Origin of the sequence: Bradyrhizobium sp. CCBAU 051011 (assembly GCF_009930815.1) — a bacterium.
Classification (GTDB): Bacteria; Pseudomonadota; Alphaproteobacteria; order Rhizobiales; family Xanthobacteraceae; genus Bradyrhizobium.
On sequence record NZ_CP022222.1, the window covers coordinates 6,705,588 to 6,813,917 of the forward strand.

The window sequence follows — 108,330 nt, forward strand, 5'->3', positions numbered from 1 at the left end:
CTAAGCTGTGCTGAAGATTGCTGATCTCGGTCTTCGACAGCGCTAGCCGGTTCTCCAGCGCCTTGTTGGTCTCCTGCATCTCGCGTGTCGATTTCAAGAGGCCGTCAACGACCGCCTTGATCTGATCGCGGCTCTTGGCAGCCTTAAGTTTCTCGTTCGCGCCGCTCAGCCTGGAGTCATAGCTCTGCGACATGGCGAGCGCTTCGGTGATGAGCGTCATCACGTCGTCGATCTCGCCGATCACGCGCGCGCCGACCTTGTCGATGCGGTCGGATGCCTTGATGTGGGAGAGGTAGGTCTCGTAGATCTGTTCGAGATCGGCTTCGCTGAGCTTGCCGTTGCGCGCCAGCGTCTCGTTGATGATCTTGTTAAGCTGGGCGTTGTATCCGGTCGCGTAGACGTACCAGATTTCATAGTTGCGCGGGACGGCGGTCTGGCGGAGGGACTTGATCTGGCCCAACGCGACTTCGGCAAACGCCATCGTGCGTTCGTGTTCGTCCAGCAGCTTGACCACTGATCCGTCCCCAATAACGAGCAGCGCCGGTCGTTGCCGGGCAGCAGCAATGACTAAATTATCGCCGCCAAGTTAACGGAGGAGGATGAACGGCCGGTAAATGCTTCCGGCCGTCGGGTTCGACGCCGGTCAGACGCGGGCGCGAACGGGCCGCAAAAGAAATGCGGGAAGATGCGAGTGATCGGCGGGCTCCGATTCGATCTCGCGATGGGCACGCCGCGGCTCAGGCCGTCCGATCGAGGGCACCCGCGAAGGCTGCGCAGCGGCTGGCGGCGTAAAGGCCTCAGCCTCAGGCTGCGGTCTGGCGTTGCGGCCCGTGCCCTTGGCGGGCCGCGGTTCGCGCTCGGCGCTCTTGTCGCTGCGCTTATCAGAACCCCTGGCGGCTCGCGGCTCGCGTTCGCGCCGCGGCTTGCGGCCGCCGCGCGATCCTTCTCGCGAGCGATGTTCGCGCGGCTGATCGCCGTCCTCGGACGTCTCCGAGTGCACGGCGTAATCGCCTTCGGCGGGGGGAATGTTTTTCCCGATCAGTCGTTCGATCGCAGCGATCGATTTGTTGTCGAGCGAGGTGACGATCGAAATCGCGGTGCCGGCGCGTCCGGCGCGACCGGTACGGCCGATGCGATGCACGTAGTCGTCGGCATGATGCGGCACGTCGAAATTGAAGACGTGGCTGACGGCGGGAATGTCGAGGCCGCGTGCGGCGACGTCGGAGGCAACCAGCAACGGGATCTCGCCCTTGCGGAATTGATCGAGCGCTGCGGTGCGCGCCGACTGGTCCATGTCGCCATGCAGGGCGCCGACGCTGAAGCCGTGCTTCTGCAGCGATTTGTAAACGACGGCGACTTCGCGCTTGCGATTGCAGAAGATGATCGCGTTGTTGAGATCCTTGGCGTCGCGCAACAGGCGGCGAAGGATTTCGCGCTTCTCGTGTGGCTCGCGGCCGCAACCGACCTGAAACTGCGATACGCCTGTCGCGGTCGTGGCGGGCTTGGAGACTTCGATGCGCTCGGGATTGTGCAGGAAGGTTTCGCTGATGCGGCTGATTTCCGGCGGCATCGTCGCGGTGAAGAACAGCGTCTGGCGTGTGAACGGCACCAGCTTGCAGATGCGTTCGATGTCGGGGATGAAGCCCATGTCCAGCATGCGGTCGGCTTCGTCGATCACCAGCAGTTCGACGCCGGTGAGAAGGAGACCGCCGCGCTCGGTGTGGTCGAGCAGGCGGCCTGGGGTTGCGATCAGGACGTCGACGCCGCGGGTCAGCTTGGAATCCTGGTCGCCGAACGAGACGCCGCCGATCAGGAGCGCAACGTTGAGTTTCTGGCCGGCGCCGTATTTGTCGAAGTTCTCTTTGACCTGAGCTGCGAGTTCGCGGGTCGGTTCGAGGATCAGGGTGCGGGGCATTCGTGCCCGGGCGCGGCCCTTTTCCAGAAGCGTGAGCATGGGCAGGACGAAGGCGGCGGTCTTGCCGGTGCCGGTCTGGGCGATGCCGAGGACGTCGCGGCGGGCCAGAACGTGCGGGATTGCCTGTTCCTGGATGGGGGTGGGGGTGGTGTACCCGGTGGCCGCAACTGCGGCGAGGACCTTATCGGAAAGGCCGAGATTGGAAAAAGACATTGAGCCTCTAGTCGACACCGCCGTTCGGAATCGAGGGTAAAAAGGCTGTCGCGTTTTGCCCCGAAACGGCGCGCTTTGAAAAGCTGGGGGCTCTGACTTACGCAGACGAGCGGCTAACCTAGGGAATCGCGTTTCGATCCAAGGCCGCGTTGAGCGCGAACATAGGGTCGAAATGACCAAAGTCAATCTAGGAACCCCCATTGAAGCCCAAAAAGCTTAATGTTTTCGCACAAATAACGGCAAAAACCGTCATTTGGCCGTCAAATCCGGCCATCCCATTCCAATCAAGAGAAGCTGTTGAACCGTGGGCAACGGGCCGCCGACTATGGCATGAAGCGGTATCGCACGGCCCAAAGGACGAATCGTGCGGATGGGGAATTCCACATGAAGGGTTGGCTTACCAGACTGCTCGCGGTGACGAGCCTCGCAACGTGCATCGCAGCCTTCGCCGCGCCCGCGTGTGCGGAAAGGCGCGTTGCGCTGGTGGTCGGCAACAACGACTACCGGAACGTGCCCAAGCTGCAGAAGGCGGTCAACGACGCCCGCACCATGGGCGATACGCTCAAGCAGCTCGGCTTCACGGTGATGGTGGCGGAGAACCAGAACCGGCAGGCGTTCAGCCAGACGTTGCTGGCGTTCGACAAGGCGGTCGATGCCGGCGACACCGCGTTCTTCTTCTTCGCGGGCCACGGTTTCGAAATCGCGGGCCAGAACTTCCTGCTGCCGACCGACGTGCCGGCGGCAACCGAAGGGCAGGAGGAGCTGGTGCGCGACGCCTCGATCCTCGCCGACCGCATCATCGAACGGCTGCAGAACCGCAAGGTGCGCACCGCCATTTTGGTGTTCGACGCCTGCCGCAACAATCCGTTCGAGCGTCCCGGCACGCGCGCGGTTGCCGGCGGCGGCGGTCTCGCACCGATGACGCAATTGCCGGAAGGCGTGTTCTCGATCTTCTCGGCCGGTCCGCGGCAGACCGCGCTCGACCGGCTCTCCAATGACGACGCCAATCCCAATTCGGTGTTCACGCGCACCTTCGCCAAGGAGCTGACGCAGCCCGGCGCGAACCTCGTTCAGGTCGCGCAGCGCACGCGGCGCGCGGTCAGCGAACTGGCGGAGACCGTTCGTCACAAGCAGATCCCGGTCTATTTCGACCAGATGGTCGACGACGTTTTTCTGAACGGTCTTGCAAAAGCGCAGCCCGAGGCTGCAGTGCAATCCGCCGAGCCGCTGCAAAAGCTTGCGGCGTTGCCGCCGGTGCAGCAACTCAAGCCGCAGAACGATTCCATCAACGCGCCGATCGCGATGTTCTCTCGCCACAACGGCGGATGGACCGTGGTGTTCTCGATCGCCGATCCGACGCTCGGCATTTCCTGGCGGATCGGGGATAGCGGCAATTTCCGCGAGACCGGTTTCATGGACACGCTCGACCCGCGCACCCGCAAGCGGATGCCCAACCCGTCGATCGAACTGCCGGCCGATGCACCGGCTGCCGTGATCCAGGTGCGCTATGTCGACACCAATGGCGAGTTGCAGGGGCCGTTTCCGATCCGGTTCGATCCTGAAGCTGCGCTGATCCGCGACCAGCGCAAGATCCTCGACATGACGGCGACAAGCTGGCTGTCGTTCCGCGACTTCAACGGGCTGCTGGTCTATTACACGCACCTGATGTCGTATCGCTGCGCGATCCGCGAGGTGCGCGTCGGCATCGACTCCGCGGTGCCGGACAAGGTTTTGAAAATGCCGCCTTGCGATCCCCGCGATCCCATCGCCATTCCGCATGATGCGACGCCGTATTTGAAGCTCGCGCCGGCGACCAAGTCGGTTTCGGTGGAGTTGACGTACCGCGACGGCAGCGTGTCGGAGATCAAGAGTTTCAGGCGGTAGAGTTCTTGCCGGCGTTATACCCCGCGCAGGCGGGTACCCAGTACACCGCGGCCTTTCCACGTCATTGCGAGCCAACGGGTCGGCGCGAAGCACCGCCCGATGACAGGCTCCACGAAGCAATCCATCCTTCGGCATGCTCGGCGACAATGGATTGCTTCGCTCCGCAGCAATGACGGTGGACAGAGCTTTGCATTCTCGCGGCGCACCGCGCCCGAGGTTTGCATGAACCTTCTTTCCTCCCTCCAAACGAGGGAGCAGGGAATGCCGGGTGCTTGCTGCACCCGCGGTCTCGTGTGCAATGTGTGGAAAGAAATGCGCACACGAGCATACAGGTACAGCCGAGGCACGCCGGCATTCCCTGCGCAATGGGTTGACGGCTTATGCCGTGATCTCCCCGGAGCCGAATTCCTCTGGCCTCCGTCACTGCCGGCTTGATGACGCATCGATCCGGTTGGATCAGAATAGTCACCGGCAGCTTGGCACCAGCCACGGGTGTCAGGACCACACGGTTTTGCCGTACGCAACAAGCGCCGTCATCCTGCGCGCGGTGCTCGCTCACGGAAGAATCCGCCCTGCGAACAACGTCTCGCGCCTGACGCTGTCGCGTCCACCGCATCCCGTCCCGCGTTCGTGACGATCGCGATACGCCCCTCTTGCCGGGTCGAGACGGGTGGAAATAGCCACTGATTTGGGTGCGAGGGAAAGCAGTATATTTTTCGGCCGACGACTGGACTGCCCAAATCAGCTTGAAATGGCTGCGCAAATTTCAGTTTTCGCGCGGCGGCTCTTTGATCCGTTTGTCCCCAATGTCGCATCAACCAATGCGTGCAGAATGAGGTATCTGCGCGGCGCGAAGCGGACGAGTGCAGGGCAGCGATGCAACGGCCGCGATAAAAGGCCGGATGTTCACCATATCGCCGGCCGAAATGGCTCCTCTTTTGGCCATCATGTGCCTGCATCCAAGTGGATTAGCCGACACCTCGAAGAGACGATCACTTCGGACATCTGCGGTGTCGCTGCAGTTGCAGCTTCGTTTGTAAAATCTGTTTTGAGTTGTGTTGCGTATGTCAGAGTTGGCCGCCACTCCAGTCTTGAGACCGGGAATTCCAGGGTTCGTTGCGGCCTGGCCGCTGTCCCGGTTCTGGTTGCTTAGCGTTGATGTTTACCCGGCACTGGCCGCAGCCGCGCTGCCATGGTCGACGACAGCGGTCTCGGTATTTACGGCGGTGTGGCTGGCCATCGTGCTGCCCACGATTCACTGGCCGGCGTTCTTCGAATCCTTGCGTGCGCCGGCGCGGTCCGTGCCTCTGGCCTTCTTTGCACTGGCGCTCCTCGGCGTTCTCTGGGCCGGCGATACCGCTGCGGCAAAATTGCTGGGGCTCAGTCCCGTCGTAAAGCTCTTGGCCATTCCGCTTGTCATCTATCACTACCAGCGTTCGGAGCGCGGGCACTGGGTGCTGATCGCCTTCCTGGCTTCCTGCGTTCTCCTCATGGGAGTGTCATGGGCGACATATTTCGCGGACTGGAAGCCTTCGCCGGGCGGCATGGCCGGAGTCCCCGTCAGAAACTACATCGACCAAAGCCACGAATTCGCGTTGTGCCTGTTTGCCGTGGCGCCGCTGCTGCTGTCATTTGCTGCAAACGGCCATCGCGCCTGGGCTATCGCGCTCGCAGCCATCATGTTGGGCTTTTATTGCGACATGCGGTTTGTGGCGACGTCGCGCACCACGCTGGTCTGCTTCCCCGTGCTGTTGGTTCTTTTTGCCTTCAAATATCTGAACCGGCGACACGCAATCTATCTGCTCGCGTTCGCGGCGATCGTCGAGGGTGCTGTCCTGTTCACGTCACCCTATCTGCGCGACCGCGTCGAGCGCACGGTGCAGGACTCGCAGGTCACTGTGGATTCCAATGCCGCAACTCCGGCTGCGACCTCGAACGGCCTGCGGCTGGCGTATTGGCGCGCGTCGGTCAGATCGATTTCGGAGTCGCCGATTTTCGGTCACGGTACCGGATCGACCAAGCAGCTGTTTGAACGAGAAGCTGAAGGCAAGAGCGGCGAGTGGGGCTGGTCCATTCGCAACCCGCACAACCAGACGCTTTACGCCGCCATCCAGTGGGGCGTGCTCGGCTGCCTCTTCCTGTATGCGATGTGGTACTTTCACCTGCAGCTGTTTCGTGGATCGACGCTTGCGGCGTGGATCGGAATGGTGGTCGTGGTTCAGAACTTCGTCAGTTCGCTGTTCAATTCGCACCTGTTCGATTTCCACGAAGGCTGGATCTACGTTCTCGGCGTCGGGGTAGTGGGCGGCATGGTCGCGCGTGCGCAGTCTCAATTTGCTTCAGGCTACGGATCAGAGCAGGCAGGCATGAGCCGGTCTTAAGCAATATCGACGGCAAAGTACGCGCCGCAGCGGCGGCGACCAATTCGCGACCAATTCCCTTGGGCTGGAAGATACCCTATACAATTCGCGTAACACGATTGATGGGGTAGCGCGATGAAAGTGCGCTGTTGCATCGTCGGCGGCGGGCCGGCCGGCATGATGCTTGGATATCTGCTCGGACGCGCCGGCATCGAGGTCGTGGTGCTGGAGAAGCACGCCGACTTCTTTCGCGATTTTCGTGGCGACACCGTGCATCCATCCACGCTGCAGGTGATGGATGAGCTTGGGCTGATCGACGGATTCCTGAAGCTGCCGCATCAGCGCCTGCAGAAGATGGAAGGCATGTTCGGGGGAGAGGCCGTGCGGATTGCCGATCTGGGCCGGCTCAACGTCAAATATCCTTTCATCGCCTTCATGCCGCAGTGGGACTTTCTCAACTTCCTGCGCGAGAGCGGCAAGCGCTTCGCTTCACTCAAGGTGATGATGTCGACCGAAGCGATCGATCTGCTTCGCGACGGCGAGCGTATCTCTGGCGTCAAGGCAAGGACGCCGGATGGCGTGATCGATATCGAGGCGGATCTCACCATTGCTTGCGACGGCCGCCATTCGCTGCTGCGCGAGCGCGCGGGCCTTGCGGTCGAGGAAATCGGCGCGCCGATGGATGTGCTGTGGTTTCGCGCCGGCAAGCGGGAGGGCCAGGGCGAGAACCTGTTTGCGCGGGTCGAGCCCGGCAAGATGATGGTGACCTTCGACCGTGGCGACTATTGGCAGTGCGCGTTCGTCATTCCCAAGGGGCAGCATGATGCGGTGAAGGCGAGGGGACTGCCCGCGCTGCTCGACGATATTGCGCGGATGGCGCCGATCCTCAAACCCGGACTCGCCGAGGTGAAGAGCTGGGACGACGTCAAGCTGTTGACCGTTGCAGTCAACCGGCTGGAGCGCTGGACGCGGCCGGGGCTGTTGTGCATCGGCGACGCTGCGCACGCGATGTCGCCGATCGGCGGGGTCGGCGTCAACCTCGCGGTGCAGGATGCGGTCGCGACCGCGAACCTGCTGGCATCGAAGCTGGTGAGCGGCTGTCCATCGGAGGATGAACTCGACGCGGTGCGCCGGCGCCGCACGTTTCCGGTGCGGATGACTCAGCGGATGCAGGTGGTCGTGCAGAACAACATCGTCAACGCGGCGCTGAAGCCGGGAAACCAGCCGCTGAAGGTTCCGTTCGTGATGCGGCTGGTCACCGCGGTGCCCTGGCTGCAAGGCATCACGGCGCGATTTGTGGGCCTGGGCGTGCGGCCCGAGCACGTGCAGTCGCCGGGCAGCTAGTTTGTGCCCGACTAAAGCGTGATGACTTTTCTTCGAATCGTCATCCCGCTTTATCTTTTTGTTTGAGCATGATCTTTTTGGAAAACCGCTGCACACTTTTCCGGATCATGCTCTAGGTGTGAGCTTTCAGGAGGTTGTCCATCCAGTCCTGAACGAGGAAGCTGAAGTTGTCGAAGCTTTAGCCAATCCCCGGAGGACCGAATGGACACCCATAAGAATGCGCCTCTGACGCCGAAAGGTCGAGAGGCCATGGTGCGGAGCGTGATCGAGGGCGGCCTGACGAAGGCCGCAGCCGCGCTCCGGTTCAACGTCACAGCGAAGACGGTCGCCAAATGGGTCAAGCGCTCCCGGGAGGAAGGTGTTGATGGGTTGCGTGATCGCTCCTCACGGCCCCATTCATTGCCAGGCCAAACCCTGCCTGCCACATGCGCTGCGGTCGAGGCGCTGCGCCGACAGCGCCACACGGGCAAGCAGATCGCGGCCGAACTCGGCATCTCTCCGGCGACTGTCAGTCGTGTCCTGCGGCGACTGGGATTGAACCGGTTGCGCGACCTGGAACCGGCCGAACCGGTGCGGCGCTACGAGCGTGAACATCCCGGCGAACTGATCCACATCGACATCAAAAAGCTCGGCAAGTTCAACCAGGTAGGCCATCGCATCACCGGCGATCGAACCGGTCAGAGCAACCTGCGTGCCCGCGGCGAAGGGCCTGGCTGGGAATACGTCCACGTCTGTATCGACGATGCTTCCCGGATCGCCTTCAGCAAGGTCATGAAGAGCGAACGGCAGGGTTGCGCCGTGGCCTTCCTCAAAGCTGCGATCGCTTACTACGCCAGCCTGGACGTCAGGGTCGAGCGGGTGATGACCGACAACGGTTCTTGCTATAAATCGCGCGCCTTCCGCAAAGCCTGCCAGCGCCTCGGCCTCAAGCACATTCGCACCAAGCCATACACGCCGAAGACCAACGGTAAGGCCGAACGCTTCATTCAGACCAGCTTGCGCGAGTGGGCTTATGCCCGCGCCTACAACACCTCAGGAGAACGCGCCGCCGAACTGCCAAGATGGCTTCACCGCTACAATTGGCATCGCCCTCATGGCAGTATCGGCGCGATGCCACCCATCAGCAGACTCGCTCTAACCGGGAACAACCTGTTGAGGCTCCACATCTAGGCAACAAAAAGCCCCGGACGATGCCGGGGCTTTGAGCTGTTGAGGCTATCAGGTAGTCGGATCAGTACTTCGCGACGACCGGACCGCCGAAGCGATAGCTGATACCGCCACGCACAGTGTGGAACACCGGGTCATGCTCGTAGGTGAAGCCGGGGAACGAGAAGACCGAGTTGTTCCGGAAGCTGCCGAAATCGGTGTAGCGGTACTCGAGACGGGCCGACCAGTTCGGCGTGAAGCCGTATTCCCAGCCTGCGCCCACGGTCCAGCCGGTGCGGGTGGTGGAGTGGGTTTCAAACAGGGTGTTCGCGAAGACGTAGGTGTGGTCCATATCGGCCCAGGCCGCACCACCGGTCACGTAGAGCAGCGAGTTGTTGAAGGCTACACCGAGGCGACCACGGATAGAGGCCTGAGCATCGATCCGGAAGTCCGTGCCGTTGAGGTTTGCCAGGCGATAGCCGCCATTGATGTCGGCGCCTTCAATGTCGCCTTCGAGACCGAAGACGAACTGACCGAACTGCCAGTTGTAGCCGAGGTGACCACCGCCGACGAAGCCGTCAGTGTTGAAACCCTGATTGAAGCCAGTGGGCAGGCCCGTTACGGTGACGAACTCACGGGTGCTGTTGTCACCCCAGGCGTAACCGACCTGTGCACCGATGTAGAAGCCGGTCCAGTTGTAGACGGCGACGACAGGCGCGACGGGAGCCTTGGTGTAAGGCCGGGCAGCCAGATCAGCGGCCGAAGCGCTGGCGGTGCCGATGGCCAGGGCGGCGGCGGCGATAGCGAGCTTTTTCATTGTGTTCCCCAATTTTCAGACAAGTAATGCGGGCAATTGATGTGGATGCAACATAGCCCAGGAGTCGCACCAAGGCTGTCACCTGCACGCCACAGTCGCAAACCTTCGACGCGTGAGGACCAAGGCATCGCCGAAATTCGGTTGGGAAACGGGCAAAACATCGAGGTTTCGACGATCCTCCACCCAAACGACGCCCGGGGACGGATCTTCATCGAGGCCGATTACGAGTGACACTTAACGAATTCCAGCGATTCGACTCGCCTGCCCTATAATATATTACCGGCGCTTATGCGATTACGTGCTCGCTCAATGGGTGCATACCTCCGAATCGGGATCGGCGGCGTTTTGGAACTGACTGCTTCGGGTTGTGTGGATCGCCAAGCAAATACCGAGCGTGCTACGCCCCAGCGCAAGCAAAAGCCCCGGCATCGTCCGGGGCTTTTTCGTCAGTCGCCTGTGCGAGGATGGCGCTTCAACCCATGATCGAATATCCGCCATCGACCGGAATCGCCGTGCCGGTGAGGAAATCCGAGGCAGGCGAGGCGAGGAACACGGCGATGCCGGCAAAGTCGCCGATCGCGCCCCAGCGCGCCGCCGGCGTACGCGCCAGCACGCGGTCGTGCAGGCCATCGATCTCCTGGCGGGCGCGCTTGGTGAGGTCGGTGTCGATCCAGCCCGGCAGTACGGCGTTGGCCTGGATGTTGTCGGCCGCCCATGCGCAGGCGCAGGAGCGCGTGAACTGCACGATGCCGCCCTTGCTCGCGGCATAGGCCGGCGTGAAGCTGGCGCCGAAGATCGACATCATCGAGCCGATATTGATGATCTTGCCGCCGCCCGCTGCCTTCATCGCGGGATAGACCGCCTGCGAGCACAGGAAGGCACTGGTGAGGTTGGTCTGGATCACGCTGTTCCACTCGGCAATGTCGAGCGCATGCGGCGGCTTGCGAATGTTGATGCCGGCATTGTTGACGAGGATATCGATGCGGCCGAGCTCACGCACGACGCGCTCGGTCATCGCAGCGACCGCCGCCTTGTCGGTGACGTCGGCCGCGACCGCAATCGCCTTGGCGCTGCCCTGCGCAAGCTCTGCGACCGCGCCGGCCGACTTGGCCTCGTTGCGGCCGACGATGGCAACCGCAGCGCCCGCCTGCGCGAGGCCGCGGGCCATGCCGAGCCCGATGCCGCCATTGCCGCCGGTGACGATGGCTACCTTGCCGGTAAGGTCGAAGAGTCCTGTTGTCATTGCGATTCCCTTCCTTGTCATGCCCGGGCATAGCCGTCCGGAGGGACGGCGTCGCTTGCGCTCGCCTATGTCCCGGGCAGCCACGTCTTCCTTGCCGCCGATGTTTAAAGACGTGGATGGCCGGGACAAGCCCGGCCATGACCAGCGAGAAGCAGTCTAGCGGTTGCCTTGCCAGATCAGGATCAGGCCGACGGCGCCGAGCAGGGCGCCATAGCCGGCCCATTGCAGTTGATTGATCATGAAGCTCGATGGTGGCCACGGAAACACGCCGGTGCCCTGACCGATCCATAGCAGGCCGACGGCGAGCGCCAGAAAGCCGATGATCGAAAGCGATCTGGCCATGGGTTCCTCCTGCCGACGGTCTCTGGACGCCGTGCGGCCTGCCTAAAATTCTATTGGGCCGCCGCAGGAAACCGTTGTCGGCGGTGGCCGTAGCTTCCCGATCGAACAGGAAGCCGGCCGGCTCGGCAAGACCGCACGTCACTCCACCGTCATTCAAGGGTCGTCATGAAACGCCGGACCGTTACTGTCGCGCTCGCGCTTGCCTTCGCGTTTGTTCCGGGCTTCGTTGTCGCCTACGCGTCGTGGCCGCGGCAGGCGGATCTGCGCCGCTTCGAACCGGCCGAAATCGCCCAACTGGAGACGGCGATGTGGCGCGACTATTACGAGAAGCGCTATGGCGCGCTGCTCTACCATCTCTACGAGCTGTCGCGGACGCAGTTCGGCTTCGCGCCGCTCGACAGCTTCCGGATCGCCTGGGTAGCCGCGCAGGCCGCAAGAGCGTTTCAGCCGACGCGCTCCCGCGAAGCGGCCAACGCCGCGCTGCCGCCGCTCGTGATCTACTACCGCCTGCTGGCATCCGCCGCGCCCGGCGGATTCGATGCCGAGGAGGCCGCGCGTCTCGAACTCGACTGGTGGCAGGCGCGGCGCGAAGCCGTGGCCCCGGCGCAGTACGGCCTGACGGTCGCCCGCGTCGCTGCCATCACCTACGGCAAGCGGGCCGACGATCCGTCGCTGGTGATGTCAGGTATCGGCCGCGCCGAGGCGATGGCCTGGCGCGACGCGCGTGGGCAGGGGATGACGGAGACGGACTGGTCAGAGATCGAGTGCCGGCTGAGCCGCGCGTACCGGTCGCTGAAAGCGGCAGTGGTGGCTGGCGGCTAAGACGGTTCGAAAAGATCTTAAATCCGGACAACAAAAAAGCCCCGGACGATGCCGGGGCTTTTGAATTGCCGATTTCGAAGAAATCAGTACTTGGCGGCGACCGGGGGGCCGCCCCAGTTGAAGCGGTAGACCAGCGAGGTGCTGATGGTCTGCGTCCAGGGCTTGAAGGTCACAGCGGTTCCGGTCGGACCGCCGCCGAGGGCAGGCGTGACCGTCCCGGGCAAGGTGACGCGGTCATAGAAAGCAGAGCGATACTCTGTCTTCATGAACCAGCCGGGAGCCGAGATGCCGAAAAGGTCCAGATTGTTCTCGACGCCGCCGCCAATAAACCATCCATTCCGATCGAAGGAAGGCGTCGTGTAAATGGCGCCGACACCACCGACGAAAAGGTCAGATTGAGTCGTACCCGACCACTCCGAACCAGTGTAACCGGCATTAACGTAAGACAACACGTTGGGAGCAACCAGATAGCCCAGCCGCACACCAGCGGCATAGCTGGTCTCAAGCTTCATACGACCTTCGGTCTGAAAGAAGGGATCCGTGAGGGAGCCGCGGATATCGCCGAACTGCGCGTCACCGAAAATACCAGCCACCCATCGGCCAGCGAACTGCATATCATAACCGGCACCCACCGTTCCGAACCAGCCGCTGCCACCATTTCGCTGATCGCGGGTAATGGCAATCGCGCCGGGGAAGGTCTGCACGTTGCTATCGGCGTTCCAGAGCCCGCCGCCGCCGCCGCCGAAAATGTAGAAGCCGGTCCAGTTGTAAACGGCGGCTACAGGGGCCGGAGCCTTGGCATAAGGGCGAGCTCCGAGATCCGCCGCAACGGCCGGGGCCGAGAAAGTCGCTGCCGCAGCCAGCGCGATCACCAATTTCTTCATTTTCAAATCCTTCACCTAGGTGCCCCAGTAGATCCCCGACTGGGGTGCGCGAGCGCCGATTCCCAAAATCCAGTACCGTGACTATACGCAGTTCCGCCGAAATTGCTGTTGCGTGAGGAACACAGGTGCCCGAAATCGGCGGTTGCGAAACCACCCAGGAAACAGGCGCAAACCGGCGTTATCCGGCCATATTGGCCGGAAATCGCCCGAAAAGAGCCTGAAAGCGGCGATTCAGACGTCCAGCAGGTCGTCGCTGGCGAATTCCGCCTTGTCGGAGATGAAGGCGAACCGCGCCTCGGCCTTGGTTCCCATCAGCCGCTCGACAGAATCGGCGGTGCCTTCGCGGTCGTCGGCCATGAGCACCACGCGCAGCAGCGTGCGCTTGGCCGGATCCATGGTGGTTTCCTTGAGCTGGGACGACATCATCTCGCCAAGCCCTTTGAATCGGCTGACGTCCACCTTGGCATTGGCGTTGAACTCGCTCTTCAGGAGCGCGTCCTTATGTGCATCGTCGCGTGCGTAGATCGTCTTGCTGCCGTGGGTCAGCTTGTAGAGCGGCGGCACCGCCAGATAGAGATGTCCCTCGTCGATCAACCGCGGCGTGAGCCGGTAGAAGAACGTAATCAAGAGCGACGCGATATGTGCGCCGTCGACGTCGGCGTCGGTCATGATGATGATGCGGGAATAGCGCAAATCCTCTTCGCGGTAATGTGCAAGCGTGCCGCAGCCGATCGCCTGCATCAGGTCGGAGAGCTGGGCGTTGGCGGTGAGCTTGTCCTTGCCGGCAGATGCGACGTTGAGGATTTTTCCGCGCAAGGGGAGTATCGCTTGCGTCTTGCGGTCGCGCGCGTGCTTGGCGGTGCCACCGGCCGAGTCGCCCTCGACGATGAACAGCTCGGAGCCTTCGGCTGCCGTATTCGTGCAATCGGTGAGCTTGCCGGGCAGGCGCAACTTCTTCACCGCCGTCTTGCGCGAGATTTCCTTTTCGGCGCGGCGGCGCAGCCGCTCGTCGGCGCGCTCGATGACGAAATCCAGGAGCTTGTTGGCCTGCAGCGGATTGCCCGACAGCCAGTGGTCGAACGGATCCTTGATCGCCTGTTCGACGATCTTCTGCGCTTCCGCAGTGGCGAGACGATCCTTGGTCTGGCCCTGGAATTCTGGCTCGCGCACGAACACGCTTAGCATCACGGCGGCGCCCACCATGACGTCTTCCGACGTCACGGGCGCGGCGCGCTTGCCCTGGCCGATGCGCTCGGCATGGTCTTTCAGGCCGCGCAGCATCGCGCTGCGCAGGCCGGATTCGTGGGTGCCGCCATCAGGCGTCGGCACCGTGTTGCAGTAGGAGGAGAGGAAGCCGTCGGCATCCGCGGTCCACGCCACAGCCCATTCGCAGGCGCCATGGGCGCCGTTGCGGCCCGATTTGCCGGAGAAGATATCGGGGTGCACCAGCGTGTCGGCGTGGATCGCCGCGCCGAGATAATCCTTCAGGCCGCCCGGGAAGTGGAAGCTATCCTCGGCGGGCACGTCCTCGACGCCCTTCAACAGCGAAGGATCGCAGCGCCAGCGGATCTCGACGCCGCCGAACAGGTAAGCTTTCGAGCGCGTCATCTTGAACAGGCGCTGCGGCTTGAACGCTGCCTTGGCGCCGAAGATATCGGTATCAGGCTTGAAGCGGATGCGGGTGCCGCGGCGATTGTTGATCTTGCCGAGGTCTTCGAGCTTGCCCTTGGGATGACCACGCTCGAAGCTCATGCGATAGAGCTTCTGGCTGCGCGCGACTTCGACCTCGAGGCGCGAGGAGAGGGCGTTGACGACGGAAACGCCGACGCCGTGCAGGCCGCCCGAGGTCTCGTAGACCTTGGAGTCGAATTTGCCGCCGGAATGCAGCGTGCACATGATGACTTCGAGCGCCGACTTCTTCGGAAATTTCGGATGCGGATCGACCGGGATGCCGCGGCCGTTGTCGGTGACCGTCAGAAATCCGTCGGCGCTCAGCTCCACCTCGATGAACGAGGCGTGCCCTGCCAGAGCTTCGTCCATGGCGTTGTCGATGACTTCGGCGAACAGATGGTGCAGCGCCTTCTCATCGGTGCCGCCGATATACATGCCGGGACGCCGGCGCACCGGCTCCAATCCCTCCAGCACCTCGATATCGGCCGCGGTATAGCCGGCCTCGGCGCTGGTTCCGCGCGAGGCGGCCTTGGGCGCGGCGCGACCCTTCGATTCCGCGCCGAAGAGGTCATTGGCGGATTTAGGTTTTGCTGCAGATTTCAATGGCTTGGACATGGCTCTTTAGGTGTTGCGCGCGATCTCGCGCGAGCGAATCGGTTGGTCTGACTATGCCACGGATGGGCTCAAAAGGTGACGGTGGGCAAGGGCGCTTCGCGGCTCTTAAGGCTGCAGCGCGGGGCTTGCAAACAACTATATGTCAACGTCGGCGCGGGCGTGCCCTTGCATTCACTTTGCGGTTGTCGGAATGTTCCGGCGGGCAGGGGGACCGATCAAATGATTATCAGACTAGTGCTGGCCGTCGCAATCGCGGCGCCGTGTGTTGGGTGTGCCTCGGTGACACGGGGAACGACAGAGAATATTTCCATTTCGAGCACGCCAGCGGGCGCGACAGCCGAAATTACCGGGCTGGATATTCCAACGGCTTGCGTGACGCCATGCGTGGTTCAGGCCAAGCGCAACGCCGACATCACCGTAACGGTCAGCAAGGAAGGCTATGAGCCGCAGATTATTCCGTTGACCAAGGAGATCCCCGGAACCGGGGCGGCAGGCTTCGCCGGTAATGTCCTGCTCGGTGGCCTGGTCGGAATGGGCGTCGATGCTGCGACCGGCGCGGCGCTGGATCACAAGCCAAATCCGGTCATTGTGACCCTGCAGCCTGCCGCGCCACCCCGTGCGGCCAGGCCGCGACCCCCACGACGCCCGCCACAGCCGCAGAGCTGATCGGCTTTCGAAAAACCGGGGCGACACGACATGGAACGACGCCCCGGGGGAGGGGACGAGCGGCCTTTAATCACAACCCGTCCCCGCCATTGTGACTTGAAGTCACGCAAGCGGCTGGCTTAGCTGTCCTGAGCCTTGAATCGGAGGAATTCAACGGCATTAACGGGGCTGGGAAGGCACTCAAGATATGGAAGACTATGTGCGCGCGCTGGCTGATTTCGTGCGCGACAACCAGGCCTGGGCCGCACCGATCGTCCTGCTGCTGGCATTCGGCGAATCGCTTGCCTTCGTTTCGCTGCTGGTGCCCGCCTGGGGAGCGCTGGTCGCGATCGGCGCGCTGATTGGCGTCAGCGGCATCAGCTTCTGGCCGGTCTGGCTCGCCGGCGGCATTGGGGCTGCGCTCGGCGACTGGGTCTCCTACTGGGTCGGCTACCGCTACAAGGAGCACGTCGCGGAGATGTGGCCGCTGTCGCGCTATCCCGAGATCCTGCCGCGCGGCGAAGAGTTCGTGAAAAAATGGGGCGTGCCCTCGATCTTCATCGGCCGGTTCTTCGGGCCGCTGCGCGCCTCGGTGCCGCTCGCCGCCGGCATTTTCGAAATGTCCTACTGGCCATTCCAGATCGCCAATTTCGTTTCCGCGCTGATCTGGTCGGCCGCATTGCTGCTGGTCGGCGACGTCATGGGCAAGATCGCCGAATGGCTGTGGCGTCTGGCGTAGGGCATGCTGGAATAAGCTGACGGCGCGGGTGTTAGCTCCCACGATACTGGAGCCATCTTCGCATTGCCGTCGCCCGGCTGTCGTCGCGCCAACGCAGAATCGCTGATAGGTTCGGCCGCGACCGAACAAGGGCAGGCAAGAAACGCGAATTCCCGCGAACCGCATCCATCGTCTCACTGGGGAGAATATCACTATGGAATTGACACGTCGTCACGCACTCACTGGCGCCGCGGCACTCGCCGCCACGCCGCTGTTGCCGCAAGCGCCCGCCAGGGCCGCAGCGCCGGTCGCGGACAAGCAGGCGCCGAGCTTCTATCGCTACAAGGTGGGGGATGCCCAGGTGACGGCGATCTCGGATGGCGTCAACAATTTCGCGCTGCCCGATACTTTCGTGCTCAACGTCAAGAAGGACGAAGTCAACGCGGCGCTCGAAAAGAACTTCATGCCAAAGGACAAGATGTCGATCCAGTTTGCGCCGCTGGTGATCAACACAGGCGGCAAGCTCGTGGTAGTCGACACCGGCAATGGCGCGGCCGCCTTTGCCTCGAGCAAGGGCAATGTCGGACAGTTCGCCACCAACATGGTCGCCGCCGGGTTCGATCCCAATGCGGTCGACATGGTGGTGATCTCGCACTTCCACGGCGACCACATCAACGGGCTTTTGAACGCCGATAACAAGCTGGCGTTCCCCAATGCCGAAGTGCTGGTGCCGGCGGCGGAATGGAAATACTTCATGGATGACGGCGAGATGAGCCGGGCGCCGGAAGGGCGGATGCAGACCGTGTTCAAGAACGCCCGCCGCGTGTTCGAGGCGGGCCTGAACAAGAAGGCCACGCCCTACGAATGGGGCAAGGAAGTCGCACCGGGACTGACCGCTGTGGAAACTGTCGGCCACACGCCGGGCCACACCTCGTTCGTGCTCGCCTCCGGCTCCGACAGGGTGTTCATCCAGTCCGACGTGACCAACCTACCGGCGCTGTTCGTCGCCAATCCGGGCTGGCACCTGATGTTCGACCAGGATCCGGCGCTGGCGGAAAAGACTCGCCGCCGGGTCTACGACATGCTGGTCGCCGACAAGATGCGGGTCCAGGGCTTCCATTATCCGTTCCCGGCCAATGGCTTTGTCGAGAAGGACGGCAATGGTTACCGGCTGATCCCGGCACCGTGGAATCCAGTGATCTGATACGAAGCGTCATTCCGGGACGGTGCGTTAGCACCAGACCCGGAATCGCGAGATTCTCAGGGGCGCAAGGGCGCCCCATAGTTCGATGCTGCGCATCGCCCCGGAATGACGGCACTATCTCTTGACGTCTGGCGGGCGCGGCCTTATAGCCGCGCCCATGATCAACGCTTCGACCATCGCCATCGCTCGCCGCCGCCGCGCCATCGCGGTTCGGGCGGTCGTCTGCGTTTAGGATCATCGCCCCTGCCGCCGGATCCGGTCCCGCGGCTTCTTCCTTTTCCAGAAATCGCGGACTGAACTGGCGGCTCCTACGTCAAGCAGGAGTTTGAGATGTATACGCCACCACCGTTCAAGTCCGACCGCGCCGCGAGCCTCGCGTTCGCGGAAGCGCGCGGCTTTGGGCTGGCCTGCGCGTGGGATGGCGCAAAGCCGGTCGCCTCGTCGCTGCCGTTCTATCTGACCTCGGCCAATGACGGCACGCCGCGCGTGGCGTTTCATGTTGCGCGTCACAATCCGCTGGTAAAGCTCGCGGGCGGGACGACGTCCTGGCTGCTGGCCGTCAACGGCGCGGATGCCTATGTGTCGCCGGACTGGTACGTTTCGCCGGATCAGGTGCCGACCTGGCTCTATCAGGCGGTGCATCTGACTGGCCCGGTGCGGGCGATGTCCGAAGATGAACTCGCTGCGCAGATCGAGGCGCTCAGCGCCAAGTTCGAAGCGCGGCTGCTGCCAAAAAAACCGTGGCTGTCGTCGAAGATGACGGCCGGGCGGCTGGAAGCGATGAAGAAGGCGATCGTGGGTCTTGAGATGACGGTTGAAGAAATTGAAGGCAGCTTCAAGCTGAACCAGCACAAGTCCGAGACCGACTATGCCGCGGTTGCGGGATCGCTTGCCGCGCAGGCTGACGCCGGCGCGCAAGAGATTGCACGATTGATGAAAGAGGCGCGGCCCAATGCCTTTGCCGACGAAACGAACCAGCTCGAAAGGACCGTGCCATGACCCTCACCGATAGCCACCAGCCGAAAACCGCCGGCGCCGCGACCAAGCCCGCCGTGTTCGTTGACGGCGCATCTGGCACCACGGGCCTTGGCATTCAGGAGCGCCTGCGGCTGCAGAACGATGTCGTCGTGAAGAGCATCGCCGAGGATAAGCGCAAGGATGCCGGCGCCAAGCGGGCGCTGATGGAGGAGGTGGACCTCGTCATCCTCTGCCTGCCCGACGATGCGGCGAAGGAAACCGTTGCGCTGATCGACAGCATGGGCGCGTCCGCGCCCAAGGTGCTGGACGCGTCGACCGCATTCCGGGTCGCCAGCGACTGGACCTATGGTTTTCCGGAACTCACGCCGGATCAGGCCGACAAGATAAAGGCCGCGCGAAAAGTCTCGAATCCCGGCTGCTATCCGACCGGTGGGATTGCGCTGTTGCGGCCGCTGGTCGATGCCGGTCTGTTGCCGGCCGATTATCCCGTCACCATCAACGCGGTCTCGGGCTATTCGGGGGGCGGCAAGTCGATGATCGCCAGTTTCGAGGATGGCAGCGCGCCGTCCTTCGAATTGTATGGCCTCGGCTTCGAGCACAAGCATCTGCCGGAGACGCAGCTTTACTCAGGGCTAACGCGGCGGCCGATCTTCGTGCCGTCGGTCGGCAATTACCGGCAGGGCATGCTGGTCTCGGTGCCGCTGCATCTCGACACGCTGCTCGGCAAGCCCAGCGGAGCCGACTTGCACGCCGCACTGGCCAAGCGCTACGCGGGAAGCAAGTACGTCTCGGTGATGCCGCTCGAGAACGCGGCGACCAAAGGCGGGCGGATCGAGCCCGAGGCGCTCAACGAGACCAACCAGCTCGAGCTTTACGTCTTTGCCAGCGAAAAACATCGTCAGGCGGTGCTCGTCGCGCGGCTCGACAATCTCGGTAAGGGCGCCTCTGGCGCAGCCGTGCAGAACATGCGGCTGATGCTCGGCCTTGCCGAGAAGTAAAGGGAACGCGTGATGAGTTCGAAGAAGAAGATCGGCATTCTCGGCGCCTCCGGTTACACCGGGGCCGACGCGGTGCGCCTGTTGGCGCGGCACCCGAATGCCGAGATCAGCGCACTCACCGCCAACACCCATGCGGGCAAGGCGATGGGCGATGTCTTTCCGCATTTCTTCATGCTGGACCTGCCGAAACTCGTGGAATGGGAGAAAGTGGACTGGACCAGCCTCGACGCGGTGTTCTGCGGGCTGCCGCACGGCACCACGCAGGAAATCATCGCCGCGGTCCTGAAGGCCAATCCGAAGATCAAGGTCCTCGACATGTCCGCCGATTTCCGGCTCCGCGACAAGGACACCTATGCGCAATGGTACGGCCATGAGCACCGGGCGCTCGAATTGCAAAGCGAGGCGGTCTATGGCCTGACCGAATTCTACCGGGAGAAGATCGCGTCGGCGCGGCTCGTCGCCTGTCCAGGCTGCTATCCGACCGCGGCGCTGCTCGCGCTGGTGCCGCTTGCCAAGGCAAAACTGATCGACGTCGACGACATCGTCATCGATGCGAAATCGGGTGTCACCGGCGCAGGGCGCGGGCTGAAGCAGAACACGCTGTTCAGCGAGGCGGGCGAGGGGCTGTCGCCCTATTCGGTCGGCACCCACCGGCATGCGCCCGAGATCGAGCAGGAGATCGGCGTCGCCGCCGGCTCTGCGGTGACAGTGAACTTCACGCCGCACCTGATCCCGATGGCGCGAGGCGAACTATGCACGTCCTATGTCAAGCTCGCGGGCGGCGCGACGCCGGACGATCTGCGCGGCGCGCTGGAGAAGGCCTACGCCAACGAGCCCTTTGTGCATGTCGCGAAGAAGGGCGTGCTGCCGCAGACCCAGAATGTGCGTGGCTCCAACTATGTGCAGATCGGCGTCGTCGCCGACCGCATCAAGAACCGGGCGATCGTGATATCCACGCTCGACAATCTGGTGAAGGGTTCGGCCGGACAGGCGATCCAGAACATGAACCTGATGTTCGACCTGCCCGAGACGGCGGGGCTGGAGCAGATCGCGCTGTTTCCGTGACAAGAGGTGCTGCGGTGGACGAAGCGACGCTGCAGTTCTACCGCAGCAATGCCGAGGCCTATGCCGGGCGCGAGATCACCTCGCGTCAGGCGCGGCTGACGGCGTTTCTGGCGCTGCTGCCACCGGCCGCAACCATTCTTGAACTCGGATGCGGGGCAGGCGGCGACACCGCGGAAATGTTGGCGCGAGGTTTCGATGTCCGCGCGACCGACGGATCGCCGGAAATGGCCGAGGTGGCATCAAAGCGCCTCGGCCGTCCGGTCGAGACGCTGCTGTTCCACGAGCTCGACGAAGTCGAGGCGTTCGACGGTATTTGGGCCAATGCCTGCCTGCTGCATGTTCCACGCGACCAGCTTGCGACCGTGCTTTCGTTGATCTGGCGCGCATTGAAACCGAGCGGCGTGTTCTTCGCCTCTTACAAGGAAGGTGACGCCGACGGCCGCGACACGCTCAGTCGCTATTACAATTATCCCTCGCAGGACTGGCTGCGTGCGACCTATGCCGAGGCAGGAAACTGGAACGCGCTGTCGATCGAGCGCGGCGAGGTCCGGGGATTCGACCACAAGATGGCGCCGATGCTGTTTGTTGTGGCCCAAAAAAAGCGCTGAAGATCGGCCCCTAACCATATGATTCTGTTCGGATATTGTCGCGTTATTCGGGGCTGGCGAATTCACGGAAAGATGTGGCTGCTGGGCTACAGCATTAGAATCCGAATCCAGTAGAAACACTGCCCAAGTGCCGACCAATCTTGCGTCGGGAAGTTCTGGGAATGCCGGACTGGGAATGCTGTAAATGAAGGTGAAGAAGTATCTGCTGGCCACCGCGCTCGTTGGCCTTGGTTCCGCTCCGACAATCGCCGCAGACCTCGCCGCAAGGCCCTACACCAAAGCTCCCGCACTGGCAGCCGTCTACGACTGGACCGGCTTCTACATCGGCGTCAACGCCGGCGTCGGCATAGGCCGTGATCGCTTTCAACACGACTGGCTCAATTCAGGCTCGCCGTATTCGTTCTATGCGTCGCCGCAGGGGGGCTTCGGCGGCGGCCAGATCGGCTACAACTGGCAGACGGGTTCGGTGCTCGGACCGATCGTTTTCGGCGTCGAGGCGGATATTCAGGGCGGCGACCTGAGCGATGACCGCACCCGTTTTGTCAACGGTCCCATTACGACAAGCTACAGCCAGAAGCTCGACTGGTTCGGCACCGCCCGCGGACGTGTCGGCATCGCCAATGGTCCAGTGTTGAGCTATGTGACCGCCGGCTACGCATTCGGAAACGTCAAGACCAACGCGACGCAGGTGATCGGCCCGCTCGCGTCCAGCTTCTCCACCGACCGCACGCAAAGTGGCTGGGTCTTCGGCAGCGGCGTCGAAGCGTCGCTGGGCGGCAACTGGACTGGAAAGATCGAGTATCTCTATCTCAATCTCGGCAACAAGACCGACATTTCCACCCTTCTTGCGACGGCTCCGATCAATACCGAAATTCGCGAGAACATCTTCCGGGTCGGCCTGAACTATCGCATCGGCGGCAAGGCATATGCTCCGGTCGCTGCCGCCAACTGGGCCGGGTTCTATCTCGGTGGCAATTTCGGGTCCGGTACAGGCCGCGATCGCAGCTCGCTGAGCATACCGGCGGTGCCGATTGTCGAGTCGTTCAACCTCGCGCCTGACGGGCTCAATGGCGGCGTCCAGGCGGGTTACAACTGGCAGGCGGCCAACTGGGTGTTCGGTCTCGAGGCTGATATTCAGGGCAGCACCCAGAAAGACAACAAGACGTGCATTCTCACCTGCACGGCCGGGCTCTTCGCGGCGTACGATGCCACGTTGCCATGGTTCGGTACGGTTCGCGGGCGGGTGGGCTATTCGGTCGGCTCGACCCTATTCTACGCGACCGGCGGTCTCGCGTACGGTAACATCAAGACCAAGATCAACACGTTCGCCACCGGCGTCCCGGTCACGCAATCGTTCTCGCATACCAACGCCGGCTGGACTGCCGGCGCGGGCATCGAGACGCCCTTTACGCTGCTTGGATTGCTGGGGCCGAACTGGACGACCAAGACCGAATATCTCTATGTCGACCTCGGTTCGAACTCGGACAACTTCATCGTCGGCGCTACCCCGGCGACGGCAACCCGTTCGGTGACCGAGCACGTGTTCCGCACCGGCATCAACTATCACTTCAATTCGCCGGTCGTCGCGAAGTACTGAGTGCCGTTTCAGAAGCGCCAATGAAAAACCCCGGGGGCCGAGCCCCCGGGGTTTTGCTTTGCTGTCGTGTATCTGGAGCGAACCCTAGACCACCCTGAAGATCGCCAATGCCAGCACGGCCTGCGCCAGGAAGCCGACAGTGAAGGCCAGCGTGCGGAATACCGGCAGGCCGAGCGTGTAGACGATCAGGTGGGCGACGCGGGACCAGAAATACACGGCGCAGGCCATCACGGTCCATCTGTCCGAATAGTCGATGGCGTTGAGGATCAGGACCAGCGGCGCGAAGATGATCAGATTTTCGATCGCGTTGTCGTGCGCGAACATCAGCCGGTTGGCCCATTCCGCATGCGGCTTGTCATTGCGCGAGGGGTTGGCCATCGCGCCGGAGAGGCCGCGCACCTGGCAGCGATTGATGATGTAGGGAATCCAGAGGAGCCCGGTCAAAATCACGGTCAGCGTCAGCCAGAACAATTCGCGGGTCATTGTATCCCCCAATTGATTTCGAATCCCGGCGCGGGATGACTGTTTATAGCGAAGTGCGCGCGGCAGCGCTATGCGCGGACCTTGACGTAGCTGCCCGGCGCGTCCTCGATCGGCGGCATCGCTTCAGAGCCGACGGCGCGCGCGGGTACCCGCTCGGGGTCGATGCCATCCAGCCATTGCAGCCAGTCGGGCCACCACGAGCCCTTGTGCTCGCTGGCGTTCTTCATCCAGTCGGCGAGCGTGACGTCCTTGATGTTGTCGTTGGTCCAGTACTGGTACTTGCCACCGGCCGGCGGGTTGACCACGCCGGCGATATGGCCGGAGCCGGACAGCACATATCTAACCGGGCCGCCGAAGAACTGCGAACCGTAGAGCACCGAATCCGCCGGCGCGATGTGGTCCTCGCGCGTCGCCAGATTGTAGACGGGCACCTTGACCTTCGAGAGATCGAGCAGCGTGTTGTCGAGCACCATGCTGCCGGAGGAGAGCCGGTTCTCCAGATAGCAGTTGCGCAGGTAATAGGAATGGTTGGCCGCCGGCATCCGCGTGGCGTCGGAATTCCAGTGCAGGAGGTCGAAGGCGGTAGGCGGCTGGCCCTTCAGGTAGTTGCTGACGACGTAGGACCAGATCAGGTCGTTGGAGCGCAGCATGTTGAAGGCCATCGCCATCTTGCTGCCCTCGAGCACGCCCCGCTCTTCCATCTCGCGCTCCAGCGTCGAGATCTGGTCTTCGTCGACGAACACGAGCAAATCGCCGGCATGGGTGAAGTCGACCTGTGCCGCAAAGAATGTCGCCGAGGTGACGCGCTGGCGCCGCTTCTCTGCAAGCCAGGCCAGCGTCGACGCGAGCAGGGTGCCGCCGACGCAGTAGCCGGCGGTATGGACCTTCATCTCGCCCGTCACCTTTTCGATGACGTCCATCGCGGTGAGCGGGCCTTCCTTCATGTAATCGTCGAAGGTCTTCTTGCCGAGTTCCTTGTCCGGATTGACCCAAGAGATCACGAACACGGTGATGCCCTGGTCGACGCACCATTTGATGTAGGATTTTTCCGGCTTGAGATCGAGAATGTAGAACTTGTTGATCCAGGGCGGCACGATCAAAAGCGGCGTGCGCAGCACCGTCTCCGTCGTCGGCGTGTACTGGATGAGCTGCATCAACTCGTTCTGGTAGATCACCTTGCCGGGCGTCGTCGCCATGTTGACGCCGACGACGAGATTCGACGGGTCGGACTGGCGGATGCGCAGCGTGCCGCGTCCGGCTTCGATATCTTCCGCCAGCATCTTCATGCCGCGCACGAGATTGTCGCCGTTCGAGGCCAGCGTTTCGCGCAGCACTTCCGGATTGGTCAGCACGAAATTCGACGGCGCGATCGCGTTGGTGATCTGTTGAACGTAGAACTCGGCCTTCTTGCGCGTGTGCGGATCGACGCCTTCGGCATTCTTCACCAGTTCCTGCGCCCACTGCGCGGTGAGCAGATAGAGCTGCAGCACGAAATCGAAGAACTGATTCGATTTCCACTCGGGATCCCTGAAGCGCTTGTCGCGCGGCGACGGCTCGATCGCGGGCTTGGCTTCTTCTCCGGCCATGCGGCGCGCCGCCGAGCCCCAGAGATCGAGATAGGCCTTGGCCATTTTGATCTGCAGATTCTCGGCGCGTTCCCTGTCCGACAGCCAGTATTCCGCGACCTTGGTGAAGGTCTTGACGACTTCGCCGATTTCGCTGGGCGGCTTGTCCTTTGGTTCCCCGCCCTCGCGCGGCTTGAGATAGGCCGCGAGCGCCTGGCCGCTCGTCTCCATCGCCCTGGCGATGTTCATGGCGAAGGCTTCGGCGTTGAAGGTTTTCGCAAACTGCGTTTCGGTATTGACGTCACTCATATCAAGGACACTATAGCTTCATTTCGCGTTCGTCACCGCGTCGATTGATGGCAAGAGGGTTGGCGTTAACCCTGTTGCACTGCGATAAAGTTTGCGTGTTCACACAAGTTGCACACATTGCAGCCGCACCTGTCGCATTTGCTCTTTGGGCTTTAATCGTTTCGGGCGACAATGGTTTGAACGGTTACAGCGAAATCAACGCCGCGGGACGGTTTGGCGTTGCAAGGCTCGTACCAGCGCATAGATACCATCGCGATGCGGGGGTGCGCAGGTAGTTGGGGATTTCCGGACGGATGCCGGTCGATCGAACGATAAGGCTGTGGTCGATGGCCGCGCTGTGCGCGTCGGCGCTCACGCTTGGCGGCTGCTCGACGCAGATCGCGGATATGCCGGGCGTTGGTCTGCCGGCTGACGCGCCGGAACGTCCGAAGGAAGCCGGTGGCTATCTGCCGGTTCATGACATGCCGCCGGACCGCAACGAGGAAGCGATGAAGCCGGCCGAGCTGGCTAAAATCCAGGCAGAATTGACCGCCGCCCGGGACCGTCAGGCGACGGCTACGACGACTCCGCAAAAACCGGCCAAAAAGTAGGGATGTCCTTGGTGCGGCGGGGCTCCCCGGCGCGAAATGGCAATCCCCGGTCAGGCTTCGCTTGAAAACACTATAAAACTGGCGCGGCCAGGCTCCCGTGGTAAAAGAACCCAATTCAACCGCATTGCGGGTCCAGAGCTTAAGGACCTCTCGCCGGAATTCGCTCTAACTCGTTGATTGGACGCGACTTCTGAACGAAACCCGTCCGGTTTCGATGGCTGCGAGAGTTCCAATCGATTCTGTCCTGCCGGTTGTCGGAGCAAGGGTCCCATGGAAGATTTTTACCGCATCCGCCGTCTGCCGCCTTACGTGTTCGAGAAGGTCAATCAGGCCAAGGCGGCCGCGCGCAATGCCGGGGCCGACATCATCGACATGGGCATGGGCAATCCGGATTTGCCGACGCCGCCCCATGTGCTCGACAAGCTGAAGGAGACGCTGGGCAAGCCGCGGACCGATCGCTACTCGGCCTCACGCGGCATCAACGGCCTGCGCAAGGCGCAAGCCGCCTATTACGCGCGGCGGTTCGGCGTAAAGCTCAATCCCGACACCCAGATCGTTGCGACGCTGGGTTCGAAGGAAGGCTTTGCCAATGTGGCGCAGGCGATTACCGCGCCCGGCGACGTCGTGCTGTGCCCGAACCCGAGCTATCCGATTCACGCCTTCGGTTTCCTGATGGCGGGCGGCGTGATCCGCTCGGTGCCCTCGGAACCGACGCCGCAATTCTTCGAGGCGGTGGAACGCGCGATCATCCATTCGATCCCGAAGCCGATCGCGCTGATCGTCTGCTATCCCTCGAACCCGACCGCCTATGTCGCCGACCTCGATTTCTACAGGGATCTGGTGGCGTTCGCGAAGAAGCACGAGATCTTCATCCTGTCGGATCTGGCCTATGCCGAAGTCTATTTCGACGACCAGAATCCGCCGCCCTCGGTGCTGCAGGTTCCCGGCGCGGTCGACGTCACCGTCGAGTTTACCTCGATGTCGAAGACGTTCTCGATGGCGGGCTGGCGGATGGGCTTTGCCGTCGGCAATGAGCGGATCATCGCCGCGCTGGCGCGGGTGAAATCCTACCTCGACTACGGCGCGTTCACGCCCATTCAAGTTGCCGCCACCGCGGCGCTAAATGGGCCGGACGATTGCATCAAGGAGATGCGCGACACCTACCGCAGGCGCCGCGACGCGCTGGTCGAATCCTTTGGCCGCGCAGGCTGGGATATTCCGCCACCGCAGGCCTCGATGTTCGCCTGGGCACCGCTGCCCAAGGCGTTCGAGGGCGTCGGCAGCATGCAATTCGCGACACTGATGGTGGAGAAGTCAGGCGTGGTGGTTTCGCCCGGCGTCGCCTTTGGCGAGCATGGCGAAGGCTATGTCCGCATCGCCATGGTGGAAAACGAGCAACGTATCCGCCAGGCCGCGCGCGGGGTGCGGCGCTTCCTTGAAAGCGGCATTGAAACGTTGCACAACGTGGTTCCTCTCGCCAACCGGCGCTAATTCCTTTTACTGCAGGTTCTCTCATTCATGGTCGCACCCCTCAGAGTGGGTATCGCGGGGCTCGGCACTGTTGGCGCCGAAGTCGTACGCCTCATCGAAGATCAGTCGCGGACGCTGTCCGAGCGCAGCGGGCGCGGCGTGCGCGTGGTTGCCGTCACCGCGCGCTCAAAGGCGAAAAAGCGTTCGCTCGACCTGCGCGGCATCGACTGGGCCAAGAGCCCGTTGGCGCTGGCCAGCGATCCCAACGTCGATTGCTTCGTCGAACTGATGGGCGGCTCCGGCGAGCCGGCGCTGTCGGCGATCGAGGCCGCGCTAAAGGCCGGCAAGTCGGTGGTAACTGCCAACAAGGCGCTGATCGCCAAGCACGGCGTGCGGCTGGCGAAGGCCGCCGAGAAGCACGGCGGGGCGCTCAACTATGAGGCGGCGGTGGGCGCCGCCATTCCCGTCATCAAGACCCTGCGCGAGGGGCTTTCCGGCACCGGCGTCAACCGCGTCTACGGCATCCTCAACGGCACCTGCAATTACATCCTGACCCGGATGGAGCAGGAGGGGCTGTCGTTCGCCGAATGCCTGAAGGACGCCCAGCGGCTCGGCTATGCCGAGGCCAATCCGTCCTTCGACGTCGATGGCCATGACACCGCGCAGAAGCTCGCGATCCTGGCGAGCCTCGCCTTCGGCACCAAGGTGGCGCAGAGCGCGGTCTATGTCGAAGGCATCTCCTCGATCACGCCGGAAGACCTTCGCGCGGCAGAGGAGTTGGGCTACCGCGTAAAGCTGCTTGGCGTGGCGGTGCGCACCGCCAAGGGAATCGAGCAGCGCGTGCATCCGACCATGGTGCCGAAATCGTCATCGATCGCGCAGGTGATGGGCGTCACCAACGCCGTGACCATCGACGGCGAGGGCATTCCCGCGATCACGCTGGTCGGGCCCGGCGCCGGCGGCGCCGCGACCGCGTCAGCGGTGGTAGCCGACATCGCCGACGTCGCGCGCGGCATCCGCGCAAAGCCATTCGGGCGTCCGGTGGAGCGGCTGCGCGATACCACCAAGGCGCCGATGGAGCGCCACGAGGGTGGCTACTACATCCGCCTGATGGCGCGCGATCTCGCCGGCACCGCCGCCACCATCGCCACCCACCTCGCCAAACAGAAGATTTCGCTGGAATCGATCGTGCAGCGTCATCCCGAAGGCGTGGACGCGAACGGCTCTGCGAAGAAAGCGTCACCGGTTCCGGTTATCCTGATCACCTACGCCACTTCCGAGGACGCGGTCTACCGCGCACTGGAGGCGGTGCAGCGCGACAAGGTGATCAGCGGCCGGCCGCAAGTGATACGGATCGAAAAGAACTGATGCGCGATCCGAACCGATCGCGCGTTATAGGATTGATTGCGGGCTGCGAGGCCTGTGCACGTTTAGAGGAGTAAGCCGATGTCGACCCATATTTCCGTTCCGCCGCAATTGCTGCTTGAGCGCATCCTCACGCTCGAAATCGTGCGGGTGACGGAACGTGCTGCGGTTTCAGCCGCGCGGCTGCGTGGCCACGGCCAGGAGAAGGCCGCGGATCAGGCCGCGGTCGATGCGATGCGCCGCGAACTCAACAAGCTGCCGATCGAAGGCACCATCGTGATCGGCGAGGGCGAGCGCGACGAGGCGCCGATGCTGTTCATCGGCGAGAAGGTCGGGCTGAATGCAGGTCCCCAGGTCGATATCGCCGTCGACCCGCTGGAAGGCACCACGCTCTGCGCCAAGAACATGCCGGGCGCGATCGCGACCATGGCGATGGCCGATGGCGGCACGCTGCTGCACGCGCCCGACGTCTACATGGAGAAGCTCGCGGTCGGTCCTGGCTACGACAAGGGCGTGGTTGAGCTCGACGCATCGCCCGCCGACAATGTCCGTCGCCTGGCGAAAGCCAAGGGCGTCGAGCCTGCCGCGATCACGGTGCTGGTGCTCGACCGCCCGCGCCACGCCGACATCATCGCCGGCGTCCGCTCAACCGGCGCCGCGGTGCGGCTGATCACCGACGGCGACGTCGCCGGCGTGATCCATTGCGCCGATCCTGACAACACCGGCGTCGACATGTATATCGGCACCGGCGGCGCGCCCGAGGGCGTGCTGGCGGCGGCAGCGCTGCGCTGCATCGGCGGCCAGATGCAGTGCCGGCTGATCCTCGACAGCGACGAGAAGCGCGCGCGCGCACACAAGATGGGCGTGACCGATCCGAAGATGATTTACGGCATCGAAGACATGGTACGGGGCGACTGCCTGTTTGCGGCAACCGGTGTCACCACAGGCTCGCTGCTCACGGGCGTCAAGTTCCGCAAGGATGTAATCGAGACCGAAACGGTGGTAATGCGATCGGTCACCGGCACGGTGCGCACCATCAAGGCCGAGCACCGGCAGTTGGACAAGTTCCACCTGGATTGAGTTGGTGACGACGTCGTTCCGGAGCGATGCGAAGCATCGAACTGTGGTGCGCAATTTGCGCACCTGAGAACCTCGAGATTTCGGGTTCGCGCTTTGCGCGGCCCGGAATGACAAAAAAGAAAAAATCAGGGGAGGGCGACGATGTCCGACGTATCAGCAGTGAAGGCGCTGGTGTTCGACGTGTTCGGCACCGTCGTCGACTGGCGCACCAGCCTCATCAACGATTTTACCGAGTGGTCGAAAACGTCAGGCATCAAGGCCGACTGGACTGCTTTGGTCGACGGCTGGCGCGGCGTCTACATGGCCTCGATGGACGAGGTGCGCAAACATCCGGAACGCGGCTATCAGATCCTGGACACACTGCACCGACGCTCGCTGGAAAAACTGGTCGCCGAGTTTTCGATCAAGGGACTGAGCGACGCTGATCTGCACTACCTGACCATGGGCTGGCATCGCCTGCATCCATGGCCCGACAGCGTGCCCGGCCTGACGCGGCTGAAGACAAAATACATCATCTCGCCGCTCTCCAACGGCAACGTCGCGCTGCTCACCAACATGGCGAAGTTCGCAGGACTCCCGTGGGACCTCATCATGTCGGCGGAATTGTTCGAGCACTACAAGCCCGATCCCGAAACCTATCTGGGCGCGGCAAGGCTGCTCTGCCTGCCACCGGAGCAGGTGATGATGGTCGCCGCCCATAATGGCGACCTCAAAGCTGCGCAGCAGAACGGTCTCAAGACCGCCTTCGTCGCGCGTCCCACCGAATACGGCCCGCACCAGAAATACGATTTCGAGGCCAAGGGCGACTGGGACATCGTCGCCAAGGATTTTGGCGGGATCGCCGACCGGCTGGGGTGCTAGCAGCTTACGTCGCGCCGGCCTGAATCACCCCGAACCAGCCGAGGCCTCTGTAGGTCTCGTAGCCAGGCGTGGCGTGGAACGCTACCATCGCGCCGGAGCGGTCCTGATGGAAGCCGGAGCGTCGCCCTTCCAGTGGGAGCGAAATCCGCTCGGTGAGCAGGCCCTGGCCGTCGGACGCCGCGATCACCCGGAAATTCGAATCGACCAGCAGCACGCGCGCCTTGTCGGCCGCGCCGACGCGCACGCCCTGAACGATGGCGCGGGCCTGCGGCTCCCAGTCGAAATGAATCGCGAGCACGCCGGTCGGCTTGCCATGCGCCTTGCCGCCTTCGCGCACGCTGGCGCAATAGGTCACGACCTGGGCGTTGCCGAGCAGGGGCTGGCATTCGACGTCGCCGATGGCGTAGTCGTCGCCGGAGCGCAGGGCGCGCGCGGCGCGAAACCACTTGGTCGCAGCCACGGTCTGGCCGGTCACGTTGAAACGATCCGCGCGGCCGTTGGCCAGCACATTGCCGTCGAGATCGCAGAGCCAAAGATCGAGATAGACGGTGTAAGCGCCGAGGATCACGGCCATCCGTTCCGACACATGGCTGACGGCGGCAGCTTGCGGCGATGCCGCGCAATCAACCACGGCGGAATCGGTCGCCCACCAGCGCACGTCGCAAGTGCGCTCATAGAGGTTGCGGTCGATCAGCTCGATGGCGTTCAGCGACAGGTCGACCATGCGCTCGCCGCGCGAGCGGTCGGCCATCTGCGCGATCGAGTTCATCAGATTGCCGGTCCGGTTGGTGAGCTGGCTTTCGAGCTCGCGGGCAATCGTTTCGACCTGCTGGCCGACGTTGCGGACTTCCTGCGCCACCACGGCAAAGCCGGCGCCTTGCGCGCCGGCGCGCGAGCTCTCGATCAGCGCGTTCAACGCCAGCATCTTCATCTGGTTGGTGATTTTCTGGATCGACTTGGTCTTCTCGCAGGCGACCTGGTTGACCTCGGCGGTCAACCTGGCGATCAGCGCGGAAACGTCGGCTTCGTCCTCGGCCCCCGCTGCGTTGGCCGGCTGTTTCTTGATCGTTGCGGTCTGGGAGCGAAGCGCGACGGACATTAGCGGGAATTCCTCAGTCTTTGTGCGGAAATCGATCTTCTGCGGATCGCCGGGGACTCAAATGAGAGCGTGTTCGACTCCTTTGTCGGGGATCATGGCTAACGATTGGTTTAAGTTTCGGCGGCTTGCGGGTAGTTTTGCCGGGACGAGTTGCATCTTCTTTGTGCAAGTCGTTTTTGTCGGCAGTAGCCCCTCGCAGGTACCCGACTGGGGTTCTGCGCCGCGATTCGGCGGGGGAAAGGCGCCCTCTATCGACCCGTTTGCGTTTGCCGCAGGGCCGCTTTGCCCCTATTTCTCGAAGGCATCATGATCCTCCCCGCATCTGCACTGCCCGTTGAAGCACCGCCGGCGTTTCTCGGCGTGTCGCGTTCGGCGACCGGCAAATTGTGGCGGGACCGGCTCGACGCCAGGGGGGCGGCGCGGGCGCTGGCGATCACGCAGCGCTACCAGTTGCCAGAGATGCTGGCGCGCGTGCTGGCGGGCCGCGATGTCGGCATCGACGACGTCGAGGATTTTCTCGATCCGACCATCCGCAAGTTGATGCCGGATCCCCACACCGTGACGCAGATGGAAGTGGCGGCCAAGCGCATTGCCGATGCGGCGATGCGCGGGGAGAAAGTCGCGATCTTCGGCGATTACGACGTCGACGGCGCCACCTCGGCGGCGCTGCTGGCCTGGCACTTGCGCCATTGCGGGCTCGATCCGCTGATCCACATTCCCGACCGCATCTTCGAGGGTTACGGGCCCAATGTGGAGGCGGTGCGGGCGCTTTCGGCCAAGGGCGCGACGCTGCTGGTCACGGTCGATTGCGGCACCACCAGCATCGAGCCGCTGGCGGAAGCGCGCAAGCTCGGCATGTCCGTCGTCGTCATCGATCATCACCAGACCGGGGAGGAGTTGCCCGAGGTCGATGCGCTGGTGAACCCGAACCGGCCGGACGACCTATCCGGCCTCGGTCATCTTGCCGCCGTCGGGCTTGTGCTGATCACGCTGGTGGCGGTGAACCGGGAACTGCGCGGCCGCGGCTTCTGGAATGCCGAGCGGCCGGAGCCGGATCTGCTCGGCATGCTGCATCACGTGGCGCTCGGCACCGTGGCCGACGTCGCGCCGCTGATGGGGCTCAACCGCGCCTTTGTCGCCAAGGGCCTAATCGCGATGCGCCGCCGCGACCATGTCGGCCATACCGCGCTGATGGATGTGGCGCGGCTGAACGGGCCGCCCGAAGCCTGGCATCTCGGCTTCATGCTGGGGCCGCGCATCAATGCGGGGGGGAGGATCGGGCGCGCCGATCTCGGCGTGCGGCTCCTGCTGGAGGGCGATGTTTCCGAGGCCGCGCGGATCGCGGCCGAGCTCGACCGGCTCAACGGCGAGCGCCGCGTCATCGAACAGGCGGCCGAGGCGCAGGCCGAAGCCGAGGCGCTGGCCTCGCTGGGGCTCGAGGACAAAGGCGCTGTCATTGTCACCGCGGCCGAAGGCTGGCATCCCGGCATCGTCGGCCTCGTCGCCTCGCGGCTGAAGGAAAAGTTTGCACGTCCCGCCTTTGCCATTGCGCTGGAGCCGGGCGGCATCGGCACCGGATCGGGCCGCTCGATCTCGGGCGTCGATCTCGGCAAGGCGGTGCGCCAGGCGGTGAAGGAGCGGATCCTGATGAAGGGCGGCGGCCACGCCATGGCGGCCGGCGTGACGCTGCGGAAAGAGAAACTCGCGGAGTTTCGCGCCTTCATGGAAAGCGCGCTGGCCGAGGATGTCGCCAATTCGCGGCACGAGAACGAGCTGTTCATTGACGGCGCGATCAGCGCGCGCGGTGTGACGGTGGAATTCGCCAACACGCTGAACCGCGCCGGGCCGTTCGGCGCCGCCAATCCGGAGCCGGTGATCGCGCTGCCGGCGCATCAGCTCGTCTATGCCGACGAAGTGGGCCAGGCTCACCTGCGCGTGCGCTTCAAGTCAGGTGACGGCGCCATCGTCAACGGCATCGCGTTTCGCGCGGTCGGACAAAAACTCGGCCAGGCGCTGACGCAGAACCGCGGCCAGCCGTTGCATGTGGCGGGGTCGCTCGCGGTCGATCGCTTCCAGGGTTCGGAACGTGTCCAGATGCGCGTGCTCGACGTCGCGGTGCCGGACCCAGGGCCGGCCGTGATCAGGTAGTTTAACAACCAAAAACAACAAACGGGAGAAGACATGACAGGGCAGGTTCAGGGCAAGGTCGCGCTGGTGACAGGCGGTGCATCCGGCATTGGCGAAGCGGTCTCCGAATTGCTGGCGCGCGAGGGCGCATCGGTCGCGGTGACCGATGTCGACGATTTGAAAGGCCCCGAGGTCGTCGCGCGGATCAAGAAGGTCGGTGGCGAGGCGAACTTTTGGCATCACGATGTCACCAGCGAGGAGCGCTGGATCGAGGTCATGGCTGATGTCATGAAGCGTTACGGCCGGCTGGACGTGCTGGTTTCCAACGCCGGCATCGGCATTTCCGTGCCGTCGATCACCGAAATGTCGCTCAGGGATTGGCGGCGGCAGACCGCGATCAATCTCGACGGTGTGTTTCTCTCGGTGAAACACTGCCTGCCGCCGATGCGCAAGACCGGCGGCGGCTCCGTGATCATGATGTCGTCGCTGGCGGGCTTGCGCGGCGCGGCCGGTCTTTCCGGCTATTGCGCCACCAAGGGCGGCGTGCGGCTGTTTGCGAAAGCGATCGCGATGGAATGCGCGACGTTCGGCGACGGTATCCGCGTCAACTCGGTGCACCCCGGCATCATCGACACGCCAATCTGGGGCAAGATTCCGACGGAAGCTGCGGTCAGCGGACAGAATGCGCCGATCGATCCCGAGGAACGCGCGAAACTGGTGACGCCGCTCGGACGAGCCGGGCACGCCGAGGAGATCGCGCAAGGCGTGCTGTATCTGGCGTCGGATGCTTCGCGCTATGTGACGGGGACCGAGCTCGTCATCGATGGCGGGATGTTTGCGGGTGGCATCGCGCGGAGGACTTGAGACGTAACGCGTGCGGAATTTGCTTCTTCGGTGTGACGGGCGTCAGAGCACTATTGGGACGCTGCGGTGAATTGCGCCCGCAGCCAAGTCTGCACCGCCTCGATCGGCTCGCTCAGCGGCCTGTCCCGGCCGCGCACCAGATGCAAAGAGAAGCCCTCAAGCTCCGGTCCGAACGGGACCTCCAACGTGCCCTGCGCCAAGTCGTCGGAGACCAGCAGCAGGCTATGAAGCGCGATCCCGGCGCCAGCAACCGTTGCCTGGATCGCATGGGTCTCATCGCTGAAGCGCAAGCCCGCCCGCGCATCGATGCCGTCCATACCGGCAATTTTCATCCAGCGGCGCCAGGTCGGATTGCGGGGATCGCGACGATACCAGTCGAAATGAAGCAAAGTTGCTGACTGCAGGTCGCGCGCCTTCTTGATACCGAGACGCGGACTTGCCACCGGCGCAAAGCGATCGACGGTCAGGGTCTCGGCGACCAGATCGGGATAGGGTCCGGGGCCATAGCGCAGGGCGAGATCAGCGACACCCGCACCGAGGTCGACGGCCTCCAGCGTCGCGAGCAATGTGAGATCGATGTCCGGTCGTGTCTGGCGAAATGCTTCGATGCGCGGCACCAGCCACTTGGCCGCGAAAGCCGGCGTCGCGGAGAGCGTCACCACGGTGCGCCGCGGCGTGCGGCTCAAGCCGTCGATAACGCGTGCAAAGGAATCGAAGCCGTCGCGCAGGACCGGCAGCAATACTTGCCCTGCCGCCGTGAGCAGTACCTGGCGCGTACGCCGTTCGAACAAGCTTACGCCGATCGCTTCCTCAAGCTGCCGCACCTGATGACTGACTGCCGTTGGCGTGACGTGCAGTTCGTGCGCTGCGCGCTTGAAGCTCAGATGTCGGGCGGCGGCCTCGAACGTGCGCAGGCCAATCAATGGAGGCAGACGTCTCATTGCTGCGGCCTATAGATGAATTCTACTCAGCCATAGGCTGAGTAATTTGCGTTTGTCAATGCGGCTTTCTGCACCGATCTAAGAATCTACAGATGATCGGAGATTTGCCATGAAGCTGTTACGAATTGATTCCAGCGCGCGTTCCCATGCCTCAGACCAAAGTTCGCGCGGATCGCATACACGCAGGCTCACCAATCGGTTTACTCGGCGCTGGCTGCAACAGCGGCCGAATGATGTTCTGATCAGTCGCGATGTCGGCCAATCACCGCCGCATCCCGTCGCCGAAAAATGGATCGGGGCCGCCTTCACCAAGCCCGACCAACGCGAGGCGTGGATGAGCGAGACGCTGGCCGAAAGCGATGCGCTCATCAACGAACTGATCGCGGCCGATTTGGTCGTCGCCGGCGTGCCGATGTACAATTTCGGGATGCCAGCGCAGTTCAAGGCCTATATCGACAACGTCGTGCGGGTCGGTCGCACGTTCGGTTTTGACCGTTCACGGCCGGACGATCCCTATACGCCGCTGCTGGCGGGGATGGACAAGCGTCTTGTCTTGCTCGGGTCGCGCGGCGATTACGGGTACGATCCCGGCGGCCGCATCGCTCATATCAATCATGTGGAAGGCGCTATCCGCGATGTGTTCGCATTTCTCGGCGTCACCGCATTCCACAGCGTTGCGGTAGAGTATGACGAGTTCGGCGGTGATCGCTTGCAGGCGTCCATTGCGGCGGCTGAACGCGCGGTCGATGAACTGGTCGATCAGGTAGTGCGGGAAGCGGAGCAGCGGGAAGCGGCTTGAGCGCGTCTCGTCGCGGAGCCTTGACGAGAGGACGCTTGATGATCCTGTCGCTTCCGATCCTGGTCGCTATCCACCCTGCCTCAATCGCGCCAGCACCTTCAGGCCGCCATAGCCATCCGCCGGCAGGAGCCCCATCTTGGTCTGATAATCCCTGACCGCCTTCATGGTGTCGTTGCCGACACGGCCGTCGGTGCCGCCGGTGTCGAAGCCCGCTTTGGTCAGCCGCGTCTGCAGCTCCTGCACCTCGGGGAGCGTGAGCGCGCGCTCCGAGCCGGGGAAGGGGTTGATGAAGGGCGGGGCGCCCAGAATGCGGTCGCCGAGATGGCAGATCGCGAGCGCGTAGTTCATCGACGGGTTATAGCTCTTCACCGAATAGAAGTTCGGGCCGAGCAGGAACGAAGGGCCGCCTGAGACCGGCACCCACATCTGCGCTGACGCGTTCGGCTGCGGGAACGGCTTGCCGTCGGCGCGGGTGACGCCGGCGCTGGCCCATGCCGCATAGGTCCGGCTGCCGCTCGAAGATCCCCCTGAGCTGCGGACTTCATAGCCCCAGTGCTCGCCGCGGTGATACTTGCCGCGGTTGAGCAGATAGCGCGCGCTGGAGCCGAGCGCGTCGTCGGGCTTGCCGAACGGCGAGACGCGGCCGTCCTTGTCATAGTCCATGCCGACATTGAGCCAGACTTCCGGCATCCATTGCGTGTGGCCCATTGCGCCGGCCCAGGATCCCCGCATTTCGTCTGGCGTGCCCCAGCCGCGATCGACGATTTTCAGCGCGTTGATGAGTTCGGTTTCCCAATAGGCGCGGCGGCGCGGTTCATTCCAGGCAAGAGCTGCGAGTGCCGGAAAGATCGGGCGCATATGGTTCTGCTGCACCAGGGGATCGCCATAGGCTGACTCAACGCCCCATAGCGCCAGCAGCGTGCCGCGCTCGACGCCAAAATCCTGCTCGATCCGCGCGAACAGCGGCTCGTGCTTTTTCAGCGCCTCGCGGCCGTGGATGATGCGCCAGTCGGAGACACGGCGGTTGATGTATTGCCAGATCTGCTCGTGGAATTCCGGCTGCTTCTGCATCTGCCGGAACACGGTCATGTCGGGCTCGATGCGCCCCATCACCCGCGTCCAGGTCGCGTCCGAAATGCCTTTGGCCAGTGCGCGGGCGCGAAAATTGTCGCGCCACTGGTCGAAGCCGGCCGGCGCCGCAATCGCGACGGATGGCGCGGCGAGCAGGATGCCGCCGCCGAGGCCGGCTTTCAGCAGGGCGCGGCGGGTCGGGTCATCAAGGGAATCAGGCTGGTTCATGCCCCCATTCTACCGGGGCGGGACGCCCGGGCCAAAAGCCATGACGCCGCGGGAACCGGCGAATTCTTACAAATCCGCGGCTATTTTGGCGAGCCAGCGGCGGATCGTGCGCTCCGCCTCGGCGGAAAGCCCGGCGGCCAGCCGCTGTTCGACCGTCTCGGCGTGCCGCCGGCATCGACCCAGCAGCGCCGCGCCCCGCGGCGTCACCGTCCATTGCAGCATCCTGCCGTGGACCGGATGCGGAGTTTTGCGGATGGCGCCGTCGCGCTCGAGATTACGGATGATGACGCCGACGGTCTGCGGCGTCAGCATCGCGACCCGTGCGAGCTCCGCGCCGGACAGGCCGGGATAGGCCTTGAGCATCGTCAGCACCACGAATTGCGGGGAGGTGACGCCGAGTTCGGCCAGCGAACGCTCCATCGCGAGCCGGGTCGCGCCTTGCGCCTGGCGCAGGAGATAGGCGAGGTAGCCCTGTTCGCCGCGCTTTCCTTCGCCGGGCGGCGGCGGGCGCAGCATCAATGGTGCGCGATTTTCGCCGGATTTTTGCGGCCGTCGCCCGGCTTTTCCGGCCGGCGGTTTTTGTTTCGCTTGTGGAGTTTTCACCGATGGATTTCGCGATCGCGCGGCCGTGGTCTGCGATGCCTTGCGCTGCATATCAGTGCTCTTATAATCAATCAGAGCACTGATAACATGAGGAACGGCCGATGTCACACGCCCGCAAGGAATATAAAGATTTCATGGCGCTGACGCCGGATGCCTATGCGGCCGTGCTTGAGCTCAGCCAGATCGCCGGCAAGGCGGGCATGGACAAGCAGCTGCTCGAACTGATCAAGCTGCGCGTCTCGCAGATCAACGGTTGCGCCTTCTGCGTGCAGTATCACATTCTGGAAGGCGAGAAGCTCGGCGTATCCACCGACAAGCTCAACCTCGTGGTGGTCTGGCGCGAGGCGCCACAGTTTTCGCAACGCGAGCGCGCGGCGCTGGCCTGGACGGAAGCGCTGACCTTGCTGAGGGACGGCGTCAGCGACGAGGTCTATGCACAGGCGAGCGCGGAGTTCTCCGAAAAAGAACTGGCCTATCTCACCTCAGCGGTGGCGTCGATCAATGTCTGGAACAGGTTCGGCGCGGCGTTTCGCTGGACGCCGCCGGCGCGGAAGCACGCCGTGGGCGCCGCGGCTTCGTAGCGATCAGTTCTCGCGACGGCCGTCGCGCGCAGCGTGGCGGATGACGTCCTCCGGCAGCGCATGTGCCACGGCGGCGGCCGGAGGTTGGGTGCCGATCTCGCGGCCGCGGCCGCGGATCAGCCGTTCATAGGACGCGATCAGGGTGGTGTAGGGATTGACCCAGATCCAGCCGTCGCGCGTGAACACCTGCACGTCGAAGTGCAGGTGGTACGACGTGCCATTGGGGAAATCGAGATAGTTGGAGACCACGCCGATCTTCTCGCCCTCGGCGACGCGGCGGCCGTTGAGGACGCCGTCGGCGTCCAAGGCTGACGGGTTCATGTGCATGTAGCGGAAGCGGATGTGCTCGTTGCTTGTGTTGATTTGCAGCGTCGCTGCCTGCTGCTTGAGGGAACGGATGATGACACCGTCGCGGACGGCGACGACGGCCTGTTTCCGCGGATGGCAGGTGCTCTCGGCACCGCTGTTCGGCGGGCAGGGCGCAGGGCGGATGTCCTGGCCTTGATGGCCGAAGCCGGCCGCGCATTGGCCGACCTGGAAGCTGCGCGCCTCGCAAAAATTGTCCCGCCACGGATAGACGCCGTTGCGTTCGCCTGATTTGCGCGTGCCGAACTGCTGCGAGCTGACCAGGGCCGGGGCTCTCGCCAGCGGAAAGCGGATCTGCGAATAGACCGCGAGATCGACGTGGCCGCCGCGCCTGCGCGCGCCGCTGCGGGCGATGATGTCGCCGCTCGGGCGATAGGTGAAGTCAGCAGAAGCCGCTGCCGGGCGCTCGGCAATGGCGGAGGGAATATCGAAGCGTGGGCGCGCCGGCTGGCCTCCGGCGATGCGTAGCGCTTTCAGGAAACGCTCGGCGATCGGATAGGCCTCGCGGCAGGCGAGCCTGCGCGGGCGCGGCGCTGAATCGAGGCACTGGATCGACACCACATAGGGCACGCCGAAACGGGTGAAGGCGTAGCGCACATAGCCTTCGCGGATGAAGCGGCGCATGTCAGGGAATTGCGCCGCCAGCGCCTTGACCGGCTCGCCCTTGCCGCCGAGCGGATCGGCGAGGTCGTAGACCAGCACCGAGCCCGTGATCTGCACCTCGACCGGCCGGGCGAACGTTCGCGACGGCAGGCCGTCGCCGGCGCCGGGCTCCAGCGAAAACACCGCGTCGTAGCCGGAGGCGCCGGCGTGAAACACATCGACGGGGCGGAAGTCGGCCTGATAGCGCGACACCGCCGGATGGCGCGTGCCACGGGCCTGGGCCTCGAGATAGGCCGCGGTGTCGAACGGCAACAGCACCGGTACCGGACTGTTTCCGATTCCGGTGAACATCGGCGAATTGATCGCGTTCAACTGCACCAGCGCGGGCGTTGCGCGCGGATCCCCTGTGGGCAGCCGCGCCCGGCCTGCGAAGGTGAAGCGCGAGGCGATCGATGGCCGGGAGTTGATCTCGGTGCGAAGCTGATCGAGAACGGCGCGCCATTCGACGCGAATGGCCGAAATCGACGGCGTCCGGAACTCATTGGCGGAAACGCCGGTGATCCCGGCAAGGAGCAAACAAAAGGCTGCCAGCCACCGCGAGAGCAAGCTGACAGCCTTCGTATCCAATGCATCGCCCCCCGGCGTATGCTCCGTAGCCTATGGCGCGGTGTTAATCCTTTGCGCGCTCGACGTAGGAGCCGTCCTCGGTCATCACCACAATCCGTGTTCCCGTTCCAATATGCGGCGGCACCGAGGTCCGCACGCCGTTGGAGAGGATAGCAGGCTTGTAGGAGGAAGACGCGGTCTGACCCTTGGTGACCGGCTCGGTCTCCACAACTTCGAGGGTCGCGCGCTGCGGCAACTGGATGGCGACCGGATTGAGGTCGTGCATCGACAGCTTCACCGTCATGTTTTCCTGCAAATAGGGTGCGGACGATCCCACGATCTCCTTCGACACCTGGACCTGGTCATAGGTCTCGGCGTTCATGAAGTGGAAGCCGTCGCCATCTTCATAGAGGTAGTTGAAATTGCGGTCCTCGACGGTGGCCTTCTCGACCTGGTCGGTGGTCTTGTAGCGTTCCGACACCTTCACGCCATCGCCGATGCGGCGCATTTCGATCTGGCTGACCGGGGTTCCCTTGCCCGGATGGATGTTTTCGGCCGAAAGGACGACATAGAGCTTGCCGTCCTGCTCGATGACGTTGCCCTTGCGAATAGAACTGGCGATGACTTTCAAAGCTGTTTTCCCGAATTTCTGGCCTTCGGCCACACCGGACATGGGCGTCCGCAGGGCCAATCAGGCGGTTTCGGGCTGCAACATACTGATTTTGCCCGTCGATGCCAGCGTTTTGCGGCCGCTTCAGCGAGGCCCCTGAGGCCGTCAACGGCCCTGTTTCGCCGTGTCAGCCGGCGACGGTGGCAAGTAATTTGACGGTGGGGCTGAACGATGCCGATGGCTCTGAAAGCAACGTTTTAAGCGGTTCGCGATTGCTCGCAGCATCCATGGGCTGCGTCGACATCCACCGGGCGAATGGACAATCAGAGCGTCTTTCGACATGAAATGACCGATCTGGAGCCGGACCTCGCCGTCTGCTCCCGGCCAGTCGTATCGGTCGCAAAGAAAGTTGAACAATATCAATGGTATTTGTCGATTCCCTGAACACCTTGATTGGCTCCGCTGAGGATGCTCGGCGGATTCGGGACCGGCTGTGATGGGTGGAACCGACCAGCCGTCGCCGTGGTGGTCGGCCGCGCGGCACGCCGACCGCAAGCCGTTCCTGATGGCGCGAAGCGCGATCACGCGGGCGGTGCGCGGCTGGTTCGACGAGCAGGGCTTTACGGAGGTGGAGACCGGCATCCTGCAGGTCTCGCCGGGTAACGAGACGCACCTGCATGCGCCCCGTACCGAGATCGTCGGCAACGACGCCAGCCGCGCGACCCGCTATCTGCGGACGTCGCCGGAGTTCGCCGCCAAGAAACTGCTCGCCGCCGGTGAGTCCAAAATATTCGAATTCGCGCGCGTGTTCCGCGACCGCGAGCGCGGTGATCTGCATCTGCCCGAATTCACGATGCTGGAATGGTATCGCGCTGACGCCAGCTATGACGCTGTCATGGCCGATACCATCGTCGTCATCGCCCATGCGGCGCAGGCAACCGGGATCGGCCGGTTTTCGTTCCGCGGCAGAACGGCCGATCCGTTTGCCGAGCCGGAACTGCTGACTGTCGCGGCAGCGTTCGAACGCTTTGCAGGAATCGATCTACTCTCCACCATCAGCCATGGCGAGGGCGATCGCGCGGCGCTTGCGGCGGCGGCTAAATCGCGGGTGCGGATCACGGGGGACGACACCTGGTCGGACATCTTCAGCAAGGTGCTGGTCGAGCATGTCGAACCGAACCTGGGGCAGGGACGTTTGACTGTGCTGTTCGAGTATCCGGCGCCCGAAGCCGCTCTGGCGCGGACGAAGGCGGCCGATCCGCGCGTCGCCGAACGTTTTGAGGTCTATGCCTGCGGCGTCGAACTCGCCAATGGCTTTGGCGAACTGACCGATGCCGACGAACAGCGCCGCCGTTTCGCCGCAGCGATGGACGAGAAGGAGCGGCGCTACGGCGAGCGCTATCCGCTGGATGAGGATTTTCTCGCGGCCGTTGCCGAGATGCCGCCATCGAGCGGGGTCGCGCTCGGTTTCGACCGGCTGGTGATGCTGGCCAGCGGCGCGCTGCGGGTGGATCAGGTGGTGTGGACGCCGCCTTCGGGAGAGACATGAACAGGATCGATCCGAAATTGTCGGCAACGCTGCGGCGGCCCGCCGATCTCGTCGAGCGCGGATTGGCGAAGGCGGCGGAGCTCGCTGACCTCGAACGGGTCGCCGCGCGCTATGCGATTGCCGTGACGCCTGAGCTCGCCAACCTGATCGACACGGAAAATCCGGATGATCCGATCGCTCGGCAGTTTATCCCGAGCGCGCTCGAACTGGTGAGCGCGCCGGGCGAAAATGCTGATCCGATCGGCGACGACGCGCATTCGCCGGTTAGCGGCATCGTTCATCGCTATCCCGACCGCGTGCTGTTCAAGCTGGTGCATGTCTGCGCGGTGTATTGCCGCTTCTGCTTCCGCCGCGAGATGGTCGGACCCGGCAAGGCCACCGCGTTGTCGGATGCGGCCTATCGCGACGCGCTGGACTATATCCGCGAGCACACGGAAATCTGGGAGGTCATCCTGACCGGCGGCGATCCCTTGATGCTGTCGCCGCGGCGGCTGGCCGAAATCATGGCCGACCTTGCGGCCATCGATCATGCTAAAATTGTTCGCATCCACACCCGCGTGCCAGTGGCGGCGCCCGCGCGTATCGATGGCAATATGATCAGGGCATTGAAAGTCGATGGTGCGACGACCTGGATCGCCGTCCACGCCAATCATCCGCGCGAACTATCGGGCGAGGCACGAACCGCCTGCGCGCGGCTAGCCGACGCCGGCATTCCGCTGGTGAGCCAGACGGTGCTGCTCCGCGGCGTCAATGATGACGCCGCCACGCTGGAAGCCCTGATGCGCGCCTTCGTCGAAAACCGGATCAAGCCCTATTACCTGCATCATGGCGATCTGGCGCCGGGGACCGCGCATCTGCGCACCACGATCGCGGAAGGCCGGGAACTGATGCGAAATTTGCGTGGCCGCATCTCGGGCCTGTGCCAGCCGGAATATGTGCTCGATATTCCCGGCGGCCATGGAAAGGCGCCGATTGGACCGAATTATTTGTCGCATGCAAGTTCCAGTGAATCTGAACTATCCTCGGAAACGCAGTATCGTATCGTCGACTATTGCGGCGACGTTCACCTCTATCCGCCAAAGCCGTGATCTCGCGATGACGGAGGACGGCGAGGAGAAACGGGAGCCGCAAGAAGAAGAGCGCCATCGCGGAATCGAAAACGCGGTGCTGCTCGGCTTCTTCGTGGTGCTGGTGGCCGCCGGAATCTGGTTGCTCGGCACCATGGCCGACGTACGAAAGGCGCAGGACTGCGCGGCCCAGGGACGCCGCAACTGCGCCACGATCGACGTGCCGGAACGGACACGTTAATTGAATTTAATAAAAGGCGGGAGAATCAGGATGCAAAAAACAACCTTGTCGGTCGCGCTGATGGTCCTGCTCGGCATGCCTGCTGCGTTCGCGCAGGGCGGGACGTCGACAATGCCAAAGAGTAGCAGCCCGAGTGCTGGAGGGATTCCGGAGGCGCCGATCGGACACCGTCAGCCTCGCCGCAGCGACGTGCCCGAAAAGAACGTGACTGACCCGAACGATCCCTTGAGCAAGGAAAACGCAGCGCTCGACCGCAAGATCAAGAGCATCTGCCGCGGCTGCTAGGGAACCTGCTCCCTGAGAACCGGAAAGCGATGGTTGCTGCGATCCCTGTTGGCTTGCGGCTGATCTCCGCTTGCGATCTCAGCCGTACTTCGCCGCGCGGCGATGCACCAGCACGTAGGCCATGAACTGAGCGCGATAGGGCTGCGACTTCATGGCTGCGAATGAGCTGGATGCAGCCACGGGCCTCGTTTGTGGTTCTGAGCTCAATCGATCACCTGCTTCGGCGACGGCGATGTGGCCGGCGCGGCATCTGAATTCCGCTCGCGCCGATACACGCTTGTTGCCGGGCGCTCAAGACGCCGAGGCTGTTCAGACACCGAAATAACCGGGCTGATCGATATCGGCGATCAGTCCGTATCCCGCTCGCTCCTGGCATCGCGTCGGGCTTGCCATCTACCTTTGGGATTGCCTCACTGGGGAGCCTCGCTTCCCGACGATCGACGTGTTCTGACCTTGTCTTGAACAGCGCCCTGCCGACCAATAAGATAAGAGAGATAATTGGCAGGCCAATGTTTCGGAGCGCGCCAGTATGACGTTGGATTTACTTCGTTCTGGATACGCAACTCTCGAGCATGAGATCGCCCAGGAGAGGGCGTCAGCGCTCGGACGGCTTGGACGGCGGCTTGAGGCCGCGCTGGCGGCACTTGCCGCATGCCCGCGGACGGCAAACTCCGATCGAAAAATCCGCGATGGACTCGTCGAACAGGCGGGATATGCGCTCTGGCTCTTCGTCGTGCAACGCGAGGCCTGCGGCCTCAACAAGATCTCCCAGGTGATGCGGGACTACGGGGTGCCGAACGAGGTGTATGTCCGCATGGGGCCATTGGCCTCGCCGAGCATCCATCCAACGAAGACCGCGGAGCTTGAGGCAATGTCGGCGCCAATCTCCACGCTCTAGTAGTCGAGGTCCGACAGGAACGTTGTGTTCACGATCGCAAATTCGGATTCCCGCCAATCCTTCATCAATTGCGCACGCGCTACGCGATGCGTCTCAAAATCTGACGTGGTGCATTTCACGGCGTGATGATCGATGGCTGATATCTCGAGCAGCGTATCGAAGCTCACCTGCCGGTCCTCGCGATTCCCGACTTCGGCGAAGTAGACCGTATGATCGAACTTGCCCATCGCCCAACACAATTGAACGTGGGCCTGATCGGCCGCAAATGCTGAAATCGGAGCAAGTAGAACCACCGCCAACAACAATCGAACGACCGAATTGATCATCGCAATACTCCAAAAAAATAATGAAACAGTGTTCGAATTGCCCACACCGCTAAGGGACCGGTTACGGGCCTGACTGCTGCAGGAACGTATATTTCGAAGCGTGATTTCTTCATGTGAGCTATCCCACAGCCCCGCCGATTCTTGCAAAGCCTGTGCTGCGGGCTTGCCGGCGCAATCAGCCGTTTGGGGGACGGGTGCCGATTATGCGTGCACGTTCGGATCGTGGTTGGTGCTTTAACAGGCAGAAGCAGGGCGCGCAGTCGGCGTGCCCTGCTTCACCGTCCTTGAGCCGGGCGGCTTAAGCCGAACGCTCTTCCCGGAACTTGCGCGACTGTGCGTTCCGGCGCGTCGTCACCGCATCGGCCAGCACGTTCAGCGCGGACACCGTTGTTTCCCAGTCGATGCAGCCATCGGTAATGCTCTGCCCATAGGTCAGGGGCTTGCCATGCACCACATCCTGGCGGCCGGCGACGAGGTTGCTCTCGATCATCACGCCGGTGATGCGTTGTTCGCCGTTCGAGATCTGGCGTGCGATGTCAGCGACCACCAACGGTTGGTTCTCCGGCTTCTTGGAACTGTTGGCGTGGCTGGTGTCGATCATGAGCCGCGGCGCGACGCCGGCACGGGCAAGTTCGAGGCAGGCGGCTTCAACGCTTTCGCGGTCGTAGTTCGGCTTGTGGCCGCCGCGCAGGATGATGTGGCAGTCCTCGTTGCCGGTGGTCGCCGCGATCGCCGAGCGTCCGCCCTTGGTCACCGCCATGAAATGATGCGGATGAGAGGCCGATTTCACGGCATCCGCCGCGATGCGGACATTGCCGTCGGTGCCGTTCTTGAAGCCGACCGGGCATGACAGCCCGGACGCGAGCTCGCGGTGGATCTGGCTCTCGGTCGTGCGCGCGCCGATCGCCGCCCACGCCATCAGGTCGGCGATGTATTGCGGCGTCGTCATGTCGAGGAATTCGGTGCCGGCCGGCAGGCCGAGATTGTTCACGGCGGACAATACGTTGCGGGCGAGGCGCAGGCCTTTGTTGATGTCGAAGGAGCCGTCGAGATTGGGATCGTTGATCAGACCCTTCCATCCGACCGTCGTGCGCGGTTTCTCGAAATAGACCCGCATCACGATCTCGAGGCGGTCGGCGAGCTGTTCGCGCAACGCGGCGAGCCGCTCGGCGTAATCGACGGCCGCGGCGGGATCGTGGACCGAGCAGGGACCGACGACGACCAGCAGGCGGTCGTCGGTGCTGTTCAGGATGGCGTGGATGGCGTTGCGCGCCGCCATCACGACGCGCGTCGCGGTCAAGGTGCGCGGTATCTCGCCCATCACCTCCTGCGGCGTACTCAGCTCTTTCAGTTCGCGAATTCGAAGGTCGTCGGTGGTGCTCAACACGGCTCTGGCTCCTGGTTAGGAAACCTGCCGGCCAATAAAAAAGCCGCCAGGTTTGGCGGCTGTTCGGACTTTATGCTTCAATTCATCAGATTGAGCGCGATCCTCCCACCGCCAGCGAGCTGTCGTAGCTAAAATACCAAAAGTTGCTGGCGGCGATCATGATCATGGCAGGCTCTATAGCCCAGCCATTTGGGCTTGTCACCCCATAATCGGCATCAGGATTTGCGCGCGGCGAGCGCCATGCCGACCATCGAGGCGCCGCCGAGCATAAGGTTGATCCCGACCAGGAGGCCGATCGCCCATCGCGCCGAATCCGGCAGCCCGGCGACAATGATGAACGCGATCAGGAGGTCCATCACGCCCGAGATCAGCAGCCAGGACCAGCGCTCCGACAATTCGCGTCGGTGCTCCAGGGCGTACATGATGGTGACGACACCCTCGGCGAGAAAATACGCGCCGACCACGATAGTGAGGGTGAGGATGCCCTCCATAGGCCTTGCGAGCAGGATACCGCCGGCCAGAACGGCCAGCGCCGCCGAAAACAATGACCACCAGAAGCCGGGCATCTGCCGCGCCCAATACGTGACGAACAGCCCGGCAATGCCGCTGATCAGAAACATCCAGCCAAGGAAGATGGTGACGGCGAGGCTAGCCAGAGGCGGCACGATCATCGCAGCAAGGCCGAGCAGGGCGAGCACGATGCCTTCGAACAGAAAAGCCTTCCAGCGCGCCTTCACCGCGGCGTTCATTTCAGACTGCAGTTTGCCGAAGTCTGGGGGGCCGCCATCCTGGGGAAGGGTCATTGGAAAACTCCCGATGCCTGCCGCGCCGATTGAGTGTCCAATATAGCCTGTACGCCGACTGCGGGTGAAATTTGTTCGTGAGGTTTAAGCGAGATCAACGACGGGAAGACGACACTCAGCCCGGTTCGGGCGCCGACGAGAATCCCTCCGAGGACGTCCTGATGCGGTTGCGGCCGAACACATAAACCGCAGATGTCGCCAGCAACAATGCCAGGCCTATCAGAATGGAGGTCATGCCGAGCGGAACGAGAAGCAGCGAGGCGTTGCGATCCGGATTGACGAACCAGTGATGGAGCGAGGTCAGCACGAAAGCCGCGCCCGCGAAGCCCGCACCGCTGCCCACCAGCAAGAGCGCCCACATCCGCCGCAACTGGCTCAGCCGCTCGCGTGCAAGTTCGGTGCGCGGCGCATGATGGCGGCCGACGCGCCGCACCAGGCGGATGGCAAATCCGATCGAGCTGAAGCCGATCAAAAGGCTCGTCGCCGCCAGCAGCATTCGCGTGGTGGGGCCGAGATCGGGATGTTTCTGCAACGTCAGCAGAGGAAAGTCGAAGGCGGCGTGCAGCGCCACCGGCGCGAACAGCGCCAGGCACCAGCTCGAGATCCGCGCCCAGTCCCGGTGATGCCGATGCGCGCCGAGCGCGGTGCCGGCGCGCGCGATCGCGATATAGGCGCCCGCGATGATGCCGAGCGCGCCGTGGAACGGCACCGTCAGCACGCTGCGCAAGGCCGCCAGCGAGCGCCACATGTCGGCGTGTTGCACCAGATAAGCGAGGTTTTCGTAAGCCGCGAAGCCGAGGCCGGCGGCCGCGCCGTAGACCACGGTGTCCATCGGATCCGCAAACGTGCGTCGACGCACCGGCAGCGATACGGCAATGATCACGAGGACCTTGACGATTTCTTCCGGTGCGGCGACGCCGAAGATGGAACGCAGGCCCTGCGTCATCCAGGGGTTTCCCGGCACGGCAAGGATCGCGGCAAACGGGGCGCGCGCCACTCCCAACAGCGAAATGCTGGCGGCCCCGAGTACGAACGCCAGCCATACCCGCGCCGGCGGGCCAGGGCGTTCGTCGGCGGCAATGACGAGCCAGAGCACCAGCAACGCCGGTGCAATGGCGGCAACGCCGATCGATGTGGGGAGGGCCTGGAGCAGCAACATCTTGCGGAACTTACCTCATGCGAGCGTAAATGGCCGTAAACTCAGCCGTTTGCAAGAAAAGTCGAACGCGACTCCTTGTCGCCAAGCAAGGTTTGAAGTTCCAGCCTTTGCGGGCGCCGCAATGGCGGATCAATCCGCCATCGGCTTAAACGCGGATCCGTTGGCCGATCTTGCCCCGTACCATCAGCAATCCCGCCAGCGCGGCCAGCGCGAAGGCGGCGCCGGCCAGGAACGTGCCTTGCGGCCCCGCGATATCCCAGAGCGCGCCGGCAATAACGCTGGCAGCGAGCATCGCCACGCCGCCGAGCAGGTTGAAGAATCCGAAAGCCGTGCCGCGCAACTCAGCCGGCGCCGTATCGGCAACCAGCGCAGCCAGCAAGCCTTGCGTCAGCCCCATGTGCAGGCCCCATAGCACGACGCCCAGCGCAACGCCGCCCACCGAGGGCATCAGGGCCAGCACGACATCCGCAGCGATCAGCAACACAATGCCGCCCGCCAGCACGGCCGTCCGGCTCATGCGGTCCGACATGACGCCGGCGGGATAGGCAGCGAGGGCATAGACAACATTCATGGCCACCAGCACGGCAGGCACCAGCATGACCGGCAGCCCGACATTCTGGGCGCGGAGAACGAGGAAGGCTTCGCTGAAGCGCGCCAACGTGAACACGCTTGCGACCGCCACCACCCACCAATAGGCCGTTCCCAGGTTTTTGACCTCGGCCAGGCTGATCGGATTGCGCACGGTGCGCAGCGCTTTCGGTCGTTCCGGCTCGCGCACGGCGAAAACGATCAGCGCGAACGCCAGGAAGGCGGGGATCACGGCAACCCAGAACACCGTCGTGAAGTTATCAGCCGTCCACCACATCAGGGCAATGGCGAGCAGCGGGCCTGTGAAGGCGCCGATCGTGTCGAGCGATTGGCGCAGTCCAAAACTCGCGCCGCGCAGGTCGGGCGGCGAGAGATCCGCCACCAGCGCGTCGCGGGGCGCGCCGCGAATGCCCTTGCCGATCCGGTCGACGAAACGCGCAGCCACCAGCCAGCCGACGGTTGGTGCGAGCGGAAACACCGGCTTGGTGAAGGCCGCGAGTCCATAGCCGATGGCGGCCAGCCATTTGCGCTTGCCGAGCCAGTCCGAGAGCGCGCCGGAGAATATTTTGGTGATGGAGGCGGTGGCCTCGGCGATGCCTTCGATGACGCCGACCGTCACCATCGACGCGCCGAGCACCGAGACCAGGTAGATCGGCAGCAAAGCGTGGATCATCTCCGACGAGATGTCCATCAGCATCGAGACAAAGCCCAGGACCCATACGCCTGGTGGAATATCCCTGATCGAACGGGTCGGCTTGGTTTCAGCGGCCATGTCGTTTCTCGTGCCGCCTTATCGCGCCAACAGCCGCCGGCAGGCATCAACAAACACCTCGGCCCCCGTGACGATGTCGGCGTCGGCGGTGTTCTCGGTCCAGTGGTGAGAGATGCCGCCGATCGAGGGCACGAACAGCATGCCCGCCGGCATGACAGTGGCAAGAATCTGGGCGTCGTGGCCGGCGCCGCTTGGCATGCGGAGCGATCTGCCGCCGGCAAAAGCTGCGCCGGCCTGTTCGATGGCCTGCTGGAATGAGACGTCCATCAACGCAGGCGCCCCGGTGCGGATGCGCTCCACCGCGACGCTGCAGCGGCCCTGCGCGCCGACCTCGGCAGCCATGCTGCGGAGGAGATCTTCCAGCCGCGCGATCACGCCGGGGTCGTCGTCGCGAATCTGGAATAGCATTTCCGCCGCGCCCGGGATGATGCTGGGCGCGCCGGGATCGAGGGTGATGCGGCCCGTGGTCCACACCGTGCGCGGACCGCAGGCCGCGGGGAAGCGGTCGTCGATCGCGACGCAGAACCTGGCGAGCGCGAGGCCGGCATCGCGGCGAACTGCCATCCGCGTGGTGCCGGCGTGGTTCTGTTCGCCGGTGAAGGCGATGCGATATTGCCAGATGCCGACGATGGACGTGACGATCCCGATGTTGAGACCGCTGCTTTCGAGCGTCTCGCCCTGTTCGATATGGGCTTCCAGATATCCGATATGCCGGCCGCGTTCGCATCGCGCGCGAGCGCGACCGGCCAAGCCAGCGTCGCGCAGCGCATCGCGCATGCTCCTGCCATCGTTGCGGTCGCGCGCCGCGTCGATATCGGCTTCGGTGACGCCGCCGACATAGGACCGGCTGCCGAGGAAATGTCCGAAATGCCCTTCCTCGTCGCACCAGGACGCAACTTCAACGGCGCCTTTAATGTCAGGATCGGGATTGATGACGCGGGCGGCTTCGAGCGCATAGATCACGCCGAGCGGTCCATCGAGCCAGCCCGCGTGGTTTTGGCTTTCCAGATGCGATCCCGCCAACAGCTTCGGTCCGTCTTTCGTGCTGGTGCCGATGATATTGCCGATGCCATCGATCTCGCCCGCAAGGCCGGCCTCGGGCAGCCGCTGCACCAGCCATGCTAGTGAACGCAGATGCGGCTCCGAGAATGTCGGCTTGTGAACACCGGACTTATACGTGCCGATTGCACGCAATGCGCGAAGATCGGAGAGGACTCGCGTGCCGTCGACGCGTGAGAGATTGTTAGTCATTGAGTTGCGTACCTGTCGGCTCCGTAGTTCTCCGGAGAAGAACAAAGTTCCTGAAGTAGTTCTCCGGGGTAGAACAAAGTTCCGGAGATCGTTCCGGTAGTAGAACAAAGTTCCTGCAACATCGCCAGCCGCGATCTATCCCGCCGACAACAGCGCCAATGCGAGGACAGCAAGCCACGCCACGATGATGAGCGCCGCGACAGCGCCAGCAGTTATCTTCGCTTCTCCTTGAGCGTGTAGTCGCGCATTGTTTTCGCAAAAACGTGTGAGGGGCATGCGGCCGTTGAAACGACTTTACTCACTTGGTTTCCGAAAAGAAGCAGTTCTCGCGCGGCGGATGGAGCGCATGGTGTGAGAACGAAGCAAGCCGAAATTGTGGTTCGCGGCGCGCCAAAGAAAGGCGACCGCCGGCTGAGCGAACCGAGGTGCTGGGCCGTCGGGATTGACGGGAAGTCGCGCGGATAGCGCTAGGAGAGGTGGCTTTCCCGAATGCCGACCATGCAGTGGCCTTCGGTGGTCCGGGTTTTCATGGCCGCGACGACCTCATGGCGAACGCAATTTGAGGATCGGTCGACATCAGACGAGGATCGGTCGACGCCAGACACTGAATTGGAGGGACCTTCGATCGGTATCGGACCCGGGCTTTGAATGCATCGAGTTGGTGCTCGAAGTTCGCGAGAGCCTCTGGCCAGTTCCTTCGCGCGGGGATCTCGATCCATAGGCTCCCAAGACGGAGCCTCCAAGGCCGGAGGGCACATGGCGTCAGGTGCGCATGCAACGCATCAGGGCTGGTCGACCGTGGAGAAAGGCCTACCCACAGCAAACGATGCGACGTCTTGTTGGATCAGGCCAGGCGTACGTTGCCTTGATTCCGGCGGCGATAGGCCAGGAAGCCGACGCCGAAGAAGCCGAGGATCATCATCGCCCAGGTCGAAGGCTCCGGCACCGCGCCCGAGATCGTCTGAACGCCGCCGAGGCGTTCCTGCCTCACGTCATCGAAGAAACCACCATTGAGCGCCAGGATAGAAACGCTTTGGATGATTTCCCCGCCGCCCGATTGCAGCGTGAAGAAGTTATTGCCGTTCAAGCTGATGGCGATGTCTTCAAACGTTATCGTCTGCAAATTAGTGACCACAGTGATATCGGCCAGCGTGGCGGTCAGATCGTTAATGTTGAAGACGTTCGTGGTAAATCCCAGGCTACTATTCGCCAGGAACCAAGTAAGCAGATTGAACCCGTCGTCCGCGGTGTCTGAAATTCTCGCCTGGCCGCTTGAGTTCGTACCGGTCAAAGCCTCGTTGCTCTGGAACGTTACCCGATTTGCCGGATTTGAATTGGTGTCGGTGGTCAGCGAGGTCGTGTTGTTTCCAGTGACGTTCTGAAAGATCACGTTCTGATCGGTGCCGCCTCCGTTACCAGATGAAAGCACCAGACTGGCATTAGCAGCGCTCGAAAGGGCTGTAACTCCCGCGAGCAATGCGGCCACAAAGATTCCACGCGTGTTAATCATCGCCTACTCCTGCCAATAACTGGAATTCACAAATGACTTTTATCTGCTGGCACGAATTGCCAGATTTTCCCGACATATATCATTCATTAAAAACTCGTAAAGAGGCGCCGGCTTACTGAATTACCTCTTAGTAGAATAATTTCAGCCATTATAGGTTGCGCTGCGCTGCCCCACATCCGCTAGCCCGGCTCGCTGCGGCTGCATTTGCGGTCATTGCAATCCATTGAGTTCTATTTAATTGGAGGTACTTAAATCGATAATTAAATAAAGGGTCGCTCAAAGTAGATGCGCAATCTTCCTGATTGAGTACGGTCGAGATTGCGCTGGGTTTTCGGTGCCAGCGACCCTGCTTACGCGTACCGCTCGCCGAGCGAGCGTCCGCACGGCAACCAAGCGGACGCGGCAAAATTTGGTTTTGAGGAGTGCGGAACACAGCAAATCAAAGACCGGCCGCGGATTCGGGGTCTTGGCGCTCCCTAGCGGAATCGAACCGCTCTCTCCACCGTGAAAGGGTGGCGTCCTAACCGATAGACGAAGGGAGCAAAACAACCGGAAAATCAAGGCGTTAGGCGCTTGATGGGCCGTGTTGGCCACCGGCCGTCCAAGGTTCGTGGAGGCGGCGACGGGCGAACGTATAGTGGCGTTTGGCCGGGTGGGCAAGCCGCTCGAAAAGGCGTTTTGCGGCTGTTTTTGATCTCGATCGGCGCGACGGCGACAGGCGACACGCAACGAATTTTAAAGCCGCCTGGCGTAAGGCTGTATCGGGGGGAACTTCCGATATGGCTTTGCTATCGAGCAAGAAGCGCGAGACGCGCAAATCGTTGAGCCAGCCCGGGTGGATCACACTCGAAGGCGGTTTTGCCGCGCGCCAGTGCGTGGTGCAGGATCTGTCCACGACGGGGGCGAAGGTTACGATCGAGGATCCCAACTCGCTGCCGGCCAAGTTGCGGCTGGCGTTTTCGCGCGATGCCAGGACCGGACGCCGCTGCGAAGTGGTCTGGCGCCGCGGCAAATCGGTCGGCGTCAAGTTCGTCCGCTAATCTGGCATCGATCCGCAAGCAGCGATAAAAGGCGGGATGCGAAAATCTCTCCTGGTCATGATCGCGGTGCTGCTGCCTTCGGTTCCCGCGTTCGCCGAGCAACCCCGCCCGCAAAAGCCCGACAAGGCCTCGACATCGGGCAAGTCGCTTCCGCTGAAGCGTCCGAGTTCGGCTAATGCGTGCGCGGAATACGGCGCGGGCTTCGTCAGAATCGAAGGCACCAACACCTGCATGAAGATCGGCGGCGCGATAAGCGTCGGCGCTGGTGTATCCAGCGGCTCGCGCTGAACAAGCCCTTACGTCATCGGTGGCGCGATGAACTTGGCGAAACCGGGGCGGGCAGCGAATTGCGCGAACCAGCGTTCGAGGTTCGGCAGCCTCTGCTTGGTGACGCCCTCGACGCCGAACCAGCGCCGCGCATAAGCGCCGAGCGCGATATCGGCGATCGTGAACTGATCGCCTTCGATGAAGCGCCGCGTCGCCAGCTGCGCCTCGACGATCCGCCACACCAGACCTTCCGCGTCGGCATCCTTCTGGATCGCGACCATGTCGCGCTTTTCGACCGGCGTGCGCACCAGCGCCCAGAACACCGGCCGGTCGACCGGCTGCAATGTCGACAGCGTCCAGTCGAGCCAGCGATCGACGCCGGCGCGCGCCTTCGGCTGCGCGGGATAGATCGGCGAGCCCTCACCATAGGCCATGCAGAGATAACGCATCACCGAATTGGATTCCCAAAGCACGTAGTCGCCATCCACCAGCGTCGGCACGCGGCCGTTCGGATTCATCGCGAGATAGGGCTCCTCGTTGTTCCTGCCGAATTGCATGCCGGCGTCGATTCGTTCATAGGCCAGATCGAGCTCGGCGAGGCACCACAGCACTTTTTGAACGTTGACCGAGTTGGCCCGGCCCCAGATGGTGAGTTGTTGTTTCTTGTTGTCGGCCACGCGCCTCGCTCCCGCTGATCTGCCTGCGCTCAGTTCTTAGCCGAAGATCGACGAAAAAGCTCGCGTTCGCGCACGGCCAGCGTCAACAAAAAAAACAGGGCTCTGCCGCAGCGCGACAGAGCCCGTTTCTCGCATTATGCAAGGCTAACGTCAGCTCGGTCAGTGGCCCAGGAACAGCCAGAGCAGAATGATCACCGGAATAGGCACGCCCAGCAACCAAAGCAAAAGCCCTCGTCCCATCATTTCCTCCTTCAAAATGTATTCGAGGAGAAAACGCGTCATGCCGTGGCCAGTTCCTGCGGATAAAACAACGCAAGGCGAGGAACGTTTTATGATTTCGGAGTTTCCGCGAGCGACAATCCGATCCGAAACAGCGAGTAGCCGTCGCGCTCCACCGCCTCGCGCACTTCGGCGTTGACGTCGTCGGAATGGCGGCCGCGCGTCAGCCGCCATTCGCGCTCAGGAAACGGCGCGTCCGCTCGGGTCACGAGCCGGTAGCTCGGATGACGGACGTGGACGAAGAAATGGTACAAGGCCTACCAGTGGCCGGTGTTCGGCATCGAGGTCCACGGCTCGGCTGGCGGCTTCGGCTCGCCTTTCTGCAACAGCTCGATCGAATGCAGATCGGGCGAGCGCACGAACGCCATGTTGCCGTCGCGGGGCGGACGGTTGATGGTGATGCCGGCCTTCATCAGGCGGTCGCAGGTGGCGTAGATGTCGTCGACCTCATAGGCGAGGTGGCCGAAATAGCGGTCCTCGCCATATTTCTCCTCGTCCCAATTATAGGTGAGTTCGACCAGCGGCGCGCCACGGTTCTGCGGCGCCGCCTTGAACAGGCCCTCATCCTCGGGCGCGCACAGGAACACCAGCGTGAAGCGGCCCTTCTCATTATCGACCCGGCGTACTTCCTTCAGCCCTAGCGCATCCCGGTAAAACTTCATCGCGGTATCGAGATTGCGGACGCGCAGCATGGTGTGGAGATAGCGCATGTTTGTTGTCCTCTGGTCTTTGCGAAATTTGGAGTTTCTTCAGCTCCCGAGGGCAACAATTAGCAGCAAATTGCAATGTAGGGCAGGGGCTGCGGGTCTCACTCCGTCCAGTTTACGCGAAACCTGGACAAGCGCGAAACGGCGAGGCACGCCGCGGCGACGTGAAGGATGATCGAAGCGCTTCTCGAAGTTGTTATCGTCGGCACCGGACTGTGCGTACTCCGGCTATTTGGCCGACAAGACCCGGGTGAATTTGAATCAATGCTTGCCGGGATTGCGCTCTGGGTTCTGGTCGGCCTCGCTAGCCTTGCCTTTGCAATAATGTTTTGATCGTAACCTACCGCGTCAGCGCCGGAATAAGACTCTCGAACAGCTCCACGAGCCTTTGTCCGGTCATTCCGACGGCGGCGATGATGGCCAATGCGATAAACCCGGCGATGAGGCTGTATTCGATTGCGGTGGCGCCGTTCTCGTCGCGCAGAAACTTTCCAAGCATTCCCATTCTCTCTCGAACTTTGATCGAGGAACGGTGTGGCACGCTCAAGTTGCCATCAAAACAACCAAAAGCGTAAAATTGCAGTATTTGTTATTCTGAAGCCCCGGGGCCGACGAAGCTTCATAAGCGACGCTAATAGCGTTGTTGGGGCTTGTTTTGTCCCGGCTTGTTGTTGGCATCTGTTTCGGCCCCCAGAGCGTCACATGACCTGCGTGATCCCCTCCACATACGCAACCAGCGCCGCCCTCCATTGTCGCGCCAATGGAGGATCGATGATGTACCTGTTCTACGGCCTGCTCATACTCGCGATGGCTTTCTTTCTCGTGCTACCGATCACCGATTTCAGGACGGCCCGGATGAAATTGTCCGTGGTCAGCAGCCTCGGCGTGTTGCTGGCGGTATCGGTTGTCGTGCCGCGCCTGATGCATTAACGAAAGAACTGCCCGCCTCGACGCGTAATGACCGGCGCCTTTCGAGGGCGGGCGGTTGGCTGGCGCGAACGGGGGATCGGCATGATTATCGTAACCGGCAGCATTCTGGCGCGCGAGGACACGTTCGACGACGTGCTTCGCTCGTGCATCGAGCATGTCGAGCGCTCCCGCAAGGAGCCCGGCTGCATTTCGCATGACGTGCATGTCGACTGCCAGAACCCGTTGCGGCTGTTCTTCTTCGAACGATGGGAAGACGAGGCGGCGTTGCGCACCCATTTCGCCGTCGAAGGCTCGAAGGCGTTCGTGAAATCGCTCAAGGGCCGGATCGTCGAGACCTCGGGAACGAACATCTATCGCGCCGAGACGATACCGCGATAAGGCCGCTGCACGCCGTAATCCGTCGCAGCGGGCTAGAGCAGGGGATCGCACATCCAATCTTCGGGCCAGAACCTGTTTCCGATCCAGCCCAGCGCTGCTGCCACCGCGAAAAAGATCAGCACGGTCGGGATCAGTTCGTGGATGCTGAAAGTCTCGGCAATGATCGGGCCGAACAGGTGCGCGGACAGTCCCGCGACACCAATGCCGACGCAAAACAGCAGCACTTGCACGGCCCAGATCACGATGGTGCGAAACAGCATCATGGCGCGACGATAGCGCGATGACCGCGTCGCCGATGTGACCCGGGGCACAGTGGTCTCACGCGCCGACGCGTTAGCCTTTGCGCATCCACTTCACCGCGAATATGCCGACGATCGTGTGTACGATCTGCTCCGCCTTTCTCGCTTACAAGGAAAAGCCGCAGTGGGTGTGGTTCGCAGAGCTGGCCGTGCTCGCCGGCATCGGCGGCCTGGTGATGCTCAGCGTCGTGCATGCGCAGCAACTCGCATGGCGAGCGTGAGAGGGAGCGGCCGGACGCAGCCGGGCCCTTGCGCACAAGTTAGTATTCCCGTCAGGTCAGACCTTGACGTCAAGCAGGGACGGTTCGTCGGCCTGCACTTCCGCAAGCGCCGCTTCGACGGCGGCCGCCTTGGCATGATAGACGGCCTGAAGATCCTGATTGATCGTATTCGGCGGCGCCTTGGCGTTCTGGTCGACGACGAGTTGAATTCTGGCCTGCGTCACTTCAACCGGTATGGGATAAATGACCATGGGATTGACCCTCCTGGGCCAAACCTGTCAGGCGCGCATTTACGTCTTGTAAAGAGGTTCGGTTAACGGCGCAGCACTTCAGGGGGACTCGGTAAATGCGCGGTTAAGATTTCGCGCCGGGTGCAAAAAAATCAATGCCTCTGTTCCAGCCGCTCGGCGTAGAGGCGGAATTCCTCGGCCATCTCGATCAACTTCTTCGAGGCTTCCGGATCCTTCACGGCTTCGGCAAGCCGCCGCGCCCTGGTGGACTGCTCTCGGTAATGGTCGGCTTGGGTCATCGCAGCACCTTTTTAGATGAGTACGGATGGCGCCGAAAAGGTTCGACGGCCGGCACCGCGAGGTAACGGTATCTTAAGAAGGCAATCGTGCTGGAAAATGCGCCCCCTGTTCGTTCCAGGAGAACAAAAGGAGTCTTTTTTCGATGAATGCAGGATTGCTTCGCTTCACCCTCGGCGCGGATCGTGGTTTGGCGCAGATCCCGCAAGGGGGGATGAGGGAGCCGTTTGCGGACATTGGGAAGCGCGACGCCCCGAGACGAGGTTTCGAACTCGCTGCCGACGATTGAAATAACGGGAAACCGACCGCGTGCGGAAGTTAAAAAGCGCTGCGGCTGCCGTCTCAAATTCACTGAGAAACGCAGATAACCCTATTTGGTTAGGTTAAAATCCAGATAGCGTTGTGCGTATCCGACGTTGCGATAGGGAATGGCCTTGAGGAAAACAGGCCATGTTCCCTTCGTTTCACAACGCAGACAACCCGACTCACAGGCGCGTCATGGTGGTCGGCCTGCTGCTGTGTCTCGTCTTTGTCGTCATCAGCTTTTCATTGCGGCCGCAAGCTGAAAGCGACCAGGTGCTGGTCAAGGCCGACAGGCTGGTCCGCACCGCGGGAGAACCGCATAAGGCGAACTGACGCCCGCGACTCCGGCGCTCAACGATCGGGCAAGTTTTCGCCTGGCGATCTGTGATAGGTCGCGATGGCGATGAAGCCGGCGTAACCGATCACATTGATCAGAATTTCCACCCACACGGGCATGACGCACTTCTCCCTCACGATAAACTCCGCGAGGGGCGTGTTTGTTCCTGCGCAGTTCGATGATCAGACCCGCGCGATCGCATGGCTCGCGATCCCGTGACGGCGCATCCGGTCTGATAGGCAATTAAAAACCCCGCCTACATCCGAGGATGCCGACGGGGTCTTTCGTGCTTTCACCTCTCGCAAGGTTGCTGCACTTGTGAGGAAAACGTCGCCGCGCTGACTTCGTTCCGCCCCGCGATGAATTCTCCATGGGTTCCGCGTGATATTCCATTAGAAATAACGCGAGGGATACGCAAATGCGCCTGCCGGTTCCGGGCTAGCGCCAGAAGGAGGGTCGACCGGATCCGTTCAGCGCGTTCGCCAGCGTCGTCTCGTAATACTCTTCACGCTCGCGTTCGAACTTCTGCTGGGTTTGCCTGAAACTTGCGACACGTGCTGCAATTTCGGCCCGGTCCCGCGCGAGTCTTTCTTCCTTCTCTGTCATCGCCCATCCGTTGCTTGTTTTGATTCGTGCCCCGCCATCAACTGCGAGCGCAAATGAGGCGTGAATTGGGAGGCGACATTGGAGCATCGTGATCGCGCGTCGTTGCGCGGCGAAACGGTGGATAAAAGTGTGCTGAATTCTTATCGCTCACGCGGGTTCCCGTTAGCGAGACACAAAACGGGAGGTTCCAATGGCAAAGATCGATCTGGATTCACGAGCATCGAAGAGCTCGCAGGCCTGCGCGAACACGCCACCGACAAGCTGTTCGAGAAAGTCGCTACACGCCGCGCCGAACGCGAAGCGGAACTGGAGAAGCTCGCCCAATACGGCAAGCCACCGGTGAAGAAAGCGGAAAGCGCACCCGCGCCCAAGGCGAAGAAGTCCGAAGAAGCCAAGGAGTGCTGTGCCGCCGGGCAGGGCATATCGATCTGGCAATCCGGACGTCCGTGCTATAGTCGCGTGGCCCAATCATTTCGGAACTATCAGCGGTGATCGCCAAGGATTTGCGCAGCGGCGTCGAGCAACTCGGCAACATGATTGCTGAAGCTACTTGCATCGTCCCCTTTACCGGCGCCGGCATTTCGACCGAATGCGGCATTCCGGATTTCCGTTCCCCCGGCGGCCTGTGGACCCGCAACCGCCCAATCGCATTCGACGAATTCGTGGCCAGTGCCGACGCGCGGGCCGAGGCCTGGCGGCGGCGCTTTGCGATGGAAGAAACTTTTGCTGCGGCCAAGCCCGGCCGCGGACATCGGGCACTGGCCTCGCTCTACAAGGCCGGCAAGACGCCCGCGATCATCACCCAGAATATTGATAATTTGCATCAGGCGTCCGGCTTCAAGGCCGACGACGTGATCGAATTACATGGCAATACCACCTATGCCCGCTGCATCGGCTGCGGACATGCCTATGATCTTCCTTGGGTAAAGGCACGTTTCGAAGAAAGTGGCAGCGCGCCCGACTGCACCGTCTGCGACGAGCCGGTAAAGACCGCGACGATCTCGTTCGGACAGGCAATGCCGGAAGACGCGATGCGCCGCGCCACCGAACTGGCTCAGCAATGCGATCTGTTCCTGGCGATCGGATCCTCGCTAGTTGTTTGGCCGGCTGCAGGTTTTCCGCTGATGGCCAGGAACTGCGGCGCCAGGCTCGTGATCATCAACAATGAGCCCACGGAACAGGATGATGTCGCTGATCTCGTGATCCGTCACGACATCGGAGAAACGCTCGGACCGTTTGTAGGCAATTGATCGCCAACTGATTCGCAGTTGTGCAAGCTGTTCATAGTCTCCGCAATTTTGTTTTTTTTAGCTATGCGCCGCAATCGGTAGTGTTATCTTTGATTCGAGAGATTCGCGCTGCGTTAGCATGATGGTCATGGTAGGGCGCGTGTTCCGGTCCGCTTCGGCGACAGCGGGCCGCTTTTTTGAGAAGTGTGAGGTCCGGGGTCATGGGGTCGGACGAATTTGGGTCCAAGAAGCTCGGGGGGCCGCCGCCAGGCGGGACAGGGCAAAACAGACTTGGACCAGGTGAATACTCAGCCGGCGCGCAGCGCGATCCGGCAGTGGATGCGCTTTCAGGGCTCGGCGATGCCGCAGCCAACCTTGTCGAAATATCGGGCGTCATCAAATGGTTCGACGCTTCGAAGGGCTACGGTTTCATTGTTCCGGACAATGGCTGGCCCGATGTGCTGCTGCACGTCACGGTGCTCCGGCGCGATGGCTATCAGACCGCCTATGAAGGCGCGCGGCTGGTAGTCGAATGCGTGCAGCGCGCCAAGGGCTATCAGGCGTTCCGAATCGTCTCGATGGACGAATCGACCGCGATCCATCCGGCGCAAATGCTGCCGCCCAGAACCCATGTCAGCGTCACGCCGACCAGCGGTCTGGAGCGGGCCCAGGTCAAATGGTTCAATCGGCTGCGCGGGTTCGGCTTCCTGACCTGCGGCGAGGGCACTCCCGATATTTTTGTCCACATGGAAACGCTGCGACGGTTCGGCATGACCGAACTGCGGCCGGGCCAGTACGTGCTGGTGCGCTTCGGGCCCGGGTCCAAGGGCATGATGGCGGCCGAGATCCATCCCGAGACAGGACCGTCGGCACTGTCCTCGCATTAATACCGCCGGACTACTGACGGAAACGTGAGCTGACCGCCGTGCACCTGCGCGGCGGCCTCTGGCATTTTCCGCAATCCCTGGGGTAGGGTTCGCCGGCAATTCCCCCCTCAGATTTCCGCGTGAGTGCTTTGATGAGTTTCGCTTTGATGATTGTGTGGGTTCGCTTCGCGGGCCGCCTTATGGCGTCGCTGGCGGCATTCGCCGTGCTTGTCACCCTCTGTGCCAATCCTGCCGCCAAGGCCGAGCGCATCCAGCCGCTCGAGATCGTCACCAAATCGGGGGTGCAGGTGTTCTCGGTCGAAATGGCGACGACGGAGGAGGAGAAAACCCAAGGGCTGATGTACCGGAAGGAACTGCCCGACGGCAAAGGCATGCTGTTCGATTTCTCGCCTGAGCAGCAGATCTCGATGTGGATGAAGAACACCTACATCCCGCTCGACATGATCTTCATCCGCGCCGACGGCCGCATCCTGCGGATCGCCGAAAATACCGAGCCCATGTCCACCAAGATCATCTCGTCGGGCGGGCTCGCCAGGGGCGTGCTGGAAGTGATTGCCGGCACGGCCCAAAAATATGGAATTCAGCCCGGCGACCGGGTGGCGCACCCGCTGTTCAACAAGCGCTGACCCGGCCTTCCATCGTCTTGCTGGCAGCGGTTTTAGCGTGTATCGACGCATTTCCTGGGGATCGGGGTATAGCGCAGCCTGGTAGCGCGGCAGTTTTGGGTACTGCAGGTCGTTGGTTCGAATCCAGCTGCCCCGACCAATAAAATCAATGACTTGCTGTTTCTTTTCGCGCCGAATTTTCCCGGCGCGATGGGCGGGGAACAATTGTGATTAGTAGGAAGACGGTCATTGTGGCGCGGCGGGTGCTGCTGCTGGGGTTGCTGATTTGCTTTGCCACGGTAGCCGACAGCCAGACGGCCATGGCCAATCCCGCGCAGATGATTTCTGATTTTCGACTGAAGCACGGGGAGAAGCGCGTAACCCTGGACGCGACGCTCACACGGATCGCGCACGATCAGGCCCAGGCGATGGCCGCCAAGGACCAGCTCGATCACGATGTCCTTGGCCGGTTCAATACGCGTATGAGTCCGGCGGGCGCAGGCCGCGCCGCAGAGAATATTGCTTACGGCTACGACAGCTTTCCCAAAACCCTCGACCAGTGGATCAATTCATCGGGGCACCGGAAAAACCTGCTGTTGCCCGGCGCGACGCGCGTCGGTGTTGCCAGCGTGAAAAGCGCGAAGACCGGCCGCATGTACTGGGCCATGGTGATCGCGGGCGACTATGAGCGTCCCAAGACGCCAAAGGGTTCGCCGAAGACTTCGCCAAAGGAATCAAAGCAGGCAAGCGTTGCGAAGCCGAAATCCCGCCCGGCCGAGGCCTGCCGACTGAAGATTCTCAGCCTCTGCTTCTAGAACAGGTTGCAATTTTCGGCTTGTAATATCGTTCTTGGTATGTTCTCATTGATCATCTTCGGAGGTGACCAATGGATATCGAGAAGCAACGGGAAATCATCCGGCTCTGGAATCGGATGCGCCAAGTCGAGGGTCCGCTCGCGGAGGAAATCCGGATCCAGATCCTTGAATACTTTGCGCAGCCGGATTCGCCGAGTGCGCGCATGAACGAGCGGCGCGCCGTGCTCAATCGGTTGCCGGTTCGGACTGCGCAACTCTATCGCATCGGCGAGCGGGGCAACAACGCAACGCTTTGACGGCTTTCGTATTTCGGCGGGTTGATTCGCCGCCGGTCAAGATTGACGGAATCGATCCGCGGTGCAAGCTGCGTGCATGTTGTCGCGTGTGCGCAATCATTTTCGAGGTGCGAAGTTCGCCCGCATGAGCAGCGGGACGTATTGCATCATCCGCGATCTTGGGTTGGTCAAGGGCGGCAAGGGGATGCGGCACCATGAGGTGCTCGTCACCTTCAGTCTTCGCGCGCTCTGGCGGTGGATTGGGCGGGCTTGCCGGCGCCTTATGACCACGTCGAAGGAGCCCGAGGTTTCGGCTCGCCCTGTTGCGGACACCTAAAGTGCGATGACTTTTCTTCGAATCGCCATCCCGCTTTATCTTTTTGTTTGAGCATGATCTCTTCGGAAAACCGCTGCACACTTTTCCGGATCATGCTCTAGCTGTGAGCTTTCAGGAGGTTGTCCATCCAGTCCTGAACGAGGAAGCTGAAGTTGTCGAAGCTTTAGCCAATCCCCGGAGGACCGAATGGACACCCATAAGAATGCGCCTCTGACGCCGAAAGGTCGAGAGGCCATGGTGCGGAGCGTGATCGAGGGCGGCCTGACGAAGGCCGCAGCCGCGCTCCGGTTCAACGTCACAGCGAAGACGGTCGCCAAATGGGTCAAGCGCTCCCGGGAGGAAGGTGTTGATGGGTTGCGTGATCGCTCCTCACGGCCCCATTCATTGCCAGGCCAAACCCTGCCTGCCACATGCGCTGCGGTCGAGGCGCTGCGCCGACAGCGCCACACGGGCAAGCAGATCGCGGCCGAACTCGGCATCTCTCCGGCGACTGTCAGTCGTGTCCTGCGGCGACTGGGATTGAACCGGTTGCGCGACCTGGAACCGGCCGAACCGGTGCGGCGCTACGAGCGTGAACATCCCGGCGAACTGATCCACATCGACATCAAAAAGCTCGGCAAGTTCAACCAGGTAGGCCATCGCATCACCGGCGATCGAACCGGTCAGAGCAACCTGCGTGCCCGCGGCGAAGGGCCTGGCTGGGAATACGTCCACGTCTGTATCGACGATGCTTCCCGGATCGCCTTCAGCAAGGTCATGAAGAGCGAACGGCAGGGTTGCGCCGTGGCCTTCCTCAAAGCTGCGATCGCTTACTACGCCAGCCTGGACGTCAGGGTCGAGCGGGTGATGACCGACAACGGTTCTTGCTATAAATCGCGCGCCTTCCGCAAAGCCTGCCAGCGCCTCGGCCTCAAGCACATTCGCACCAAGCCATACACGCCGAAGACCAACGGTAAGGCCGAACGCTTCATTCAGACCAGCTTGCGCGAGTGGGCTTATGCCCGCGCCTACAACACCTCAGGAGAACGCGCCGCCGAACTGCCAAGATGGCTTCACCGCTACAATTGGCATCGCCCTCATGGCAGTATCGGCGCGATGCCACCCATCAGCAGACTCGCTCTAACCGGGAACAACCTGTTGAGGCTCCACATCTAGCTGTGAGCTTTCAGGAGGTTGTCCATCCAGTCCTGAACGAGGAAGCTGAAGTTGTCGAAGCTTTAGCCAATCCCCGGAGGACCGAATGGACACCATAAGAATGCGCCTCTGACGCCGAAAGGTCGAGAGGCCATGGTGCGGAGCGTGATCGAGGGCGGCCTGACGAAGGCCGCAGCCGCGCTCCGGTTCAACGTCACAGCGAAGACGGTCGCCAAATGGGTCAAGCGCTCCCGGGAGGAAGGTGTTGATGGGTTGCGTGATCGCTCCTCACGGCCCCATTCATTGCCAGGCCAAACCCTGCCTGCCACATGCGCTGCGGTCGAGGCGCTGCGCCGACAGCGCCACACGGGCAAGCAGATCGCGGCCGAACTCGGCATCTCTCCGGCGACTGTCAGTCGTGTCCTGCGGCGACTGGGATTGAACCGGTTGCGCGACCTGGAACCGGCCGAACCGGTGCGGCGCTACGAGCGTGAACATCCCGGCGAACTGATCCACATCGACATCAAAAAGCTCGGCAAGTTCAACCAGGTAGGCCATCGCATCACCGGCGATCGAACCGGTCAGAGCAACCTGCGTGCCCGCGGCGAAGGGCCTGGCTGGGAATACGTCCACGTCTGTATCGACGATGCTTCCCGGATCGCCTTCAGCAAGGTCATGAAGAGCGAACGGCAGGGTTGCGCCGTGGCCTTCCTCAAAGCTGCGATCGCTTACTACGCCAGCCTGGACGTCAGGGTCGAGCGGGTGATGACCGACAACGGTTCTTGCTATAAATCGCGCGCCTTCCGCAAAGCCTGCCAGCGCCTCGGCCTCAAGCACATTCGCACCAAGCCATACACGCCGAAGACCAACGGTAAGGCCGAACGCTTCATTCAGACCAGCTTGCGCGAGTGGGCTTATGCCCGCGCCTACAACACCTCAGGAGAACGCGCCGCCGAACTGCCAAGATGGCTTCACCGCTACAATTGGCATCGCCCTCATGGCAGTATCGGCGCGATGCCACCCATCAGCAGACTCGCTCTAACCGGGAACAACCTGTTGAGGCTCCACATCTAGCTGCGCGGCCCGACGTCAGCGCTGCGCCGCTTGCCACGCCAGCAATCTGTGTTCCGCCAGCGACATTGCCACCGACGTTACATAGCCCGTTACCCCCAGCAGGATGACACCGGCGAACAGGTCGGCTGACCGGAACGCGCGGGCCGATAGCAGCACCCAGTGGCCGAGGCCGTCGAGGCCGGCCAGGATTTCGCAGACCACCGAGAGGATGAGCGCGACCGTCAGGCTGAGGCGCATGCCGGCGAGGATGTCGGGGCTGGCCGAGGGCAGGGCGATCTTGAAGATCACCGCAAGCCGCGACATCTGCAGCGACCGCGCGACCTCGTAGAGCCGGGGCTCGACCGCCGCAAAACCGTGGATGGTCGCGAGCATGATCGGCCAGATCGCGCCGAAGGAGATCACGAACAGCGCCATCGCCTGCGTCAGCCCGAGCATGGCGATCGCAACCGGAATGATCGCGGAGACCGGCAGCGGCCGCAAGAATTCCAGCGAGGGCGCGACATAGGTCCGCATCGTCCGAGACGAGCCGATGATCGCGCCGATCGCGATGCCGGCGATAGAGGCGAGAAGCCAGCCATAGGCCATGTGTTCGAGCGTGCCGGCGAGCTTGCTCCAGAGATCGCCGGAGGAAAATCCCCGCACCAGCGACGCCCAGGCCCTGTCAGGCCCCGGCAGGAATACCGGCGAGACCAGTTTCAGATTGGCGATCAATTGCCATAGCCCGATGAAGCCGGCCGCAACCGCAAAGCTTGCCACCCGCCAGAGGATTGCGCCGCGATTCATCTGCCGTCCCCACTCAAGGCAGCCCGGCCGAACAGGCGGTTCTGCGCGACGACCAGGAGGACATTCAGCGCGTATCCGATGGCGCCGATCCAGACCAGATAGGCCAGCATCAGGTCCGGGCGCAGCGCCTGCTGCGCCAGCATGATACCGGCGCCGAGGCCGAGCGGATTGATGGCGATTTCGACCGTGACGGCGACGATCAGCGCGATGCCGGCCGACAGGCGGAAAGCGACGAAGATCCGCGGCAGCGCCGCCGGGATGATGATCTTCCAGACCCGTTGCGCCGGCGGCAGCCGCAGCGCCCGCGCCACTTCCATCAGCCGCGGCTCGATGCTGCGTACCGCCGCGCGCGAAAGGATCAGGACCGGCCAGACGCAGGCAAACGCGACGATCACGATTTCCATGCGGTAGCCGAAGCCGAGCGCGATCAGCGCAATCGGCAACAGCGCAATCGAGGGGATCGGGCGGATCGCCTCGACGGTCACTTCCATCAGGCGGTTCAAGGTGTCCGAAATCCCGAATGCAATGCCGAAGGCCAGGCCGATGATGGTACCGATCGCAAGCCCGGCGAAAGCCGAAAACAGCGTGTCGCGCGTCGCCGCCAGGATGGAGAGGTCGGCGAAGGCGCCGAATAGCGCCATCAGGATATCGCTCGGCGGCGCAAGACTATCACTCTGCAGATGCGTGGCACGGGCCCAGAGCTCGAACGCTGCCAGCACGGCGAGCGGCAGCGCCAGCGCCTTGGCGGAATTCGCCGTCACTGCTCGGTCGCCTTGATGAAGTCGAACAATTGTCGGCGCAGCCGCAAAAATTCCGGATGCTCGCGGGTCGATAGCTGGTCGCGCGGCCGCGGCAGGTTGACCGCCAGTTCGATGCCGATTCGTCCCGGATGCGGCAGCAGGCCGATGACGCGGTCGCCGAGATAGATCGCTTCATCGAGGTCGTGGGTCACGAAGATCACGGTGGCGCCGCTGGCCGCCACCAGCGACAGCACCTCGTCCTGCAAACCCTGCCGCGTCATCGCGTCCAGCGCGCCGAACGGCTCGTCCATCAGCAGCGTCTTCGGCTCCTGCGCGAGACAGCGGGCGATCTGCAGGCGCTGCTGCATGCCGCCGGACATTTCCGACGGATATTTTCCGGCGTGGCCGGGCAGGCCGACGGTGCGCAGCAACTCCTCGATGCGGGCCGGGCGCTCGGCCGACGGCATGCCGGCTGCTTCCAGCGCCAGCGAGACATTGCCGGCTGCGGTGCGCCACGGCAGCAACGCCTTGCCGTAATCCTGGAACACGATCGCGATCTCGCGGCGCGGCTCGCGCATCGGCTGGCCGTCGAAATTCACTCTTCCGCTGGTCGGCTGGTAGAGACCGGCGGCGAGACGCAGCGCCGTGGTCTTGCCGCAGCCGGAAGCGCCGACGATGCAGACGAATTCGCCGGGCTGCACACTCAGGCTCAGATTCTCGATGATGGTCTTGCCGCCAAGCTGCAGCGTGACCGCATCAAAGCTGATTTGCGGCGCAGGCGTGCCGGGGGCGGCGTCGAGGCGTTTTGCGGCGCTTGCCATGGTTCAGCTCTCGCTGCCGGGAGGATAGACGAAATTGAGGGTCGAGCGCAGATGCGCTTCCAGCATGGCCTGGGAGCCGGGGATGTCGCGCGCGATGATCCGATCAGCCAGCAATTGATGGGCGCGGACGAACTTCTTGCCGCTGTCGACGGAGCGCATCATCACGCGCCGATAGCGATAGGCCTGATCGTAGAGATCGGAATGGGCCGCCAGCAGGCGTCTGGAGCCGCAGGCCGCCAATAGCGCGGTGTGAAAGCCCTTGTGCAGGCGGTCGAAATCCTCGGCGCCTTCGCGGAATTCATCGCCGGTGCGCTCGATATGGCGGCGCATCTGGTGCAGCGCGCTGACGATGCCGGCCTCCCAGGCATCATCGCCGTTGACGATCGCGAGCCTGATGGCTTCGACCTCGACCGCCGTGCGCATGGTGGTGATATCAAGCAAATCCTCCCGGCTGATGTCGGCGACGCGAAAGCCGCGCTGCCCGATGCCGACGATCAGCCCCCGCGACATCAGACGCGACAGGCCCTCGCGGAGCGGCGTCGCGCCGATCTCGTAGCGCTGCACGAGATCGACGATGCCGAGGCGCGACCCCGGCGCCAGGTGACCGGCGAGGATGTCCTGCTCGACCAGCAGCGCCGCGCGCTCGCTCAAGGTGGCGGCTTCGGTCACCGGTCGGGTCGTTTGGCGGTCGGAAGCCGGCATCGGCAGTCCCTTACTTCAGCACCAGCTTCGAGGTGTCGAGCTTGGATTGCAGCATTTTCTGCGTCGACATCACCTCGATCCACCAGGCGAGCTGTTCAGGCTTGAGCGTCGGTTCGGAGCGGTTCGGCGGCGTTGCCTTGACCAGCTCGATCGGCTGCTTGGTGAATTTTGCAATCGAATTCGACGCCTTTTCGCGATCATTGTTGACGATGACGGCGGACTCAGTGAGCGCTTCGCGGAATTTCTTGATCGCCGCGGCGTTCTTCTCTGCCCATTCGCGCGACGCCGCGTAGAAGATGATCGGATCGGTGCGCGCCAGTTCGACCGCATAGCGTGCGCCGACCGAGCCCAGCCCGGCATTGGTCATGCGGGTCACAAACGGTTCGGCTGTCAGCACGGCATCGACACCGCCCGACTTGATGATGTCGGCCATGGTCGGGAAGGTGACCTCGACGAAATTCACGCCCTTGGGATCGACGCCTTTCTCCACGAGCCATTTCACGAACAGCACGTGCAGGAAGGCGTTGAGGCCGGGCGCGCCGACTTTCTTGCCAACGAAGTCCTTCGGCTCCTTGATGGTGATGCCGTTGCGGACGAAGGCGGTGATATTGCCGTTCGATACCGGGCTCATGACGGTGGCTCCCGCGATGGCGACGAGATCGAGCCCGCCGTCGACAGCCTGCAGGAACACCGTCGAGGTCGGCCCGCCGATCTGAATCGAATTCGACAGGATCGCCGCCGGGATGTTCGAGTTGATGCCGATCGGCGTCATCTCGACCTCGAGCCCGTGCTTTTTGAAGATACCTTCGTCGATCGCGATCATGGCCGAGGCGCAGTCCGAGGTCGCCGTGCAGCCAACCTGGATCCTGGCTTGCGCAAAGGCGGTGCCGGTCAGCGCCACGCTGACCGTAAGGGCGGCAAGGACCTTCTTCACGGCATTCTCCCCATGACACATTTTTCTGTCTTGTTTATCGATATTTTTTTTGATCATATATTTCGACAGAAAACAAGAGGTGCGTCCAGTGAAACTCGCGACATTCAAATCCGGCGGCCAGGAAAAGATCGGAATCGTGCATGGAGGCGATACGCGCCTTTTCGACCTCACAGCCGCCGCCCGCCGAAGCGGAAGCGCCAACCCGGCGTTTGCCTCGATGCTGGCATTGATCGATACCGGAGACGCCGCGCTCGAAGCGGCAGCAGCGGCGTTCGATAAGCATGGCAAGGACGAGAGCTTGTCGATACCGGTGGCGACGGCGGAAATCCTTGCGCCGATCCCCGAGCCGCGGCAGATGCGCGACGGCATGTCGTTCCCGCTGCACATCCTGCAGGCCCCGCGCGGGCAGCTCAAGCTCGCCGCGCGCGCCAAAGGCGACATGGCCGAACTGGCGCGGATCGAGGCCGAGCCGCTGGGCGAGCTGCCGGAGGTCTATCGCAAGCAGCCGATCTACTACATCACCAACCGTTTCAGCGTTCGCGGCACCAACACGACCGTGAAATGGCCACGCTACAGTCAGGTGATGGACTACGAGCTCGAGTTCGGCATCGTCACCAGGAACAAGGGCGCCAACATTACGGCGGCCAAGGCCAAGGATCACATCTTCGGCTACACCATCTTCAACGACTTTTCCGCGCGCGATGCCCAACGCATCGAAATGGAAGGGCGGCTCGGACCGGCGAAAGGCAAGAGTTTCGACGGCGGCAACGTGATGGGGCCGTGGATCGTCACGCCGGACGAGATCGGCGATCCCTATAAATTGAAGATGGAAGCGCGCGTCAACGGAGAGAGGCGCTCGCAAGGGGTCAGCGAAGGCATGCTATTCTCGTTCGAGGAGATCATCGCCCATGTCAGCAAGGATGAAACCCTGATGCCCGGCGAGTTCATCGGATCCGGCACTGTCGGCAATGGCTGCGGCCTCGAACTCGGCTGGTATCTCGAGCACGGCGATACGATCGAGCTCGAGATCGAAAAGATCGGCATTTTGAAGAACCGGGTCGAGCGGCAATAGTCTGTTCCGGCGACGCTAACCAAAAAGAACATCAAGCCTTAGGAAACGCCATGACGCGCAAACTGATCGACATCTCCGTTCCCCTGCAAAACGACGTGCCGGCCGATCCGCCCGGCAATCACCCGACCATCCAGTACATCGATCACCAGCAGGGCCTGCCGCGCATGCTGCAGTTCTTCGACGGGCTGAAGGCGGAAGATCTGCCTGACGGCCAGGGCTGGGCAGTGGAGCAGGTATCGCTCTCCACCCATAACGGCACGCATCTCGATGCGCCCTGGCACTTCCATCCCACCATGAACCGCGGCGAGCGTTCATGGACCATCGACGAGGTGCCGCTGGAATGGTGTTTTCAGCCGGGCGTGAAGCTCGACTTCCGGCATTTGCCTGATGGCTATGTCGCGACCGCCAAGGATGTTGAAGCCGAACTCAAGCGCATCGGTCATACGTTGTCGCCGCTGGAGATCGTGGTGGTCAACACCAGCGCTGGTGCCAAATACGGAAGGCCCGATTACGTCGCCTCCGGCTGCGGCATGGGCTACGAGGCGACGATGTATCTCCTGGAGCGCGGCGTGCGGCTGACCGGCATCGACGGCTGGAGCTGGGACGCGCCGTTCGTCTACACGGCAAAGAAATATGCCGAGACCAAAGACGCCAGCCTGATCTGGGAAGGCCACAAGGCCGGCCGCCATATCGGCTATTGCCACCTCGAAAAGCTGCACCATCTCGAGCAACTGCCCTCGACCGGGTTCATGGTGTCGTGCTTCCCGGTGAAGATCGAGCGCGCCTCGGCCGGCTGGACCCGGGCGGTCGCCATTCTCGACGGCTGAAGGTTTACGCAACAACAAACAAAAAACCGGGAGAGAACGAATGACGGATTTGCGCGCGCCGCGTTTGCGGGGATGCTTCTGCTGTGGTCCAGCAACTCCGTCGCTCTTTACGCCCAGCCGGCGCGGCTTCATGCTCGGTGCCGGCGCGCTGGCCTTGACCGCTGCCATGGGACGCGGCGGCGCCGACGCACAAACCGCCGACGGAAAACCGTTCCGAATTGACGTCCATCATCATCTATCGCCGCCGACCTATGTGACGGCGTCGAACGATGCGGGTTTTGGCGATCCGCTGATGAAGAACTGGACGATCGAGAAATCGCTGACTGACATGGACAAGGCCGGCATCGCCACCTCGATGCTCTCAGTCACCACGCCGGCGGTCAATTTCACCAAGGGCGACACCGCGCGAAAGCTCTGCCGCGAGTCGAACGAGTATGCCGCGAAACTGGTTGCCGATTATCCCGGGCGCTTCGGCAATTTCGCGATGCTGCCGCTCACCGACGCCGAAGGCAGCCTGCGCGAGCTGACATATGCGCTCGATACGCTCAAGGCCGATGGAATCGCCTTGATGACGAGCTATGGCGACAAGTGGCTTGGCGATCCGCTGTTCCTGCCGGTGATGGAGGAGCTCAATCGGCGCAAGACGCTGGTCTACACCCATCCGACGGCGGCCAATTGCTGCGCGAATCTGGTGCCGACGCAGCCGCCCGTCATAATCGAGTTCGGCACCGACACGACGCGCACCATCGCCGACATCGTCTTTTCCGGCAATGCGCGGCGGTTTCCCGATATTCGCTGGATCTTCTCGCATGCGGGCGGAACGATGCCGTTTCTGATCGAGCGCTTCGTCCGGCATCCGCTGCTGGCGCCGAAGGCCAAGGAGACCGTGCCTGATGGCACGCTCGCGGAGCTCAAGCGCTTCTTCTACGACACTGCCCAGACCTCCAACCGCGGTTCGATGTCGGCGCTGGCGGCCATCATCCCGCCGTCGCAGATCGTGTTCGGGACGGATTTCCCGTACCGCACCGGCAGCGATCATGTGAAAGGATTGCGCGAGGCAGGCGTGTTCACGGACGAACAGGTCGCGTCGATCGAGCGTGGCAACGCGCTTAAATTGATTCCGCGGCTTGCAAGTTAGGTCGGGCACGGCCAACGCTGCCAGAATCGATTACCCAAAAGAAAAAGGCGTGCCGGTCGGCACGCCTGATTCCCAGCATGATCGCGTCTGATCTGACAGCGATCGATCTATGTCACCACCTGCAGACGCGAACGCCGTAGGGATTCCACCAGCAGCGGGGACCGCCGCCATAGAAGCCATAGCCTCGGCCGTAATAGCCTCGGCCGCCGCGATAGAAGCCACGACCGCCGCGATAAAAGCCACGGCCACCGCGATAGCCGCGGCCGCCGCGATAGGCCTGCGCGGACGTCGTTGTCCCGCCCACCAGAATGGCAGAGGTGCTGGCCACATAGACGAACAACAGGGCCAGTGCTGCAAGGCAGCGGGTCAGGATATTATAGCGTTTAGCCATACGAGGATCTCCCGGTCACTTCCGAACATCTGAACTTCTGTACTAGCTCACTTAGACGCGTGAGAAAGCCTTCGGTTCGGATGCGCTAAGACAATATTTTCACTAAGGTTCTTTCGGGCTTTTGGGACTTTATTAAGAAGGGCAGGTAAGGTCAAGTTACGGCCGATCTGTCGCGGCTTCTTGCGCCGTTCATCTATCTGAATACTGGATGAACACTTGGGATTGTGCACTGCAGGAACTTAGAATTCTGAAAAAATTCCGCGAGGCCACGCCAACAACTTGATGTCGACACGATCTCCATTTTTCAGCGCAAGATGATCCTCTCCTAACGAGTACCCATGTCCAAAAAACACACTTACGTCCTTGGCCTGAACACTTATGACCATGATGTCAGCGCCTGTCTGTTGCGCGACGGCGCCATCGCGTTCGCGATCGCCAAGGAGCGGATCACCCGCGCCAAGCACGCCTCCGGCTTCTACAAAGAAGTGATCGACTATTGCCTCGAGGCCGAGGGCATTACGCTCGACGACGTCGATCTCGTCGTGCGCAACTGCTACATCCTGCCGGTCCCGGAAATGGAGGAGCGGCTGGTCTATTTCGACGCGCCGGGCTTCCTGCCGGACTTCGAGCGCGGCGATGCGGCCAAGCATCCGCTCTATCTGAAGCATTCGGACAAGGTTGTCACGATCTCCCACCATCTGGCGCATGCCTATAGTGCGTTTGCGGTGTCGCCGTTCGAAGATGGCGTCGTGATGATCGTCGATGGCGTCGGCAGCTACCAGTCCGACGTCATGGAATCCTATCCGCCCGCCGACACGGCGACGCCATTGGCACGGGAATCCGAGAGCTACTACAAGTTCAGCGGCAAGACGCTGGAGTGCGTCAAGAAGGTCTGGATGGAGCCGGACCGCGGCTTCCTCAGCGACGAATTCTACAACATGCCCGGGCTCGGCGCGCTCTACAGCCGCGCTTCGACCTATATCTTCGGCGACTGGAATAAATGCGGCGAGCTGATGGGCCTGGCACCCTATGGCCGCCGCGACCAGGTCAAGCATCTGCTCGAAATGAACGGCGACAAGCTGCAGGTACCGCACTGGAACGCTACCGACTTCAAGCAACCTTATGTGTTCGAACCCGGCAGCAACTGGGAAAAGAACCCCGCGATGCGGCACTGGGAGGATCTAGCCTGGCGCACGCAGGACGACACCGAAAACGTGCTGCTGGCCCGCGCCCGCTGGCTGCGCGAAACCACCGGCGCCAAGAATCTCTGCATGGCCGGCGGCGTTGCGCTGAATTGCGTGGCGAACGGCCGGGTGGCCCGCGAGGCCGGATTCGACAACGTCTGGATCCAACCCGCGGCCGGCGACGACGGCATCGCGATCGGCTGCGCCTATTACGGCTGGCTCGAAATCCTGAAGCAGCGCCGCGATTTCGTGATGGATCATTCCTATGTCGGCCGGCGCTATTGCGATCAGGACGCCGCCAAGGAATTGAAAAAGTTTCTGGTGCGTATCCAGGCCGATGCAGTGCGCAGCGACAATGTCTGCCGCGACACTGCCAAGCTGCTGGCCGACCAGAAGGTGATCGGCTGGTTTCAGGACCGGTCGGAATTCGGGCCGCGCGCGCTCGGCAACCGCAGCCTGCTGGCTGATCCGCGCAAACCCGAGATGAAAGATATCCTCAACAGCCGCGTCAAGCATCGGCAGGCATTCCGGCCCTTCGCGCCAATCGTACTGGCCGAGCGCATGAAGGAAATTTTTGAAGGCGACGAAGACTCGCCCTTCATGCTGATCGCCAAGCCGGTACGTCCCGAGTGGCGGGACAAAATTCCGGCGATCGTGCATGTCGACGGCACCGCGCGCGTGCAGACCGTACGCGAACAAACCAATCCGATGCTCTACCGCCTGCTGAAGGAGTTCGAAGCGCTGACCGGCGTTCCCGTGCTGATCAACACCTCATTCAACATCAAGGGCGAGCCGATCGTGGAAACGCCGCAGGATGCCGTGAATTGCTTCCTGACCACCGGCGTCGATCATCTCGTCATCCACGACACCATCGTATCGAAGAACGCGATGCACAAAGTGGTGGCGCCGGTACTCAACGTCTACGCCGACGTGCGCACGCTGGTGGCCTCGACGGCGCAGCCGGCCTGACGCCGGCTGCCGCGCCTCAGCCGGAAGCCGCTGGGGTGGCTTTCGGCGCCGGCGGCTTGAGCGGCTTGTCCTGCCGCTTCGACCAGGAAATGTAGTAGGCGACGATGGTCATGATCGCGATGCCGGTCACGCTGACGAAGATCTGCGCGAACAGCGAGCCTGAGCTCAGCGACAGCTCGAAGTGCCCGACGAACGACAGGAACACGCCGACGCAGAACACGGCCAGCGACTGCTGGCCGCAAACCACCAGCGGATCGAAGATCCTCCACTCCAGCCCCGGCCATTCCTTCGGCACGAAGCGGATGACCAGGATCACGATCACCACGAAGTGCAGAAAGCGGTAGGGCGCGAGGTTAGTCTTGTCGTTCGGGTTGAACATCGAATACAGCCACTGCGGGAACATCTCGCCGAACGTCGGAAACCTGCCGGCCATGGTCATGACAAGCGCCAGGATCATGTAGGCGATGCAGAAATACAGTGTGATCGGCGAGTTGATGATGTGCAGGTTCTTGCGGGCGCCGCCGAGCGCGCACCAGGCGCCGAACACGAACAGCACCTGCCAGGCGAACGGATTGAAGTACCAGTGTCCGGTCGGGTAGGCCGGCAGGTTCCAGCCGGTCTGCCGCGACACCAGCCACAGCACGATGGCGGCCAGCATGGTCAAGTTGGGCTGGCGCAGCATGAACCAGAGCACCGGCGGGAACAGGCCCATCAGCACGATGTAGAGCGGCAGCACGTCGAGATTGACCGGCTTGAATTTCAGGAACAGGCCCTGCCGCAGCGTTTCGGTCGCGTTGTCGATCAGGCCGGCGACGTTGAAGTCGTTGACCAGTTGGGAATCGCCGAACCGCAAGGCGAGATAGCTGATCGAGGCGATATAGATCACGAACAGGATGATATGGGCGACATAGAGCTGCCAGACGCGCTTGGTCAGCCGCGTGGCGCCGACGATGAAGCCGCGTTCCAGCATCATCCGGGCGTAGACGAATGAGGCGGTATAGCCGGAAATGAAAACGAAGAGGTCGGCGGCGTCACTAAACCCGTAATTGCGGGTGGTGATCCAGTTCACGACGTTGTCGGGGATATGGTCCAGATAGATCGCCCAGTTCGCGACCCCGCGAAACAGGTCGAGCCGGAGGTCGCGTCCTTTTTCTGGCAGGGTGGCGTTGATTTTCATGGGTGCCGCTTCGAACTGCTGCTTTCGGGAGATCGCGCCGCAAGACCGGGGGCCGGCGGCCCGATGTCCCTAGATTGTCACAGTACGGCATAATGACTATACCGGTACGGTAATGGTACATCCGGGTTTGCAGGAATCACCGATCAAATTTCCTGAAAGGTGTCTCTATACTATCCCGGGTGTTTCCACCAACCGCTACCGTGTCGCATATCGCCTGAGGACTCAACCATCCATGACCGCACGCATTTTCAAGCCCGCCAAAAACGCGATGCAATCGGGCAGGGCCAAGACCCGGGAATGGCAGCTCGACTACGAGCCCGAGCAGCCCCGCGCGATCGAGCCCCTGATGGGATGGACCTCTTCGGTAGACATGAAACAGCAGCTCACCCTGCACTTTGACACCAAGGAAGACGCGATCGCCTATTGCGAGCGCAAGGGCATTGCCTACCAGGTGATCGAGCCCAAGGATTCGGTGCGCCGGCCGGCCGCCTACGCCGACAATTTCGCCTTCAAGCGCGTCGAGCCCTGGACCCACTAGGGGGCAGACCGGCGCGTTTCCGTGCGACGCCAGGTTTGGTGGGCTATTGCGCCGGGCCAGATGCCGAGGGGGCGCGGGGCAACGGCAGCGGCGCATCCTTGGCGACGCCGAGCACCGGGAAGGTTCGGATGTGGCGGACCTCGGGCATCGCAGAAAATTGCAGAAGCTGCTGGTGCGTGCCCTCGACGTTCCGCGCCACGCATTTGAGCAGATAGTCGGCATCGCCCGAAATCCGCCAGCTCTGTTGCACCAGCGGCATGGCCGCGATCGATTTTTCGAACGCCTGCAACGTCGCCTGAGCCTGGCTCTGCAACTGAATCAATACGTAGGAAATGACCTCGTATCCCAGCAGTTTTTCGTCCAGCGTAGCTCTGATGGCACTGACATAGCCGCGCTCGCGCAAGGAGCGAACCCGTCGTCGGCACGGCGGCTCCGAGAGGCCGACCCTTTCAGCCAGCTCATTGTTGCGGATGCGTCCATCCTTCTGCAATTCGGCCAGTATCCTCAGGTCGATTTCGTCGAGGGCGTGATGTTCCGTCGTGGGCATCTCAGCGGCGCTCCAACTCGCCACGCGGGGAGGGGGCGCGCAGGGTTGCCCGATCAGGCGTTCCAGCCGGGGCGACGCTCGACAGCACCAGTTTTTCGTGGGCGGCGACGATGGCCTCCTTGGTGAGCCGGCCGCCGGGCCGGTACCAGGTGGTGAGGCCGGTCAGCAAAGCCAGGATCGCGAAGGTCGCGACCTGGACGTCGACCACCTCGAACTCGCCTTCCGCCACGCCCTCTGCAAGGATGGCGGCGAGCCGCTGTTCGTAGGCGCCGCGCAGCGCCACGATCTCTTCATAGTTCTTCGGCTCCAGGCTACGCAGCTCGGAATTGGCGATGAAGACCTCGCGCTTCTTGGTCATGTGGTAGGTGACGTGGAAGGCGACGAAGGCGCGGAGCTTGTCGGACGGCTGCTGCTTGCCCTGGAGCGCGCGATCGAGCTGACGCAGCAGTTCGTTGATGTGGTCCCGCACCAGATCGAACAGCAATTCCTGCTTGGTACTGATATGGTTGTAGAGCGAGCCCGACTGGATCCCTACCTCGGCCGCGAGCTGGCGCAGGCTCATGGCGGCGTAGCCGTGCTCGAAGATCAGGCGCAGCCCGGCCTTGCGGATCGCCTCCATCGTCTTGGGGCCGTGTGAGCCGATCGTCCGCGCCATTGGGCCTCTGGAAAGGGAAGGAGGTCGCCGTCGTGAAACGAGCGGGTGATCGTATAATTCTGACACGAAACAGTAGTAAATTCAATAGTCTGGTCGTGTGCTTGAGCCTTTCTGTGGTTCTACTTGCAGGGATAGTAAAAAAACGTATGATCGTTTAATTCCAGAACAACACTGCGGAGGGAATGATGGCCTCGAACCGGGCGCTGCTGCTCAATTTCGACCTTGGCGAGACCGCGGATGCGATCCGCGAGACCGTGCACGCGTTCTCCCAGAACGAGATCGCGCCGCGCGCCGCCGAGATCGACCGCAGCAATCAGTTTCCGCGCGACCTCTGGCCTAGGATCGGTGCGCTCGGCCTGCACGGCATCACGGTGGAAGAGGAATATGGCGGCGCCGGCCTCGGCTATCTCGAGCACTGCATCGCGGTGGAAGAGATGTCGCGGGCGTCAGCTTCCGTGGGTCTGTCCTACGGCGCCCATTCCAACCTCTGCGTCAACCAGATCCGCCGCAACGGCAACGAGGCGCAGAAGCGCAAATACCTGCCGAAGCTGATCTCCGGCGAGCATGTCGGCTCGCTGGCGATGTCGGAGCCAGGCGCCGGAAGTGACGTGGTCTCGATGAAGACCCGCGCCGACAAGAAGGGCGACCGTTTTGTGCTGAACGGCAACAAGATGTGGATCACCAACGGCCCGGTGGCCGATACGCTCGTGGTCTACGCCAAGACCGATCCCAATGCCGGCCCGCGCGGCATGACCGCCTTCATCATCGAGAAGGGCATGAAGGGATTTTCCACTGCGCAAAAGCTCGACAAGCTCGGCATGCGCGGCTCCGATACCTGCGAACTGGTGTTCGAGGATTGCGAAGTCCCCGAGGAGAATGTGCTGAGCGAGGTCGGCCGCGGCGTCAACGTGCTGATGTCCGGCCTCGACTACGAGCGCGCGGTGCTGGCGGCAGGCCCGATCGGCATCATGCAGGCCTGCATGGACGTGGTGCTGCCTTACGTCCACGAGCGCAAGCAGTTCGGCGAGCCGATCGGGACGTTCCAACTGGTGCAGGGCAAGATCGCCGACATGTACACCACCATGAACGCCTCGCGGGCCTATGTCTACGCGGTGGCAAAAGCGTGCGACCGCGGCGAGACCACGCGCGAGGACGCCGCGGGCGCGATTCTCTACGCCGCGGAAAAAGCCACGCAATGCGCGCTCGACGCCATCCAGCTCCTCGGCGGCAACGGCTACATCAACGACTATCCGACCGGGCGGCTATTGCGCGACGCCAAGCTCTACGAGATCGGCGCCGGCACCAGCGAAATCCGTCGCATGCTGATCGGACGGGAACTGTTCGAAAAGACCGCCTGAACTTCACATCGGTGCAAAGATAGTACAGGCTGCCGCATCCTCGTCGAACGGGCTGTCCCGACCGTCCTGAAGCCATCCCAGGCACTCCAGCATTTTTGAGAAAACGCCGACCATGCCGCTTCATTCCACCATCGATCCCAAATCCTCCGAATTTGCCCGCAACGCCGACGTCATGCGTGGCCTGGTAGCGGAGCTTCGCGAGAAGCTGAAGGTGGTCTCCGGCGGCGGCGGCGAGGCTTCCCGCAAGCGGCATACCTCGCGCGGCAAGATGCTGGCGCGCGAGCGCGTCGACCTGCTGGTCGACCCCGGCACTGCCTTTCTGGAATTGTCGCCGCTCGCGGCCCACGGCCTCTATGGCGGCGACGTCCATTCCGCCAGCGTCATCACCGGCGTGGGGCGCATTTCGGGCAGGGAATGCGTCATCGTCGCCAACGACGCCACCATCAAGGGCGGTACCTATTACCCGATGACCGTGAAGAAGCATCTGCGCGCGCAGGACATCGCGCGACAGAACAATCTGCCCTGCGTCTACATGGTCGATTCCGGCGGCGCGTTCCTGCCGATGCAGGACGAGATATTTCCGGACGAGCGGCATTTCGGCCGCATCTTCTACAACCAGGCGCAGATGTCCTCGATGGGCATTCCGCAGATCGCCATCGTGATGGGCTCGTGCACCGCGGGCGGCGCCTATGTGCCTGCCATGTCGGACGAGAGCATCATCGTGCGCAACCAGGGCACCATCTTCCTCGGCGGACCGCCCTTGGTGAAGGCTGCCACCGGCGAGGTGGTGACGGCCGAAGAACTCGGCGGCGCCGATGTGCATTCCCGCCATTCCGGCGTCACCGATCACTACGCGCAGAACGATGCCCATGCGATCGGGATCGCCCGGCGTATCGTCGCCACGCTGAAGCAGCCGACACGCGCTAACCTGAACATGCGCGAGCCGCGGGAGCCGCTGTTTCCGGCCGAGGAAATCTACGGCGTGGTTTCCTCCGACGGCAGAAAACCGTTCGACGTCCACGACATCATCGCCCGGATCGTCGACGGCTCCGAATTCGACGAGTTTAAGAAACTCTACGGCACGACGCTGATCTGCGGCTTTGCTCATATCTGGGGCTATCCGGTCGGCATCATTGCCAATAACGGCATCCTGTTCAGCGAGAGTTCGCTGAAGGGCGCGCACTTCATCGAACTGTGCTGCCAGCGCAATATCCCGCTGGTGTTCCTGCAGAACATCACAGGCTTCATGGTCGGCAAGAAATACGAGGCCGGCGGCATCGCGCGCGACGGCGCCAAGCTGGTGACTGCGGTCGCAACTGCAGGCGTGCCAAAGTTCACTATCGTGATCGGCGGCTCCTACGGCGCCGGCAATTACGGCATGTCTGGCCGCGCCTACTCTCCGCGCTTCCTGTGGATGTGGCCGAACGCGCGCATCTCCGTGATGGGTGGCGAGCAGGCGTCCATGGTGCTGAGCCAGGTCCGCCGCGACAATATCGAGGCCAAGGGCGAGAGCTGGTCGGCCGAGGAAGAAGATAAATTCCGCAGTCCAATCCGCGCGCAATACGAACATCAGGGCAATCCGTATTACGCCACCGCGCGGCTGTGGGACGACGGCGTGATCGACCCCGCCGACACACGCCTGGTGCTCGGCCTTGGATTGTCGGCCGCCGCCAATGCGCCGATCGAACCCACGAAGTTTGGCCTGTTCAGGATGTGATGATGGACCGCGCAAAGCTCTACCGGCGTTTCCGGACGCTCCTGATCGCCAACCGTGGCGAGATCGCCTGCCGTGTCATTCGCTCCGCCCGTGCCATGGGCCTGCGCACCGTCGCCGTCTATTCCGAGGCGGACCGCGACGCCATGCATGTCGCCATGGCTGATGAAGCTGTGCTGCTCGGGCCGGCGCGGGCGCGCGACAGCTATCTCAACATCGAGCGCGTGATCGAAGCCGCGCGCCAGACCGGCGCCGAGGCGGTGCATCCCGGCTATGGCTTCCTGTCGGAGAATGCCGAATTCGCGCAGGAGTGTCTGAACGCCGGCCTCGTGTTCGTCGGCCCGACCGCCGAGATGATGACGGCTATGGGCTCAAAGTCGGGCTCGAAAGCGCTGATGGAGAAGGCGGGGGTGCCCTTGGTGCCCGGCTATCACGGCGAGGCCCAGGACGAGGCGACATTGGCAAAGGCCGCAGATGCGATCGGCTTCCCGGTGCTGGTGAAGGCATCCGCCGGTGGCGGCGGGCGCGGCATGCGCGTGGTGAATTCGGCTGGCGAGCTTGCAGCGGCGATCGTCAGCGCCAAGCGCGAGGCCAAGGCGGCATTCGGCGACGACCGCATGCTGATCGAAAAATTCGTGCAAAATCCCCGGCATATCGAGGTGCAGATCATTGGCGACAGCCATGGCAATCTGCTCTCGCTGTGGGAGCGCGAGTGCACGCTGCAGCGGCGGCACCAGAAGGTGATCGAGGAAGCACCGTCGCCGACACTCGACGCCACGCAGCGCGAGACCGTGTGCGCCGCCGCGCGCAAGGCGGCTGCCGCGGTGAACTATGTCGGCGCCGGCACCATCGAGTTCGTCTCCGACGGCAAGGAAGTGTTCTTCATCGAAATGAACACCCGCCTGCAGGTCGAGCATCCCGTGACCGAGTTGATTACCGGCGTCGATCTCGTCGAATGGCAGTTGCGGGTGGCGTTTGGCGAGAAGCTGCCGCTGGCGCAAAACGAGATCAGGTTGAACGGCCACGCCATCGAGGCGCGGGTCTATGCGGAAAATCCGCAGAAGAACTTTATGCCATCGGTCGGCCGGATCCGGACCTGGCGCACGCCGGACGCAGTCGATGGTTTGCGCATCGATTCCGGCTATCGCGACGGTGATGCGGTGTCGCCCTATTACGACGCCATGCTGGCCAAGGTGATCGCATGGGCGCCGACACGGCAGGCCGCCATTGAGCGTCTCAACCGCGGACTGGAAGAGACTGACGTCCGCGGCATCGTCACCAATATCCCGTTCCTGTCGGCGCTGATCACCCATCCGAACGTGCGCGCCAACACCATCGACACGGGTTTCATCGAGCGCGAGCTGAAGAAGCTGACGGAAGCCTCGGGTATAACAGGCGATCTTGAGCTTTGCGCCGCAGTCGCCGCCATCGTCAATGACGAACGGAAGACTGCGCTCAAGGAAGCGCATTCGCCGTGGCAGACGTTTGGCTGGATGCCGGTTGGCCAGCGCAAGCGGGTGTTCTCGTTCCGCCACGGGCAGGGCGCCGAACAGAAGGTGACGCTGCACTATGGCAACGGGCCGTCGACGGTTTCGATCGGCAAGCACGAATTCGTTTTCACGACGTCGTCCGCGGATGGCGGGAGTTTCGACCTGACGATCGACGGCATGAAATCGCGCGTTACCGCCGTGATCGAGGGCCACGAGCTTTACCTGCGCACCCGGAATGGCCGCTTCGAGCTGCACTGGGTCGATCCGTTCGGTGGCGAGACCGAGGAACTGGTCGGCGAGGACAAGATCGTGGCGCCGCTCCCGGGCACCGTGGTGGCGCTGCTGGCCGAAGAGGGCGCGACGCTGGAAAAAGGCGCCGCGATCCTGACACTGGAAGTCATGAAGATGGAGCAGACCCTGCGTGCGCCCTTTGCCGGCACCTTGAAAAAAATCAGGTGCAAGGTCGGCGATATCGTCGGCGAAGGCGTCGAACTTGCCGAACTCGAACCGGCGGCGGCATCATGAGCGATACTGTCCACATCGTCGAAGTCGGCCCGCGCGACGGGCTGCAGAACGAGAAGACCCCGATCAGCGTCGCCGATCGGATCGCCTTCGTCGAGGCGCTGATCGGCGCCGGGCTTAGGGCGGTGGAGGTCGGCGCGTTCGTGTCGCCCAAGGCCATTCCGCAGATGGTCGGGTCGGCCGAAGTGTTGCGCGGTGTTAGCCACCATACGGAATGCGAATTGCCCGTGCTGGTGCCGAACGACAAGGGCTATGAGGCCTCACAGACCGCGGGCGCGAAACTGATCGCCGTGTTCGCCGCGGCATCGGAAAGCTTTTCACGCGCCAACATCAATTGCTCGATCGCGGAATCGATCGAGCGCTTCAAGCCGGTGCTGGCCCGCGCCAAGGCCGACGGTGTTCGCGTGCGCGGCTACATTTCCACTGTGCTCGGCTGCCCCTATGAGGGCGAGATCAAGCCGCAGGCCGTGGTCGATGTCGCAAAAGTGCTGTGGGATCTCGGCTGCTACGAAATCTCGCTCGGCGACACCATCGGCGTCGGCACGCCCTTGAAAGCGCGGCAACTGCTGCGCGCGGTGGCCGGCCACGTGCCGATGGCCAATCTCGCCATGCATTTCCACGACACCTATGGACAAGCGCTCGCCAACCTCTACGCCGGAATGGAGGAGGGCTGCCGCGTGATCGATTCCGCCGCCGGCGGTCTCGGCGGTTGCCCCTACGCCCCCGGCGCGACGGGAAATGTCGCGACGGAAGACGTCGTCTACATGCTCGAAGGCATGGGGATTTCGACCGGCGTCGATATGGCAAAGCTGGTCGCGGCGACCAACGTCGTGAGCGGGCTGATCGGCCGTCCGCCGGTCAGCCGCGTGGCGGCAGCGTTGAATGCGAAGATGCGGGCCGCCAAGTAGACCACTTACGCGGCCTTCAGCCCGACGTTCGGCAGCAGCGGCCGGTTCTTCAGGGCTTTCGCCATCATCGCCTCGACCTCCGCCTTCTCGTGCGGCAGCAGCGCCAGCCGCGGCGGGCGGGTCAGCGCGGTGCCGCGGCCCATGATGTGCTCGCACAGCTTGATGCACTGGACGAGGTCCGGACGGGCATCGAGGTGGAGCAGCGGCATGAACCATTCGTAGAGCGGCATTGCCTCGGCATAGCGCCCCGCCTTGGCGAGGCGGAACAGGGTCTCACCTTCGCGCGGGAAGGCGTTCGACATGCCGGAGACCCAGCCGACGGCACCCATGGCCACGCTCTCGACAATGACGTCGTCGAGGCCGGCGAACAGCACGAAGCGATCGCCGACCATGTTGCGGGTGTCGATGAAACGCCGTGTGTCGCCGGAGGAGTCCTTGAAGCACACCACCGTTTCCACATCGGCGAGCGACGCCAGAATGTCCGGCGTGACGTCGTTCTTGTAGATCGGCGGGTTGTTGTAGAGCATCACGGGCAGGTCGGTCGCGCTGGCGACCGAGCGGAAATGCGCGGCGGTTTCGTGCGGCTTGGACGAATAGACCAGCGCCGGCATCACCATCACGCCGTCAATGCCGACGCGGGCGGCCTCCTTGGCGGTTTCGACGGCAAAGGCTGTGGTGAACTCGGCGATGCCGCACAGCACGGGGACGCGGCCGGCCGCGACCGACTTGGCCGTCTCCATGATGGCGATCTTTTCCTTGCGCTCCAGCGAGGTGTTCTCGCCGACCGAGCCGCAGACGATCAGTCCGGAAACGCCGTCGCGGATCAGGCCGTCCATCACCTTGGCGGTGGCGTCAATATTGAGCGAAAGGTCGTCGTTGAACTGCGTGGTAACGGCCGGGAAGACGCCTTCCCAGGAAATGCGTGGGCTCATTGCTTGGCTCCGATTGGAATTATGCCGGCGGATTGTCGAATCCGCCGGGCTCTGGGGGCTTGAAAATGACGGATGGGATCAGAGCGTCGCGCCGACCTTGCGCAGTTCGGCGAGAACGGGCGCTTTTGGCAGCCAGATCTTGTCGAACTCGGCAATGACGGCCTCGGTATCCTTGGCATCGACCTGGCGGATCGGGATCGGCGCGCTCTTGAAATTCTCGATCAGCTTGGGCTCATTGCCGGCCAGCTCGTCGATCTGCGCGTCGAGCGTCGACTTGACCGTCTTGGTGATCAGCTCGCGGTCAGCCGCCGGCAGCGACTGCCAGACGCGGCCGGAGACGACGGCGGCCATCGGCATGAAGACGGCGTTCATCTGCAGGATGACTTTTGACACTTTGTCGAAGCGCTGGTTCCAGGAGAACTCCAGATCCGCCTCAAGCCCGTCGACCTGGCCGTTTGCCATGGCATCGAACACCTGCGGCGTCGGGATCGGCGTCGGCGCGGCGCCCAGCGACGAATAGAAATCGCGATAGACTGGCGTCGGATTGATGCGCAGCTTCATGCCCTTGATATCGGCCAATGACGCCAGGTCCTTGGACGAGAACACCGCGCGCATGCCGGTGATGCCCCAGCCGAGGCCGATCGTTCCGGTTTCCTGAGGCAGCACGTCGAACAGCTTGATCGCCGCCGGATGGCGGACGAATTTGGCGACCGAAGGCGTCGAGCGCACGATGTAGGGCGCGTTGATCGCCGCGATATGCGGCACGCGCGAGCCGAGCTCGGCGGCCTGGATGAAGCCCATGTCGAGCGCGCCGGACTGCAATTGCTGCATCATCGCCGGTTCATTGCCGAGCTGGCCGGAGTGAAACACCGTCATGGTCAGCCGGCCGTTGGTCGCCGCTTTCAGATCGTCGCCGAGTTTCAGCGCCGCCTTGTTCCAGGAATGGCCGTTGGGCGTGATCAGGCCGAGGCGAAATTCCTTGGCCTGGGCCAGCGCCAGTGACGGCGCGTACAGCGGCACAGCCGCGCTGGCGGCAAGGAAGCGGCGACGGGAAAGGGACATGGCAAGGGCTCCTTGAGGGTTTGGACCTACTTGATGAGGACGAGGGAGAGGGACGGGTAGAGCGAGAGCAGCACCAGCAGGATGCAGGAGATGCCGAACAGCGGCAGCGTCACCATGAACATCTTGCCGGGCTTGGCGCCGGTCACCGCGGCTGCGACGAAGAAGCAGAGACCGACCGGGGGCGACAGCAATCCGAGCACCAGGTTGATCACCACGACGACACCGAACTGGCGCGGATCGATGTGATAGATCTCGGTCGCGATCGGCAGCAGGATCGGCACCGTCATGATCAGGCCGGGAATGCCGTCGATGACCGTGCCGATAATCAGCAGGATCACGTTGCAAAGGAGCATGAAGCTGACAGGATCCTTGGCGACCGACTGGATCCAGCCTGCCGTTTCCTGCGGCACCTTGCCGAAGATCAGTACCCAGGAGAACACGGCGGCGGCTGCGACCAGGAACAGCACGATGGCCGAGTAGATGCCGGCGCGCAGCATCATCTGCGGCAATTGCGAGAACTCGAACTCCCTGGTCCAGTATTTGCCGATCAGCGCAGCGGCCACTGCACCGACGGCGGCAGATTCCGTCGCGTTGGCGAGCCCGCCCAAAATGCTGCCGACGATCACGATGGGGATCAGCAGCGTCGGCGATGTCCGCAGGATCGTTGCTACCCGCTGCCGCGGGGTCTGATAATCAGCCTTGGGGTAATTGTAGATGTATCCCATCAGCGCGATGACGATGCAGAACATCGCGGTCAGGATCACGCCCGGCACGATGCCGGCAATCAGCATGTCGCTGACCGATACCTGCGCCAGCACGCTGTAGACGACGAACATCACCGACGGCGGAATGATCGGCCCCAGCATGCCGCCATAGGCGGTCAGTCCTGCGGCAAACGTCTTGTCGTAGCCCTTCTTCTCCATCTCCGGCACCATGATCTGCGCCATGATCGCGACCTGAGCGGTGGCAGATCCCAGGATCGAGGAGATGAACATGTTGGCGAGGATGTTGACGTAGGCCAGCCCGCCTTTCAGCGAGCCGACAAAAGCCATCGCCATGTCGACGATGCGGCGTGTGATGCCGCCGCCATTCATGATCTCGCCGATCAGGATGAAGAGCGGGATGGCGATCAGGCCATAGCTGTCGACGCCGCCGAAAAGCTGCAGCGGGTAGGACTGGAACAGCACGGGGTTGCCCGATGCGATGATGTAGACGAACCCCGCAAGGCAGAGACATAGCCCGATCGGCACGCCGACCAGCATGATCGCGATAAAGGCAGCCGACGTGAGCATCAGTTGACCCCGTCGAGTTCGGAGAGCTGAAAGCCCTTCGGCGGGGTCCGCGGCACCAGTTCGAGATCTTCGAGCAGGTTTGCCAAACCATGCATGGTCATCGACACCGCGAAGATCGGCAGCGTCAGGTAGACCACCCAGGTCGGCCAGTTCAGCGTCTGCGTGCGCTCGGTGTAGAGGAAGTTGAAGGTCTCGGCGGCGAGCTTGCGCGCGTCGAAGCCGGCGCGGGCGAGACCGATCGGATCCATCCAGAGGAAGCAGGTGATGATCAGCGCCACGCCGAACACCACGACCATGCTTGTTGCCATGATCTTCGCGAGCTTCTGATTCTGCGCCGAGAGACGTTCGGTCATCATGGAGACGGCGAAGTCGAGCCGCAGCCGCGTCATCGCGGAGGCGCCGATGAAGGTCAGCCAGACCACGCAATAGACCGCCGATTCATCGATCCAGTAGATCGGGAAGTGCGAATAGCGGGTGACGACGTTCACCAGGATCAGCGCCGTCAGCAGATACATCAGCCCCATCAAGGCGATGCGCTCTAAAGCGAGCAGGAGACTGGAGGCCCTGATAACGATCCGCCGTGCGCTGAACGCCGGCGCATCCGCAATCGTCTGCTCGGTCATATGAGCCCGCTGCCCCCGCAATTTGTCGTGCACTTGCAAAATGTATAATTTATACAATCTTGTCAAATGGAGATTGTGGAGCCGCTTCAGCTTTTGCTGGGTCGGCACCACGTCAACGTGCGAAAATTGTGCCGCCTCGATCAGAAAGGCCGGCGATGACGACGGAAGATCAAATGAAAAGCCCTCTGAAGCACCGGACGCTGTCGGCGGCGATCGTCGACCAGCTCAGGCAGGCCATTCTCGATGGTACCTATCCGGCCGGCTCTCAACTGCGGCAGGACGCTTTGGGCGATACGTACGGCGTGAGCCGTATTCCTGTGCGCGAGGCGCTGTTTCAGCTCGAGGCCGAAGGGCTGGTGCGTATCGTTCCGCAAAAGGGCGCGATCGTCTCCGAGCTGTCGCTGGACGAGATCAACGACGTGTTCGACCTGCGCCGGATCATGGAGCCGCGGCTGCTGGCGCAGTCGGCGCCGCACTTTGCGGCAGGGGATTTTGCCGGACTGGACGATATCCACAAACGCTTCGAGAAAGCGATCAAGGCGCGCAACGTCGCCGAATGGGGGCGGCTCAATGCCGATTTCCATATGGCGATGTACGTGCACGCGCGGCAGCCGCGCACCAAGGCGATCGTCGTGGCGCTGCTGCAGACCAGCGACCGTTACACGCGCCTGCAGCTCTCCAACACCAAGGCGATGGGGACGGCCGAAAAAGAGCACGCCCACCTGATCGCGCTGTGCCGGGCAAAGCAGATCGAAGAGGCCTGCCGGTTTCTGGAGCAGCACATTGAGGCGGTGCGGACGGACCTGCTGCAGGTCGTGGGTGGCGGATCGATAGCGGCGCGTGCGGGGCGCTAGTACCGCTGCACAGGGATTATGACAGGTTGAATCGGGGATCAAAGTAGCTCTGGCAGGATCAACGAGCAGTTCGATGCTGCGGGGGCTGCGCGGTTGCCTTTTGATGAATCCCTCGCGCTCAAGCGTTAACACCATCGGCTGGCGAGCTGAGACGCCGGCGCGGCAGCCGGACTGAAACTCCCGCGGCACCTTTGCCGTACTTGTGCGCTGGGAGGATTAAATCATGAATGCGAGCCTCGAAGCCGGGCAACGGGGAGGCCTGTCCTGGACCGGCCAGGCGAGGAACGGAATCGCCGGGCAGACGGCGGCGCGCACGCGCATCGATTCCGTCGACCTCGTGCGCGGCCTCGTGATGGTATTGATGGCGCTCGACCATGTGCGCGATTTCTTCGCCCCGGGTGGATTCAACCCGCGCGACGTGACCGATCCCGCGCTGTTCATGACGCGCTGGATCACACATTTCTGTGCACCCGCCTTCGTCTTTCTCGCAGGTGTCTCGGCATTCCTCTACGGTGAGCGCGGCCGTAGCACGCGGCAGCTCAGCCGCTTCCTGCTCACACGCGGGATTTGGCTCGTACTGATCGAGCTCACGCTCGTCCGCCTTGCATGGACCTTCAGCTTCGATCTCGGCTACTTCTTCAGCCAGGTCATCTTCGCTATCGGCGCGTCGATGATTGCGCTCTCAGTGCTGGTCTTTCTGCCGCGCCGTGCGGTCGCGGCCATCGCGCTCGTCTTGATCGCCTCGCACAATCTACTCGATCCCATCAAGGCAGAGGCCTTTGGCCCGGCCGCGCCGATCTGGAATTTCCTGCATGAGCCGGCCTTGCTGCAGTTCGGCGCCACCGTGAAGTGGTTCGCGGTCTACCCGTTGATCCCGTGGATCGGCGTGATGGCGGCGGGCTACGCGCTCGGTCCGGTCTTCACGCTCGATCGTGCGAAGCGGACGCGCTGGCTCGTTGGATGGGGGACCGTCGCGGTGGTCGGTTTCGTCCTGCTGCGGGCGAGCAATGTCTACGGCGACCCCGCGCCCTGGAGCGTTCAAGCCAGTGCAATTGCGACGTTGCTGTCCTTCATCAACTGCGAAAAATATCCGCCATCGCTGCTGTATCTGGCCATGACGATCGGACCGACATTGCTGCTGCTTGCTGCGGTTGAGAACGTACGCGGCCGGTTCGCCGCGTGGGTCACCACCTTCGGCCGCGTTCCATTCTTCTATTATGTGGTTCATGTTTTTGTCATCCACGCGCTCGCGGTGATCTTCGCGTGGGCGAGCGGTGCGGAGACCGGCTGGCTGTTTGGTCCATTCCCTGCCGACAAGCCGAACGGATACGGCGTCGGCCTCCTGGGCGTCTTTTCCGTCTGGCTTGCGGTTGTGACGGCGCTCTATCCGCTTTGCAACTGGTTTGCCGGCATCAAAAAACGCCGCAGCGACTGGTGGCTATCCTACCTCTAGTACCGCTGCACGATGATTATGACTCATTGGCCGAGGCGTTTGGGGGCCGCCTGCCAAGGGGTACTGGGCGAATAGCGAACCAACCCTGTCATTGCGAGCGAAGCGAAGCAATCCATCCCTCCACGCAAGAGGATTGCTTCGTCGCTTCAGCGCAAAATTGCTTTGCAATCTTGTCGCGAGCTCCCTTGCGAAAACGCTGCGCGTTTGTCGCAAGCAATGACGGGGTTGGCGACGGTGGCTAACCTACCATCCCCCGTCCGGCCCCATCAAAGGCCTCGATGCCGATATGGCCGCGTCCGGTCGAGCGTCGCCACGAGCGGGTTGCCCGTGGCGGCCTCGGAATGGTCCTGTTGATCCGGAATCGGACCATGCATCATGCGGCAACGTCGCTGGCGAGCTTCAGCAGGTTCGCCGACGTCGGCGTCTTGGCGCTGTAGTCCTTCCACGCGGTGTCACGTGCGATGTCCCGCCACTTGCCGACGGTCGCGACATCGAGCGTGCTGACCTTGGCGCCGGCCTTCTCATAGACCTTGGCGACCTCGATATCGTCGTCCTGCGCTCCCTTGCGGCCGAACGTTTCCAGCTCGCTGCCGACCGACAGGATGATGTCCTGCTGGTTCTTGGGCAGCTTGTCGAAGATTGCCTTCGACATCATCAGCGGCTCCAGCATGAACCAGTAGGAGGCGCCGGCGCCCGAGGTCAGCGATTTCGCGACCTCTTCGAGGCGGAACGAGATCAGGCTGGTGGAGGAGGTGATGCCGGCGTCGCAGGCGCCGGTCTGCATCGCGGCGTAGATTTCGTTCGAGGGCACCGACAGCACGGCAGCTCCAGCGGTCTGCAGCACCATGTCCATCTCGCGCGAGCCGCCGCGCACCCTGAGCCCCTTGGCGTCTTCCGGCGCGACGATCGGCTTGGAGCGGCTGGCAACACCGCCGGCCTGCCAGACCCAGGTCAGAAGGATAATGCCCTTGTCGGCGAGGAAGTCGGTCAGCGCCTTGCCGACCGGCTCCTTCTTCCAGCGCAGGCCCTGGTCATAGGTCGCGACGAGGCCCGGCATCAGGCCAATATTGGTCTCCGGCAATTCGCCGCCGGCGTAAGGCATCGGATAGAGGCTGATATCGAGCGCGCCCTTGCGCATCGCCGAGAATTGCGCGTTGGTCTTGATCAGCGAGGCGTTCGGATAGACCTCGGCTGCGATCTCGCCGCCGCTGCGCTTGGCAACTTCGGCGGCAAACATGCGGCACAGCCGATCGCGGAAGTCGCCCTTGTCGATGGTGCCGCCCGGAAACTGGTGCGAGATCTTCAGCGTGGTGGCGGCATGGGCTGTGCCGGTGCCGAAACGAAGGGCGGCGGGAGCGGCAAGGGCCGTTACAATGACATGGCGGCGTGTGAGCATGGTTTCCCCCTGCAAATTCGTTCTTGGTCGATGACAGCGACCGGTTTGAGCCCATGTTAGCCGGTCGTCATCCGACGTAGTTTTCGTGTGAGGTCGAGGCGGCGCGCGGCGGCAAGCCCTGATTTTAGCAAGCCTGACGGGCTGCAGCGTACGCTCGGGACCAGCCGTTCGCAGAAGACTCCGCCAATAACGCGTTCAACCCTGGGCGCCCGCGGAGCGTTAGCGCCAATTGATTTGCTGCTTCAACTAACCGTGACTTCGGAAGAACTCGGGATGTGGCTGGTAACAAAGCCGGCCGCGGAATCGTCGTTGGGGAAGCGACAGATGTCGCTTTCGAGGAATCTATTCAACCGCAAAGGACGACCGCCCCATGACAATCCCGACCCGCTTCGGCCTCATTCTCTCGGCCGCGCTCGTTTCGCTCGGCCTTGCGTTCGCGCCCGCGACCCTCGCTCAGGACAAGATGGGCAAGGGTGACGGGATGAAGCAGGAGTCCATGTCCAAGGACGCGATGAAGAAAGAGGACGGGATGATGAAGAACGGCGGCATGAAGCACGACGGCCTCATGAAAGGCGGCATGAAAAAAGATGACGCTATGAAGAAGAACTGAGCCGCCGTCATTCCAGGGCGATGCGTAGCATGTCAGGAGTCTCCGATACGCAGTTGCGCGTCTGAGGTCTGGTGCTTACGCACCAGACCTCAATGACGAGCAGAGCCTGCATCGGTCGCCGGCAAGAGGCGCGATGCGCGTCGTGCCTACCGCTTCTTGCCCTTGCTCTTGCGCGCAGCGTAACGGGCGTCGCGCTTGGCCTTCTGCTCAGCCTCCAGCGCTGCCTGTCTGGCGGCTTCTTCTTCCTTCTCGCGCGCGATCCTGGCGGCCTCCGCCGCGGCGGCCTCGGCCTCGCGACGCTTCTGCTCGGCCTTTTCGGCTTCCTTTGCCTCTCGCGCCTTGGCGCGGGCGGCGGCGACGGCCTCGCGCTCGGCCTGACGGCGCTTCACCTCGGGATCGTCGGGTCCCGGCTGGGCGCGAAACTTGTTCAAAATGTTCTGCCGCGCCTGCATCGCGGCCTTCTGGCGGTCCGCGAAGTTCGGTTCCTTGAATCCACTCATAAAAAGGCCTTGTCGCTTTCACTCTTGGGGTTGGACGCGCCACGGGCGCGGAATGGCGACTAGGTAAGTGAACCCGGGGCAAAATGCCAGCGTCGAAAGGGGGCCGGTAGAGCAGGGGAGACTTGCGTGAACAGCAAATGGGCCAAATTGATGCTGATGAGCGGGATTACATCAGGTTGGCTGCTCTACGAGATGGCCACGGCGAGCGAATCCCCGCCGGTGGAGTTGGCGTTCGTGCAATATAGCCTGCTCGCCTGCGCGCTGATCGGTCTGGTCGGCTCGCTGGTGATGTTCGCGTCGGAAAACTGACCGGCACCGTCCTAGAAGCTGCCGCGACGTCCGGCCTGCCCGAGAACGCGCGCGACCGTCATGGCCGTCATCGCTGCCCGATCTGCGACCCGCTGCGCCTCCAGCCTGTCGCGGGCTTTCTCGCGGATCATGATCTCGATCAGTTCGAGCCGCTTGGTCTCGTCGACCGCTTCCGCCAGCAATTGCTTATATCTGTTATGGTCGTAAACCGCTTCCTGCTTGTCCATCACACGCCCCGCACACGCGCTTCACCCGAATAGTCAGTGTCGACCAAGGGTTGCACGCCCGCAACGGGTTTACGTGAGTTATACAAATTTCCGCGTCCAGCGGGCCTGCGCACAAACCCGTGTAGTGTGAACCGGTTCACAGGAACCGCGGCAGGTTGTTCCTATTCTCCGGCACTTCCGAAACAGGAGCGACCGCCATGCCCCACAATTGGTGGACCCGCAAGAACCTCGTCGTCACCGCCGCCGTCGTCGCGCTGGCCTTCATAGGCTTCATCGTGACCGGTGTGTCTTATCCCGAGCCGGCCGCCAGCGCCGCCCTCGGTCCGGACTGGCAGTGCAGCCGGCTCGCCTTCGTCTTCACGACCTGCAGCCGGACCAAGCACAGCCAGGCGGCGGTCGTCCGCGTCGCCAAAATCCCGGTGTGCGGACGGCTACGGACATAATAGGATCGCGCTGGAACGGGCCGGAGCTGGAGTTTCCCATGCGAAAACTGTCCTATTTCGTGGCGGCCGCGTCGGCGGCGGCTCTCATACTTGTGCCGGTCGGCGCGACGCTGGCGCAGGATGCGCCGGGTGGCGGGACTGCGCCGGCGGCATCATCGTCGACCGCCGCCCCGGAAACCGCGGCGGCTGAGAAAAAGGCGGCGCCGAAGAAAAAGAAGCCGGCCAAAATGACCCGACAGCAGGAGATCGACCGTTCGATCGATCGGGGCACGGTGCCCGCGCGATACCGGAGCTCGGTGCCGAAGGAGTATCATCAGTATATTCCGTTCGATAAGCGATAGAGACGGCACATAACCGCTCTCGTAATCTTTCGCCGCAGATCTCGGACTTTGGCGCCGGCGTCATTGCAATGACGGATGGCGCCAGCCCGGATGTCGCTTTGCAATCCGGTCTGCTGATCAATTTGTCACACAGAACTGCGCAACGGCCGCGCACCGTACTCGTACGGATTGGCCGCACCGATAATGACGATCTATAACGCCGTCGCTTGCAGCGGGGGGCAGGGCGTTCGTTCATCACGACGAGCGCTACCACTGGAGGCCACGAGGCCCGGACTCCTAGGCACTCCGGGCCTCGTCTACTCCTTGATCGCAATACCGGCTCGATCGGCATTCCATCACACCGCAAAGACGCACGCGCTCGCCGATGCTGCGCGGGACGATCACAGCGATCCGCGAAATAGCGCTTTCCTTTCGATGTCTCGCGGCGATGCTGGCGGGGTGCCTCTTCGGCTTCAATGCTGGCGACCGGGCGCCGATTGTGATGAAGACGCGGTGGATGGCGGGTTCCACATTAGCCATAAGTTCGCGTTTTGCTCCGCCGGAGGATTTTCGGTGTTAAGGGGATTTCCATGTGGAACGGCTGGAGAAAAGCGGCAATCGGAATGAGCGCGCTGTTCGCCTTCATCCTCCTGGAGTTGATGGCGGTCATCGGCGGCGTAGCCGTATTCCTGGGCTTGGTTCTTGACGTGGACTTGCCGTTTCGGGCGGTCTCCGAGGAATAGCCGAGGGATCGGCGGCCCGCGCCGTCCGCCCAGGCCCTCGCCCAGCAGCCGATACTCGGTTCCTTGCGCCGAGGCATTCAGCCCTCGATTTGAACCGTTTTGGTTTCCCGAACGCCGTGTCAGGACTCTGAATCGGTAATAAAATCGTTACGATTCAACAATTTTTTAAAGTTCCCTTAAGTCATAAATGAGTTCCTGTTGGGGCCGCACCGCCGCGCGGCCCGATAGCCGGGCGCCGCTCCTATCACCTACCCCAGGGAGACGTGCGCTCGGCTATTAAGGGCAACCCATCGCGGGGGGACTAGTGGCCCGCCCAGCGCTAGTTCAGGCCGACGCGCAGATGTTGTCGGTGATATCTGACCTGTAATTGCTGGTCAGAGCGCCGCTGCTCGGACCCGTGCCATTGGCGAGGGCGCGGGTTGCGCTCACGGCAAGAATGGCAATCGCCGGCCGCTGACCTTTTCATGGAAAATGCCATCAAGCAAAACGGAACCAGACTACCGGATTCAAGCGCGAGCGATGCCACCCGCCGGCAACAGCGGGCCGGTTTCGGCCGCAGCTGAAAGGTGTCTAGAAGTGATACTCGTCGCCGGGGCGGCACACGGTGACGCGGCACGAACCGCCGCCCGCCGATCTGGCGTGCGGTTGGCCTTGAAGCGCTTGCCGCGCACGTTCCATTTGTCTTGCCAGTAGACGGAGGCTTCCTGATCGTCCGCCGGTACGCGAGCGATCCGTCCTATCCACATTTCCTGAAACGTATCGGCGCTGGCATGCGAGGAGGTCAGCGCCAACGCGAACGCCGCGAACTCCATTCTGTTGCAGGCGGGCTCGCGCCCCGCCGGAGGTTCCAGCCGCAGGTTCGTGTTCGACTTTGGCGTCGGCGTGGCGGAGGTGGGGCGGCATTGCGCCGAGTTGGGTAATCCGGATGATATCCCGACGGCGAGAACGGCAAGTGCTAACCTGCTGCCAACTTCGCAGCGGAACTTGCATGCGCAGAGCAAGCATTCGCAGTAATGATCGAACGCGATTGCGGTTGCGATTAGGGAACCGTAAACGAGAGGCCGTTAGGTTTCTATCTTCGCGAGCATTGCGCGCGATCAGTTCGATCAATCAACAGTTGCGAAAAGGAAAATTGGTGCGTCGACAAACAGACTCCGTTATGGTTGCGGTATGTGATGATGCCAACCTGGAACTTTCCGCCTGAAAGAGGTTCTGAATTGGTCTTATTCTGCTCATCTTTCCTGCGAACGATGAGAACCGAAAATCGAATCATGATTGGGGACGGTCGTGAACCGAACTAACTTCAAATCGATGTCCACCGATGAATTGTGGGCATTACACGAAGAAGTATCTTCCAGGCTTGCAGCGACGCTGCTTGCGGAAAAGCGCGTGCTTGAAGATCGCTTGAAGCAACTCAAGGCCGGCGGCGAAGCTGAGCGCGCAAGCTCATCGACAGGGAAGCGGCCATATCCGACAGTCGTTCCGAAGTTTCGGAATCCCGATCGGCCGTCCGAGACCTGGGCGGGACGGGGAAAGACGCCTCGCTGGCTCGCTGCAAAGTTGAAGTCCGGCAAGCGAATCGATGACTTCCGCATCAGGCACGTAGCCTAGTCTGGCCTGGGAAGATTTGCAGCCGTCGGTTGCGACGCGCGTGCACTCTGGTGTCCGCAGATTGGCTGGCCGTCTGCGGATACCGTTCCGATGTCCTGCATCGCTCATGCGCGCGAACAGTTGTTCGAGCGGGGACGTGTACGGCGGCTCGGCGACACGCTTGGCCATGTCATCTTCGGCCGCGTCATCTGGAGTCAGAGGCCGGCGTCACGGTCTCTCTTCAACTCGTCCAGCGGGTAGATCCTGATTTTCGGGATTGGATGTGCTTTCGACGCCCGCTTCCAACGCTCTGATTATTCCCATGCGCGCGAATAGCATGGGACCGCGGTCTTCGGCGGCATCAATCAGCATCTGGACCGCAAGCCGCCATTCCTGACGATCACGTTCCGACTGTGGCAGGTTTCTGATGTAGTCGGCGGCGTTTCGCAGCGTCCGCGCAGGTGCTCCCGCCGGGAGCGGTACGGGCTGAGCGAACGGACGATCCCAGGACATGCTGAACTCCCGTCACAGATTATAAATGGTGCTGGCGCGGGTGGACGCACCAGGCCGGTAACCCGGCGTTGGGTTGCCGGCCGGTGGAATCCGAACGGCATTGAAAGCAGGGAGTCGACGCGGAACTGTGATGTTGGTTCCATTTCCGGTGGTTGTTTGTTCCACACCGATCGGCAGATGGAACAGGTAGGTCAGTTCTGAAACGCAACACCGACGAAATCGCCTTGCCGCCAGATCACGCGGCATTCGCGGACGGTGTGAAAATTGTCGAAGGTCAGTTCGAAATTCAGCGGCAGCAAATTGAGGTCGTGGAGTTCAATCCCGGCCCCGGAATTGGTGACGTCCTGAACGCGGCAGGTGAGGACACCGCGCTGCGCATCGAAGAACAGCAGCGCGTTTTTCGAAATCATCGTCCTCGTGACGGATCGGCGTTCGAATTCCATCTCGGCTACCAATGGTTCACGCCTGGGCTGGGCAAGCGGGCGGCTTAGCGAATTGCCTCCAGGCGGCAATCAGGTTCGGTCTTATTCGTAAACAATCAATTTTAATGATCGCAGAAAGTCCGCCCGTCAGGACCCGTACAGTTGCGGGTTCAACACAGCTCCGGCCGTTCCGTGCGGGGAACTCACAAACAGGCTTGATGCATCAGTGAAAGCCAGCCTCTCTAACACAGAGAGGGGAATCGCATGGCTTTACGTTGGATGTGTGCGTTGGCGCTGTGTCTGGGGACTTCAAGCGCCGGATTTGCAGGTGAACAGTCCGGTGTTCTACGTCGAATTTCATGCCCGGTCGTGCGCTACTACGTGGCGAAATACAGTGCGCCGGCCGCGGAGCAGTGGGCACGCAGCAAGGGCGCGAGCGATGCCGAGATCGAAGCAGCCCGGCGCTGCCTAAGGCAAGACGATATGCGTACGGCCAAGGCGCAAGCCCCCAAGGCTCAACGGCCGCTCGCGCTCGGCACCTACGGCTGGTGAACAGTCGGGGCAGCGGCGCCGGTGGGCGCCGCGTTGCACTGGCCATCAATACTGCTGATATCGCTTCTGGCGCTTGCTGCGCACGGCATTCGGCCCGGCGTAATAGGGATTGACTACGCATTGCGCGGAGCGTCCCGATGCCGACATCTGACACTGCGCCATCGTTCGATAATGGCACTCGAAATAGTAGTCCACAAAGCCCTGGTAGACCTGCAGGCAAACCGGGTAGCTCGGATCGTAGGTCTGCGCATTTGCAGGTGCGGGCAGGGCGATCGTCGCGGCCAAAATCGTCAGCGCTGTTGCTGTGGCAGACGCGTGCGGCAGCTTCATCCTGATGTCCTCCCAGACTCCCCGCGGAATTTGTCGCGGTCCTCTCCCAACGACAAAACACCAGCGCCGGGCGCTTGTTCCAGCAGGCACCGGTAGCCGCTTTCAGACTTCCCAGTCCTCAAACCCATATTCGCGATAGATGGCGGCTCGGTCACCGTGGGGGTTCAGCCGGCACTTGGCCTGGGCGAGATGCAGGTTCAGGGTCCCCGGCTGACAGTTCGCCGCCAGGAGTTTGCGGATATCGTCCATCTGCTGGCGCGACTGCTGGGTCGGTTCGAGCTGCTCAAGCGCGACCAGCGCCGTCGCCAGCGCTTCCGTGATGACCCATTCGTCGTGGCCCGTGATTCCCTTCTTTGGCATGACGAGCGCATCCTTTGTCAGGGCAAGGGAAGCATTGCCGGCCGGCATCATACGCCGAGAATCCAAACCGAGACGAGAATGAAGTCGAAATTGCGGAGAAGCGCAGAGTGGCGATCCCGGCAGGATTCGAACCTGCAACCCGCCGAGTAGAAAACTTTTGGATGCTGAATCCGATCAATGGCTTAGCCCTCAGGTGTTGCTCTGGCGTTGCCGTGGTGTGGGTGAGAGGATTCGAACCTCCCGGCGCCGTCCTAACCGGCGCAGGACTCCTCGTGGTATCGCACCGACTGCCTGCGCGGATCAGCTATCCCAAGCCTGGCCCGTAGAGCTAGGACGAGAGGCGCTTTCGCAACCTGCGGGCTTGGGTCGCTGCGCCTAATCCTGCAAAGCCGATCAACAGCATTGCCCATGTTGAGGGCTCGGGCACGGCGGGGGTGTAAATGCCGGGGCCGTCCCAACCGATCTGGTAGGCAGTGGCTCCGGCGGGAATTTCGTACAGCAGCGAGAATATCTGGGAGCTGTTGAGTGGAGCGCCTTTGCTACCGTTCTGATGGTCCCATCCATGGCTTGGGGTCGCGAATGATATACTTGCTACGCCTTGGAAATATTCCCCCTCCGGAATAAGCTTGCCATAAGTTCGCTCCAAGGGCGAGTAGCCGGCGCGCGAAAGCGCCCCTCTAAAGGGGATGGATTTTTAACGCAAATCAGCCGATGATGTCCCTGGGCGTAGAAACCCGGACCGAGATATAGCCGCATCATGCTTGGTCAGCGTGCTCCCGATTGGCGTCGGGGTGGCTCGGCCTTCCTAATATGTCAGCGGCAGCACTCGTTGCACAATTGCGCCGAGGCAAACGAGCACCACGAGCAACTTGAGCAGATTTGCCAGTCGGCTGTCGGTGGCGAACTTGTCGATGGCCCAAAAGCAGATTGCGCCGACGACGACGATAATTAAAACCCCTATCAAAACTGAAATCATGTCGCCCTCGTTGTGCTGTTGAACTTCATTTCGCCTTCGCCTTTAGGCCCGAGTTCGGCCGCGGCCTCGACCGTGTTGGCAATCTCTTGGTGCGCCATTGCCAATGAAAATTCGTCAATCGAATAGCTTTTTTTGCCGTCGCTTACAGTCACGTCGGTGAACCTTTCGACGACATGCCACTCGACCGCTTTTGCAAAGGCGCGCCTTGCGGTTTCTTTAGTCACCATCTGCGGGCGATCGGCATAATAGCCTCTTACGGAAAACGGCATAGGCGCCACCAGGGTCTGCAATGTGAATGGCCGCCTCAGGTGACGGCGTCTTTCATACCAATCGGAAGCCACTCTCCTGCATGAAGAAACTGCGCCCAAAGAACCCATTGTTTTTGGCCGTTATCGAGGAAGCGTAGGTGCCCAGCATGGCCATCATCGCGGGTTTCTGTCACGACTGCCTGCCGACCACTCACGGCGCTTTCGAAAGCCTGTCCAACAGCAAATCGCATCGTCCGTCCTCTTCTAGATCAAGGGCGAATCAACTCACGACGACTCAATTGTATCAAGTTTACAGGGGCTGATCCGTAGCTGGGTAACGCCCGCTTGGCCTTTGTCTTGGGGGCGGGGGTCTTCAGTGGCAAAACCCTTCAGCTCCTGGCATTTCCAGCCCTCGTAAGAAACGGTGGCCGCTCCCGCAAAAGTAGCCAACCACTCGTTAACGCCGTGCTGGTAATCGCGGTGCGACATACCCGTGAGGTAATGCGCAATCTCCGCCGCTGCCTCAACCCAGCGGCGTCTTTTTCGTGCCACGGCTCTTTCTTTCGCCGGATTTCCGTCACCATCTTTCGTGTATTCGAATCTATGGGGAGAGTGGACGTGGCAATAGGTACAGTGAAGTGGTTCAACGCGACAAAGGGCTACGGATTTATTCAGCCCGAGACGGGCGGCAAGGACGTGTTCGTCCATATCTCGGCCGTCGAGAGAGCAGGTCTGAGCAGTCTGAATGAGGGCGCGAGGGTAAGCTACGAAGTCGTGGCCAACCGCGGAAAAGAATCCGCCGAAAACCTCAGGGTAGGTTGATCGTCGTAGTCATCCAAATACGACCGCCGATCGCGCTGGCGGGCCGCACCTGAAAACGGCCCCAGTACTCTGGGAGGAGATAGCTGGGGCCGCCACTTTCTCCCGGTTTGTCTCCACGATCCCCCGGGAGCGATGGATTCGACTCTCAGCAACGCTGCAGGTTCCTAGGCCTCCCAACGCAGGGCCGGCGGCTCAACGATCTGCTGCGTTCCGTTCAATAGCGGACAGACGTTTGCCAGATTTTTCCCGCTTCTATCGGCGTACCCACTACCTGTCTGGCAATTGAATGGGAATACTTTGGATGGCCTCGGCGCAAAGGTGAGCGCTGGGGCCATTTTTATTGGACGAGGTCCTCTGAATGAGAAACGGCCCCAGCCCTCTCAAAAACTGGGGCCGTCATTCCAATGCGCCAATCAGGGGGCGACGATGACCGGCGCCAGTATCAACGCGCCTAGTTGCCTTGCCGTTCCCAAAAGGAAAGGTCCGCCGGTTCACCCTGGCGGTCCATTCGTTTAACGGATGATCAGGTACAGCGCGGCCGCGATCAGGAAGACCAGCCAGACGAGCGAAATCACAAAGAAAACCGTATTCCGCGCATTGAACCGAACGTGAGCCAGCGTCATCGTGAGCCATTGATGTAGATCAAGCTCGAAGCGCTTGGGGAGGGATTTCAGTGGGTGTCGATCGGCGCCGAGCGTCTTACGGCCACAGCATGCCCCGCTGTGGCCGTTTGATTGCCCGCAAAATATCAAAGTCCGCCGGTTCACGCTGGCGGGCCTTTCGCAATGGGAACGTGTCATGCCTAGAGCGTGGCACTTCAGCTTGCCGTGATGCGAGCTTTATGTTCGACTGCCGGCGCGTCCTTTTTCCAAGTTAAGGGAGAGCTGAGCATGAAGAAAATAATTCTTGTCGGTCTTGCGATCTTCGCTGTCTCCACTTCTGGCGCTTTGGCAGCCAAGAAAACGACGAAGCCGAAGGCACCTGCCGCCGCCGCCGCCACGACCACGAACACGGGTGGCGCAGCTCCGCTCATGTTGGGCCAGGTTAGTGCCGCTGACCGCGCGCTATATGAGAAAAATCAACGCGAGTCCGGCATGAAGAAGAAGTAGAGGGACAAGCTGCTCCAGCGCGCGATTGCGCGCGCTGGATAGGCTAAGAATGTAAGGCAGCCTCTCAATGTAGGATGCTGGCTACACAGGGGGCGGGCGATTGAAATTCGGTCATCAATAGCTCAAAGCGCCGCGCTGCGCGTTGCAATTTTGCTAGGTTATTCTGCTTATCACTGCGGTTGTGCTAGTTTCTGCGATGACGGACGCGGAGCGCACGGCGATCGGGCTAAAATTAGCTTTTGCAGCAGGCTATTGCCTGCCGGCCGTTATCTTGGGGGCAATCTGGGGGTGGATCAAATTCAGCGTTCGTTCGTGGTGGATTTCCACGCTGTTTCTTTTAGGCATCACGGCAATCATCTTTCTCGCGCATGGACTCTAGGTTCGCTCAAAGCTTGCGCGGACTTTTATAGCGAACCGAGCACCTGCCAAATGGCGAGGACCAAGATCGCCAGCATGGGCATAGGCGGTCCTGCGGCCAATCTGGTTCACTTTAGTAGACCCGGCCATGCCGCCGATAACCCGCTTGCGCGCCCCCGAAATATGGATTGATGACGCACTGTGCCGAGCGGCCCGATGCCGACGCGTTGCATTGAGGCAGCGACGTGTATCCGCATTCGTAATAGGTGGCCGGGCCGTATACCCGCAGGCAAACCGGATAAGCCGGATCGTATATCTGGGCGGCCGCCGGCCCCATTGAGATTATCCCGATCGCCAAAATCGCCAAGACCAGAATGCGCATCAGAGCCTCCTTCAGCACTCACTCCAAGACCTCAAAGGCAACGCCTTCAGGATCGTTCTCTTCAAACCATTTTTCCGCGGCGTCTGTGGTGGCAAAGACCTTGATGTGCTCGGGGTCGCCAACCTGCTTGCTTGTGTTGACGTAGACAAAGACGGTCATTGGTCTCTCTTCGACGGCTCCGGAAACACGATCTTGTCAGACTTGATTGGATTTTGCGGTGGCCGGACTTGTGCCATGTAAAGGGCAGACGGCCCTACCTGAGATGTTACCGTTCCGATATGCAACGCTCTCTGCATAGCGTCATATTGGATACCATCGCGACGGCATCGGCGATCGTCCTTTTGCTGTACCTTGCATTTGGACCGTCAACCTAGGACGGCATCATAACCGCGGAAACAAAGTTTATCTTGCTCGGCCCGGCCATAAGGCGGCGGCGCCAATCCCAGCTATAAAGATCAGAAATAGGATCGATGCGGCGTCGTCCATAACACTTCCTTGTGTTGGAAGAGGATACTTGGCCATTTGTTTCGGTTTAGCTTCGTCGGGTTCATGAAAACAGTTTCGTCCCGGCGCTTTTCTGGTCTCGGGGCAATAATTCTTGGGTGTTCCGAGCCAGCACGCCCCATTCCTAGCGGCTTGTCGTCTCGTTCATGGTTTGTACTATCTCCCGGAATATGAAAAGCGCCCGTGAAATCGAGATCCTGTTCAGGCGGCTCCGGCTCTACGACCAGCTTGAGCGACGCGCCGATGGGCTCATTCGAACGATCCAGAAGGCATTGGGGGAGCGCTATGGGTCTAGATCACGTCCGTTCCGAAATCGAGCGCATGCGCGTCCAAGTCGGGAGGCAGCGTAAGGAGATTCTCCAGCTTCAACGCGCCGGCATATCGACGGCGTCGGCTGAGCTGTTGCTGCAGCGGATGCTGGCGAAGGATCGAAGACCTTTGCGCCGAGCGGGACCGGCTCAAGAAAGAGCAGGGCGGTCCCACGAAAGGGCGCGTGCTTGACGGCCGGAGTTGGTGATGCGCGAACAATTGAATTGGTACGACGACAAGGCGGACAACTCGCCCTGGATCGACGCGCTTGCCGAACTGCGGCAGCGGGCAACGCTTGAAGGGCATTGTTATCAGCACGTTCAGGCAATCACCGTCGCGATCGACCAATACGCAGAGAAGGCGCTGGGTAACCGCGATTACTTTCTCAACAAGCTCTACGGCGTCGGCTAGCGCGCCGTCGAAGGCGGCCTTATCCCGGCGGGCCTTACAATCCGAGCACCAGCAACTGGTAAGATTTCGTTAACCTTACGGGGGCAAGACTTTGCCTGCCGGGGCTGGGCGCATCATGAAAGGAAAACCCCATGCCAAATCTGGAAGAGGCCATCCGCGAACGTGCCTACCACCTGTGGATGGCCGACGGTCAACCCGAGGGGCAGGCAGACATCTATTGGCTCAATGCTCAACGCGAAATTCTCACGACATCGCTTGAAAGCTCAGGCAGCAACGCTCCCGCCGCAGCACCCCCCGACACGGGATTTGTTGCGATGAAATCCGCTAAGGCAAAGACAGCCCGATCGGGAAAAAGCAAATCCCGCGCCGCATAGTTTCCCTGCGAGCATCGTCACCCGGACCGTAACGACGACTCCGTCATCAGCGGAGGGGGCAGCCTGCTCCCCCCGTTGGTTCGTCGAAATGAATCGACGCAGATTTTCTGCCAAGAATCACACCGAGCCCCTCGCGTTACCAAGCCTGCGAGCGATCAGGTATTAGACGGAAAGTAGTATCGCAGCGTCAACCGAACAGCGACGTACAGCGCGACGCAGATCACGAGCACGACGAGGGCTATGTTCATTTGTCTGCCTCCGTGCTCGGAGGGCGACATACCCGCTCAATTAGCTTGCCGACGGCGACGATGATTGCGACGACGGCAAGGCCGACGGCAAAAAGGATATCTGAATCATCAAAGAACGATTGGAACGAAGCGGGAAAAGCCGTGTTGCGTGAAACCATTTGTAGCTGACGGTAAGACCTTGGAATTACTGACACTCGCATGTAACGCCGCGCAACACGCGCGAGAGAACGAAATGAGGATCATGCCAAGTTGTTGATTGATCATGAGAAGCGTTGGCGATCCCGGCAGGATTCGAACCTGCAACCCGCGGAGTAGAAATCCGCTACTCTATCCAGTTGAGCTACGGGACCGTCCGGGCGATAGCCGGCTGGCCATCGCCTTATGTTCTCTTTGGCCTCTCTAGCACTGCCAATATGAAAAATCCGCTTTCCCGCCAAGACGGTCGAACCGATTTCCTCAGGTTGGCGACTAAGGCAGACGGTGGGCTATCTCCTGTGGCTCGCCCTGACACAGGCCTGCCCGCCGGCTACCCGCCGCCGGGGGGCGGCCGGGACCGTTTGGACTGTCTTGCGCCATGCATGCGACCCTTTCGCAAGCCGACATAACTGCCATCAGTCCGTCACCTTTTCGCGCCTTTTTTGATCGTTACGCGGCATTTGTCCGCGGCAAGGAGCCCATCATGATCGGTTTGGTTCGCGCCACAGTGATTTGCGCCACGCTGGCGCTTGGCCTGACGGCGGCTGGGGCCGCGGACAAGGCGTTCAAGCGCGAAGACCTCGCTGATTCGGCCGTGAAGCTGGAGGCCCAGATCAAGAGCGAGGCGGGGCCGGTCGCCAAATCCTCCGCCACGCTGCGCAACGACGCCGATGCCGCCTTCAAGCGCTCCGACTTCCGGGTCGGATTGCAGATCCTCGGCCAGATCGCCGCCACCACGCCGGAAGATAGTGCAAATTGGCTAAAACTCGCCAAGACCATCTTCCAGATCCGCGCCGCCAGTTCCAGCGAGCAGACCTTCCTGTACGAGCGCGCCTCGACCGCGGCCTATATCGCCTACCAGCGCGCCGGCAACCAGGCCGAGGAGGCTGATGCGCTGGCGGTGCTGGGACGGGCGATGTCCGAGCGCAAGCTGTGGCGTCCGGCGCTGGATAGCTTGCGGCTGTCGCTCGACATGCGCGAGGTCGCCGAGGTCCGCGGCCAGTACGAGAAGATGCGCGACCAGCACGGTTTCCGGCTGCTGGACTACACCGTCGATTCCGACGGGGCCTCGCCGCGAGCCTGTTTTCAGTTCTCCGAGGACCTCGCCAAGCGGGTCGATTTCGCGCCGTTCGTGGCGCTGGCCGGCACCGATAAGCCGGCGCTGACCAGCGAGGGCAAGCAGCTCTGTGTCGACGGGCTGAAGCATGGTGAGCGCTACAACATCAATCTGCGCGCCGGCCTACCGTCCACGGTGAAGGAAAGCCTGCCCAAATCGGCCGAGTTCAACATCTATGTGCGCGACCGCAAGCCGTTCGTGCGCTTCACCGGCCGCGCCTATGTGCTGCCGCGCACCGGCCAGCGCGGCATTCCGCTGGTCAGCGTCAATACGCCATCGGTGAACGTCAACGTGTTCCGGATCGGCGACCGCAACCTGATCAACACGGTGGTCGACAGCGATTTCCAGAAGACGCTCTCCAGCTACCAGCTCTCCGCTCTCGGCGATGAGCGCGGCGTAAAAGTCTGGTCCGGCGATCTCGCCACCGCGACCACGCTGAACCAGGACGTCGTGACGGCATTCCCGGTCGATCAGGCGCTCGGCGACCTGCAGCCAGGCGTCTATGTGATGACGGCGGCGGCCAAGGGGCCCGGCAGTGCCGGCGATGATGACGGCTCGCTGGCGACGCAATGGTTCATCGTCTCCGACATGGGTCTGACAGCGTTTTCCGGCAATGACGGCATCCACGTCTTCGTCAATTCGCTGGCTTCGACCGAAGCGGTCGCCAAGGCCGAGGTGCGGCTCGTCGCCCGCAACAACGAGATTTTAGCGACCCGCAAGACCGACGATGCCGGCCATGTCCTGTTCGAGGCTGGATTGGCGCGCGGCGAGGGCGGCCTGTCGCCGGCCTTGCTCACGGTCATGAGCGACAAGTCGGACTACGCCTTTCTCAGCCTGAAGACCAACGCCTTCGATCTCACCGACCGCGGCGTCTCGGGGCGGGTGGTGCCTGCTGGCGCCGACGCCTTCGTCTATGCCGAGCGCGGCGTCTACCGGTCGAATGAAACTGTCTACCTGACCGCGCTGCTCCGCGACGGGCAGGGCAACGCCATGGCCGGCGGGCCGCTGACGCTGGTGATCGAGCGGCCGGACGGCGTCGAATTCCGCCGCGCCCAGCTTCCCGATCAGGGTGCTGGCGGACGCTCCATGGCCGTAGCGCTCAATTCCGCGGTTCCGACCGGGACCTGGCGGGTACGCGCCTTTACCGACCCCAAGGGCTCGTCCGTCGGCGAGACCACCTTCATGGTCGAGGATTACATCCCGGAGCGGATCGAGTTCGACATCTCGGCCAAGGAGAAGATGATCAAGGCTGAAGCTCCGGTTGAATTGAAGGTGGCCGGCAAATTCCTCTACGGCGCGCCGGCCTCAGGGCTCCAGCTCGAAGGCGACATGCTGGTCGCCCCCGCTGCTGCCGGGCGGCCGGGCTATCCCGGCTATCAGTTCGGCGTGGCCGATGAAGAGACCGCGAGCAACGAGCGGACCCCGATCGAGAACCTGCCCGAAGCCGATGCCAATGGCCTCGCGACCTTCCCGGTGTCGCTGGCCAAGGCACCAACGTCCACCCGCCCGCAGGAGGCGCAGATCTTCATCCGCATGGTGGAGACCGGCGGCCGGGCCGTCGAGCGCAAGCTGGTGCTGCCCGTGGCGCCAACGGCGGCGCTGATCGGCATCAAGCCGCTGTTCGGCGACAAGAGCGTCGCCGAGGGTGACAAGGCCGAGTTCGACGTCGTGTTCGTCGGCCCCGACGGCAAGCAGCTGCCGCGCGACGGCCTGCGCTATGAACTGCTCAAGATGGAGTCGCGCTACCAGTGGTATCGCCAGAACTCGTCCTGGGAATATGAGCCGGTCAAATCGACCAAGCGCGTTGCCGATGGCGACCTGACGCTTGCGGCCGACAAGGCGGCGCGGGTGTCGGTCTCGCCGGAGCCCGGCCGCTATCGCCTCGACGTCAAGTCGACGGAAGCGGATGGCCCGGTCACCTCGGTGCAGTTCGATGTCGGCTGGTACTCCGACGGCAGCGCCGACACGCCCGACCTGTTGGAGACCTCGATCGACAAGCCGGAATACGCCTCCGGCGACACCATGGTGGTATCGGTCAACGCCCGCACAGCCGGCAAGCTGACGGTGAACGTGCTCGGCGACCGGCTGCTGACGACGCAGACGGTCGACGTCAGGGAAGGTACCCAGCAGGTCAAGCTGACCGTCGGCAAGGATTGGGGCACCGGCGCCTATGTGCTGGCGACATTGCGCCGTCCGCTCGATGCTGCGGCGCTGCGGATGCCCG

Annotated in this window: 124 protein-coding genes and 3 tRNA genes (2 of these 127 running past the window's edge); 66 read left to right on the forward strand and 61 right to left on the reverse strand. The window is 62.2% G+C overall.

The window, feature by feature from the left end; genetic code table 11:
- Positions 1–514: the 5' end (the start) of a GGDEF domain-containing protein gene (locus ACH79_RS31495; RefSeq protein WP_161854421.1), read on the reverse strand. The gene continues 554 nt to the left of window position 1, outside the view; 514 of the gene's 1,068 nt are visible here — the first part of the coding sequence; the start codon lies at positions 512–514; its stop codon lies beyond the left edge, outside the window.
- A gap of 129 nt (positions 515–643) precedes the next feature.
- Entirely contained in the window at positions 644–2,128 is a 1,485-nt protein-coding gene (locus tag ACH79_RS31500; protein ID WP_161854422.1) for a DEAD/DEAH box helicase, read from the reverse strand.
- A gap of 384 nt (positions 2,129–2,512) precedes the next feature.
- Between ACH79_RS31500 and ACH79_RS31505 the strand changes: the two genes are divergently transcribed.
- From ACH79_RS31505 to ACH79_RS31520, 4 genes are all read left to right on the forward strand, one after another.
- The gene (locus tag ACH79_RS31505) at positions 2,513–4,012 is read left to right on the forward strand and encodes a caspase family protein (protein WP_161854423.1); all 1,500 of its coding nucleotides are present in this window, start codon (positions 2,513–2,515) and stop codon (positions 4,010–4,012) included.
- A 1,064-nt stretch (positions 4,013–5,076) separates the two neighbouring features.
- Positions 5,077–6,393, forward strand: coding sequence for an O-antigen ligase (locus ACH79_RS31510; RefSeq protein WP_161854424.1), 1,317 nt, complete (start codon positions 5,077–5,079; stop codon positions 6,391–6,393).
- 114 nt (positions 6,394–6,507) lie between these two features.
- Positions 6,508–7,716, forward strand: a complete 1,209-nt coding sequence (locus tag ACH79_RS31515) for an FAD-dependent oxidoreductase (RefSeq protein ID WP_161854425.1) — start codon at positions 6,508–6,510, stop codon at positions 7,714–7,716.
- 201 nt (positions 7,717–7,917) lie between these two features.
- Positions 7,918–8,886: an IS481 family transposase gene (locus ACH79_RS31520; RefSeq protein WP_161852537.1), complete on the forward strand. Its 969-nt coding sequence runs from the start codon at positions 7,918–7,920 to the stop codon at positions 8,884–8,886.
- 61 nt (positions 8,887–8,947) lie between these two features.
- Here ACH79_RS31520 and ACH79_RS31525 read toward each other — a convergent pair whose 3' ends face one another.
- From ACH79_RS31525 to ACH79_RS31535, 3 genes are all read right to left on the reverse strand, one after another.
- Positions 8,948–9,679, reverse strand: coding sequence for an outer membrane protein (locus ACH79_RS31525; RefSeq protein WP_161854426.1), 732 nt, complete (start codon positions 9,677–9,679; stop codon positions 8,948–8,950).
- 472 nt (positions 9,680–10,151) lie between these two features.
- Complete coding sequence (locus ACH79_RS31530; protein ID WP_161854427.1) at positions 10,152–10,922, reverse strand: SDR family NAD(P)-dependent oxidoreductase; 771 nt, start codon at positions 10,920–10,922, stop codon at positions 10,152–10,154.
- A 156-nt stretch (positions 10,923–11,078) separates the two neighbouring features.
- Complete coding sequence (locus ACH79_RS31535) at positions 11,079–11,264, reverse strand: hypothetical protein (protein WP_161854428.1); 186 nt, start codon at positions 11,262–11,264, stop codon at positions 11,079–11,081.
- 165 nt (positions 11,265–11,429) lie between these two features.
- Here ACH79_RS31535 and ACH79_RS31540 point away from each other — a divergent pair, with 165 nt between their 5' ends.
- Complete coding sequence (locus ACH79_RS31540; protein ID WP_161854429.1) at positions 11,430–12,086, forward strand: hypothetical protein; 657 nt, start codon at positions 11,430–11,432, stop codon at positions 12,084–12,086.
- A gap of 83 nt (positions 12,087–12,169) precedes the next feature.
- On the opposite strand, the gene ACH79_RS31545 is transcribed toward ACH79_RS31540, so the two are convergent.
- Positions 12,170–12,970 carry an outer membrane protein gene (locus tag ACH79_RS31545; RefSeq protein WP_161854430.1) on the reverse strand — a complete coding sequence of 267 codons (801 nt, stop codon included), beginning with the start codon at positions 12,968–12,970 and terminating at the stop codon, positions 12,170–12,172.
- 231 nt (positions 12,971–13,201) lie between these two features.
- Positions 13,202–15,256 carry a DNA topoisomerase IV subunit B gene (gene parE, locus ACH79_RS31550; RefSeq protein WP_161854431.1) on the reverse strand — a complete coding sequence of 685 codons (2,055 nt, stop codon included), beginning with the start codon at positions 15,254–15,256 and terminating at the stop codon, positions 13,202–13,204.
- Between the two features lie 219 nt (positions 15,257–15,475).
- Between parE and ACH79_RS31555 the strand changes: the two genes are divergently transcribed.
- The 8 genes from ACH79_RS31555 to ACH79_RS31590 all read left to right on the forward strand — a co-directional run bounded on the left by ACH79_RS31555 (position 15,476) and on the right by ACH79_RS31590 (position 23,069).
- Entirely contained in the window at positions 15,476–15,922 is a 447-nt protein-coding gene (locus ACH79_RS31555) for a PEGA domain-containing protein (protein WP_161854432.1), read from the forward strand.
- 187 nt (positions 15,923–16,109) lie between these two features.
- Positions 16,110–16,640 carry a DedA family protein gene (locus ACH79_RS31560; RefSeq protein ID WP_161854433.1) on the forward strand — a complete coding sequence of 177 codons (531 nt, stop codon included), beginning with the start codon at positions 16,110–16,112 and terminating at the stop codon, positions 16,638–16,640.
- A 193-nt stretch (positions 16,641–16,833) separates the two neighbouring features.
- On the forward strand, positions 16,834–17,823 hold the full coding sequence (locus tag ACH79_RS31565) for an MBL fold metallo-hydrolase (protein WP_161854434.1): 990 nt from the start codon (positions 16,834–16,836) through the stop codon (positions 17,821–17,823).
- 330 nt (positions 17,824–18,153) lie between these two features.
- Positions 18,154–18,822 carry an FMN-binding negative transcriptional regulator gene (locus ACH79_RS31570; RefSeq protein ID WP_161854435.1) on the forward strand — a complete coding sequence of 223 codons (669 nt, stop codon included), beginning with the start codon at positions 18,154–18,156 and terminating at the stop codon, positions 18,820–18,822.
- Positions 18,819–19,799: an N-acetyl-gamma-glutamyl-phosphate reductase gene (gene argC, locus ACH79_RS31575; protein WP_161854436.1), complete on the forward strand. Its 981-nt coding sequence runs from the start codon at positions 18,819–18,821 to the stop codon at positions 19,797–19,799. The genes ACH79_RS31570 and argC (ACH79_RS31575) overlap by 4 nt, the downstream gene beginning before the upstream one ends.
- Before the next feature lie 12 nt (positions 19,800–19,811).
- A complete protein-coding gene (gene argC / locus ACH79_RS31580; RefSeq protein WP_161854437.1) occupies positions 19,812–20,864 on the forward strand; it encodes an N-acetyl-gamma-glutamyl-phosphate reductase in 1,053 nt (350 codons plus the stop codon).
- Between the two features lie 14 nt (positions 20,865–20,878).
- Complete coding sequence (locus tag ACH79_RS31585; protein WP_161854438.1) at positions 20,879–21,472, forward strand: bifunctional 2-polyprenyl-6-hydroxyphenol methylase/3-demethylubiquinol 3-O-methyltransferase UbiG; 594 nt, start codon at positions 20,879–20,881, stop codon at positions 21,470–21,472.
- 190 nt (positions 21,473–21,662) lie between these two features.
- On the forward strand, positions 21,663–23,069 hold the full coding sequence (locus ACH79_RS31590; RefSeq protein WP_246738746.1) for an outer membrane protein: 1,407 nt from the start codon (positions 21,663–21,665) through the stop codon (positions 23,067–23,069).
- An 84-nt stretch (positions 23,070–23,153) separates the two neighbouring features.
- On the opposite strand, the gene ACH79_RS31595 is transcribed toward ACH79_RS31590, so the two are convergent.
- Positions 23,154–23,552 carry an MAPEG family protein gene (locus tag ACH79_RS31595; RefSeq protein ID WP_161854440.1) on the reverse strand — a complete coding sequence of 133 codons (399 nt, stop codon included), beginning with the start codon at positions 23,550–23,552 and terminating at the stop codon, positions 23,154–23,156.
- A gap of 68 nt (positions 23,553–23,620) precedes the next feature.
- Entirely contained in the window at positions 23,621–25,426 is a 1,806-nt protein-coding gene (locus ACH79_RS31600) for an alpha/beta hydrolase (RefSeq protein WP_161854441.1), read from the reverse strand.
- A gap of 293 nt (positions 25,427–25,719) precedes the next feature.
- Here ACH79_RS31600 and ACH79_RS31605 point away from each other — a divergent pair, with 293 nt between their 5' ends.
- The 5 genes from ACH79_RS31605 to ACH79_RS31625 all read left to right on the forward strand — a co-directional run bounded on the left by ACH79_RS31605 (position 25,720) and on the right by ACH79_RS31625 (position 30,792).
- Positions 25,720–26,016, forward strand: a complete 297-nt coding sequence (locus tag ACH79_RS31605; RefSeq protein WP_161854442.1) for a hypothetical protein — start codon at positions 25,720–25,722, stop codon at positions 26,014–26,016.
- A gap of 270 nt (positions 26,017–26,286) precedes the next feature.
- Entirely contained in the window at positions 26,287–27,507 is a 1,221-nt protein-coding gene (locus ACH79_RS31610) for an LL-diaminopimelate aminotransferase (RefSeq protein WP_161854443.1), read from the forward strand.
- Between the two features lie 27 nt (positions 27,508–27,534).
- Complete coding sequence (locus ACH79_RS31615) at positions 27,535–28,854, forward strand: homoserine dehydrogenase (RefSeq protein ID WP_161854444.1); 1,320 nt, start codon at positions 27,535–27,537, stop codon at positions 28,852–28,854.
- 78 nt (positions 28,855–28,932) lie between these two features.
- Positions 28,933–29,931 (forward strand): class II fructose-bisphosphatase, encoded by a 999-nt coding sequence (glpX, locus tag ACH79_RS31620; protein ID WP_161854445.1) that lies wholly within the window; start codon positions 28,933–28,935, stop codon positions 29,929–29,931.
- Positions 29,932–30,072: 141 nt separating this feature from the next.
- A complete protein-coding gene (locus ACH79_RS31625) occupies positions 30,073–30,792 on the forward strand; it encodes a haloacid dehalogenase type II (RefSeq protein WP_161854446.1) in 720 nt (239 codons plus the stop codon).
- 4 nt (positions 30,793–30,796) lie between these two features.
- Here the strand turns inward: ACH79_RS31625 and ACH79_RS31630 are convergent, their stop codons facing one another.
- Complete coding sequence (locus ACH79_RS31630; RefSeq protein ID WP_161854447.1) at positions 30,797–31,891, reverse strand: methyl-accepting chemotaxis protein; 1,095 nt, start codon at positions 31,889–31,891, stop codon at positions 30,797–30,799.
- 306 nt (positions 31,892–32,197) lie between these two features.
- Between ACH79_RS31630 and recJ the strand changes: the two genes are divergently transcribed.
- Together recJ and ACH79_RS31640 are read left to right on the forward strand one after the other, a co-directional pair.
- Positions 32,198–34,039, forward strand: a complete 1,842-nt coding sequence (gene recJ, locus ACH79_RS31635; protein ID WP_161854448.1) for a single-stranded-DNA-specific exonuclease RecJ — start codon at positions 32,198–32,200, stop codon at positions 34,037–34,039.
- 33 nt (positions 34,040–34,072) lie between these two features.
- A complete protein-coding gene (locus ACH79_RS31640) occupies positions 34,073–34,882 on the forward strand; it encodes a glucose 1-dehydrogenase (protein ID WP_161854449.1) in 810 nt (269 codons plus the stop codon).
- A 50-nt stretch (positions 34,883–34,932) separates the two neighbouring features.
- Here the strand turns inward: ACH79_RS31640 and ACH79_RS31645 are convergent, their stop codons facing one another.
- The gene (locus tag ACH79_RS31645) at positions 34,933–35,823 is read right to left on the reverse strand and encodes a LysR substrate-binding domain-containing protein (protein WP_161854450.1); all 891 of its coding nucleotides are present in this window, start codon (positions 35,821–35,823) and stop codon (positions 34,933–34,935) included.
- 109 nt (positions 35,824–35,932) lie between these two features.
- Here ACH79_RS31645 and ACH79_RS31650 point away from each other — a divergent pair, with 109 nt between their 5' ends.
- On the forward strand, positions 35,933–36,622 hold the full coding sequence (locus ACH79_RS31650; protein ID WP_161854451.1) for an FMN-dependent NADH-azoreductase: 690 nt from the start codon (positions 35,933–35,935) through the stop codon (positions 36,620–36,622).
- Between the two features lie 66 nt (positions 36,623–36,688).
- Here the strand turns inward: ACH79_RS31650 and ACH79_RS31655 are convergent, their stop codons facing one another.
- A complete protein-coding gene (locus ACH79_RS31655) occupies positions 36,689–37,921 on the reverse strand; it encodes a lytic murein transglycosylase (RefSeq protein WP_161854452.1) in 1,233 nt (410 codons plus the stop codon).
- 66 nt (positions 37,922–37,987) lie between these two features.
- Positions 37,988–38,575 carry a MarR family winged helix-turn-helix transcriptional regulator gene (locus tag ACH79_RS31660; protein ID WP_161854453.1) on the reverse strand — a complete coding sequence of 196 codons (588 nt, stop codon included), beginning with the start codon at positions 38,573–38,575 and terminating at the stop codon, positions 37,988–37,990.
- A 50-nt stretch (positions 38,576–38,625) separates the two neighbouring features.
- Between ACH79_RS31660 and ACH79_RS31665 the strand changes: the two genes are divergently transcribed.
- A complete protein-coding gene (locus ACH79_RS31665) occupies positions 38,626–39,105 on the forward strand; it encodes a carboxymuconolactone decarboxylase family protein (RefSeq protein WP_161854454.1) in 480 nt (159 codons plus the stop codon).
- A 3-nt stretch (positions 39,106–39,108) separates the two neighbouring features.
- Here ACH79_RS31665 and ACH79_RS31670 read toward each other — a convergent pair whose 3' ends face one another.
- Positions 39,109–40,701, reverse strand: coding sequence for a M23 family metallopeptidase (locus tag ACH79_RS31670; RefSeq protein WP_161854455.1), 1,593 nt, complete (start codon positions 40,699–40,701; stop codon positions 39,109–39,111).
- Positions 40,702–40,744: 43 nt separating this feature from the next.
- On the reverse strand, positions 40,745–41,311 hold the full coding sequence (efp, locus tag ACH79_RS31675; RefSeq protein ID WP_057863529.1) for an elongation factor P: 567 nt from the start codon (positions 41,309–41,311) through the stop codon (positions 40,745–40,747).
- Between the two features lie 475 nt (positions 41,312–41,786).
- Between efp and epmA the strand changes: the two genes are divergently transcribed.
- The 5 genes from epmA to ACH79_RS31700 all read left to right on the forward strand — a co-directional run bounded on the left by epmA (position 41,787) and on the right by ACH79_RS31700 (position 45,330).
- On the forward strand, positions 41,787–42,839 hold the full coding sequence (gene epmA / locus ACH79_RS31680) for an EF-P lysine aminoacylase EpmA (protein WP_161854456.1): 1,053 nt from the start codon (positions 41,787–41,789) through the stop codon (positions 42,837–42,839).
- The gene (locus tag ACH79_RS31685; protein ID WP_161854457.1) at positions 42,836–43,927 is read left to right on the forward strand and encodes a lysine-2,3-aminomutase-like protein; all 1,092 of its coding nucleotides are present in this window, start codon (positions 42,836–42,838) and stop codon (positions 43,925–43,927) included. The genes epmA and ACH79_RS31685 overlap by 4 nt, the downstream gene beginning before the upstream one ends.
- Positions 43,928–43,934: 7 nt before the next feature.
- On the forward strand, positions 43,935–44,147 hold the full coding sequence (locus ACH79_RS31690) for a hypothetical protein (protein ID WP_161854458.1): 213 nt from the start codon (positions 43,935–43,937) through the stop codon (positions 44,145–44,147).
- Positions 44,148–44,177: 30 nt separating this feature from the next.
- Positions 44,178–44,432, forward strand: a complete 255-nt coding sequence (locus ACH79_RS31695) for a hypothetical protein (protein WP_161854459.1) — start codon at positions 44,178–44,180, stop codon at positions 44,430–44,432.
- A gap of 529 nt (positions 44,433–44,961) precedes the next feature.
- On the forward strand, positions 44,962–45,330 hold the full coding sequence (locus ACH79_RS31700) for a DUF6665 family protein (protein WP_161854460.1): 369 nt from the start codon (positions 44,962–44,964) through the stop codon (positions 45,328–45,330).
- Here the strand turns inward: ACH79_RS31700 and ACH79_RS31705 are convergent.
- The 8 genes from ACH79_RS31705 to ACH79_RS31740 all read right to left on the reverse strand — a co-directional run bounded on the left by ACH79_RS31705 (position 45,327) and on the right by ACH79_RS31740 (position 53,668).
- Positions 45,327–45,656, reverse strand: a complete 330-nt coding sequence (locus ACH79_RS31705; RefSeq protein WP_161854461.1) for a hypothetical protein — start codon at positions 45,654–45,656, stop codon at positions 45,327–45,329. The genes ACH79_RS31700 and ACH79_RS31705 overlap by 4 nt on opposite strands.
- A 298-nt stretch (positions 45,657–45,954) precedes the next feature.
- The gene (locus tag ACH79_RS31710; protein WP_161854462.1) at positions 45,955–47,043 is read right to left on the reverse strand and encodes a 3-deoxy-7-phosphoheptulonate synthase; all 1,089 of its coding nucleotides are present in this window, start codon (positions 47,041–47,043) and stop codon (positions 45,955–45,957) included.
- Positions 47,044–47,258: 215 nt separating this feature from the next.
- On the reverse strand, positions 47,259–47,846 hold the full coding sequence (locus ACH79_RS31715; protein ID WP_161854463.1) for an HdeD family acid-resistance protein: 588 nt from the start codon (positions 47,844–47,846) through the stop codon (positions 47,259–47,261).
- A gap of 115 nt (positions 47,847–47,961) precedes the next feature.
- On the reverse strand, positions 47,962–49,005 hold the full coding sequence (locus ACH79_RS31720; protein WP_161854464.1) for a PrsW family glutamic-type intramembrane protease: 1,044 nt from the start codon (positions 49,003–49,005) through the stop codon (positions 47,962–47,964).
- A 145-nt stretch (positions 49,006–49,150) separates the two neighbouring features.
- Positions 49,151–50,365 (reverse strand): MFS transporter, encoded by a 1,215-nt coding sequence (locus ACH79_RS31725; RefSeq protein WP_161854465.1) that lies wholly within the window; start codon positions 50,363–50,365, stop codon positions 49,151–49,153.
- An 18-nt stretch (positions 50,366–50,383) separates the two neighbouring features.
- Complete coding sequence (locus ACH79_RS31730) at positions 50,384–51,616, reverse strand: Zn-dependent hydrolase (protein WP_161854466.1); 1,233 nt, start codon at positions 51,614–51,616, stop codon at positions 50,384–50,386.
- Between the two features lie 844 nt (positions 51,617–52,460).
- Positions 52,461–53,126 (reverse strand): PEPxxWA-CTERM sorting domain-containing protein, encoded by a 666-nt coding sequence (locus tag ACH79_RS31735; RefSeq protein WP_161854467.1) that lies wholly within the window; start codon positions 53,124–53,126, stop codon positions 52,461–52,463.
- Between the two features lie 467 nt (positions 53,127–53,593).
- Positions 53,594–53,668 (reverse strand) — tRNA-Glu (locus tag ACH79_RS31740).
- Positions 53,669–53,905: 237 nt separating this feature from the next.
- Between ACH79_RS31740 and ACH79_RS31745 the strand changes: the two genes are divergently transcribed.
- Both ACH79_RS31745 and ACH79_RS31750 read left to right on the forward strand, forming a co-directional pair.
- On the forward strand, positions 53,906–54,166 hold the full coding sequence (locus tag ACH79_RS31745) for a PilZ domain-containing protein (protein ID WP_246738209.1): 261 nt from the start codon (positions 53,906–53,908) through the stop codon (positions 54,164–54,166).
- A 57-nt stretch (positions 54,167–54,223) separates the two neighbouring features.
- Entirely contained in the window at positions 54,224–54,454 is a 231-nt protein-coding gene (locus ACH79_RS31750; RefSeq protein WP_246738210.1) for a porin, read from the forward strand.
- Positions 54,455–54,462: 8 nt separating this feature from the next.
- Here ACH79_RS31750 and ACH79_RS31755 read toward each other — a convergent pair whose 3' ends face one another.
- From ACH79_RS31755 to ACH79_RS31765, 4 genes are all read right to left on the reverse strand, one after another.
- Positions 54,463–55,110, reverse strand: a complete 648-nt coding sequence (locus ACH79_RS31755; protein WP_161854469.1) for a glutathione S-transferase family protein — start codon at positions 55,108–55,110, stop codon at positions 54,463–54,465.
- A gap of 159 nt (positions 55,111–55,269) precedes the next feature.
- The gene (locus ACH79_RS44860) at positions 55,270–55,392 is read right to left on the reverse strand and encodes a hypothetical protein (protein WP_256380280.1); all 123 of its coding nucleotides are present in this window, start codon (positions 55,390–55,392) and stop codon (positions 55,270–55,272) included.
- A 47-nt stretch (positions 55,393–55,439) separates the two neighbouring features.
- Positions 55,440–55,598: a hypothetical protein gene (locus ACH79_RS31760; RefSeq protein WP_202639077.1), complete on the reverse strand. Its 159-nt coding sequence runs from the start codon at positions 55,596–55,598 to the stop codon at positions 55,440–55,442.
- A gap of 48 nt (positions 55,599–55,646) precedes the next feature.
- On the reverse strand, positions 55,647–56,099 hold the full coding sequence (locus ACH79_RS31765) for a VOC family protein (RefSeq protein ID WP_161854471.1): 453 nt from the start codon (positions 56,097–56,099) through the stop codon (positions 55,647–55,649).
- A gap of 168 nt (positions 56,100–56,267) precedes the next feature.
- Between ACH79_RS31765 and ACH79_RS31770 the strand changes: the two genes are divergently transcribed.
- Positions 56,268–56,429: a hypothetical protein gene (locus ACH79_RS31770; RefSeq protein WP_161854472.1), complete on the forward strand. Its 162-nt coding sequence runs from the start codon at positions 56,268–56,270 to the stop codon at positions 56,427–56,429.
- Between the two features lie 7 nt (positions 56,430–56,436).
- On the opposite strand, the gene ACH79_RS31775 is transcribed toward ACH79_RS31770, so the two are convergent.
- The gene (locus tag ACH79_RS31775) at positions 56,437–56,601 is read right to left on the reverse strand and encodes a Flp family type IVb pilin (protein WP_202639078.1); all 165 of its coding nucleotides are present in this window, start codon (positions 56,599–56,601) and stop codon (positions 56,437–56,439) included.
- Positions 56,602–56,798: 197 nt separating this feature from the next.
- Here ACH79_RS31775 and ACH79_RS31780 point away from each other — a divergent pair, with 197 nt between their 5' ends.
- On the forward strand, positions 56,799–57,026 hold the full coding sequence (locus ACH79_RS31780) for a hypothetical protein (RefSeq protein WP_161854474.1): 228 nt from the start codon (positions 56,799–56,801) through the stop codon (positions 57,024–57,026).
- Between the two features lie 81 nt (positions 57,027–57,107).
- Positions 57,108–57,404 carry a putative quinol monooxygenase gene (locus tag ACH79_RS31785; protein ID WP_161854475.1) on the forward strand — a complete coding sequence of 99 codons (297 nt, stop codon included), beginning with the start codon at positions 57,108–57,110 and terminating at the stop codon, positions 57,402–57,404.
- A gap of 32 nt (positions 57,405–57,436) precedes the next feature.
- On the opposite strand, the gene ACH79_RS31790 is transcribed toward ACH79_RS31785, so the two are convergent.
- The gene (locus ACH79_RS31790) at positions 57,437–57,715 is read right to left on the reverse strand and encodes a hypothetical protein (RefSeq protein ID WP_161854476.1); all 279 of its coding nucleotides are present in this window, start codon (positions 57,713–57,715) and stop codon (positions 57,437–57,439) included.
- A 29-nt stretch (positions 57,716–57,744) separates the two neighbouring features.
- Between ACH79_RS31790 and ACH79_RS31795 the strand changes: the two genes are divergently transcribed.
- Positions 57,745–57,924 (forward strand): hypothetical protein, encoded by a 180-nt coding sequence (locus ACH79_RS31795; RefSeq protein ID WP_161854477.1) that lies wholly within the window; start codon positions 57,745–57,747, stop codon positions 57,922–57,924.
- Between the two features lie 56 nt (positions 57,925–57,980).
- Here the strand turns inward: ACH79_RS31795 and ACH79_RS31800 are convergent, their stop codons facing one another.
- Both ACH79_RS31800 and ACH79_RS43290 read right to left on the reverse strand, forming a co-directional pair.
- Positions 57,981–58,175: a hypothetical protein gene (locus ACH79_RS31800; protein WP_161854478.1), complete on the reverse strand. Its 195-nt coding sequence runs from the start codon at positions 58,173–58,175 to the stop codon at positions 57,981–57,983.
- Positions 58,176–58,306: 131 nt separating this feature from the next.
- Positions 58,307–58,453 carry a hypothetical protein gene (locus ACH79_RS43290; protein WP_202639079.1) on the reverse strand — a complete coding sequence of 49 codons (147 nt, stop codon included), beginning with the start codon at positions 58,451–58,453 and terminating at the stop codon, positions 58,307–58,309.
- 448 nt (positions 58,454–58,901) lie between these two features.
- On the opposite strand from ACH79_RS43290, the gene ACH79_RS31805 reads away from it, so the two are divergent.
- Positions 58,902–59,087, forward strand: coding sequence for a hypothetical protein (locus ACH79_RS31805; protein WP_161854479.1), 186 nt, complete (start codon positions 58,902–58,904; stop codon positions 59,085–59,087).
- Between the two features lie 442 nt (positions 59,088–59,529).
- Here ACH79_RS31805 and ACH79_RS43295 read toward each other — a convergent pair whose 3' ends face one another.
- The gene (locus ACH79_RS43295; RefSeq protein WP_202639080.1) at positions 59,530–59,697 is read right to left on the reverse strand and encodes a hypothetical protein; all 168 of its coding nucleotides are present in this window, start codon (positions 59,695–59,697) and stop codon (positions 59,530–59,532) included.
- Between the two features lie 78 nt (positions 59,698–59,775).
- On the opposite strand from ACH79_RS43295, the gene ACH79_RS43300 reads away from it, so the two are divergent.
- The 9 genes from ACH79_RS43300 (at position 59,776) to ACH79_RS31845 (ending at position 66,053) form a co-directional block, all read left to right on the forward strand.
- Positions 59,776–60,189 (forward strand): hypothetical protein, encoded by a 414-nt coding sequence (locus ACH79_RS43300; protein ID WP_202639081.1) that lies wholly within the window; start codon positions 59,776–59,778, stop codon positions 60,187–60,189.
- Complete coding sequence (locus tag ACH79_RS31815) at positions 60,186–60,947, forward strand: Sir2 family NAD-dependent protein deacetylase (protein WP_161854480.1); 762 nt, start codon at positions 60,186–60,188, stop codon at positions 60,945–60,947. Before ACH79_RS43300 ends, ACH79_RS31815 begins: the two co-directional genes overlap by 4 nt.
- A 200-nt stretch (positions 60,948–61,147) precedes the next feature.
- Positions 61,148–61,813 (forward strand): cold-shock protein, encoded by a 666-nt coding sequence (locus ACH79_RS31820; RefSeq protein WP_161854481.1) that lies wholly within the window; start codon positions 61,148–61,150, stop codon positions 61,811–61,813.
- Between the two features lie 179 nt (positions 61,814–61,992).
- Positions 61,993–62,439, forward strand: a complete 447-nt coding sequence (locus tag ACH79_RS31825) for a DUF192 domain-containing protein (RefSeq protein WP_246738211.1) — start codon at positions 61,993–61,995, stop codon at positions 62,437–62,439.
- Between the two features lie 62 nt (positions 62,440–62,501).
- Positions 62,502–62,578 (forward strand) — tRNA-Pro (locus ACH79_RS31830).
- Positions 62,579–62,669: 91 nt separating this feature from the next.
- A complete protein-coding gene (locus ACH79_RS31835; protein WP_371419305.1) occupies positions 62,670–63,233 on the forward strand; it encodes a CAP domain-containing protein in 564 nt (187 codons plus the stop codon).
- Positions 63,234–63,304: 71 nt separating this feature from the next.
- Entirely contained in the window at positions 63,305–63,529 is a 225-nt protein-coding gene (locus ACH79_RS43305) for a hypothetical protein (RefSeq protein WP_202639373.1), read from the forward strand.
- Between the two features lie 502 nt (positions 63,530–64,031).
- The gene (locus ACH79_RS31840; RefSeq protein ID WP_161852537.1) at positions 64,032–65,000 is read left to right on the forward strand and encodes an IS481 family transposase; all 969 of its coding nucleotides are present in this window, start codon (positions 64,032–64,034) and stop codon (positions 64,998–65,000) included.
- A gap of 132 nt (positions 65,001–65,132) precedes the next feature.
- Positions 65,133–66,053 (forward strand): IS481 family transposase, encoded by a 921-nt coding sequence (locus tag ACH79_RS31845; RefSeq protein ID WP_161854482.1) that lies wholly within the window; start codon positions 65,133–65,135, stop codon positions 66,051–66,053.
- 15 nt (positions 66,054–66,068) lie between these two features.
- Here the strand turns inward: ACH79_RS31845 and ACH79_RS31850 are convergent, their stop codons facing one another.
- The 5 genes from ACH79_RS31850 to ACH79_RS31870 are packed head-to-tail and all read right to left on the reverse strand — an operon-like array spanning position 66,069 to position 70,033.
- The gene (locus tag ACH79_RS31850; protein ID WP_161854483.1) at positions 66,069–66,836 is read right to left on the reverse strand and encodes an ABC transporter permease; all 768 of its coding nucleotides are present in this window, start codon (positions 66,834–66,836) and stop codon (positions 66,069–66,071) included.
- Complete coding sequence (locus ACH79_RS31855) at positions 66,833–67,597, reverse strand: ABC transporter permease (RefSeq protein WP_161854484.1); 765 nt, start codon at positions 67,595–67,597, stop codon at positions 66,833–66,835. Before ACH79_RS31855 ends, ACH79_RS31850 begins: the two co-directional genes overlap by 4 nt.
- Positions 67,594–68,397: an ABC transporter ATP-binding protein gene (locus ACH79_RS31860; RefSeq protein WP_161854485.1), complete on the reverse strand. Its 804-nt coding sequence runs from the start codon at positions 68,395–68,397 to the stop codon at positions 67,594–67,596. The genes ACH79_RS31855 and ACH79_RS31860 overlap by 4 nt, the downstream gene beginning before the upstream one ends.
- A 3-nt stretch (positions 68,398–68,400) precedes the next feature.
- Positions 68,401–69,099 carry a GntR family transcriptional regulator gene (locus ACH79_RS31865; protein WP_161854486.1) on the reverse strand — a complete coding sequence of 233 codons (699 nt, stop codon included), beginning with the start codon at positions 69,097–69,099 and terminating at the stop codon, positions 68,401–68,403.
- Positions 69,100–69,109: 10 nt separating this feature from the next.
- Positions 69,110–70,033, reverse strand: a complete 924-nt coding sequence (locus ACH79_RS31870) for an ABC transporter substrate-binding protein (RefSeq protein ID WP_246738213.1) — start codon at positions 70,031–70,033, stop codon at positions 69,110–69,112.
- Between the two features lie 88 nt (positions 70,034–70,121).
- On the opposite strand from ACH79_RS31870, the gene ACH79_RS31875 reads away from it, so the two are divergent.
- Genes ACH79_RS31875 through ACH79_RS31885 form a run of 3 tightly spaced genes read left to right on the forward strand, consistent with a single transcriptional unit; the run spans position 70,122 to position 73,070 of the window.
- Positions 70,122–71,105, forward strand: a complete 984-nt coding sequence (locus ACH79_RS31875; RefSeq protein ID WP_161854488.1) for a fumarylacetoacetate hydrolase family protein — start codon at positions 70,122–70,124, stop codon at positions 71,103–71,105.
- A gap of 50 nt (positions 71,106–71,155) precedes the next feature.
- Complete coding sequence (locus tag ACH79_RS31880; RefSeq protein ID WP_161854489.1) at positions 71,156–71,932, forward strand: cyclase family protein; 777 nt, start codon at positions 71,156–71,158, stop codon at positions 71,930–71,932.
- Between the two features lie 40 nt (positions 71,933–71,972).
- Positions 71,973–73,070 carry an amidohydrolase family protein gene (locus tag ACH79_RS31885; protein WP_161854490.1) on the forward strand — a complete coding sequence of 366 codons (1,098 nt, stop codon included), beginning with the start codon at positions 71,973–71,975 and terminating at the stop codon, positions 73,068–73,070.
- A 112-nt stretch (positions 73,071–73,182) separates the two neighbouring features.
- Here the strand turns inward: ACH79_RS31885 and ACH79_RS31890 are convergent, their stop codons facing one another.
- Positions 73,183–73,461: a hypothetical protein gene (locus ACH79_RS31890; protein WP_161854491.1), complete on the reverse strand. Its 279-nt coding sequence runs from the start codon at positions 73,459–73,461 to the stop codon at positions 73,183–73,185.
- Positions 73,462–73,799: 338 nt separating this feature from the next.
- Here ACH79_RS31890 and ACH79_RS31895 point away from each other — a divergent pair, with 338 nt between their 5' ends.
- Positions 73,800–75,614, forward strand: coding sequence for a carbamoyltransferase C-terminal domain-containing protein (locus ACH79_RS31895; RefSeq protein ID WP_161854492.1), 1,815 nt, complete (start codon positions 73,800–73,802; stop codon positions 75,612–75,614).
- A gap of 16 nt (positions 75,615–75,630) precedes the next feature.
- Here the strand turns inward: ACH79_RS31895 and ACH79_RS31900 are convergent, their stop codons facing one another.
- Positions 75,631–76,791, reverse strand: coding sequence for an OpgC domain-containing protein (locus ACH79_RS31900; protein WP_161854493.1), 1,161 nt, complete (start codon positions 76,789–76,791; stop codon positions 75,631–75,633).
- A gap of 232 nt (positions 76,792–77,023) precedes the next feature.
- Between ACH79_RS31900 and ACH79_RS31905 the strand changes: the two genes are divergently transcribed.
- Positions 77,024–77,329 carry an ETC complex I subunit gene (locus ACH79_RS31905; protein ID WP_161854494.1) on the forward strand — a complete coding sequence of 102 codons (306 nt, stop codon included), beginning with the start codon at positions 77,024–77,026 and terminating at the stop codon, positions 77,327–77,329.
- 43 nt (positions 77,330–77,372) lie between these two features.
- Here the strand turns inward: ACH79_RS31905 and ACH79_RS31910 are convergent, their stop codons facing one another.
- Together ACH79_RS31910 and ACH79_RS31915 are read right to left on the reverse strand one after the other, a co-directional pair.
- Positions 77,373–77,876, reverse strand: coding sequence for an Lrp/AsnC family transcriptional regulator (locus ACH79_RS31910; protein ID WP_161854495.1), 504 nt, complete (start codon positions 77,874–77,876; stop codon positions 77,373–77,375).
- A gap of 1 nt (position 77,877) precedes the next feature.
- Positions 77,878–78,531 (reverse strand): TetR/AcrR family transcriptional regulator, encoded by a 654-nt coding sequence (locus ACH79_RS31915; protein WP_161854496.1) that lies wholly within the window; start codon positions 78,529–78,531, stop codon positions 77,878–77,880.
- Between the two features lie 185 nt (positions 78,532–78,716).
- Here ACH79_RS31915 and ACH79_RS31920 point away from each other — a divergent pair, with 185 nt between their 5' ends.
- The 4 genes from ACH79_RS31920 (at position 78,717) to ACH79_RS31935 (ending at position 84,523) form a co-directional block, all read left to right on the forward strand.
- Positions 78,717–79,889 carry an isovaleryl-CoA dehydrogenase gene (locus ACH79_RS31920; protein ID WP_161854497.1) on the forward strand — a complete coding sequence of 391 codons (1,173 nt, stop codon included), beginning with the start codon at positions 78,717–78,719 and terminating at the stop codon, positions 79,887–79,889.
- A gap of 112 nt (positions 79,890–80,001) precedes the next feature.
- Positions 80,002–81,606, forward strand: a complete 1,605-nt coding sequence (locus ACH79_RS31925) for a carboxyl transferase domain-containing protein (protein ID WP_161854498.1) — start codon at positions 80,002–80,004, stop codon at positions 81,604–81,606.
- A gap of 2 nt (positions 81,607–81,608) precedes the next feature.
- On the forward strand, positions 81,609–83,618 hold the full coding sequence (locus ACH79_RS31930; RefSeq protein WP_161854499.1) for an acetyl/propionyl/methylcrotonyl-CoA carboxylase subunit alpha: 2,010 nt from the start codon (positions 81,609–81,611) through the stop codon (positions 83,616–83,618).
- Positions 83,615–84,523 carry a hydroxymethylglutaryl-CoA lyase gene (locus ACH79_RS31935; RefSeq protein WP_161854500.1) on the forward strand — a complete coding sequence of 303 codons (909 nt, stop codon included), beginning with the start codon at positions 83,615–83,617 and terminating at the stop codon, positions 84,521–84,523. The genes ACH79_RS31930 and ACH79_RS31935 overlap by 4 nt, the downstream gene beginning before the upstream one ends.
- A 5-nt stretch (positions 84,524–84,528) precedes the next feature.
- Here the strand turns inward: ACH79_RS31935 and ACH79_RS31940 are convergent, their stop codons facing one another.
- From ACH79_RS31940 to ACH79_RS31955, 4 genes are all read right to left on the reverse strand, one after another.
- Positions 84,529–85,455 carry a dihydrodipicolinate synthase family protein gene (locus tag ACH79_RS31940; protein ID WP_161854501.1) on the reverse strand — a complete coding sequence of 309 codons (927 nt, stop codon included), beginning with the start codon at positions 85,453–85,455 and terminating at the stop codon, positions 84,529–84,531.
- Positions 85,456–85,533: 78 nt separating this feature from the next.
- On the reverse strand, positions 85,534–86,517 hold the full coding sequence (locus tag ACH79_RS31945) for a TRAP transporter substrate-binding protein (RefSeq protein WP_161854502.1): 984 nt from the start codon (positions 86,515–86,517) through the stop codon (positions 85,534–85,536).
- 26 nt (positions 86,518–86,543) lie between these two features.
- Positions 86,544–87,809 (reverse strand): TRAP transporter large permease, encoded by a 1,266-nt coding sequence (locus ACH79_RS31950; protein ID WP_161854503.1) that lies wholly within the window; start codon positions 87,807–87,809, stop codon positions 86,544–86,546.
- The gene (locus ACH79_RS31955; protein ID WP_161854504.1) at positions 87,809–88,432 is read right to left on the reverse strand and encodes a TRAP transporter small permease; all 624 of its coding nucleotides are present in this window, start codon (positions 88,430–88,432) and stop codon (positions 87,809–87,811) included. Before ACH79_RS31955 ends, ACH79_RS31950 begins: the two co-directional genes overlap by 1 nt.
- Before the next feature lie 173 nt (positions 88,433–88,605).
- On the opposite strand from ACH79_RS31955, the gene ACH79_RS31960 reads away from it, so the two are divergent.
- Both ACH79_RS31960 and ACH79_RS31965 read left to right on the forward strand, forming a co-directional pair.
- Positions 88,606–89,286 carry a GntR family transcriptional regulator gene (locus tag ACH79_RS31960; protein WP_161856665.1) on the forward strand — a complete coding sequence of 227 codons (681 nt, stop codon included), beginning with the start codon at positions 88,606–88,608 and terminating at the stop codon, positions 89,284–89,286.
- 223 nt (positions 89,287–89,509) lie between these two features.
- On the forward strand, positions 89,510–90,739 hold the full coding sequence (locus tag ACH79_RS31965) for a DUF1624 domain-containing protein (RefSeq protein ID WP_161854505.1): 1,230 nt from the start codon (positions 89,510–89,512) through the stop codon (positions 90,737–90,739).
- A 373-nt stretch (positions 90,740–91,112) separates the two neighbouring features.
- Here the strand turns inward: ACH79_RS31965 and dctP are convergent, their stop codons facing one another.
- Positions 91,113–92,135, reverse strand: a complete 1,023-nt coding sequence (dctP, locus tag ACH79_RS31970) for a TRAP transporter substrate-binding protein DctP (protein WP_161854506.1) — start codon at positions 92,133–92,135, stop codon at positions 91,113–91,115.
- A 370-nt stretch (positions 92,136–92,505) separates the two neighbouring features.
- Between dctP and ACH79_RS31975 the strand changes: the two genes are divergently transcribed.
- On the forward strand, positions 92,506–92,745 hold the full coding sequence (locus tag ACH79_RS31975) for a pentapeptide MXKDX repeat protein (protein ID WP_161854507.1): 240 nt from the start codon (positions 92,506–92,508) through the stop codon (positions 92,743–92,745).
- A gap of 146 nt (positions 92,746–92,891) precedes the next feature.
- Here ACH79_RS31975 and ACH79_RS31980 read toward each other — a convergent pair whose 3' ends face one another.
- Complete coding sequence (locus tag ACH79_RS31980) at positions 92,892–93,245, reverse strand: DUF6481 family protein (RefSeq protein ID WP_161854508.1); 354 nt, start codon at positions 93,243–93,245, stop codon at positions 92,892–92,894.
- A 126-nt stretch (positions 93,246–93,371) separates the two neighbouring features.
- Here ACH79_RS31980 and ACH79_RS31985 point away from each other — a divergent pair, with 126 nt between their 5' ends.
- On the forward strand, positions 93,372–93,554 hold the full coding sequence (locus tag ACH79_RS31985) for a hypothetical protein (protein WP_161854509.1): 183 nt from the start codon (positions 93,372–93,374) through the stop codon (positions 93,552–93,554).
- Between the two features lie 11 nt (positions 93,555–93,565).
- Here the strand turns inward: ACH79_RS31985 and ACH79_RS31990 are convergent, their stop codons facing one another.
- A complete protein-coding gene (locus tag ACH79_RS31990; protein WP_161854510.1) occupies positions 93,566–93,781 on the reverse strand; it encodes a hypothetical protein in 216 nt (71 codons plus the stop codon).
- Between the two features lie 197 nt (positions 93,782–93,978).
- Between ACH79_RS31990 and ACH79_RS31995 the strand changes: the two genes are divergently transcribed.
- From ACH79_RS31995 to ACH79_RS32005, 3 genes are all read left to right on the forward strand, one after another.
- The gene (locus ACH79_RS31995; protein ID WP_161854511.1) at positions 93,979–94,224 is read left to right on the forward strand and encodes a hypothetical protein; all 246 of its coding nucleotides are present in this window, start codon (positions 93,979–93,981) and stop codon (positions 94,222–94,224) included.
- A 38-nt stretch (positions 94,225–94,262) separates the two neighbouring features.
- Positions 94,263–94,565 (forward strand): hypothetical protein, encoded by a 303-nt coding sequence (locus ACH79_RS32000; RefSeq protein WP_161854512.1) that lies wholly within the window; start codon positions 94,263–94,265, stop codon positions 94,563–94,565.
- Positions 94,566–95,134: 569 nt separating this feature from the next.
- Entirely contained in the window at positions 95,135–95,287 is a 153-nt protein-coding gene (locus ACH79_RS32005; RefSeq protein ID WP_161854513.1) for a hypothetical protein, read from the forward strand.
- Positions 95,288–95,793: 506 nt separating this feature from the next.
- Here ACH79_RS32005 and ACH79_RS32010 read toward each other — a convergent pair.
- Positions 95,794–96,099 carry a hypothetical protein gene (locus ACH79_RS32010; RefSeq protein ID WP_161854514.1) on the reverse strand — a complete coding sequence of 102 codons (306 nt, stop codon included), beginning with the start codon at positions 96,097–96,099 and terminating at the stop codon, positions 95,794–95,796.
- A gap of 499 nt (positions 96,100–96,598) precedes the next feature.
- Here ACH79_RS32010 and ACH79_RS32015 point away from each other — a divergent pair, with 499 nt between their 5' ends.
- Positions 96,599–96,898, forward strand: a complete 300-nt coding sequence (locus ACH79_RS32015; RefSeq protein WP_161856666.1) for an H-NS family nucleoid-associated regulatory protein — start codon at positions 96,599–96,601, stop codon at positions 96,896–96,898.
- A gap of 207 nt (positions 96,899–97,105) precedes the next feature.
- Here the strand turns inward: ACH79_RS32015 and ACH79_RS32020 are convergent, their stop codons facing one another.
- Together ACH79_RS32020 and ACH79_RS32025 are read right to left on the reverse strand one after the other, a co-directional pair.
- Entirely contained in the window at positions 97,106–97,390 is a 285-nt protein-coding gene (locus tag ACH79_RS32020; protein WP_161854515.1) for a hypothetical protein, read from the reverse strand.
- A 191-nt stretch (positions 97,391–97,581) separates the two neighbouring features.
- A complete protein-coding gene (locus ACH79_RS32025; protein ID WP_161854516.1) occupies positions 97,582–97,800 on the reverse strand; it encodes a PilZ domain-containing protein in 219 nt (72 codons plus the stop codon).
- A gap of 276 nt (positions 97,801–98,076) precedes the next feature.
- Between ACH79_RS32025 and ACH79_RS32030 the strand changes: the two genes are divergently transcribed.
- Positions 98,077–98,364: a hypothetical protein gene (locus ACH79_RS32030; RefSeq protein WP_161854517.1), complete on the forward strand. Its 288-nt coding sequence runs from the start codon at positions 98,077–98,079 to the stop codon at positions 98,362–98,364.
- Between the two features lie 45 nt (positions 98,365–98,409).
- On the opposite strand, the gene ACH79_RS32035 is transcribed toward ACH79_RS32030, so the two are convergent.
- From ACH79_RS32035 to ACH79_RS32060, 6 genes are all read right to left on the reverse strand, one after another.
- Entirely contained in the window at positions 98,410–98,694 is a 285-nt protein-coding gene (locus tag ACH79_RS32035; RefSeq protein ID WP_161854518.1) for a DUF3551 domain-containing protein, read from the reverse strand.
- 102 nt (positions 98,695–98,796) lie between these two features.
- Complete coding sequence (locus tag ACH79_RS32040) at positions 98,797–99,054, reverse strand: hypothetical protein (protein WP_057861442.1); 258 nt, start codon at positions 99,052–99,054, stop codon at positions 98,797–98,799.
- Between the two features lie 328 nt (positions 99,055–99,382).
- A complete protein-coding gene (locus ACH79_RS45220; protein WP_371419480.1) occupies positions 99,383–99,457 on the reverse strand; it encodes a hypothetical protein in 75 nt (24 codons plus the stop codon).
- Positions 99,458–99,859: 402 nt separating this feature from the next.
- Positions 99,860–100,030: a hypothetical protein gene (locus tag ACH79_RS32050; protein WP_161854519.1), complete on the reverse strand. Its 171-nt coding sequence runs from the start codon at positions 100,028–100,030 to the stop codon at positions 99,860–99,862.
- Positions 100,027–100,320 carry a hypothetical protein gene (locus ACH79_RS32055; protein ID WP_161854520.1) on the reverse strand — a complete coding sequence of 98 codons (294 nt, stop codon included), beginning with the start codon at positions 100,318–100,320 and terminating at the stop codon, positions 100,027–100,029. Before ACH79_RS32055 ends, ACH79_RS32050 begins: the two co-directional genes overlap by 4 nt.
- Before the next feature lie 14 nt (positions 100,321–100,334).
- Entirely contained in the window at positions 100,335–100,529 is a 195-nt protein-coding gene (locus ACH79_RS32060; RefSeq protein ID WP_161854521.1) for a hypothetical protein, read from the reverse strand.
- 352 nt (positions 100,530–100,881) lie between these two features.
- On the opposite strand from ACH79_RS32060, the gene ACH79_RS32065 reads away from it, so the two are divergent.
- Entirely contained in the window at positions 100,882–101,100 is a 219-nt protein-coding gene (locus ACH79_RS32065) for a cold-shock protein (RefSeq protein WP_161849236.1), read from the forward strand.
- A gap of 512 nt (positions 101,101–101,612) precedes the next feature.
- On the opposite strand, the gene ACH79_RS32070 is transcribed toward ACH79_RS32065, so the two are convergent.
- Positions 101,613–101,900 (reverse strand): hypothetical protein, encoded by a 288-nt coding sequence (locus ACH79_RS32070; RefSeq protein WP_210255648.1) that lies wholly within the window; start codon positions 101,898–101,900, stop codon positions 101,613–101,615.
- A gap of 90 nt (positions 101,901–101,990) precedes the next feature.
- Here ACH79_RS32070 and ACH79_RS32075 point away from each other — a divergent pair, with 90 nt between their 5' ends.
- Positions 101,991–102,209: a hypothetical protein gene (locus ACH79_RS32075; RefSeq protein ID WP_161854523.1), complete on the forward strand. Its 219-nt coding sequence runs from the start codon at positions 101,991–101,993 to the stop codon at positions 102,207–102,209.
- 490 nt (positions 102,210–102,699) lie between these two features.
- Here ACH79_RS32075 and ACH79_RS32080 read toward each other — a convergent pair whose 3' ends face one another.
- Positions 102,700–102,948, reverse strand: coding sequence for a DUF3551 domain-containing protein (locus ACH79_RS32080; protein WP_161854524.1), 249 nt, complete (start codon positions 102,946–102,948; stop codon positions 102,700–102,702).
- Between the two features lie 18 nt (positions 102,949–102,966).
- On the reverse strand, positions 102,967–103,107 hold the full coding sequence (locus ACH79_RS43310) for a hypothetical protein (RefSeq protein ID WP_202639084.1): 141 nt from the start codon (positions 103,105–103,107) through the stop codon (positions 102,967–102,969).
- A gap of 861 nt (positions 103,108–103,968) precedes the next feature.
- On the opposite strand from ACH79_RS43310, the gene ACH79_RS32085 reads away from it, so the two are divergent.
- On the forward strand, positions 103,969–104,172 hold the full coding sequence (locus tag ACH79_RS32085; protein ID WP_161854525.1) for a hypothetical protein: 204 nt from the start codon (positions 103,969–103,971) through the stop codon (positions 104,170–104,172).
- 131 nt (positions 104,173–104,303) lie between these two features.
- Positions 104,304–104,546 carry a DUF2934 domain-containing protein gene (locus tag ACH79_RS32090; protein ID WP_161854526.1) on the forward strand — a complete coding sequence of 81 codons (243 nt, stop codon included), beginning with the start codon at positions 104,304–104,306 and terminating at the stop codon, positions 104,544–104,546.
- A 521-nt stretch (positions 104,547–105,067) separates the two neighbouring features.
- Here the strand turns inward: ACH79_RS32090 and ACH79_RS32095 are convergent.
- Positions 105,068–105,144: transfer RNA gene (locus tag ACH79_RS32095), tRNA-Arg, on the reverse strand.
- A gap of 329 nt (positions 105,145–105,473) precedes the next feature.
- Here ACH79_RS32095 and ACH79_RS32100 point away from each other — a divergent pair.
- Positions 105,474–108,330: the 5' portion of an alpha-2-macroglobulin gene (locus ACH79_RS32100; RefSeq protein WP_161854527.1), read on the forward strand. 2,357 nt of this gene lie beyond the right edge of the window; the window shows 2,857 of its 5,214 coding nt (coding positions 1–2,857); the start codon lies at positions 105,474–105,476; the stop codon falls past the right edge of the window.

What these genes read in the sequence shown, in the direction of transcription:
- ACH79_RS31510 (WP_161854424.1), top strand. Translation starts at nt 5,077, where the DNA reads ATGTCAGAGTTGGCCGCCACTCCAGTCTTGAGACCGGGAATTCCAGGG.
- ACH79_RS32000 (WP_161854512.1), top strand. Translation starts at nt 94,263, where the DNA reads ATGCGAAAACTGTCCTATTTCGTGGCGGCCGCGTCGGCGGCGGCTCTC.
- epmA (WP_161854456.1), top strand. Translation starts at nt 41,787, where the DNA reads ATGGGTGGAACCGACCAGCCGTCGCCGTGGTGGTCGGCCGCGCGGCAC.
- ACH79_RS31860 (WP_161854485.1), bottom strand. Translation starts at nt 68,397, where the DNA reads ATGGCAAGCGCCGCAAAACGCCTCGACGCCGCCCCCGGCACGCCTGCG.
- ACH79_RS31770 (WP_161854472.1), top strand. Translation starts at nt 56,268, where the DNA reads ATGATCGAAGCGCTTCTCGAAGTTGTTATCGTCGGCACCGGACTGTGC.
- ACH79_RS31915 (WP_161854496.1), bottom strand. Translation starts at nt 78,531, where the DNA reads ATGGCGCGGACGATCGGCTCACACGGCCCCAAGACGATGGAGGCGATC.
- ACH79_RS31840 (WP_161852537.1), top strand. Translation starts at nt 64,032, where the DNA reads ATGGACACCCATAAGAATGCGCCTCTGACGCCGAAAGGTCGAGAGGCC.
- ACH79_RS31525 (WP_161854426.1), bottom strand. Translation starts at nt 9,679, where the DNA reads ATGAAAAAGCTCGCTATCGCCGCCGCCGCCCTGGCCATCGGCACCGCC.
- ACH79_RS31700 (WP_161854460.1), top strand. Translation starts at nt 44,962, where the DNA reads ATGACGTTGGATTTACTTCGTTCTGGATACGCAACTCTCGAGCATGAG.
- ACH79_RS31845 (WP_161854482.1), top strand. Translation starts at nt 65,133, where the DNA reads ATGGTGCGGAGCGTGATCGAGGGCGGCCTGACGAAGGCCGCAGCCGCG.
- ACH79_RS31900 (WP_161854493.1), bottom strand. Translation starts at nt 76,791, where the DNA reads ATGAAAATCAACGCCACCCTGCCAGAAAAAGGACGCGACCTCCGGCTC.
- ACH79_RS31555 (WP_161854432.1), top strand. Translation starts at nt 15,476, where the DNA reads ATGATTATCAGACTAGTGCTGGCCGTCGCAATCGCGGCGCCGTGTGTT.
- ACH79_RS31910 (WP_161854495.1), bottom strand. Translation starts at nt 77,876, where the DNA reads ATGCCCACGACGGAACATCACGCCCTCGACGAAATCGACCTGAGGATA.
- ACH79_RS31560 (WP_161854433.1), top strand. Translation starts at nt 16,110, where the DNA reads ATGGAAGACTATGTGCGCGCGCTGGCTGATTTCGTGCGCGACAACCAG.
- ACH79_RS44860 (WP_256380280.1), bottom strand. Translation starts at nt 55,392, where the DNA reads ATGACGCGTTTTCTCCTCGAATACATTTTGAAGGAGGAAATGATGGGA.
- ACH79_RS31850 (WP_161854483.1), bottom strand. Translation starts at nt 66,836, where the DNA reads ATGAATCGCGGCGCAATCCTCTGGCGGGTGGCAAGCTTTGCGGTTGCG.
- ACH79_RS31660 (WP_161854453.1), bottom strand. Translation starts at nt 38,575, where the DNA reads ATGCAGCGCAAGGCATCGCAGACCACGGCCGCGCGATCGCGAAATCCA.
- ACH79_RS32090 (WP_161854526.1), top strand. Translation starts at nt 104,304, where the DNA reads ATGCCAAATCTGGAAGAGGCCATCCGCGAACGTGCCTACCACCTGTGG.
- ACH79_RS31630 (WP_161854447.1), bottom strand. Translation starts at nt 31,891, where the DNA reads ATGTCCGTCGCGCTTCGCTCCCAGACCGCAACGATCAAGAAACAGCCG.
- ACH79_RS31545 (WP_161854430.1), bottom strand. Translation starts at nt 12,970, where the DNA reads ATGAAGAAATTGGTGATCGCGCTGGCTGCGGCAGCGACTTTCTCGGCC.
- ACH79_RS31530 (WP_161854427.1), bottom strand. Translation starts at nt 10,922, where the DNA reads ATGACAACAGGACTCTTCGACCTTACCGGCAAGGTAGCCATCGTCACC.
- ACH79_RS31665 (WP_161854454.1), top strand. Translation starts at nt 38,626, where the DNA reads ATGTCACACGCCCGCAAGGAATATAAAGATTTCATGGCGCTGACGCCG.
- ACH79_RS31965 (WP_161854505.1), top strand. Translation starts at nt 89,510, where the DNA reads ATGAATGCGAGCCTCGAAGCCGGGCAACGGGGAGGCCTGTCCTGGACC.
- ACH79_RS31925 (WP_161854498.1), top strand. Translation starts at nt 80,002, where the DNA reads ATGCCGCTTCATTCCACCATCGATCCCAAATCCTCCGAATTTGCCCGC.
- ACH79_RS31695 (WP_161854459.1), top strand. Translation starts at nt 44,178, where the DNA reads ATGCAAAAAACAACCTTGTCGGTCGCGCTGATGGTCCTGCTCGGCATG.
- ACH79_RS31720 (WP_161854464.1), bottom strand. Translation starts at nt 49,005, where the DNA reads ATGTTGCTGCTCCAGGCCCTCCCCACATCGATCGGCGTTGCCGCCATT.
- dctP (WP_161854506.1), bottom strand. Translation starts at nt 92,135, where the DNA reads ATGCTCACACGCCGCCATGTCATTGTAACGGCCCTTGCCGCTCCCGCC.
- ACH79_RS32065 (WP_161849236.1), top strand. Translation starts at nt 100,882, where the DNA reads ATGGGGAGAGTGGACGTGGCAATAGGTACAGTGAAGTGGTTCAACGCG.
- recJ (WP_161854448.1), top strand. Translation starts at nt 32,198, where the DNA reads ATGATCCTCCCCGCATCTGCACTGCCCGTTGAAGCACCGCCGGCGTTT.
- ACH79_RS31880 (WP_161854489.1), top strand. Translation starts at nt 71,156, where the DNA reads ATGACGCGCAAACTGATCGACATCTCCGTTCCCCTGCAAAACGACGTG.
- ACH79_RS31615 (WP_161854444.1), top strand. Translation starts at nt 27,535, where the DNA reads ATGGTCGCACCCCTCAGAGTGGGTATCGCGGGGCTCGGCACTGTTGGC.
- ACH79_RS43305 (WP_202639373.1), top strand. Translation starts at nt 63,305, where the DNA reads ATGGATATCGAGAAGCAACGGGAAATCATCCGGCTCTGGAATCGGATG.
- ACH79_RS31570 (WP_161854435.1), top strand. Translation starts at nt 18,154, where the DNA reads ATGTATACGCCACCACCGTTCAAGTCCGACCGCGCCGCGAGCCTCGCG.
- ACH79_RS31820 (WP_161854481.1), top strand. Translation starts at nt 61,148, where the DNA reads ATGGGGTCGGACGAATTTGGGTCCAAGAAGCTCGGGGGGCCGCCGCCA.
- ACH79_RS31935 (WP_161854500.1), top strand. Translation starts at nt 83,615, where the DNA reads ATGAGCGATACTGTCCACATCGTCGAAGTCGGCCCGCGCGACGGGCTG.
- ACH79_RS31950 (WP_161854503.1), bottom strand. Translation starts at nt 87,809, where the DNA reads ATGCTCACGTCGGCTGCCTTTATCGCGATCATGCTGGTCGGCGTGCCG.
- ACH79_RS31975 (WP_161854507.1), top strand. Translation starts at nt 92,506, where the DNA reads ATGACAATCCCGACCCGCTTCGGCCTCATTCTCTCGGCCGCGCTCGTT.
- ACH79_RS31825 (WP_246738211.1), top strand. Translation starts at nt 61,993, where the DNA reads ATGGCGTCGCTGGCGGCATTCGCCGTGCTTGTCACCCTCTGTGCCAAT.
- ACH79_RS31655 (WP_161854452.1), bottom strand. Translation starts at nt 37,921, where the DNA reads ATGAACCAGCCTGATTCCCTTGATGACCCGACCCGCCGCGCCCTGCTG.
- ACH79_RS43310 (WP_202639084.1), bottom strand. Translation starts at nt 103,107, where the DNA reads ATGACCGTCTTTGTCTACGTCAACACAAGCAAGCAGGTTGGCGACCCC.
- ACH79_RS31705 (WP_161854461.1), bottom strand. Translation starts at nt 45,656, where the DNA reads ATGATCAATTCGGTCGTTCGATTGTTGTTGGCGGTGGTTCTACTTGCT.
- ACH79_RS31750 (WP_246738210.1), top strand. Translation starts at nt 54,224, where the DNA reads ATGATCGCGGTGCTGCTGCCTTCGGTTCCCGCGTTCGCCGAGCAACCC.
- glpX (WP_161854445.1), top strand. Translation starts at nt 28,933, where the DNA reads ATGTCGACCCATATTTCCGTTCCGCCGCAATTGCTGCTTGAGCGCATC.
- ACH79_RS31515 (WP_161854425.1), top strand. Translation starts at nt 6,508, where the DNA reads ATGAAAGTGCGCTGTTGCATCGTCGGCGGCGGGCCGGCCGGCATGATG.
- ACH79_RS32015 (WP_161856666.1), top strand. Translation starts at nt 96,599, where the DNA reads ATGTCCACCGATGAATTGTGGGCATTACACGAAGAAGTATCTTCCAGG.
- ACH79_RS31775 (WP_202639078.1), bottom strand. Translation starts at nt 56,601, where the DNA reads ATGGGAATGCTTGGAAAGTTTCTGCGCGACGAGAACGGCGCCACCGCA.
- argC (WP_161854437.1), top strand. Translation starts at nt 19,812, where the DNA reads ATGAGTTCGAAGAAGAAGATCGGCATTCTCGGCGCCTCCGGTTACACC.
- ACH79_RS43295 (WP_202639080.1), bottom strand. Translation starts at nt 59,697, where the DNA reads ATGACAGAGAAGGAAGAAAGACTCGCGCGGGACCGGGCCGAAATTGCA.
- ACH79_RS31940 (WP_161854501.1), bottom strand. Translation starts at nt 85,455, where the DNA reads ATGAGCCCACGCATTTCCTGGGAAGGCGTCTTCCCGGCCGTTACCACG.
- ACH79_RS31930 (WP_161854499.1), top strand. Translation starts at nt 81,609, where the DNA reads ATGGACCGCGCAAAGCTCTACCGGCGTTTCCGGACGCTCCTGATCGCC.
- ACH79_RS32040 (WP_057861442.1), bottom strand. Translation starts at nt 99,054, where the DNA reads ATGCCAAAGAAGGGAATCACGGGCCACGACGAATGGGTCATCACGGAA.
- ACH79_RS31505 (WP_161854423.1), top strand. Translation starts at nt 2,513, where the DNA reads ATGAAGGGTTGGCTTACCAGACTGCTCGCGGTGACGAGCCTCGCAACG.
- ACH79_RS32080 (WP_161854524.1), bottom strand. Translation starts at nt 102,948, where the DNA reads ATGCGCATTCTGGTCTTGGCGATTTTGGCGATCGGGATAATCTCAATG.
- ACH79_RS31960 (WP_161856665.1), top strand. Translation starts at nt 88,606, where the DNA reads ATGAAAAGCCCTCTGAAGCACCGGACGCTGTCGGCGGCGATCGTCGAC.
- ACH79_RS31780 (WP_161854474.1), top strand. Translation starts at nt 56,799, where the DNA reads ATGACCTGCGTGATCCCCTCCACATACGCAACCAGCGCCGCCCTCCAT.
- ACH79_RS31955 (WP_161854504.1), bottom strand. Translation starts at nt 88,432, where the DNA reads ATGACCGAGCAGACGATTGCGGATGCGCCGGCGTTCAGCGCACGGCGG.
- ACH79_RS31595 (WP_161854440.1), bottom strand. Translation starts at nt 23,552, where the DNA reads ATGACCCGCGAATTGTTCTGGCTGACGCTGACCGTGATTTTGACCGGG.
- ACH79_RS31905 (WP_161854494.1), top strand. Translation starts at nt 77,024, where the DNA reads ATGACCGCACGCATTTTCAAGCCCGCCAAAAACGCGATGCAATCGGGC.
- ACH79_RS31725 (WP_161854465.1), bottom strand. Translation starts at nt 50,365, where the DNA reads ATGGCCGCTGAAACCAAGCCGACCCGTTCGATCAGGGATATTCCACCA.
- ACH79_RS31745 (WP_246738209.1), top strand. Translation starts at nt 53,906, where the DNA reads ATGGCTTTGCTATCGAGCAAGAAGCGCGAGACGCGCAAATCGTTGAGC.
- ACH79_RS31520 (WP_161852537.1), top strand. Translation starts at nt 7,918, where the DNA reads ATGGACACCCATAAGAATGCGCCTCTGACGCCGAAAGGTCGAGAGGCC.
- ACH79_RS31625 (WP_161854446.1), top strand. Translation starts at nt 30,073, where the DNA reads ATGTCCGACGTATCAGCAGTGAAGGCGCTGGTGTTCGACGTGTTCGGC.
- ACH79_RS31785 (WP_161854475.1), top strand. Translation starts at nt 57,108, where the DNA reads ATGATTATCGTAACCGGCAGCATTCTGGCGCGCGAGGACACGTTCGAC.
- ACH79_RS31645 (WP_161854450.1), bottom strand. Translation starts at nt 35,823, where the DNA reads ATGAGACGTCTGCCTCCATTGATTGGCCTGCGCACGTTCGAGGCCGCC.
- ACH79_RS31885 (WP_161854490.1), top strand. Translation starts at nt 71,973, where the DNA reads ATGACGGATTTGCGCGCGCCGCGTTTGCGGGGATGCTTCTGCTGTGGT.
- ACH79_RS31995 (WP_161854511.1), top strand. Translation starts at nt 93,979, where the DNA reads ATGCCCCACAATTGGTGGACCCGCAAGAACCTCGTCGTCACCGCCGCC.
- ACH79_RS31990 (WP_161854510.1), bottom strand. Translation starts at nt 93,781, where the DNA reads ATGGACAAGCAGGAAGCGGTTTACGACCATAACAGATATAAGCAATTG.
- ACH79_RS32005 (WP_161854513.1), top strand. Translation starts at nt 95,135, where the DNA reads ATGTGGAACGGCTGGAGAAAAGCGGCAATCGGAATGAGCGCGCTGTTC.
- ACH79_RS31980 (WP_161854508.1), bottom strand. Translation starts at nt 93,245, where the DNA reads ATGAGTGGATTCAAGGAACCGAACTTCGCGGACCGCCAGAAGGCCGCG.
- ACH79_RS31690 (WP_161854458.1), top strand. Translation starts at nt 43,935, where the DNA reads ATGACGGAGGACGGCGAGGAGAAACGGGAGCCGCAAGAAGAAGAGCGC.
- ACH79_RS31610 (WP_161854443.1), top strand. Translation starts at nt 26,287, where the DNA reads ATGGAAGATTTTTACCGCATCCGCCGTCTGCCGCCTTACGTGTTCGAG.
- ACH79_RS32085 (WP_161854525.1), top strand. Translation starts at nt 103,969, where the DNA reads ATGCGCGAACAATTGAATTGGTACGACGACAAGGCGGACAACTCGCCC.
- ACH79_RS32010 (WP_161854514.1), bottom strand. Translation starts at nt 96,099, where the DNA reads ATGGAGTTCGCGGCGTTCGCGTTGGCGCTGACCTCCTCGCATGCCAGC.
- ACH79_RS31600 (WP_161854441.1), bottom strand. Translation starts at nt 25,426, where the DNA reads ATGAGTGACGTCAATACCGAAACGCAGTTTGCGAAAACCTTCAACGCC.
- ACH79_RS31735 (WP_161854467.1), bottom strand. Translation starts at nt 53,126, where the DNA reads ATGATTAACACGCGTGGAATCTTTGTGGCCGCATTGCTCGCGGGAGTT.
- ACH79_RS31895 (WP_161854492.1), top strand. Translation starts at nt 73,800, where the DNA reads ATGTCCAAAAAACACACTTACGTCCTTGGCCTGAACACTTATGACCAT.
- ACH79_RS31650 (WP_161854451.1), top strand. Translation starts at nt 35,933, where the DNA reads ATGAAGCTGTTACGAATTGATTCCAGCGCGCGTTCCCATGCCTCAGAC.
- ACH79_RS32050 (WP_161854519.1), bottom strand. Translation starts at nt 100,030, where the DNA reads ATGATTTCAGTTTTGATAGGGGTTTTAATTATCGTCGTCGTCGGCGCA.
- ACH79_RS32025 (WP_161854516.1), bottom strand. Translation starts at nt 97,800, where the DNA reads ATGATTTCGAAAAACGCGCTGCTGTTCTTCGATGCGCAGCGCGGTGTC.
- ACH79_RS31890 (WP_161854491.1), bottom strand. Translation starts at nt 73,461, where the DNA reads ATGGCTAAACGCTATAATATCCTGACCCGCTGCCTTGCAGCACTGGCC.
- ACH79_RS31500 (WP_161854422.1), bottom strand. Translation starts at nt 2,128, where the DNA reads ATGTCTTTTTCCAATCTCGGCCTTTCCGATAAGGTCCTCGCCGCAGTT.
- ACH79_RS43290 (WP_202639079.1), bottom strand. Translation starts at nt 58,453, where the DNA reads ATGACCCAAGCCGACCATTACCGAGAGCAGTCCACCAGGGCGCGGCGG.
- ACH79_RS31805 (WP_161854479.1), top strand. Translation starts at nt 58,902, where the DNA reads ATGTTCCCTTCGTTTCACAACGCAGACAACCCGACTCACAGGCGCGTC.
- ACH79_RS32035 (WP_161854518.1), bottom strand. Translation starts at nt 98,694, where the DNA reads ATGAAGCTGCCGCACGCGTCTGCCACAGCAACAGCGCTGACGATTTTG.
- ACH79_RS32060 (WP_161854521.1), bottom strand. Translation starts at nt 100,529, where the DNA reads ATGCGATTTGCTGTTGGACAGGCTTTCGAAAGCGCCGTGAGTGGTCGG.
- argC (WP_161854436.1), top strand. Translation starts at nt 18,819, where the DNA reads ATGACCCTCACCGATAGCCACCAGCCGAAAACCGCCGGCGCCGCGACC.
- parE (WP_161854431.1), bottom strand. Translation starts at nt 15,256, where the DNA reads ATGTCCAAGCCATTGAAATCTGCAGCAAAACCTAAATCCGCCAATGAC.
- ACH79_RS32020 (WP_161854515.1), bottom strand. Translation starts at nt 97,390, where the DNA reads ATGTCCTGGGATCGTCCGTTCGCTCAGCCCGTACCGCTCCCGGCGGGA.
- ACH79_RS31945 (WP_161854502.1), bottom strand. Translation starts at nt 86,517, where the DNA reads ATGTCCCTTTCCCGTCGCCGCTTCCTTGCCGCCAGCGCGGCTGTGCCG.
- ACH79_RS31685 (WP_161854457.1), top strand. Translation starts at nt 42,836, where the DNA reads ATGAACAGGATCGATCCGAAATTGTCGGCAACGCTGCGGCGGCCCGCC.
- ACH79_RS32070 (WP_210255648.1), bottom strand. Translation starts at nt 101,900, where the DNA reads ATGACACGTTCCCATTGCGAAAGGCCCGCCAGCGTGAACCGGCGGACT.
- ACH79_RS31605 (WP_161854442.1), top strand. Translation starts at nt 25,720, where the DNA reads ATGCCGGTCGATCGAACGATAAGGCTGTGGTCGATGGCCGCGCTGTGC.
- ACH79_RS31535 (WP_161854428.1), bottom strand. Translation starts at nt 11,264, where the DNA reads ATGGCCAGATCGCTTTCGATCATCGGCTTTCTGGCGCTCGCCGTCGGC.
- ACH79_RS32075 (WP_161854523.1), top strand. Translation starts at nt 101,991, where the DNA reads ATGAAGAAAATAATTCTTGTCGGTCTTGCGATCTTCGCTGTCTCCACT.
- ACH79_RS31540 (WP_161854429.1), top strand. Translation starts at nt 11,430, where the DNA reads ATGAAACGCCGGACCGTTACTGTCGCGCTCGCGCTTGCCTTCGCGTTT.
- ACH79_RS31715 (WP_161854463.1), bottom strand. Translation starts at nt 47,846, where the DNA reads ATGACCCTTCCCCAGGATGGCGGCCCCCCAGACTTCGGCAAACTGCAG.
- ACH79_RS31765 (WP_161854471.1), bottom strand. Translation starts at nt 56,099, where the DNA reads ATGCGCTATCTCCACACCATGCTGCGCGTCCGCAATCTCGATACCGCG.
- ACH79_RS31565 (WP_161854434.1), top strand. Translation starts at nt 16,834, where the DNA reads ATGGAATTGACACGTCGTCACGCACTCACTGGCGCCGCGGCACTCGCC.
- ACH79_RS32030 (WP_161854517.1), top strand. Translation starts at nt 98,077, where the DNA reads ATGGCTTTACGTTGGATGTGTGCGTTGGCGCTGTGTCTGGGGACTTCA.
- ACH79_RS31800 (WP_161854478.1), bottom strand. Translation starts at nt 58,175, where the DNA reads ATGGTCATTTATCCCATACCGGTTGAAGTGACGCAGGCCAGAATTCAA.
- ACH79_RS31640 (WP_161854449.1), top strand. Translation starts at nt 34,073, where the DNA reads ATGACAGGGCAGGTTCAGGGCAAGGTCGCGCTGGTGACAGGCGGTGCA.
- ACH79_RS31865 (WP_161854486.1), bottom strand. Translation starts at nt 69,099, where the DNA reads ATGCCGGCTTCCGACCGCCAAACGACCCGACCGGTGACCGAAGCCGCC.
- ACH79_RS31730 (WP_161854466.1), bottom strand. Translation starts at nt 51,616, where the DNA reads ATGACTAACAATCTCTCACGCGTCGACGGCACGCGAGTCCTCTCCGAT.
- ACH79_RS31920 (WP_161854497.1), top strand. Translation starts at nt 78,717, where the DNA reads ATGGCCTCGAACCGGGCGCTGCTGCTCAATTTCGACCTTGGCGAGACC.